The sequence below is a fragment of the Streptomyces tauricus genome (assembly GCF_014650955.1).
GTDB classification, from domain to species: Bacteria; Actinomycetota; Actinomycetes; order Streptomycetales; family Streptomycetaceae; genus Streptomyces; species Streptomyces tauricus.
Map to the genome: position 1 here is coordinate 223,689 of NZ_BMVY01000008.1, position 88,868 is coordinate 312,556.

General features: G+C 71.7%; 73 protein-coding genes and 1 riboswitch (1 of these 74 only partly in view). Of the genes, 44 read left to right on the forward strand and 29 right to left on the reverse strand.

What is annotated here, in order from left to right:
- On the reverse strand, nt 1-768 hold the 5' portion of the coding sequence (locus IE278_RS15990) for an MMPL family transporter (protein WP_246570338.1). 1,479 nt of this gene lie to the left of the window's left edge; the window shows 768 of its 2,247 coding nt (coding positions 1-768); the start codon lies at nt 766-768; its stop codon lies beyond the left edge, outside the window.
- Nucleotides 769-1,070: 302 nt separating this feature from the next.
- Between IE278_RS15990 and rpe the strand changes: the two genes are divergently transcribed.
- The 8 genes from rpe to IE278_RS16030 all read left to right on the forward strand — a co-directional run bounded on the left by rpe (nt 1,071) and on the right by IE278_RS16030 (nt 9,230).
- Nucleotides 1,071-1,757, forward strand: coding sequence for a ribulose-phosphate 3-epimerase (gene rpe, locus IE278_RS15995; protein WP_189772824.1), 687 nt, complete (start codon nt 1,071-1,073; stop codon nt 1,755-1,757).
- Between the two features lie 78 nt (nt 1,758-1,835).
- A complete protein-coding gene (locus IE278_RS16000) occupies nt 1,836-2,879 on the forward strand; it encodes a sugar-binding transcriptional regulator (RefSeq protein WP_189772826.1) in 1,044 nt (347 codons plus the stop codon).
- An 82-nt stretch (nt 2,880-2,961) separates the two neighbouring features.
- Nucleotides 2,962-3,426: a guanyl-specific ribonuclease gene (locus IE278_RS16005; protein WP_189772828.1), complete on the forward strand. Its 465-nt coding sequence runs from the start codon at nt 2,962-2,964 to the stop codon at nt 3,424-3,426.
- A complete protein-coding gene (locus tag IE278_RS16010) occupies nt 3,423-3,782 on the forward strand; it encodes a barstar family protein (protein ID WP_189772830.1) in 360 nt (119 codons plus the stop codon). The genes IE278_RS16005 and IE278_RS16010 overlap by 4 nt, the downstream gene beginning before the upstream one ends.
- Before the next feature lie 105 nt (nt 3,783-3,887).
- Nucleotides 3,888-5,330, forward strand: a complete 1,443-nt coding sequence (locus IE278_RS16015; RefSeq protein WP_246570345.1) for a GuaB1 family IMP dehydrogenase-related protein — start codon at nt 3,888-3,890, stop codon at nt 5,328-5,330.
- 437 nt (nt 5,331-5,767) lie between these two features.
- Entirely contained in the window at nt 5,768-7,282 is a 1,515-nt protein-coding gene (locus IE278_RS16020) for an amino acid permease (RefSeq protein ID WP_189772832.1), read from the forward strand.
- 10 nt (nt 7,283-7,292) lie between these two features.
- Entirely contained in the window at nt 7,293-7,745 is a 453-nt protein-coding gene (locus IE278_RS16025; protein WP_189772834.1) for an Lrp/AsnC family transcriptional regulator, read from the forward strand.
- 267 nt (nt 7,746-8,012) lie between these two features.
- Entirely contained in the window at nt 8,013-9,230 is a 1,218-nt protein-coding gene (locus IE278_RS16030; RefSeq protein ID WP_189772836.1) for an MFS transporter, read from the forward strand.
- Here the strand turns inward: IE278_RS16030 and IE278_RS16035 are convergent.
- Nucleotides 9,199-9,831 (reverse strand): Repetin, encoded by a 633-nt coding sequence (locus IE278_RS16035; protein WP_246570339.1) that lies wholly within the window; start codon nt 9,829-9,831, stop codon nt 9,199-9,201. The two genes, IE278_RS16030 and IE278_RS16035, sit on opposite strands and share 32 nt — an antisense overlap.
- A gap of 307 nt (nt 9,832-10,138) precedes the next feature.
- Here IE278_RS16035 and IE278_RS16040 point away from each other — a divergent pair, with 307 nt between their 5' ends.
- Nucleotides 10,139-10,927 (forward strand): carbon-nitrogen hydrolase family protein, encoded by a 789-nt coding sequence (locus tag IE278_RS16040; protein WP_189772838.1) that lies wholly within the window; start codon nt 10,139-10,141, stop codon nt 10,925-10,927.
- Between the two features lie 72 nt (nt 10,928-10,999).
- Nucleotides 11,000-12,691, forward strand: a complete 1,692-nt coding sequence (locus IE278_RS16045; protein WP_189772840.1) for a flavin monoamine oxidase family protein — start codon at nt 11,000-11,002, stop codon at nt 12,689-12,691.
- Nucleotides 12,692-12,857: 166 nt separating this feature from the next.
- Here IE278_RS16045 and IE278_RS16050 read toward each other — a convergent pair whose 3' ends face one another.
- The gene (locus IE278_RS16050; protein WP_189772842.1) at nt 12,858-13,589 is read right to left on the reverse strand and encodes a DUF5995 family protein; all 732 of its coding nucleotides are present in this window, start codon (nt 13,587-13,589) and stop codon (nt 12,858-12,860) included.
- 172 nt (nt 13,590-13,761) lie between these two features.
- Between IE278_RS16050 and IE278_RS16055 the strand changes: the two genes are divergently transcribed.
- Entirely contained in the window at nt 13,762-14,889 is a 1,128-nt protein-coding gene (locus IE278_RS16055; protein ID WP_189772983.1) for a glycoside hydrolase family 6 protein, read from the forward strand.
- On the opposite strand, the gene IE278_RS16060 is transcribed toward IE278_RS16055, so the two are convergent.
- Entirely contained in the window at nt 14,871-16,337 is a 1,467-nt protein-coding gene (locus IE278_RS16060) for a uracil-xanthine permease family protein (RefSeq protein ID WP_189772844.1), read from the reverse strand. The genes IE278_RS16055 and IE278_RS16060 overlap by 19 nt on opposite strands.
- Nucleotides 16,338-16,434: 97 nt before the next feature.
- Nucleotides 16,435-17,664 (reverse strand): MFS transporter, encoded by a 1,230-nt coding sequence (locus IE278_RS16065; RefSeq protein WP_189772845.1) that lies wholly within the window; start codon nt 17,662-17,664, stop codon nt 16,435-16,437.
- Nucleotides 17,665-17,807: 143 nt separating this feature from the next.
- Here IE278_RS16065 and IE278_RS16070 point away from each other — a divergent pair, with 143 nt between their 5' ends.
- The 10 genes from IE278_RS16070 (at nt 17,808) to IE278_RS16115 (ending at nt 27,339) form a co-directional block, all read left to right on the forward strand.
- The gene (locus IE278_RS16070) at nt 17,808-19,106 is read left to right on the forward strand and encodes an ROK family transcriptional regulator (RefSeq protein WP_189772847.1); all 1,299 of its coding nucleotides are present in this window, start codon (nt 17,808-17,810) and stop codon (nt 19,104-19,106) included.
- Nucleotides 19,107-19,457: 351 nt separating this feature from the next.
- A riboswitch (FMN riboswitch) is annotated at nt 19,458-19,588 on the forward strand.
- A 155-nt stretch (nt 19,589-19,743) separates the two neighbouring features.
- Complete coding sequence (locus IE278_RS16075) at nt 19,744-20,379, forward strand: riboflavin synthase (RefSeq protein WP_189772849.1); 636 nt, start codon at nt 19,744-19,746, stop codon at nt 20,377-20,379.
- On the forward strand, nt 20,376-21,020 hold the full coding sequence (locus tag IE278_RS16080; RefSeq protein ID WP_189772851.1) for a nicotinamide mononucleotide transporter family protein: 645 nt from the start codon (nt 20,376-20,378) through the stop codon (nt 21,018-21,020). The genes IE278_RS16075 and IE278_RS16080 overlap by 4 nt, the downstream gene beginning before the upstream one ends.
- Entirely contained in the window at nt 21,017-22,315 is a 1,299-nt protein-coding gene (locus IE278_RS16085) for a bifunctional 3,4-dihydroxy-2-butanone-4-phosphate synthase/GTP cyclohydrolase II (protein WP_189772853.1), read from the forward strand. The genes IE278_RS16080 and IE278_RS16085 overlap by 4 nt, the downstream gene beginning before the upstream one ends.
- Before the next feature lie 93 nt (nt 22,316-22,408).
- The gene (gene ribH, locus IE278_RS16090; protein WP_189772856.1) at nt 22,409-22,894 is read left to right on the forward strand and encodes a 6,7-dimethyl-8-ribityllumazine synthase; all 486 of its coding nucleotides are present in this window, start codon (nt 22,409-22,411) and stop codon (nt 22,892-22,894) included.
- A 34-nt stretch (nt 22,895-22,928) separates the two neighbouring features.
- Nucleotides 22,929-23,201: a phosphoribosyl-ATP diphosphatase gene (locus tag IE278_RS16095; RefSeq protein ID WP_107019637.1), complete on the forward strand. Its 273-nt coding sequence runs from the start codon at nt 22,929-22,931 to the stop codon at nt 23,199-23,201.
- Between the two features lie 86 nt (nt 23,202-23,287).
- Complete coding sequence (gene hisG / locus IE278_RS16100) at nt 23,288-24,145, forward strand: ATP phosphoribosyltransferase (protein ID WP_189772858.1); 858 nt, start codon at nt 23,288-23,290, stop codon at nt 24,143-24,145.
- Nucleotides 24,146-24,168: 23 nt separating this feature from the next.
- Complete coding sequence (locus tag IE278_RS16105; RefSeq protein ID WP_189772860.1) at nt 24,169-24,666, forward strand: PH domain-containing protein; 498 nt, start codon at nt 24,169-24,171, stop codon at nt 24,664-24,666.
- 199 nt (nt 24,667-24,865) lie between these two features.
- The gene (locus tag IE278_RS16110) at nt 24,866-26,242 is read left to right on the forward strand and encodes a hemolysin family protein (RefSeq protein ID WP_189772862.1); all 1,377 of its coding nucleotides are present in this window, start codon (nt 24,866-24,868) and stop codon (nt 26,240-26,242) included.
- Nucleotides 26,239-27,339, forward strand: a complete 1,101-nt coding sequence (locus tag IE278_RS16115) for a hemolysin family protein (RefSeq protein ID WP_189772865.1) — start codon at nt 26,239-26,241, stop codon at nt 27,337-27,339. The genes IE278_RS16110 and IE278_RS16115 overlap by 4 nt, the downstream gene beginning before the upstream one ends.
- A 243-nt stretch (nt 27,340-27,582) precedes the next feature.
- Here the strand turns inward: IE278_RS16115 and IE278_RS16120 are convergent, their stop codons facing one another.
- Both IE278_RS16120 and IE278_RS16125 read right to left on the reverse strand, forming a co-directional pair.
- Nucleotides 27,583-29,442, reverse strand: coding sequence for an AAA family ATPase (locus IE278_RS16120; protein ID WP_189772867.1), 1,860 nt, complete (start codon nt 29,440-29,442; stop codon nt 27,583-27,585).
- 433 nt (nt 29,443-29,875) lie between these two features.
- Nucleotides 29,876-30,502 (reverse strand): uridine kinase family protein, encoded by a 627-nt coding sequence (locus tag IE278_RS16125; RefSeq protein ID WP_189772985.1) that lies wholly within the window; start codon nt 30,500-30,502, stop codon nt 29,876-29,878.
- Between the two features lie 264 nt (nt 30,503-30,766).
- Here IE278_RS16125 and IE278_RS16130 point away from each other — a divergent pair, with 264 nt between their 5' ends.
- The 3 genes from IE278_RS16130 (at nt 30,767) to IE278_RS16140 (ending at nt 33,267) form a co-directional block, all read left to right on the forward strand.
- Nucleotides 30,767-32,146, forward strand: a complete 1,380-nt coding sequence (locus IE278_RS16130) for a C39 family peptidase (RefSeq protein WP_189772869.1) — start codon at nt 30,767-30,769, stop codon at nt 32,144-32,146.
- Nucleotides 32,147-32,358: 212 nt separating this feature from the next.
- A complete protein-coding gene (locus IE278_RS16135) occupies nt 32,359-32,505 on the forward strand; it encodes an SCO1431 family membrane protein (RefSeq protein ID WP_189772871.1) in 147 nt (48 codons plus the stop codon).
- Between the two features lie 102 nt (nt 32,506-32,607).
- Nucleotides 32,608-33,267, forward strand: a complete 660-nt coding sequence (locus IE278_RS16140; protein WP_189772873.1) for a TetR/AcrR family transcriptional regulator — start codon at nt 32,608-32,610, stop codon at nt 33,265-33,267.
- 88 nt (nt 33,268-33,355) lie between these two features.
- On the opposite strand, the gene IE278_RS16145 is transcribed toward IE278_RS16140, so the two are convergent.
- Nucleotides 33,356-34,654 (reverse strand): glycoside hydrolase family 18 protein, encoded by a 1,299-nt coding sequence (locus IE278_RS16145; RefSeq protein ID WP_189772875.1) that lies wholly within the window; start codon nt 34,652-34,654, stop codon nt 33,356-33,358.
- Nucleotides 34,655-34,972: 318 nt separating this feature from the next.
- Here IE278_RS16145 and IE278_RS16150 point away from each other — a divergent pair, with 318 nt between their 5' ends.
- From IE278_RS16150 to IE278_RS16160, 3 genes are all read left to right on the forward strand, one after another.
- Nucleotides 34,973-36,145 carry an acyl-CoA dehydrogenase family protein gene (locus IE278_RS16150; protein ID WP_189772877.1) on the forward strand — a complete coding sequence of 391 codons (1,173 nt, stop codon included), beginning with the start codon at nt 34,973-34,975 and terminating at the stop codon, nt 36,143-36,145.
- Nucleotides 36,146-36,712: 567 nt separating this feature from the next.
- Nucleotides 36,713-37,837, forward strand: coding sequence for an Rv3169 family protein (locus IE278_RS16155; RefSeq protein WP_189772879.1), 1,125 nt, complete (start codon nt 36,713-36,715; stop codon nt 37,835-37,837).
- Between the two features lie 29 nt (nt 37,838-37,866).
- A complete protein-coding gene (locus tag IE278_RS16160) occupies nt 37,867-38,967 on the forward strand; it encodes a phosphotransferase family protein (RefSeq protein WP_189772881.1) in 1,101 nt (366 codons plus the stop codon).
- A 58-nt stretch (nt 38,968-39,025) separates the two neighbouring features.
- Here IE278_RS16160 and IE278_RS16165 read toward each other — a convergent pair whose 3' ends face one another.
- The gene (locus IE278_RS16165; RefSeq protein WP_189772883.1) at nt 39,026-39,463 is read right to left on the reverse strand and encodes a hypothetical protein; all 438 of its coding nucleotides are present in this window, start codon (nt 39,461-39,463) and stop codon (nt 39,026-39,028) included.
- Between the two features lie 265 nt (nt 39,464-39,728).
- Here IE278_RS16165 and IE278_RS16170 point away from each other — a divergent pair, with 265 nt between their 5' ends.
- From IE278_RS16170 to fxsA, 4 genes are all read left to right on the forward strand, one after another.
- Nucleotides 39,729-40,169 (forward strand): Lrp/AsnC family transcriptional regulator, encoded by a 441-nt coding sequence (locus tag IE278_RS16170; RefSeq protein ID WP_189772884.1) that lies wholly within the window; start codon nt 39,729-39,731, stop codon nt 40,167-40,169.
- Nucleotides 40,170-40,461: 292 nt separating this feature from the next.
- A complete protein-coding gene (locus tag IE278_RS16175; RefSeq protein ID WP_189772885.1) occupies nt 40,462-42,117 on the forward strand; it encodes an amidohydrolase in 1,656 nt (551 codons plus the stop codon).
- A gap of 536 nt (nt 42,118-42,653) precedes the next feature.
- Nucleotides 42,654-43,430: a polyprenol monophosphomannose synthase gene (locus tag IE278_RS16180; protein WP_189772886.1), complete on the forward strand. Its 777-nt coding sequence runs from the start codon at nt 42,654-42,656 to the stop codon at nt 43,428-43,430.
- A gap of 101 nt (nt 43,431-43,531) precedes the next feature.
- Entirely contained in the window at nt 43,532-44,113 is a 582-nt protein-coding gene (gene fxsA, locus IE278_RS16185; RefSeq protein WP_189772887.1) for an FxsA family membrane protein, read from the forward strand.
- Between the two features lie 271 nt (nt 44,114-44,384).
- On the opposite strand, the gene IE278_RS16190 is transcribed toward fxsA, so the two are convergent.
- The 4 genes from IE278_RS16190 to yczE form a co-directional block, all read right to left on the reverse strand.
- Nucleotides 44,385-44,759, reverse strand: a complete 375-nt coding sequence (locus tag IE278_RS16190) for an RNA polymerase-binding protein RbpA (RefSeq protein ID WP_003977404.1) — start codon at nt 44,757-44,759, stop codon at nt 44,385-44,387.
- Nucleotides 44,760-45,014: 255 nt separating this feature from the next.
- A complete protein-coding gene (locus tag IE278_RS16195; RefSeq protein WP_189772888.1) occupies nt 45,015-46,385 on the reverse strand; it encodes an MFS transporter in 1,371 nt (456 codons plus the stop codon).
- Between the two features lie 88 nt (nt 46,386-46,473).
- Nucleotides 46,474-47,241: a glycerophosphodiester phosphodiesterase family protein gene (locus IE278_RS16200; protein WP_189772890.1), complete on the reverse strand. Its 768-nt coding sequence runs from the start codon at nt 47,239-47,241 to the stop codon at nt 46,474-46,476.
- Nucleotides 47,238-47,978 (reverse strand): membrane protein YczE, encoded by a 741-nt coding sequence (yczE, locus tag IE278_RS16205; RefSeq protein WP_373312000.1) that lies wholly within the window; start codon nt 47,976-47,978, stop codon nt 47,238-47,240. Before yczE ends, IE278_RS16200 begins: the two co-directional genes overlap by 4 nt.
- Before the next feature lie 34 nt (nt 47,979-48,012).
- On the opposite strand from yczE, the gene IE278_RS16210 reads away from it, so the two are divergent.
- Nucleotides 48,013-49,512 (forward strand): SCO1417 family PLP biosynthesis transcription factor, encoded by a 1,500-nt coding sequence (locus IE278_RS16210; RefSeq protein WP_189772892.1) that lies wholly within the window; start codon nt 48,013-48,015, stop codon nt 49,510-49,512.
- A 246-nt stretch (nt 49,513-49,758) separates the two neighbouring features.
- On the opposite strand, the gene IE278_RS16215 is transcribed toward IE278_RS16210, so the two are convergent.
- Entirely contained in the window at nt 49,759-51,360 is a 1,602-nt protein-coding gene (locus IE278_RS16215; RefSeq protein WP_189772894.1) for a P-loop NTPase family protein, read from the reverse strand.
- Between the two features lie 37 nt (nt 51,361-51,397).
- A complete protein-coding gene (locus IE278_RS16220) occupies nt 51,398-51,592 on the reverse strand; it encodes a hypothetical protein (protein WP_041991757.1) in 195 nt (64 codons plus the stop codon).
- A 334-nt stretch (nt 51,593-51,926) separates the two neighbouring features.
- Here IE278_RS16220 and IE278_RS16225 point away from each other — a divergent pair, with 334 nt between their 5' ends.
- The 5 genes from IE278_RS16225 (at nt 51,927) to IE278_RS16245 (ending at nt 57,634) form a co-directional block, all read left to right on the forward strand.
- Nucleotides 51,927-52,319, forward strand: a complete 393-nt coding sequence (locus tag IE278_RS16225) for an ankyrin repeat domain-containing protein (protein ID WP_189772896.1) — start codon at nt 51,927-51,929, stop codon at nt 52,317-52,319.
- A gap of 300 nt (nt 52,320-52,619) precedes the next feature.
- The gene (locus IE278_RS16230; RefSeq protein ID WP_189772898.1) at nt 52,620-54,038 is read left to right on the forward strand and encodes a HEAT repeat domain-containing protein; all 1,419 of its coding nucleotides are present in this window, start codon (nt 52,620-52,622) and stop codon (nt 54,036-54,038) included.
- A 358-nt stretch (nt 54,039-54,396) separates the two neighbouring features.
- On the forward strand, nt 54,397-55,560 hold the full coding sequence (locus tag IE278_RS16235) for a glycosyltransferase family 4 protein (protein WP_189772900.1): 1,164 nt from the start codon (nt 54,397-54,399) through the stop codon (nt 55,558-55,560).
- Entirely contained in the window at nt 55,557-56,756 is a 1,200-nt protein-coding gene (locus tag IE278_RS16240; protein ID WP_189772902.1) for a glycosyltransferase, read from the forward strand. Before IE278_RS16235 ends, IE278_RS16240 begins: the two co-directional genes overlap by 4 nt.
- Entirely contained in the window at nt 56,753-57,634 is an 882-nt protein-coding gene (locus IE278_RS16245) for an SGNH/GDSL hydrolase family protein (protein WP_189772904.1), read from the forward strand. The genes IE278_RS16240 and IE278_RS16245 overlap by 4 nt, the downstream gene beginning before the upstream one ends.
- Before the next feature lie 178 nt (nt 57,635-57,812).
- On the opposite strand, the gene IE278_RS16250 is transcribed toward IE278_RS16245, so the two are convergent.
- From IE278_RS16250 to IE278_RS16270, 5 genes are read right to left on the reverse strand one after another with little or no spacing between them, the layout of a single operon-like run.
- Nucleotides 57,813-58,685 (reverse strand): 5-oxoprolinase subunit C family protein, encoded by an 873-nt coding sequence (locus tag IE278_RS16250; protein ID WP_189772905.1) that lies wholly within the window; start codon nt 58,683-58,685, stop codon nt 57,813-57,815.
- Nucleotides 58,685-59,305 carry a 5-oxoprolinase subunit B family protein gene (locus IE278_RS16255; protein ID WP_189772907.1) on the reverse strand — a complete coding sequence of 207 codons (621 nt, stop codon included), beginning with the start codon at nt 59,303-59,305 and terminating at the stop codon, nt 58,685-58,687. Before IE278_RS16255 ends, IE278_RS16250 begins: the two co-directional genes overlap by 1 nt.
- Nucleotides 59,302-60,084 carry a LamB/YcsF family protein gene (locus IE278_RS16260; protein WP_189772909.1) on the reverse strand — a complete coding sequence of 261 codons (783 nt, stop codon included), beginning with the start codon at nt 60,082-60,084 and terminating at the stop codon, nt 59,302-59,304. The genes IE278_RS16255 and IE278_RS16260 overlap by 4 nt, the downstream gene beginning before the upstream one ends.
- A gap of 36 nt (nt 60,085-60,120) precedes the next feature.
- On the reverse strand, nt 60,121-60,951 hold the full coding sequence (locus IE278_RS16265) for a putative hydro-lyase (protein WP_189772911.1): 831 nt from the start codon (nt 60,949-60,951) through the stop codon (nt 60,121-60,123).
- Complete coding sequence (locus tag IE278_RS16270) at nt 60,948-62,270, reverse strand: MFS transporter (protein ID WP_189772913.1); 1,323 nt, start codon at nt 62,268-62,270, stop codon at nt 60,948-60,950. The genes IE278_RS16265 and IE278_RS16270 overlap by 4 nt, the downstream gene beginning before the upstream one ends.
- 187 nt (nt 62,271-62,457) lie before the next feature.
- Between IE278_RS16270 and IE278_RS16275 the strand changes: the two genes are divergently transcribed.
- The 4 genes from IE278_RS16275 to IE278_RS16290 all read left to right on the forward strand — a co-directional run bounded on the left by IE278_RS16275 (nt 62,458) and on the right by IE278_RS16290 (nt 70,863).
- On the forward strand, nt 62,458-63,150 hold the full coding sequence (locus IE278_RS16275; protein WP_189772915.1) for a GntR family transcriptional regulator: 693 nt from the start codon (nt 62,458-62,460) through the stop codon (nt 63,148-63,150).
- A 205-nt stretch (nt 63,151-63,355) separates the two neighbouring features.
- A complete protein-coding gene (locus IE278_RS16280) occupies nt 63,356-64,882 on the forward strand; it encodes a hypothetical protein (RefSeq protein WP_189772917.1) in 1,527 nt (508 codons plus the stop codon).
- A gap of 166 nt (nt 64,883-65,048) precedes the next feature.
- The gene (locus IE278_RS16285; protein WP_107019603.1) at nt 65,049-65,927 is read left to right on the forward strand and encodes a hypothetical protein; all 879 of its coding nucleotides are present in this window, start codon (nt 65,049-65,051) and stop codon (nt 65,925-65,927) included.
- A gap of 178 nt (nt 65,928-66,105) precedes the next feature.
- Entirely contained in the window at nt 66,106-70,863 is a 4,758-nt protein-coding gene (locus tag IE278_RS16290; protein WP_189772919.1) for a hypothetical protein, read from the forward strand.
- A gap of 72 nt (nt 70,864-70,935) precedes the next feature.
- Here the strand turns inward: IE278_RS16290 and IE278_RS16295 are convergent, their stop codons facing one another.
- The 8 genes from IE278_RS16295 to IE278_RS16330 all read right to left on the reverse strand — a co-directional run bounded on the left by IE278_RS16295 (nt 70,936) and on the right by IE278_RS16330 (nt 83,071).
- Nucleotides 70,936-72,486, reverse strand: a complete 1,551-nt coding sequence (locus IE278_RS16295) for a GMC family oxidoreductase (protein ID WP_189772921.1) — start codon at nt 72,484-72,486, stop codon at nt 70,936-70,938.
- A 130-nt stretch (nt 72,487-72,616) separates the two neighbouring features.
- A complete protein-coding gene (locus IE278_RS16300) occupies nt 72,617-74,224 on the reverse strand; it encodes an APC family permease (protein ID WP_189772922.1) in 1,608 nt (535 codons plus the stop codon).
- A 221-nt stretch (nt 74,225-74,445) separates the two neighbouring features.
- Nucleotides 74,446-75,912 carry an aldehyde dehydrogenase family protein gene (locus IE278_RS16305; protein WP_189772924.1) on the reverse strand — a complete coding sequence of 489 codons (1,467 nt, stop codon included), beginning with the start codon at nt 75,910-75,912 and terminating at the stop codon, nt 74,446-74,448.
- A complete protein-coding gene (locus tag IE278_RS16310; RefSeq protein ID WP_246570341.1) occupies nt 75,854-77,074 on the reverse strand; it encodes an aromatic ring-hydroxylating oxygenase subunit alpha in 1,221 nt (406 codons plus the stop codon). Before IE278_RS16310 ends, IE278_RS16305 begins: the two co-directional genes overlap by 59 nt.
- 11 nt (nt 77,075-77,085) lie before the next feature.
- Nucleotides 77,086-78,240, reverse strand: a complete 1,155-nt coding sequence (solA, locus tag IE278_RS16315; protein WP_189772926.1) for an N-methyl-L-tryptophan oxidase — start codon at nt 78,238-78,240, stop codon at nt 77,086-77,088.
- 156 nt (nt 78,241-78,396) lie between these two features.
- A complete protein-coding gene (locus tag IE278_RS16320; RefSeq protein WP_189772928.1) occupies nt 78,397-80,874 on the reverse strand; it encodes a GcvT family protein in 2,478 nt (825 codons plus the stop codon).
- Complete coding sequence (locus IE278_RS16325; RefSeq protein ID WP_189772930.1) at nt 80,871-81,956, reverse strand: S-(hydroxymethyl)mycothiol dehydrogenase; 1,086 nt, start codon at nt 81,954-81,956, stop codon at nt 80,871-80,873. Before IE278_RS16325 ends, IE278_RS16320 begins: the two co-directional genes overlap by 4 nt.
- A 296-nt stretch (nt 81,957-82,252) precedes the next feature.
- On the reverse strand, nt 82,253-83,071 hold the full coding sequence (locus IE278_RS16330) for an IclR family transcriptional regulator (RefSeq protein ID WP_107019595.1): 819 nt from the start codon (nt 83,069-83,071) through the stop codon (nt 82,253-82,255).
- A 215-nt stretch (nt 83,072-83,286) separates the two neighbouring features.
- On the opposite strand from IE278_RS16330, the gene IE278_RS16335 reads away from it, so the two are divergent.
- Both IE278_RS16335 and IE278_RS16340 read left to right on the forward strand, forming a co-directional pair.
- Nucleotides 83,287-83,607: a bifunctional 3-phenylpropionate/cinnamic acid dioxygenase ferredoxin subunit gene (locus IE278_RS16335; protein ID WP_189772932.1), complete on the forward strand. Its 321-nt coding sequence runs from the start codon at nt 83,287-83,289 to the stop codon at nt 83,605-83,607.
- Between the two features lie 157 nt (nt 83,608-83,764).
- The gene (locus IE278_RS16340; protein WP_189772934.1) at nt 83,765-84,955 is read left to right on the forward strand and encodes an NAD(P)/FAD-dependent oxidoreductase; all 1,191 of its coding nucleotides are present in this window, start codon (nt 83,765-83,767) and stop codon (nt 84,953-84,955) included.
- 69 nt (nt 84,956-85,024) lie between these two features.
- Here the strand turns inward: IE278_RS16340 and IE278_RS16345 are convergent, their stop codons facing one another.
- The gene (locus IE278_RS16345; RefSeq protein ID WP_373312003.1) at nt 85,025-85,534 is read right to left on the reverse strand and encodes a hypothetical protein; all 510 of its coding nucleotides are present in this window, start codon (nt 85,532-85,534) and stop codon (nt 85,025-85,027) included.
- 757 nt (nt 85,535-86,291) lie between these two features.
- Between IE278_RS16345 and IE278_RS16350 the strand changes: the two genes are divergently transcribed.
- Nucleotides 86,292-88,868: sensor histidine kinase (locus IE278_RS16350; RefSeq protein WP_189772936.1), on the forward strand; the 2,577-nt coding region annotated here is incomplete at its 3' end.

The window sequence follows — 88,868 nt, forward strand, 5'->3', positions numbered from 1 at the left end:
CGCCTCGTGGCGGTCCTCGTGGCGGCGCAGCTCCTCCCGGTAACGGGCCACCAGGAGCAGGGCATAGTCCGTCCCCGCGCCGAAGACGAGCACCGTCAGGATGCCCGCGCTCTGGCCGTTCACGGTCAGCCCCGCGTGCTCCGCGAGCAGGTAGACCAGCGCCTGCGCGGTGAACAGCGCGGCGACCACACCGATCAGCGGGACCAGCAGCAGGGTCGGGCTGCGGTAGGTGAGCAGCAGCATCACGATGACGACGGCCATCGCGGAGAACAGCAGGGTGGAGTCGATGCCCTCGAAGGCCTCGGAGAAGTCGGCGGACGTGCCGCCCGGGCCCGTGATGTGCACGGTGAGCCCGTCACCGCCCTCGCCGACGTCCGCGCGGATGGCGTCGACCGCGGGTGAGATGCGCTCCCAGCCCTTCTCGTCCATCGTGATCGGTACGAAGACCTGGGCTGCCCGCGGCGCCGGCCTCCGGTCGAACACGGGACCCCGGGTCTCCGCTCCGCGGATGCCCTGCTCGCGCAGTTCCTTGAGCTCCCGTACGTCCCTGGCGATCTGCACCCGGTCCTGTGCGGTGAGGCCGTCGGCACGGGCGTACACGACGATCGCGGGGATCTGCTCCGGCCTGAAGTCCTCGGAAGCCTGGAGGACTTGGGTGGACTCGGCGGAACCGGGCAGCCAGGAGGCAGCGTCGTTGTCCTGTGCGTCGGTGAGTTTCTGGGCGAAGGGAGCCGTGAGCACGAGCAGCACCAGCCACAGTCCCACCACGACCCACTTCGAACGCCGGCCGCAGACCAGCCAGCCGACACCCCGCCGCTGTTTCCCCCGAGATCCCTGAGATCCCTGAGATCCCTGAGACCCCTTAGACCCTTGAGATTCCTGAGGTTCCCGTGTTCCCTGTGCGTCCGTCATGGCCATCCCCGTAGCCGCTTATGGAGCCGGTGGGCCGACAAGGATGGCATGGGCCGTCCGGCCGGTGCAGCCCCTCGGCCTGAACGAGTTGGTACATACCGACCGGTCCGGGCCGGGACCGGGGAGGCAACCGGCTCCGGGCATGGCAGGCTTGTGGCATGGCCGCGCAGATCAACCCCAGCATCCTCTCCGCCGACTTCGCCCGCCTTGCCGAGGAGGCAAAGGCAGTGGAAGGGGCGGACTGGCTGCATGTCGACGTGATGGACAACCATTTCGTCCCGAACCTCACGCTCGGTGTACCGGTCGTAGAGTCCCTGGCACGTGCGACGGACACCCCGCTGGACTGCCATCTGATGATCGAGGACGCCGATCGGTGGGCGCCCCAGTACGTAGAGGCGGGTGCCGGTTCCGTCACCTTCCATGTCGAGGCGGCCGCCGCACCCGTGCGGCTCGCCCGCGAGATCCGGGCCAAGGGCGCCCGTGCCTCCATGGCGCTGCGGCCCGCGACCCCCATCGAGCCGTACGAGGACCTGCTGCCCGAGCTCGACATGCTGCTGATCATGACCGTCGAGCCCGGCTTCGGGGGCCAGGCGTTTCTCGACATCATGCTTCCGAAGATTCGCCGTACCCGCGAGTTGATCAACAAGCACGGTCTCGAACTGTGGCTGCAGGTCGACGGCGGCGTCTCCGCCTCCACCATCGAGCGCTGCGCCGAGGCGGGAGCCGATGTCTTCGTCGCCGGCTCGGCCGTCTACGGCGCCGCCGACCCCGCCCAGGCGGTACGTGCATTGCGCACGCAGGCGGAGGGGGCGACGGCCCAGGCAGCATGGGCATGCGGCCACTGAGCCAAGGGAACGTGAACGCCGCCCCTCAGGGCTGATCAAGTACGCCGGATCTGCAAGGATGAACGGCGAATCCAGAGTGTGAACAGCAGTGAGGAGAACGCCGTGTCGGGTATGTCGGCGGGCCGGTCAGCCATGCGGATGGGACCCGCTGAGCTGGTGCAGGCGGCGGCCATGGCCCGCCGCTTCTACCTAGAGGGCAAGTCCAAGATCCAGATCGCCGAGGAGTTCGGCGTCAGCCGCTTCAAGGTGGCCCGGGTCCTGGAGACCGCCCTCGAACGGGATCTCGTGAGGATCGAGATCCGTGTCCCCGCGGAGCTGGACGCGGAGCGCTCCGACGCGCTGCGCGCCCGCTACGGACTGCGGCATGCCGTGGTCGTGGAGTCCCCGGCCGAGGCCGAGGAGTCGCCCGACCCGGAGAACCTCGGCGAGGTGGCCGCCGACCTGCTCGGCGAGCTGGTCGCGGAGGGCGATGTGCTCGGTCTCGCCTGGGGCCGCTCCACCATCCACATGGCGGCGGCGCTCGACCGGCTGCCGCCGTGCACGGTGGTGCAGCTGACGGGTGTCTACGACGCGGGGACGGCCGAGCGCGGCTCGGTCGAGGCCGTCCGCCGGGCCGCCCAGGTCTCCGGCGGCGACGCCCACCCCATCTACGCGCCGATGCTCCTGCCGGACGTGGCCACCGCGGCCGCCCTGCGCAGCCAGACGGGCATCGCCCGGGCCTTCGAGTACTTCGACAAGGTCACCGTGGCCTGCGTGTCCATCGGATCCTGGGAGGCCGGGATCTCGACGGTGCACGACATGCTCACCGAGGAGGAGCGCGCCCACTACGCCTCCCTCGGGGTCGAGGCCGAGATGTCCGCGCACCTCTTCGACGTCGAGGGCCGCCGGGTCGGGCGCGACCTGGGGGAGCGGTGCATCACCGTCGAGGCCGACCGGCTGCGGCGGATCCCCGAGGTCGTCGCGATCGCCGGCGGGCAGCGCAAGTCGGGTGCCATCGACGCGGTGCTGCGGTCCGGGCTCGTCACCAGCCTGGTGACGGACACGGCGGCCGCGGACGCCCTGATGACGACGGGACCGGCACCGCGGCCGGCCCTGGACCGGGCGGACCCCGACGGGCTCTGACGGGCTCCGACCGTCTCTGACGGATCTCGGTGCACCGCGGTGCGGCGCGCCGTGAGGGGACGACCGTGACAGCATCGACGACATGCTGCTCCGGTCCGTCCCCCGTCTGTTTTCCGGGCGGGTCCCCCGTCTCCTCGCCGGACTGCTGGTGTGCCTGCTGGCGTGCGTGCTGCCCCCGCTGCTCGCCGGCTGCTCGTCGACGGACACGGCGGGGGAGACGGCCAGGGGCACGGACAGCGCGGCGGCCCCGGCCCCCTCGTGGGCCGCCGGGATGGACACCGTCCGGGCGGCCGAGCTGCCCGCCGAGGCCCGCCGGACGCTCGCCCTCATCGACACGGGCGGCCCCTTCCCGTACGCCAAGGACGGCAGCGTCTTCGGGAACTTCGAGCGTGAGCTGCCGCGCCACGAACGCGGTCACTACCACGAGTACACGGTACGGACGCCCGGGGAGCGGGACCGCGGGGCCCGGCGCATTGTCACCGGGCGGGACGGCGAGGTCTACTACACCGATGATCACTACAACTCGTTCAGGGCGGTGCTGAGATGACGCACGGCATACCCGCGCAGAGCCGCCACGTGGTCACGCTGGACCTGGACGGCGTCACGGACAAGGCAGGCCTCATGGAGCGCTGCGTACGTGCCCTGGAGCTGCCGGAGTGGTTCGGCCGGAACTGGGACGCGCTCGCCGACAGCCTCACCGACCCGTCCGTGTGGCCCGCGGCCACCGGCGAAGGGGGACTGCTGGTCGTCGTCACCGGCTGGCGGGCGTACGCGCGCACGCGTCCCGGCGAGTGGGCGATCGCCGAGGACGTCTTCGCCCAGGCGGCCGACCGCACGCCGGCGCTCACCGTGGCGCTGGCCCTTGGAGGATCCCACCAGGAGCCCTCTGACCAGCCTGGATGATCGGCCCAGGGCGCGCGGGGCTCCCCACATGGGACAATGAAGTACGTGCTCTCCCTCGGGCTGTCCTGTCCGGGGGCCACCTCGATCGACTGGGATGTGCAGCACGTGCGTTTCCTCAACGACATCCAGCCCGCGTACGACCTGACGTACGACGACGTCTTCATGGTGCCGAGCCGTTCCGCGGTCGGCTCGCGGCAGGGCGTCGACCTGGCTTCGCCGGACGGCACCGGCACCACGATTCCCCTGGTGGTCGCCAACATGACCGCGATCGCGGGCCGCCGGATGGCCGAGACCGTGGCCCGCCGCGGCGGGCTCGTCGTCATCCCGCAGGACATCCCGATCGAGGTCGTCACCGAGGTCGTCTCCTGGGTCAAGAGCCGGCACCTCGTGCTGGACACCCCGATCATCCTCGCCCCGCACCAGACCGTCGCCGACGCGCTGTCGCTGCTGCCCAAGCGCGCGCACAACGCCGGTGTCGTGGTCGACGGCGAGGGCCGGCCCGTCGGTGTCGTCACCGACGCGGACCTGAACGGCGTCGACCGCTTCACCCAGCTGTCCGAGGTCATGTCCCGGGACCTGCTGCTCCTCGACGCGGACATCGAGCCGGGCGAGGCGTTCGACCGGCTCGACCACGCCAACCGCCGGTACGCCCCCGCCGTGGACAAGGACGGCCGGCTCGCCGGCATCCTCACCCGCAAGGGCGCCCTGCGCGCCACGCTCTACACGCCGGCCACCGACGCGGACGGCCGTCTGCGCATCGCGGCCGCCGTCGGAATCAACGGCGATGTCGCGGGCAAGGCCAAGCAGCTGCTCGCCGCGGGCGTCGACACGCTCGTCGTGGACACCGCACACGGCCACCAGGAGTCGATGCTCTCCGCGGTACGGGCCGTCCGCGGGCTCGACCCCCAGGTGCCGATCGTCGCGGGCAACATCGTCGCCGCCGAGGGCGTACGCGATCTGATCGAGGCCGGCGCGGACATCATCAAGGTCGGTGTCGGACCGGGCGCCATGTGCACCACGCGCATGATGACCGGCGTGGGGCGCCCGCAGTTCTCGGCTGTCCTGGAGTGCGCGGCGGAGGCGAAGAAGCACGGCAAGCACGTGTGGGCCGACGGGGGTGTGCGGCACCCGCGCGATGTCGCCATGGCGCTGGCCGCGGGCGCGTCGAACGTGATGGTCGGCTCGTGGTTCGCCGGTACGTACGAGTCGCCGGGCGACCTCCAGCAGGACGCCAACGGGCGCCTGTACAAGGAGTCGTTCGGGATGGCGTCCGCGCGTGCGGTGCGCAACCGTACGTCCGAGGAGTCGGCGTACGACCGGGCGCGGAAGGCGCTGTTCGAGGAGGGCATCTCCACGTCCCGGATGTTCCTCGATCCGTCGCGGCCGGGGGTCGAGGACCTGGTCGACTCGATCATCGCGGGCGTGCGGTCGTCCTGCACGTATGCCGGGGCTAACTCTCTCGCGGAGTTTGCGGAGCGGGCCGTGGTGGGGGTGCAGAGTGCTGCGGGGTATGCGGAGGGGCAGCCGTTGCACGCCAGCTGGAGCTGATGGCTCCGCCGGGGGTGTTGTTCGTGTGCCGGCTGACTGTGGCTGGTTGCGCCGTTCCCCGCGCCCTTGAAGGCAGAAGATTGCGCCGTTCCCCGCGCCCCTAACAGCGAAAGATTGCGCCGTTCCCCGCGCCCCTAAAAGATTGCGCCGCCGAAAGACTGCGCCGTTCCCCGCGCCCCTGAAGGCGGAAGACTGCGCCGTTCCCCGTGCCCCTTCAGGGTGCCCCGGGTGGGGGCGCAATGAATGGTCGTTCGGTGGGGATGTGCGCAACGATCTTGCGGGTGTGCGCAAGGTTGCTGCATTACGGGTGGGGAGCGTCGGCTCATAGAGTCGTGCGCTGAACGGAGTGTGGCGGGGACCCCGTGCACGGGGGTCCTTCCGTCGGGCTGTCGTGGGGTCTCGCCGCCTCGACCGGCAGCGATGAAGGAGCCAGCCGCGTGCACGACCACGGCGCACCACCGCAGTCCAGCAGTCGTCCCTCGTCCGCCGGGACCGGCGCGCGCCTGATGCGCCGCAAGCCCGTGGAGGCCCTGGTCGCCGAGGGCGGCCAGGGCGAGGGCGGCAGCCTGCGGCGCTCCCTCGGGCTCTGGCAGCTGACGATGATCAGCATCGGCGCCACGCTCGGCACCGGCATCTTCGTGGTGCTCGGCGAGGCCGTCCCGAAGGCGGGCCCGGCCGTCACCGTCTCCTTCGTGATAGCCGGACTCACCGCGCTCTTCTCGGCCCTCTCGTACGCCGAGCTGGCGGGCACCATCCCGGTCTCCGGATCCTCGTACTCGTACACGTACGCGACCATGGGCGAGCTGATCGCCTGGATCTGCGGCTGGTGTCTCGTCCTGGAGTACGGCGTCTCCGTCGCGGCCGTGGCCGTCGGCTGGGGCGAGTATCTGAACGAGCTGCTCGACGGGACGATCGGCGTCACCATCCCGGACGCGCTCTCCGCACCGCCGGGGGACGGCGGGCTCTTCAATCTGCCCGCGCTGATCGTCGTACTGCTGGCGATGGCGTTCCTGCTCGGCGGCGCCCGCGAGTCCGCGCGTGCCAACACCGTCATGGTCGTCGTCAAGATCGCCGCGTTGCTGCTGTTCTGCCTGATCGGTGTGCAGGGCTTCCGCTCCGGCAACTACGCGGACTTCATGCCGCTCGGCATGGCGGGCGTCAGCGCCGCCGGAGCGACCCTCTTCTTCTCCTACATCGGCTTCGACGCCGCCTCCACCGCGGGCGAGGAGGCCAGGAACGCCCAGCGCGACCTGCCCCGCGCGATCATGCTCTCCCTGATCATCGTGACCGCCCTGTACGTGCTCGTCGCGGCCGTCGCCGTCGGTGCCCTGCCCTGGCAGGAGTTCACCGACTCGGAGGCCGCGCTCGCCGGGATCATGAAGGACGTCACCGGCGACGCGATCTGGGGCACGCTGCTCGCGGCCGGCGCGGTCATCGCCATCGCGAGTGTCGTCCTGACCGTGCTCTACGGGCAGACCCGCATCCTCTTCGCCATGTCCCGCGACGGACTCGTGCCCAAGGTCTTCTCGCGCGTTCACCCGAAGAGCGGCACCCCGCGCGTCAACACGGTCATCGTGTCCGTGTTCTGCGGTGTCCTCGCCGCCGCGATCCCGCTCGGGCAGCTCGCCGACGCGACCAGCATCGGTACGCTCTTCGCCTTCGCGCTGGTGAACGTGGCCGTGGTGGTGCTGCGGCGTACGCGGCCCGGGATGGCGCGGACGTTCCGGGTGCCGCTGTCGCCGCTCACGCCCGCGTTGGGGTTCGGGTTCTGCGTGTGGATGATGGGCAGTCTCGACACCGTGACCTGGGTGGTCTTCGGGGTCTGGATGGCTGTCGGGCTCGTGTTCTACTTCAGTTACGGCTACCGGCGGTCGCGGCTCGCGACCGGGGCCACCAGTGTGGCGACCGGTGCGGCCAGTGTGGCGACCGGTGCGAACAGCGAAGAGAAGTGATCCACCCGTAGTGCTGAACGATCTCGACGAACGTATCGTCCATGCCCTTGCCGAGGACGCCCGGCGCTCCTACGCCGACATCGGGCAGGAGGTGGGGCTGTCCGCGCCCGCCGTGAAGCGGCGGGTGGACCGGTTGCGGTCCAGTGGGGCCATCACCGGGTTCACCGTGCGGGTTGATCCCGCGGCGCTGGGGTGGGCGACCGAGGGGTTCGTCGAGATCTACTGCCGGCGGAACACCTCGCCGGAGACGATTCAGCGGGGGCTGGAGCGGTATCAGGAGGTGGTGGCCGCTTCCACCGTCACGGGGGAGGCGGATGCGGTGGTGCAGGTTTTCGCCTCTGATATGCGGCACTTCGAGCGGGTGCTTGAGCGGATCGCCGGGGAGCCGTTTGTGGAGCGGACGAAGTCCGTGCTGGTGCTTTCGCCGTTGTTGCGGAGGTTTTCCTCTGGGGCGCCTCGGTAGGGGTGCTCCGTGGGTGGGGCTGGTTGCGCAGTTCCCCGCGCCCCCTAAAAGCAAAAGATTGCGCCGTTCCCCGCGCCCCTGGGGGCTGAAGGGTGCGTCGTTGCCCGCGCCCGTGGGAGGGCAAAAGGTCGCGCCGTTGCGTGTGTTCCTCGCTAGGGTGGGGGTTATGAGTTGGCGACATTGATTTTGTAGTCGTGTCTCCCGAGGGCCGCCTCGGATGCCGTGTTTCGGCGTCCGAACTCTCCGCGGTTTTCTCGGGAAGGCCCCATGACAATCTCACCTGCGCGGCGGCTGACGGCCACGTTGTACGGCTATGCGTTCCTCGACGACTTCGTCCTTCTCTATCCCGTGTACGCGCTGCTGTTCGCGGACAGCGGGCTCACGGTCTGGCAGATCTCCTCGCTCTTCGCCCTCTGGTCCGTCACCGGCGTCCTGCTGGAGATACCGTCCGGCGCCTGGGCCGACGCCGTCTCACGGCGGCTGCTCCTGTGGGTCGGGCCGCTGCTCACCGCCGCCGGATTCACGCTCTGGGTGCTCGTGCCCTCGTACTGGGCGTTCGCCCTCGGTTTTGTGCTCTGGGGTATCAAGGGGGCGCTCGGTTCCGGGGCCCTGGAGGCGCTGGTGTACGAGGAGCTCGACCGGCTCGGTGCGGCCGGCCGCTACGGACGTGTCATGGGCCGGGCCCGTGCGGCGGGGCTCGTGGGCGTGATGGCGGCGATGGGCCTGGCCGGGCCGGTCTTCGCGTTCGGCGGCTATCCGGTGGTCGGCGTCGCCAGTGTGCTGGCCTGTCTGCTGACGGCCGTCGTCGCGACCCGGTTCCCCGAGCACCGGGCGGCGGACTCCGGGGCCACGTCCGGCGAGGGATGGATCCGGCCGCTGCGGGCCGGGCTCGCCGAGGCCCGCGGGGACCGGTCCGTACGCGCCGCCCTGCTGCTCGTACCGGCCGTCACCGCGGTGTGGGGCGCGCTCGACGAGTACACGCCCCTGCTCGTCCGGGACACGGGGGTCGCCGAGAACGCCGTGTCGCACTGGCTGTTGCTGATCTGGGCGGGAGCGACGGTCGGCGGCCTGCTGGCCGGTCCGGCGCAACGGCTGGGCAGGGGTGGGTTCGCCGGGATCCTGGCGGGTTCCGCGCTGGCGCTCGCCGCGGGCGCGGGGGCGCGGACCCCGGCCGGGATCGGCCTGGTCGCCCTCGCCTTCTGCGGGTTCCAGCTGGCGAGCGTCCTGGCCGACGCCCGGCTTCAGGAGAGCATCGCGGGAACCGGCCGGGCCACCCTGACCTCCGTCGCCGGCGTGGGCACCGACCTGGCCACCGTCGCCGTGTTCGGCGCCTACGCGGTGGTCGGGTCGGCGACCTCGCACGCCACCGCCTTCGCGCTGTCGGCGGTGCCCTACCTCCTCGTGGCGCTGACCGTCGCCGCCGGGAGGAGGGGTACGGCCGGGAGGAGCGCGGCTAGAACTTCGGACGCCACGGCACGACCGTGAAGTCGCCCGTGCCCTTCTTCACCTTCTCGAAGGGTGCGGAACTGACGCACTTGGGCAGCCCCACGGTCTCGACGGGGTTGCCCACGGAGGCCCAGCTGTAGCCGAGCCGGTCGTGCCGCCCGGTGTCGTGGACGGTGATGCCGACCCGCTTACCCTTCGCGCCGGGCAGATCGGAGTCGGTGATCACACCGGAGACGACCGCCACCTTGCCACCGGTGAGCAGACAGTCCACCTCCGCCTTCGCCCAGGCGCCGTGGCCTTCGGCGTAGTGGCTCCACGCGAAGGTGCCTGTCGCCTTCAGCGGATCGTCGTTGTCCTTCGCCGCCAGATGCGCGTCGAAGGAGAACGAGATGTCGTCTCCGGCGGACCGGTACAGCTTCGCGCTGCCGGTGAGCGCGGCGGCCTCGCGCGCGCTCCGGGCGGTACCGGCCGCCGGGCTGTCCTTCGTGCCGAACGCCGTGGCCGATCCGGTGAGGCCGGCGGTGAGGAGCAGGGCCGTGCCCAGCACGGCGGTCCTCCTGCCGTGCTTTCCGGGTGTCCCCGTGCGGCGGTTCGCGGGGGTGTGCGTACGGCGGCTCGTCGTAATCCTTCGGCGGTTCATGATGCTCCTTCCGGCGGGTGGTGCGGACGGCTCTCACTGTCCCGGCGCCCGGTACGCCCCACATCCCGCCGTGGACGTCACTCCGCGTCAGCCGCCCGGCTGACGAGCATCCGCGACGTCAACCCGCAGGATGAGAGGTTTCAGGCCCAGGGCGCGCAACGAATCACCGCCGGAGTGCCGCACGACGCAACGATTGGCGCACCAGCGCGCAACGGCTCCTCCTTGTCCCGCCGAACCCCCCGCCCGTACCGTCGATCTGGCCGCCAGTCCGGCCCCCAAGACCCCTTCCGTCCGGTGAGGAACACGCATGCGCACCGCCCTGCTCCAGAGCTCCGGCCGCCCCGGATCCGTCGTCGGGAACCTCAAGGTCCTCGACGAGGCCGCGGGCCGCGCCGCCGCAGCGGGCGCCGGGCTGCTGATCGCCCCCGAGCTGTTCCTCACCGGCTACGCGATCGGCGCCGACGTGCACCGGCTCGCCGAGCCCGCCGACGGGGACTCCGCGGACGAGATCGCCGAGATCGCCGGCCGGCACGGCGTGGCCGTCGTCTACGGCTACCCGGAGCGCGCGTCCGACCTGGTCTTCAACTCCGCGCAGCTCATCGCCCCCGACGGCACGCGCCTCGCCAACTACCGCAAGACCCACCTCTTCGGCTGCTTCGAGCAGGAGTGGTTCACCCCCGGCGACGAGCCGGTCGTCCAGGCAGAGCTGGACGGTCTCCGTGTGGGGCTGATGATCTGCTACGACGTGGAGTTCCCGGAGAACGTCCGCGCGCACGCCCTCGCCGGCACCGATCTGCTCGTGGTGCCCACGGCCCAGATGCACCCGTTCCAGTTCGTCGCCGAGTCCGTCGTGCCCGTGCGGGCCTTCGAGAACCAGCTGTACGTCGCGTACGTCAACCGGGTCGGCACGGAAGGGGAGTTCGAGTTCGTCGGGCTCTCCACCCTGGCAGGACCCGACGGCGGCGCCCGGGCCCGTGCGGGCCGCACCGAGGAACTCGTCCTCGGTGACGTGGACCGCGCGTTCCTCGCCGCCTCCCGCGAGGCCAACCCGTACCTGAAGGACCGCCGCCCCGGCCTCTACGGGTCCCTCGTCTGACACCTCCGCCCCACGAGAACCACCAGCCCCACCCCAGCATTCGCGAGCCTTCGCGCAAGGAGTCCGTACCCCATGACGTCCACGGTGCCCCCCGCCGTCCCGCACACCGACGCGCAGCCGCCGATCACCATGTTCGGCCCGGACTTCCCGTACGCGTACGACGACTTCCTCGCGCACCCCGCGGGCCTCGGCCAGATACCGGCGACCGAACTCGGGACCGAGGTGGCGGTCATCGGTGGCGGCCTCTCCGGCGTCGTGGCGGCGTACGAGCTGATGAAGATGGGGCTCAAGCCCGTCGTGTACGAGGCGGACAAGATCGGCGGGCGGCTGCGGACGGTCGGGTTCGAGGGGTGCGACCCCTCCCTCACCGCCGAGATGGGCGCGATGCGCTTCCCGCCGTCCTCCACGGCGCTCCAGCACTACATCGACCTGGTGGGGCTGCGGACCGAACCGTTCCCCAACCCGCTCTCCGAGACCACGCCCTCGACCGTCGTCGACCTCAAGGGCGAGTCGCACTACGCCAGGACGCTCGCCGACCTTCCGCAGGTCTACCGGGACGTGGCGACCGCCTGGAACGCCTGCCTGGAGGAGGGCGCCGACTTCTCCGACATGAACCAGGCGATGCGCGAGCGCGACGTGCCCCGCATCCGGGAGATCTGGGCGAAGCTCGTCGAGAAGCTCGACAACCAGACCTTCTACGGATTCCTCTGCGACTCCACGGCGTTCAGGTCCTTCCGGCACCGTGAGATCTTCGGGCAGGTCGGCTTCGGCACGGGCGGCTGGGACACCGACTTCCCGAACTCCATCCTGGAGATCCTGCGCGTCGTCTACACCGAGGCCGACGACCACCACCGCGGCATCGTCGGCGGCAGTCAGCAGCTCCCGCTGCGCCTGTGGGAGCGCGAGCCCGAGAAGATCGTGCACTGGCCGTACGGGACCTCGCTGGCCTCGCTGCACGACGGTGAGCCCCGGCCGGCCGTGACCCGCCTCAACCGCACGGCGGGCAACCGGATCACCGTGACCGACGCCTCCGGTGACATCCGTACGTACCGGGCGGCGATCTTCACCGCGCAGTCCTGGATGCTGCTCTCCAAGGTCGCCTGTGACGACGCGCTGTTCCCGATCGACCACTGGACGGCGATCGAGCGCACGCACTACATGGAGAGCTCCAAGCTGTTCGTGCCGGTCGACCGGCCGTTCTGGCTCGACAAGGACGAGGAGACCGGGCGGGACGTCATGTCGATGACGCTCACGGACCGGATGACGCGCGGCACCTACCTGCTCGACAACGGCCCGGACAAGCCGGCCGTCATCTGCCTCTCGTACACCTGGTGCGACGACAGCCTGAAGTGGTTGCCGCTGTCCGCGAACGAGCGGATGGAGGTGATGCTGAAGTCGCTCGGCGAGATCTACCCGAAGGTCGACATCCGCGGCCACATCATCGGCAACCCCGTCACCGTCTCCTGGGAGAACGAGCCCTACTTCATGGGCGCGTTCAAGGCCAACCTGCCGGGTCACTACCGGTACCAGCGGCGGCTGTTCACGCACTTCATGCAGGACCGGCTGCCCGAGGACAAGCGGGGGATCTTTCTCGCGGGGGACGACATCTCCTGGACGGCGGGGTGGGCGGAGGGGGCTGTGCAGACCGCGCTCAACGCCGTGTGGGGCGTGATGCACCACCTCGGTGGCGGGACCGATCCGGGCAATCCCGGCCCCGGCGACGTCTACGACGAGATAGCCCCGGTGGAACTCCCGGAGGACTGAGGACGAGTGCCGGTCCGCTCCCGGCCGCGGCCCGGTGGGGGTCGGCCGCGCCGTTCCCCGCGCCCCTGAGGCACGGGGCTGCGCCCCTGCTTTGCGCCGTTCCCCGCGCCCCTAAGAGCAGGGCGCGGGGAACGGCGCGATCAGCCCTCGTCGGCCCGCACGCAGCTCAGTGGTCACGCCGTGCGACGTACGGTGCGGGGCGTAGGGGGGTGAGTAGGCAGCGGCCCACCAGGCCTACTCCCGCGTCGAGTTGCTGAGTGAACTCGCCGGCCACGTCGGGGAGTCCCCGCAGCGCCCAGACGGCTCGTGCCGCGGACCACGCCGCGTCCCGGGCCCGTTCCAGACTCCACGCCCCCAGCAGATGCGTCAGCGGATCGGCGATCTGCAGGAGATCCGGCCCCGGCATCAGATCCTCGCGGATCCGCTCCTCCAGCGCGACGAGCACCTCACCCACCCGGTCGAACTCGTCCTCCAGCTCACGCGGCGCGCAGCCGAGCGTACGGCAGGCGTCCACCACCGCGAGCGCCAGATCGTGCCCGATGTGCGCATTGATACCGGCGAGCGCGAACTGCAGCGGACGTACCCCCGGATGCCCCCGGAACTGGAACAGCGGCTGCCAGCAGGCGGGCGGACGGCGGTCCTCAGCGACCGCGGCCACCGCCCCGAGGTACCGCTCCGCGAACCGCACGTCCAGCGTGATCGCGGCCCGCGCGTCGCTGAAGTGCCCCGCGTCCACGCGCCTGGCGACCTCCTCGGTGACGGCGAGGTAGACACGGTTGAAGACCGCGACCCCGTCACGCTCCGGCCAGAGCGCGTCGAGCGCACGCATACGGCGCACCACCGCGTCGAGGCCGTGGACGAGGACCGTGTCTTGCGTGAAGCGTTCCAACCGCACCATGGGGGCAGCGTCCCAGGCCTACGCTGTGCCGAGGGCCGCCGGGCCGGTCGCTTCCCCAGAACGGGGGATTACGCGGGGCCCGGAGGAGGGGGAGCACCACGTGTCAGTCCGACGTGCCGAGCGCTTGGCCGCCCGCCGGGCGGAGCGCCGACGCGCCGCCCGGCGGGGCGCCATGGTGGCGCTGGCCTCCGCCGTCGTCGCGGCCGGCACCGTGACGGGGATGATGTCCGCGCTGGACGACGGCAGGGGCAGCGACGAGGCGCGCCCCGACGTGTCCGGCTCACCGTTCCTGCAGCCGCTGCCCGCCGTGCCCACCCCCTCGTTCTCGGCGACCTCAAGCTCCCCGTCGCCCTCGCCGTCCGTGTCCGCTTGGAAGGCGGGGCCCAGCCCGCGGCCGTCCACGTCCGCGGCCACGAGGCCGAGGACCGAGCCGGCCTCCGTGCGGCTGTACCGCCATTCCGACTCCCAGGTCCTGGACTGGGTCCGGGCCAACCCCGACGACCCGCGCCGCCCGGTCATCGAGTCCCGGATAGCCGACCGTCCCGCCGCGGTCTGGTTCGCGGACTACACGCCGTCGAACATCACCTCCCGGGTGAGGGCGGTCACCTCGGCCGGGGCCGCGAAGGGCGGCGTGCCCGTCGTCGTCCCGTACGCGATACCGGACCGCGACTGCGGCGGGGCCTCGCAGGGCGGCGCGCCCGACCTCGGCGCGTACGACGGGTGGATCGAGAAGTTCGCGGCGGGCCTCGGCACGCGTGAGGTCGTGGTGATCCTGGAGCCCGACGCGATCGCCCAGTCGGACTGTCTCTCCGAAGGCGAACGGACGGCCCGCTTCAACGCGTTGGCGCGGGCGGGCCGGGTCCTGAAGGCGGCGAATCCGAAGGCCCGGGTGTACTTCGACGCGGGCCACTCGGACTGGAACTCGCCAGGGAAGCAGGCCGGGCTGCTGCGCCGGGCCGGTGCCGCCTCTGCCGCCTCCTCGGACGGGATCTTCAGCAACGTCTCCAACTTCAACCGCACCGACGAGGAGGTCGCATACGTCCGCCGCACCCTCGACGCGCTCGGCGGCCCCGGGAGCCTGGGCGCCGTCATCGACACCAGCCGCAACGGCAACGGCGCCCCGGCCGACGGCGAGTGGTGCGACCCCGCGGGCCGCAAGCTGGGACAGGCGCCGACCCTGAGGACCGGGGAGGCCGGGGTCGACGCCTATCTGTGGGTGAAGCTGCCGGGCGAGTCCGACGGCTGCCGGGGCGAGCCGGGGACCTTCACACCGGACTACGCCTACGACTTGGCGCGCTGACCGCCCGCCGCGCCGGAACCGGAGCCGGAGCCGGAGCCGGAGTCAGATTCGGAGCCGCCCTCGGCACCCGCCTCGCGCCCGGAGCTGTAGGAGGACGTGCCCTCGTCCAGCAGCGGTTCCTGCGACTTGAGGTGCGCGGGAGCCATCGCCCGCAGCGCGTGGTAGCCGGTGATGACGACGAGGGTGCCGAGCGCGATCCCGCTCAGCGAGAACGTGTCGGTGAACTTCATCGTGACGTTGCCGACGCCGATGATGATGCCCGCCGCGGCCGGTACCAGGTTCAGCGGATTGCGCAGGTCCACCCCGGCGTTGAGCCAGATCTGCGCGCCGAGCAGGCCGATCATCCCGTACAGGATGACGGTGATCCCGCCGAGCACACCGCCGGGGATCGCGGCCACGACCGCGCCGAACTTCGGGCACAGGCCGAAGAGCAGCGCGAAGCCGGCGGCGGCCCAGTAGGCGGCCGTGGAGTAGACGCGGGTTGCCGCCATGACGCCGATGTTCTCGGAGTACGTGGTGTTGGGCGGGCCGCCCACGGCGGTGGAGAGCATCGAGCCGACCCCGTCCGCGGAGATCGCGGTGCCCAGCTTGTCGTCCAGCGAGTCACCGGTCATCTCGCCGACGGCTTTCACATGGCCCGCGTTCTCGGCGACGAGTGCGATGACGACGGGCAGGGCCACCAGGATCGCCGACCACTCGAAGGACGGGCCGTGGAAGGCCGGCAGCCCGATCCAGTCCGCCGAGCCGACGCCGGAGAGGTCGAGCCGCCAGTGGTCGGTGAGCTTGCCGCTCGCGTCGGCCGAGTGGATCCGGCCGAAGACCAGGTCGAAGAGCCACGAGATGCCGTAGCCGAAGACCAGGCCGAGGAAGATCGCGATCCGCGACCAGAAACCGCGCAGGCAGACCACCGCCAGACCGGTGAACAGCATCACGAGCAGCGCCGTCCACTGGTCCTGCGGCCAGTACGTGGCGGCGGTGACCGGGGCGAGGTTGAAGCCGATCAGCATGACGACCGCGCCCGTGACGATCGGCGGCATCGCGGCATGGATGATCCGCGCCCCGAACCGCCGCACCGCGAGGCCGACCAGGAACAGCGCGACGCCCACGACGAACACGGCGCCCGTCACGGTCGCGCTGGAGCCGCCCTGGGCCCGGATCACCGCGGCGACGCCCACGAAGGAGAGCGAACAGCCCAGATAGCTGGGCACCCGGCCGCGCGTCGCGAGCAGGAAGATCACCGTCGCGACGCCCGACATCATGATCGCGAGATTGGGGTCGAGGCCCATCAGGACGGGCGCTACGAAGGATGCCCCGAACATCGCCACCACGTGCTGGGCGCCGAGGCCGGCCGTCCGGGGCCACGAGAGCCGTTCGTCGGGGCGGACGACCGCTCCGGGCGCGGGCGTGCGCCCGTCACCGTGCAGTTTCCAGCGCACGCCGAGGTCCATGGTGGTATCCGCTTTCTCTGCACCTCAGATGCGTATCCGAGATTTCCGTACGTGAAGATCAGCGCCATGGTAGGGGGGAGCCGGGGGAGCGGCCGGTTCAGGGCCGTGAATCCGGAACCTTCACGTCCGCCACCTCGCCGCGCGCGCCGGGGACCTGGGCACTCGTCGTACGGCCGCTGGTCCGCAGGACACCCGCGAACGCGGCGAGCCCGAAGGCCAGCACGGTCACCAGGACGAAGGACGTCACCAGGCTCGTCGCGTCCGCGACGGTCCCGATGGCGGACGGCGCGATCAGACCCGAGGTGTACGTGATGGTGGCGACGCCCGCGATGGCCTGGGCCGGGTTGGGGCCGCTGCGGCCCGCCGCGGCGAAGCAGAGCGGTACGACCACGGCTATGCCGAGGCCCAGCAGCGCGAAGCCGGCCATGGCGAGGGCCGCGTTCTGCGCCAGTACGACGAGCAGGGCGCCTGCGGTGGCGAGGAGCCCGCTGACCCGTACGGTGCGCACCGGGCCGAACCGGTCCACCACCGCGTCCCCGGCGAGCCGCGCGACCGCCATGGTGAGGGTGAAGCCCGTCGTGCACGCGGCGGCGAGCCCCGCGGAACTGCCGAGGACGTCCCGTAGATAGACCGCCGACCAGTCCAGGCTCGCCCCCTCCGCGAAGACCGCGCAGAAGCCGATCGCGCCGATGAGCAGCGCCGACCTGGGCGGCAGCGCGAACCGCGGGGGCGCTTCCTCGTCCTCGGTGGCGCGCAGGTCCAGTACGCCCTGGCAGGCGATGGTGCCGAGCACGGTGAGCGTCAGCGCGGCGAACGCGTGGTGCAGCCGGGCGTCCGTGCCCAGATGCGCGGCGAGTGTGCCGCCCGCCGAGCCGACCAGGGCGCCCGCGCTCCACATGCCGTGCAGCCCGGACATGATCGACTTGTCCAGGCGGTTCTCGACCTCGACGCCCAGGGCGTTCATCGCCACGTCGGCCATGCCGGCCGTCGCCCCGTACACGAAGAGGGCCAGGCACAGCGTGAGCAGGTTCGGGGCGAGCGCCGGCAGGACGAGGGAGAGCGTCCACAGCGCCATGAGTCCGCGCAGGGCCGTGCGGGCGCCGAAGCGGTGGCTGACGCTGCCCGCGAGCGGCATCGCCAGGGAGGCGCCGATCGCGGGGAAGGCGAGCGCGAGGCCGAGTTGGCCCGCGCTCACCGACGCGTGGTCCTGGATCCATGGAACGCGTGTCGCGAACGAGCCGGTGACGGCGCCGTGCACGGCGAACACCGCCGCCACCGCGTACCGGGAGCGCTTCACCTCGCGCCGGTCGTAGACCACTTCGCTCATTCTCCCGGCCCCTGTCTGTCGACCCCAGCAGTCGTCCGTCGTCTCTCCGCTCTGCCGCCGTAAACTATCAGGCACCCTGCCTGATAGATAGATTGTTTTTGCGCCCGCCGCAGACGTCCGCCCTGATCTGGAAGGATCCCGGCATGCCCGCATCACCGAGTACCGCCCGGGCCATCAACGACCGGCTCGCCCTGCGGCTGCTGCAGCGGGAAGGTCCTCTGACGGCCGGGCAGTTGAAGAAACTCACCGGACTCTCCCGCCCCTCGGTCGCCGACCTCGTGGAACGCCTCGCCGAGGCCGGGCTGATCGGCGTCGTCGGGGAGTCCGGCGAACAGCGGCGCGGCCCGAACGCCCGGCTGTACGGGATCGTCGCCGACCGGGCGCACCTGGCGGCCCTCGACGTACGCACCGAGGGCGTGAGCGTGGTCGTCGCGGACCTGCTGGGCGCGGTACTGGCCGAGGCGTCGGTGCCGATCGCGGACGAGACGGACACCGCGCCCGCGGTCGAGCGGGCGGTCGCGCTGGTCGAACGCACGGCGAAGGAAGCGGGTGTCGAACGGCTGCACACCGTCGGCGTCGGGGCACCCGGTCTGATCGACCCCGCCACGGGTGAACTGCGCGACTCCACCGGTCTGCCCGAGTGGCACCGCCGTCTCGCCGCGGCGCTCCAGGAGCGTTTCCAGGCCCGCGTCGTCGTCGAGAACGAGACCAACCTCGCGGCGCTGGCCGAGCAGCGGGACGGGGTCGCGCGGGACCGCGACACCTTCGTGCTGCTCTGGCTCGGCCACGGGATCGGCGCCGCGGTGGTCCTGGACGGGGTGCTGCGCCGGGGTGCCTCCGGCGGGACCGGTGAGATCGGCTTCCTGCCGGTGCCGGGTACGGGCGGTATGCCGTCCGCGACGGGCTGCGAGGGCGGCTTCCACTCGCTCGCGGGCGCGGCGGCGATCGCCGAACTGGCGCGCCCGTACGGGGTGGTGGCCTCCGCCGTGGAGCATGAGCCGCATGCGGCGGCGTTGGTGCGGGAGGCCGTGTCGCGGGTCGTGGAGGGTGCGCCGGCCACGGCCTCCGGCCCCGCGCCGACCCCGGAAACCGCAGGCGTTGCGGATGTGGCCGCGGGTGGTGGGGGTGGGCCGCGCAGTTCCCCGCGCCCCTTCGGGGGCGCCGCCTCCGAGTTTCTTGACGCGCTCGCCGATCGTGTCGCCCTCGGTGCCGCTTCCGTCATCGCCGTGCTCGACCCGGGGTGTGTCGTGCTGTCCGGGGAGATCGGGCGGGCCGGGGGTGAGGTACTCGCGGCCCGGGTGCGGGAACGGCTCGCGCGGATGACACCGCTGCCCACTGAGGTGCGGGCCGGCACCCTGGGCGGCGGCGCCGTGCTGCGCGGCGCCCTGCTGATGGCCCGGGACGGGGCCCAGGACGAGTTGTTCGCGCCGCCGGAGCGGTGACCCGAAGGCCCGTACGGCCCGGACCGTGCCGGGGTGAAGAGACCCGGTGCCGGGGTAAGGAGACCCGGCGGCGGGGCAAGGGCCTCCGTCACCGCCGCCGGGTCGATCTGGGAGGGTCGGCGAACGCGGACCCGGAGAGGCGCCGGTGAACGCAGACCCTAGATAGGACTAGACCAAAGCGTCAATAGGTATGGACCACCAGCGAGACGCCTTGATCACCCTGAAGTCGATCAGAGGCTGACGCCGTCACGAGTGTCCCGTGAAGTCCATCGGTACACCTTGTGAGCCACCCCACAGAATTCACCCGCTTGGGCGACGATCAGGCGTGGCACACTGAGTCTGTACCAGAAGCAGCGCACTCCGGGGTCGGTGAAAGTCCGAACCGGCGGTTACAGTCCGCGACCCGGTCGCTTCCAGCGGCCGGTTGACCAGGTGAAATTCCTGGACCGACGGTTAAAGTCCGGATGGGAGGCAGTGCGCGGCGGGCGGGCATTCGTGCGCGCCGCCGTCTGTTTCGACGTGTCCCACGGGCACGTCGTCCTACGCGGCGTCGCCCCCGGTGTTCCCGCTCGTTCCACCTCTGTCGTCATCGACAGGCCCCGGAGTCCGTGCCCTATGAGGCAGGAGGACCCGGGAAGTGTTCACCGGAATCGTCGAAGAGCTGGGTGAAGTCACCGCCGTCGAGAACCTCGGCGACGCCTCACGTTTCCGACTCCGTGGCCCTGTGGTCACCGAAGGTGCACGTCACGGGGACTCCATTGCCGTCAACGGCGTCTGTCTGACGGTCGTCGACCACGAGGACGGCGAGTTCACCGCCGACGTCATGGCGGAGACCCTGGACCGCTCCAGCCTCGGCGCCCTCACCGTCGGCTCCCGCGTCAACCTCGAACGGCCCATGGCCGTGGGCGAGCGGCTCGGCGGGCACATCGTGCAGGGCCACGTGGACGGCACGGGCGAGGTCGTCGAGCGCAAGCCGTCCGAGCACTGGGAGATCGTGAAGATCTCGCTGCCCGCGGACCTCTCGCGCTATGTCGTCGAGAAGGGCTCCATCACCGTCGACGGCATCAGCCTGACCGTCGTCGAGGCCGGCCCCGACTTCTTCACCGTCAGCCTCATCCCCACCACCCTCGACCTGACCACCCTGGGCCGCAAGCAGCCCGGCGACCCGGTCAATCTCGAGGTCGACGTGATCGCCAAGTACGTCGAGCGGCTGCTCGGCCCGCAGGGACAGCGACCTGTGGCCCTGCCCGGCACCGAGGGAGCGACACGGTGAACTGGCTCAACTCCGAGGCGTTCACGCTCTTCGGCCAGCACATCAAATGGGCCGACATGATCGGCAACGTGATCGGTCTGATCGGCCTCGCCCTCGGCTGGCGCCGCTCGATCTGGACCTGGCCCGTCCAGTTCCTCTCAGGCGCCATCCTCCTCGCGGCCTTCGCCACCGCCCACCTCTCGGGCAGCGCGGGCAAGCAACTGGTCGTCATGGCCGTCGCCCTGTGGGGCTGGTGGCAGTGGAACCGCGGTAAGGGCGGCGCCCAGGACGGCTCCATCGCCGTCCGGTTCGCCACCTGGCGCGAACGCGCGTACCTGCTCGGCGGCGCCGCCGTGGGCACCGTCGCCGTCGCGAGCCTGTTCACCGCGTACCCGTCGCTCTCCTGGGACCCCTGGCCCGACGCGTACATATTCGTCGGCACGGTCGTCGCGATGTACGCCCAGGCGCGCGGCATGGTCGAGTTCTGGTTCGCCTGGCTGCTCGTCGACCTGGTGGGCGTGCCGCTCAACTTCGCCAACGGCTTCGCGTTCTCCGGATTCGTCTACATCATCTACGGCGCGCTCGTCCTGTGGGGCATGCGCGACTGGTGGCTGCGCTCCCGCAAGGCCGGGCAGCCCGTCCTGGAAGGAGCCCCGGCATGACGACAACGCCGGTTTGGTACAGCACGGGTCACGACGAGGACGCCTCGGACTTCGCCCTCGACCCGGTCGAGAAGGCCGTCGCGGACATCGCCGCGGGCCGCCCGGTCGTGGTCGTCGACGACGAGGACCGCGAGAACGAGGGCGACCTCGTCATCGCCGCCGAGATGGCGACCCCCGAGATCATCGCCTTCATGATGAGCGAGTGCCGCGGTCTGATCTGCGCGCCCATGGAGGGCGACGAGCTCGACCGCCTCCAGCTCCCGCAGATGGTCGAGAACAACACCGAGTCGATGCGCACGGCCTTCACGGTCTCCGTCGACGCGGGCCCCGCCTCCGGCGTGACCACCGGCATCTCCGCCGCCGACCGCGCCACCACGCTGCGCCTGCTCGCCGGAGGACAGGCGGGGGCGAGCGACTTCGTACGCCCCGGCCACATCTTCCCGCTGCGCGCCAAGCCCGGCGGGGTGCTGGTGCGCAACGGCCACACCGAGGCCGCCGTCGACCTCGCGCGCCTCGCGGGCCTGCGCCCCGCAGGTGCCATCGTCGAGATCGCAGGCGAGGACGGGCGGATGCTGCGCCTGCCCGAGCTGATCCCGTTCGCCCGCAAGCACGGCCTGACGATCATCTCCATCGAGGACCTGATCGCCTACCGCCGCACCGCCGAGCCCACGGTCCGCCGTGAGGCCAGGACCCATCTGCCCACCGCCTTCGGCGAGTTCACGGCCTACGGCTACCGCTCCACCGTCGACGGCGTCGAGCACGTGGCGCTGGTCCACGGCGAGATCGGCGACGGCGAGGACGTCGTCGTGCGCATCCACTCCGAATGCCTCACCGGGGACGTCTTCCACTCCCTGCGCTGCGACTGCGGCCCTCAGCTCGAAGCCTCCCTGCAGCGCATCCAGGCCGAGGGCCGCGGCGTCGTCGTCTACCTCCGCGGCCACGAGGGGCGCGGCATCGGGCTGCTGTCCAAGCTGCGCGCGTACGAGCTCCAGGAGCGCGGCCGGGACACCCTGGACGCCAACCTGGAACTGGGCCTGCCCGCCGACGCCCGCGACTACGCGGCCGGCGCGCAGATCCTGGAGGACCTCGGGGTGCGCAGCCTGCGGCTGATGACCAACAACCCCGACAAGACGGCCGCGCTCGTCCGCCACGGCCTCAAGGTCACCGACCGCGAGCCGATGCCCGTGACCGCGGGCGAGCACAACCTCCGGTACCTGCGCACCAAGCGGGACCGGATGGGGCACGACCTGCCCTGGCTGGACACGACCACCGTGTCCGCCTGCGGCAACCAGTGACCCTTGACCGGTAATCAGTAACCAGCAGTCAGCAGTCAGCAATCAGTAGTCAGTAGTCAGTAACAGCACAGCACGGCACGAGGAGACACAGACGTGAGCGGCAAGGGCGCACCCGAACTGTCCGTACGCAACTGCGGTGACCTGCGGGTCGCCGTCATCGCGGCACAGTGGCACGAGAAGGTCATGGACGGACTCGTCGACGGCGCGCTGCGCGCCCTGCACGAGCTGGGCATCGACGAGCCGACCCTCCTGCGGGTCCCCGGCAGCTTCGAGCTGCCGGTCGTCGCGAAGGTCCTCGCGGGCCGCGGCTACGACGCGATCGTCGCGCTCGGCGTCGTCATCCGCGGCGGCACCCCGCACTTCGAGTACGTGTGCCAGGGCGTCACCCAGGGCCTCACCCAGGTCTCCGTCGAGACCGGCGTCCCCATCGGCTTCGGTGTGCTGACCGTCGACACCGAGGAGCAGGCACTGGACCGGGCCGGCATCGAGGGCTCCAACGAGGACAAGGGGCACGAGGCGGTGACGGCGGCCGTGGCGACCGCGGCCACCCTGCGCTCGGTATCCGAACCCTGGCGCTGACGTAGGCCCGCGACCGCGTAGGGTGAGGACCACCATGTCCAAGAAGACTTTCGAGGAGCTCTTCACCGAGCTCCAGCACAAGGCAGCCACCGGCGACCCCGCCACCTCCCGCACCGCGGAACTGGTCGGCAAGGGGGTCCATGCCATCGGCAAGAAGGTCGTCGAAGAGGCCGCCGAGGTCTGGATGGCCGCGGAGCACGAGGGCAAGGAAGCAGCCGCCGAGGAGATCTCGCAGCTGCTCTACCACGTCCAGGTGATGATGGTCGCCCGCGGCATCAGCCTGGACGACGTGTACGCCCACCTCTGAGCCACCTGGTCCCTCCGCGCCCTCGCACCGACTCCGTATCCACACCCCACCCGCACCGCACCGCACGAACAAAGGAAGCCGACCTCATGCTGCGCATCGCCGTCCCCAACAAGGGTTCCCTGTCAGGCCCCGCGGGGGAGATGCTGCATGAGGCCGGCTACCAGCAGCGCCGGGAGGCCAAGGAGCTGCGGATCGTCGACCCGGAGAACGAGGTCGAGTTCTTCTACCTCCGCCCCCGCGACATCGCGATCTACGTCTCCTCCGGCAAGCTCGACATCGGCATCACCGGCCGCGACCTGCTGATCGACTCCGCGGCCGACGCGGAGGAGATCCTGCCCCTCGGCTTCGCCCGCTCCACCTTCCGCTTCGCGACCAAGCCCGGTACGGCCGAGGCCCTCGACGACCTCGCGGGCAAGACCGTCGCCACCTCGTACGAGGGCATCGTCGCCAAGTACCTCGCCGACCAGGGCGTCGACGCGTCCGTCGTGCACCTCGACGGCGCCGTCGAGACCGCCATCGAGCTCGGCGTCGCCGAGGTCATCGCGGACGTCGTCGAGACCGGCACCTCGCTGCGCAACGCGGGCCTGGAGGTCTTCGGCGACCCGATCATGAAGTCCGAGGCGGTCGTCATCCGCCGCACCGGCGCCGAGACCACCGGGGACGCCGAGCCCAAGGTCCAGCAGTTCCTGCGCCGCCTCCAGGGCGTCCTCGTCGCGCGGACCTACGTGATGATGGACTACGACTGCCGCGTCGAGCAGCTGGAGAAGGCCGTCGCGCTCACCCCGGGCCTGGAGTCGCCGACCGTCTCGCCGCTCCACAACGAGGGCTGGGTCGCCGTACGCGCCATGGTCCCGTCCAAGGAGGCCCAGCGGATCATGGACGACCTGTACGAGATCGGCGCGCGGGCCATCCTGACCACGGCCATCCACGCCTGCCGCCTCTGAGGACCCTGAGGAACCGCTTCGCCATGCCGGACACCACCGAGCCGCCCGCTCTCCCCGTGACCTTCAGGCCCGGGCGCACCCGAGCCGTACTGCTGACCGCCGGTGCCACGATCTTTGTGGTCATCACCACGGTCGCGCTGCTGCTGGAGAAGCTCGGACCGGGGGAGCGCCTCAGCTTCGTCTTCACCGCGGCACTGCTCCTCGGTGTACTCGTGCTGCTGGCGCGCCCGAAGGTCGTCGCCGACGAGTCCGGGGTCACCGTCGTCAACATCGCCAGCACGCGGCGCCTCGCCTGGGCGGAGATCTTGCAGGTCAACCTCCGTCCAGGAGACCCCTGGGTCTTTCTGAACCTCAGTGACGGCACCAGCCTGCCCGTGCTCGGCATCCAGCCGGGCATCGCCAAAGCGCACGCCATCAGCGACGCCCGCGCGCTGCGCGCCCTCGCCGAGGCCCGCTCCGCCGGCGAACCGAACGGGCCGGACGGGCCGTCCGAGGGGCAGCACGACGAACATCACGGCTGACTCTCAGCCTTCCACCCTGCCGTACGGGCCCATGTCTTGATTAATCTGTTGGCGGAGGCGTTTTCGTTGCGCCTCCGCCGCTGACTTCCCACCCGGAACTCAGAGGCCCCCTGCTATTCGAGGAGTGACTCCCTCCAGCGATGGACGGATCGTCCTGTAGTACCTGCGCCGCCCCCTCCCGACATATCGAGGCGGCGGCATGACCATCCCCCTGCTGCTCCTCGGGGCGGCGTTCCTGTTGATCCTCGCCAACGGCTTCTTCGTGGCGGCCGAGTTCGGCCTCGTCACGGTGGAGCGCCCCGACGCCGAGAAGGCGGCGGCCGAAGGCGACCGACGGGCCGGCACCGTCGTCAGTTCCCTCAAGGAACTCTCCTTCCAGCTGTCCGGCACCCAGCTCGGCATCACCATCACCTCGCTGGTCGTCGGCATGCTCGCCGAACCGGCGCTCGCCGATCTGCTGCACGGCCCGTTCACCGCCGTCGGCGTCCCCGAGGGCGCCGTGTCCGGTGTCGCCGTGGTCGTCGGCATGCTGCTGGCCTCGGCCGTGCAGATGGTGATCGGCGAACTCGTGCCCAAGAACTGGGCGGTGTCCAGGCCCTTGCAGGTCGCGCGGTTCGTCGCCGGCCCGCAGCACGTCTTCTCGACCCTGTTCCGGCCGGTGATCGCCGGCCTGAACTCCGTCGCCAACCGGCTCGTACGCGCTCTGGGCGTCGAGCCCACCGCGGAACTGGCCTCCGCGCGCACACCCGGCGAGCTGGTCTCCCTGGCCCGGCACTCGGCCCAGGCCGGCGCGCTGGAGCAGGACACCGCCGACCTGTTCGTCCGCACCCTCTCCCTGGGCGACCTGACCGCGCAGCACGTCATGACCCCGCGGGTGAAGGTCAGCGCCCTGCAGTCCTCCGCGACCGCCGAGGACGTCGTCAACCTCACCCGCGCCACCGGCCTCTCCCGTTTCCCCGTCTACCGGGAGCGGATCGACGAGATCGTCGGCATGGTGCACCTCAAGGACGCCCTCGCGGTACCCGCGCACGACCGGCTGCGCACGCCGGTCACCCGGATCGCGCAGGCCCCGCTGCTCGTCCCGGAGACCCTGCCCGTGCAGCCCCTCCTGGAGCGGCTGCGCAACGAGCAGCCCATCGCCGTCGTCGTCGACGAGTACGGCGGCACGGCCGGGGTCGTCACCCTGGAGGACATCGTCGAGGAACTCGTCGGCGAGGTCCGCGACGAGCACGACGACCAGGACGTACCGGAACTCGCCACGGCGCCCGCCGAGGACGGCCGGCCCGCCTGGGACGCCGACGGCAGCTGCCGTGTCGACATCCTCCGGCGCATCGGCCTTGACGTCCCCGAGGGCCCGTACGAGACGGTCGCCGGACTCGTCGCCGACCTGCTCGGACGCATCCCGGCGCCGGGTGACCGGGCCGAGCTGCCCGGCTGGCGCCTCTCGGTGCGCCAGGTGGGCCACTACCGCGCGGAGCGGGTCAGGCTGGTCAGGACGGCCGAGGCCGGGACCGCGCCCGTCTCCGCTCCCGCTTCCGCCCCTGTTTCCGTCTCCGCGGCGGAGGCCGTCCGATGAGCGTGCTCCAACTCCTCTTCGCCGGTCTGCTCGTGCTCGCCAACGGCTTCTTCGTCGGCGCCGAGTTCGCCCTGGTCTCCGTACGGCGCAGCCAGATCGAACCGCTCGGCACGGCACGGGCCCGGCAGGTCATGTACGGCCTGGAGAACCTGCCGCACATGATGGCCGCCGCGCAGTTCGGCATCACCATCTGCTCGCTGACCCTCGGCGCGGTCGCCGAGCCCACCGTGGCGCACCTCCTGGAGCCGGTCTTCCACGCCGTGCACCTTCCCGAGGGCATGATCCACCCGCTCGGGTACGTCATAGCGCTCGCCGCGGTCGTCTTCCTCCACCTGGTGGTCGGCGAGATGCTGCCGAAGAACCTGGCGATGGCCGCCCCCGAGAAGACCGCGCTGTGGCTCAGCCCCGGCCTGGTCGCCTTCGCCCGGCTCTGCAAGCCGGTCACCGTGGGCCTCGGGGCCTGTGCCCGCGTCATCCTGAAGCTCTTCGGTGTCGAGCCGAAGGACGAGGTCGAGGCGGTCTTCACCAGCGAGCAGCTCAACCGGCTCGTCGAGGACGCCGGTCAGGCCGGGCTGCTCGACCCCGGGGAGCAGGAGCGCCTGGAGGACGCCCTGGAACTGGGCTCCCGCCCGGTCACGGACGTGCTCCTGGACCGCGAGTCGCTGATCAGCGTGGGCCCCTCGGTCACGCCGGGCCAGGTCGTCGCCCTCACCGCCCGCACCGGGTTCTCGCGTTTCCCGGTGGTCGCGGAGAACGGCGCCTTCATGGGCTACCTGCACGTGAAGGACGTACTCGACCTGGAGGAGTCCGAGCGGGCGGTGCCGCAGCAGGTCTGGCGCCCCATGACGACCCTCAGCGCCGAGCTTCCGCTGGACGACGCCCTGACCGTGATGCGCCGCGCGGCGACGCACCTCGCGCAGGTCGCCGACGCGTCGGGCCGGGTCCTGGGCCTGGTCGCCCTGGAGGACGTACTGGAACTCCTGGTCGGCGAGGTCCGCGACCCGGCTCACCGGGACACCCCACCACCCCGGGTGACCGAGCCACGCACAGGTTCCCCAGAGCCCGCGGATTCCCCCCAACAGGCCCTGGCCAGCTGACACAGCCAACCCGCGCCCCCACGTCCCGGGGGCGCGGGCCACCCAGGGACGCGGGGAACGGCGCAGTCTTTGGCTTTTGTCTTTCAGGGGCGCGGGGAACGGCGCAATCTTTGCGCTTCAAGGGGCGCGGGAAACGGCGCGACCAGCCACGCCGCCGCCGCACCCGCGACCCGGGCAGCAAGCCAAGCAGCTCGCGGGCGCACCCGACCCCGGAGGGTCCTCGGGGCGCGGCCCGACGGGGGCTCACACCCCCGACGGCCCCCGCCCCGAGAGAACCTCCCCATACGCCTGCATCAGATCAGCCAACCGAAGCGTCGCCAGATCATCCCGCGTCAGATGACCCGGATACCCGGAAAGCCGCAAGTCCCGGTAGGCGCAGCTCTTCTCGTACAACGTACGCAGGAACCGCCCGTTCCCGAGCTCGTCGATCCACCCCTGATCGACGACGTGCCCACTGATGGAGCGCAGCTCGTCGATCGCCTCCTCGTCCCACACGTCCCCGTTCTCCGCGGCCAGCACCTCACCGATCGAGGTGAGCTCAAGAGGCCGGTACGAGGGGAAGTCGACCCGCGTCGTGAACCGGGACGACAGCCCGGGGTTGGCGGCCAGCAGCCGGTCCATGCCCTCCGGATAGCCCGCGAGGATCACCACCAGATGATCCCGGTTGTCCTCGGCCCGCTTGAGCAGGACCTGCAGCGCCTCGTCCCCGTACGCGTCGCCCTTGCCGTACCCGGAGTTGGACAGCGAGTAGGCCTCGTCGACGAAGAGCACCCCGCCGATCGCGGAGTCGATCAGCTCATTGGCCTTGACCGCGGTCTGGCCGAGATACTCGCCCACCAGGTCGGCCCGCTGCGCCTCGACGAGATGGTCGCCGCCGAGCAGCCCGAGCGCGTAGAAGACCCGGCCGAGAATGCGCGCCACGGTGGTCTTGCCGGTGCCGGAGGGGCCGGAGAAGACGAAGTGCCGTTTCGGCGGCTGGACCGGCAGTCCCTGACCGGCCCGCAGCCGCGCCATGTTCAGCTGGGCCGAGAGCGCCTTCACCTGGCGCTTCACCGGTTCGAGGCCGACCATGCCCTCCAGTTCGGACAGTGCCTCTTCGAGGAGCGCGGGATCGGTGGGCCCGGTCGGCAGATGCGGCGGCAGCACCGGCACGATCGCCTTCTCGCGGACCCGGTCGGACTCGGACGGCAGCGCGCCGGGCGGCGGCAGCTCGGGCTCGGACAGCTTCAGGTCCCGGCCCTCGGCGCCGAACAGCGGGTCGACGCCGTCGGGCCCGTCCAGGATGTCCTGTCCGACCCCGGTGAGCGTGATCGCCGCGAGGTCGGCCGTCTCGTCGTACCCGTCGCCCTCGGAGATCGCGGCGAGCCGGGCCGAGGTGTCCATGAACGCGGGATCGACCCGGTGCACCGCCCGGTACAGGGGGAGGGCCGCCGCCGAGCGGCCCGTGCCCTCGTGCGCCCGCGCCAGCCAGTACCGCAGCTCCTTGCGCTGCGGCTGCTCGCTGCGGCAGCGCATCAGCGCGGACGACAGGAGCGGCTCGGCCTGCCCGTACATCTCCAGGCGCACCCGGGCCATCCCGCCGAACAGGCCCGCCTCGATGCCCAGCATCGGATCGTCGATCAGCGGGTCGGTGTGCCGGACCAACTGCTCCCAGTCCTTGACGAGATAGGCCCGGCAGGCGTGCAGGAACCGGACCTGCGCGTCCGCGTCCACCGGGGGCAGGCCCGCCAACGCCCGGTCTAGCTCCGGGACATGGCGTCCGTCGAGCCAGTGCGAGGAGTGCGCGAGCAGCAGATCGCGGGGCGACTCCAGGACCGGCTGTACCCACCAGCCCAGCCAGTACCAGGAGTTGAGCGTGCGCCGGTGGCGGGTGCGCTGCTCCCCGAAGCGGTCGCGGTGGCGGAACATCCGCAGCAGCGCGGTCGTCGTGTCGATGCGCAGCGCGTGCAGTCCCAGCCAGCCGTCGGCCATCCCCGGATCCATCCGGACCGCGGCGCGGAACTCCTCCTCCGCCTGCGGATAGGCCCCCATGGTGTAGGCGTCCACACCTCGCAGCCAGGCGAGGTCGGCCGGGGCCTCGGGGCCCTGCGTGCCGAAGTCCATCACGTCCCCCACATACCGTGCCCCCGTTGATCACCGGGCGGGCCGGTGCCCGTCGGCAGTCTTCGTCGAACCGCTGTGCCGCGGACGGGAGTTGCGTGCGGTGCGGAGAGCAGCCGTCCGAAAGTCGCACCAAGAGGCATCGTACCTGCGGGGGAGCGTCGGGCCGTAGGGTGCCGCACGACGGGTTCTTCGAGGTGGGAGCGGACGGGACACGCTCGGGACGGTCACTGAGGGTGAGCGAATTGCGTCCCGGAGCGTCCGCAAAACGCCCGAGGGCAGAACGAAGCCCCCGATCACGGGGGAACAACCGGGGGCTTCGCGTCTGTAGGGCGGCCCCGAAGGCCGCTCCTTGAGAACGTAAGACCTGTACGGCCCCTCGGTCAAGCCGAGTTGGGGCACTCAGGCAACTTCTCGGACAGCGGTCTTCACGACTTCAGCACAAAGGCGCAGGGTCGTCACGATCTGTGACGGAAAGCGTTCTCCGCGACGTCTCGGCAGGTCCTGGCAGTACCTCATATCCGTCTGAACACTGTCGTACCAGAAGGTCGGCGAACGGCTCCGAAGGGTCCTCGGCGAAGTGCCGGCGCTCCGCGGGCACCCAGTCTGCCCAGAAATCGCTCTGCGCCGAGCCGTCCCGCAGCCGCCCGCGGGCCCATGCGTCCTCGTGGGGCATCTCCATCCACAGCAGTCCCGCCAGTCGCGGCCGCAGCGCACGACGACCGGCGCCGACCCCCTCGACGAGGATCACGGGCGCGGGCGGCAGGGCGCGGGACGGCCCGAAGTCGCGCAGCCGCCAGTCGTAGGGGCGGTAGTGCGCGGTCTCGCCGCGGCCCAGCGGTTCGACGACCTCCCGGAACAGTCGCTCCGTCCACGCGAAGAGTTCCTCGTGCGTGGCGATGTCGTCCAGGTGCAGCACGGGAGCGCCGCCCAGTGCCCCGGCCAGGCGCTCGGCGAAGGTGGTCTTGCCGGAGCCCGCGTGGCCGTCGACGCCGACGAGCCGGACGGGACCGCAGGAGGGCGGCAGCCGGCGCAGCCGGTCGGCGAGGGTGTGGAGGTGGATGGGGGTTCCCTGGGTGCGGAGGTGGCGGAAGGGAGCGGGGAGGCGTGGAAAGGGGGCGTGGCTATTGCGGAGGAACACTCTACCGAGACCGATATCGGATGAATCGGGTCGCCCGCCCCATCAGTGGTCTCGACCAATATTGGTCGGCGCCGCGACGTCCGAAGTGCTGGCAGAAGCCGTGATCACGTTCCATAGTTGGCCCACACCCGCACAGCATCCACGCACCGGACCAGCCCGTTCCGGACACCTGGGGGTCTTCCGTCCATGACCAGAGCCGAACAGCCGTCCCGCAGAACCCTCCTGGCCGCGGCCGTGGCGGCGGCCGCCGCGGGAGCCGCGAGCCCGGCCGCCGCCGCGAGCCCCACGGCCCACACCGCGAGAACCCCGGCCGCCCCGAAGTCGAAAGCACCCTCCGGCCCCGTGGACAACCATGCCTGGACCTCGTACGCCGACTGGCGCGGCGGTACCGCGGAAGGGACCCGTGCCGTGGAGGGGGCCCGCCCCGGCCTGGAGATCCGGACCCCCGCGGGCCGCACCGACTACACGGACCCGCACACCGGTACGACCGCCACCTGGGAGTACGCCCGCTGGACCTCGCCGGTCCATCGCCTCGGCGTCCCCTCCACCGAGGTCATCGCCTCCTGGAACGCGCGGACGCCGACGGGTACCTGGCTGCAGATCGAGCTGGCGGGCACGTACTCCGACGGCACGGACACCCCCTGGTACGTGATGGGCCGCTGGGCGGCCGGCGACCAGGACATCCGGCGCACCTCGGTGGACGACCAGAGCGACGGGAGGAGCAGCGTCTGGACCGACACCTTCGCCATCGACGACGCGGCCTCCGGGCTGCGCCTGGTCTCGTACCGGCTGCGGCTGACCCTCTACCGCAAGCCCGGGACCAGGGCCACGCCGACCGTGTGGCGGCTCGGCGCGATGGGCTCCGACATCCCCGACCGCTTCACGGTCCCGGCGTCGGCGCCCGGTCTCGCGAAGGAACTGGAGGTGCCGCGCTACTCGCAGGAGATCCACGTCGGCCAGTACCCGGAGTACGACAACGGCGGCGAGGCCTGGTGCAGCCCGACCTCCTCCCAGATGATCATCGAGTACTGGGGCCGGAAACCCACGGCCGAGGACCTGGCCTGGGTCAACCCCGAGTACGCCGACCCGCAGGTGTGCCACGCGGCCCGGTTCACCTTCGACTACCAGTACAACGGCTGCGGCAACTGGCCCTTCAACGCCGCGTACGCCGCCACGTACAAGGATCTGCAGGGCGTGGTGACCCGGCTCGGTTCGCTCGCCGACCTGGAGACGCTGATCGCCGCCGGCATCCCGGCCATAACGTCCCAGTCGTTCCTCGCCGCCGAGCTGACCGGCGCGGGGTACGGCACGGCCGGGCACCTGATGACGGTCATCGGCTTCACCGCCGACGGGGACGTGATCGCCAACGACCCGAACTCGCCCGACAACGAGGCGGTACGACGCGTCTACAAGCGGCGCGAGTGGGAGAACATCTGGCTCAGGACGAAGAGGTACAACGCCGCCGGGAACGTCGCCTCCGGCACCGGCGGGGTCTGCTACCTCTACTTCCCGGCCCGCCCCACGGACGCCCAGCGCAAGGCCCTGGCGGCGGTGGGCGTGCGCTGAGCCCGCCGCACGCCGGTACGGCGACAGGGGCGGCCCCTGGCACTGAGGTACTGAGGGGCCGCCTCTGTGATGTGCGCCGCACCCGTCCGTGCCGCGTGACCAAGCTCTCCTCCGCGAAAGCCCGATCCGATGGCAAAGTGGACGCACCGGTGGGACAAGTCCGTCCGAACCGGCGGGGGAGTCCATCGCAAGCCGACCGTGAGTGAGCCGCCATGACCACGACCTCTGCCACCGCCGGACACGTCCGCGCCCGGACGGGCGGCCCCAAGGACGACGGCCCGAAGATCCTTGAGCACGTCATGGGCTGGACCTTCGTGCTGGTGCTCGCGATGTTCGTGACGCAGCTCGGCCTCGTCTGACGCCAGCACCTCACCGGCCGGTCGAAGCGACTCGAACAAGCTGCTCGTACGGCTCTGCCATACTGCGGAAGTCCCGCCCGCGGTTGGAGACCAGGTCCGGAATTGACTAACAGTCCACAGCGCGGTGTCGACCGCCCCGGAGCGCGCGGCACCGACCGTTCCCTGGCGCGCCGTGCCGAACTCATCGTCATAGGGCGGAAGTTGTTCGCCGACACGTCCTACGACGCCCTGTCGATGGACGACATCGCCAAGCAGGCGCATGTCGCCAAGGGATTGATCTACTACTACTTCCGGTCCAAGCGCGGCTACTACCTGGCGATCGTCGAGGACTCGGTGGCCGAGCTGGTCTCCCGGGCGGCCGGTGGTCTCGAACTGCCCCCGGAGGAACGGGTGCACCGCACCATCGACGGCTATCTGCGCTACGCCGAGCACAACCAGGCCGCGTACCGGACCATCATCAGCGGCGGTGTCGGGTTCGACGCCGAGGTGCACGCCATCCGCGACGGCGTACGGGAAGCCATCGTCGAGACCATCGCCGAAGGGGCGTACGGGCGACGGAAGGTGGGCCCGCTGCCGCGCACGGCACTGCTGGGCTGGCTGTGCAGTGTGGAGGGGGCGACCCTCGACTGGATCGACCACCGCGGTCTGTCGCGCGATCTGATGCGCGAGCTGCTGGTGAAGATGCTCGGCGGCACGATGCGAGCCGTGGAGGAGCTGGACGTCTCCTACCCGGCCCCGCAGGCCGCGCGCCGCACCACCTGAGACGGCACCACCTGAGACGGCAGCGCGGAGACGGCAGTCGGGGCGGGGACCTTTTCCGGCCCCCGCCCCGACTGCCTTACCGGTGACGCTAGTTGATCGCCTTGATCAGTTCGCCGTTCGCCGTGTCGCCGCTCAGCTCCCAGAAGAACGTGCCGCCCAAACCCTGCGCGTTCTTGTAGCTCATCTTCCCGGCGATGGTCGACGGGGTGTCGTAACTCCACCAGTCGCTACCGCACTTGGCGTACGCCGTGCCGCCCACCGTGCCGGTGGCCGGGCACTTCGTCTTGAGCACCTTGTAGTCGTCGATGCCCTGCTCGTACGTGCCCGCCGCCGGTCCGGTGGCCGAGCCGCCGGGCGCCGCCTGGGTGACTCCGGTCCAGCCGCGTCCGTAGAAGCCGATGCCCAGCAGCAGCTTCGAGGCCGGGATCCCCATGCCCTTGAGCTTGGCGATCGTCGCGGAGGTGTGGAACTCCGCCTTCGGGATCCCCGAGTAGGAGTTCAGCGCGGAGTGCGGAGCCGTGGGCCCCGCCGCGTCCCAGGCACCGAAGAAGTCGTACGTCATCGGGTTGTACCAGTCGACGTACTGGGCCGCGCCCGCGTAGTCCGCCGCGTCGAGCTTGCCGCCGGCGGTGGCGTCGGCCGGGATCGCCGAGGTGACCAGCGCCGAGCCGCCGAACTTGGCGCGGACGGCCGACATCAGGTTCTTGTACGCGGCCCGCCCGCTGGTGTCACAGCTGAGGCCGCAGCTGTTGGGGTACTCCCAGTCGATGTCGATGCCGTCGAAGACGTCGGCCCACTTGGAGTTCTCGACCAGGTCGTAGCAGGACTGGGCGAAGGCCGCGGGGTTCTTGGCCGCCTCCGTGAAGCCCCCGGACCAGGTCCAGCCGCCGAAGGACCACAGGACCTTGAGGTTCGGGTGCTTCTTCTTCAGCTCACGGAGCTGGTTGAAGTTGCCGCGCAGGGGCTGGTCCCAGGTGTCCGCGACGCCGTCGACCGACTCGGCCGCGGTGTGGGTCCGCTCGGTGGCCGCGTAGTTGTCGCCCATCGCGCACTTGCCGCCGGTGACATTGCCGAAGGCGTAGTTGATGTGCGTCAGCTTGGCCGCGGACCCGGACGTCTCGACGTTCTTGACCAGGTACTTCCGGTCGTACGTGCCCCATTCGGTGAAGTAGCCGACGACCTTGGAGCCGGCGGCCGCGGCGGTGGCCGCTGTGGGGGTGGCGGCCTTCCCGGTCGTGGCGGCGGCAGCGGTCGAAGCGGTGGTGGCCGTCGTACCGGCCGCGGTGGCCGTGCCCGCGCCGGCGAGCAGTCCCGCGCCGAGGGCGGCGCAACACGCGGCGGACAGGAGCGCCCGGAAACGGACGCGAGGACGGAGCGAGGTGAGCATCGGACTCCTCGTGGGGGAGAGGGGAACATGCGCCGATTGGCATGAACGCGGTGAAGCGTTGGAGCGAAACAGTAGGAGGACTAGACCAGTTGGTCAATGGTTCGGACCAATTCCACACGGGAATCCTCTACTCTTGAGTAAGCGGTCGTTAACTGGTGACTGCATGCCTCCGATCGGGCATACTCACAGCGCACAGCCGCTGATCAGGCGCTTCCGCGACCCGGAGACGCGAGCATCACCGGTGCTCAGTGAGACCCGGCGGCGCAGCCCCACCCAGGTGTGCGCCCGCCGATGTGCCCGACAGGGAGGATCGTCGCCATGCCCGACCGCGCCCCGCAGCCGGTGGACCGTCAACTGCCCACGGACGAGGCCCGGGATCTGATCTCGCTCGTCCGCGACATCGCGCAGCGTGAGATCGCCCCGAAGGCGGCCGAGGAGGAGGACGCCGGGCACTTCCCCCGGGAGGTCTTCACCCTGCTCTCGGAATCGGGGCTGCTCGGCCTTCCGTACGACTCCGAGTACGGCGGCGGTGACCAGCCGTACGAGGTCTACCTCCAGGTGCTCGAAGAGCTCGCCGCCGCCCGCCTCACCGTGGGTCTCGGGGTCAGCGTGCACTCGCTCGCCTGTCACGCCCTCGCCAACTACGGCACCAAGGAGCAGCAGGTCGAGCACCTCCCGGACATGCTCGGCGGCGGTCTCCTGGGCGCCTACTGCCTCTCCGAGCCGGCGTCCGGCTCGGACGCGGCGTCCCTGCGTACGAAGGCCGTGCGGGACGGCGACGACTGGGTGCTCACCGGGACCAAGGCCTGGATCACGCACGGCGGGGTCGCGGACTTCTGCACCGTGCTCGCGCGGACCGGCGGCGAGGGCGCGCGGGGCATCACGGCGTTCCTGGTGCCCGGTGACTCCGATGGTCTGAGTGCCGCGGTGCCCGAGAAGAAGATGGGCATGAAGGGCTCACCCACCGCCCAGGTGCACTTCGACGGGGTATGGATCCCCGACGGCAGGCGTATCGGCGAGGAGGGGCAGGGCTTCGCGATCGCCCTGTCCGCACTGGATTCCGGGCGGCTCGGTATCGCGGCGTGTGCCGTCGGGGTCGCCCAGGCCGCGCTGGACGAGGCGGTCGCCTACGCGACGGGGCGCGAGCAGTTCGGCCGGCCGATCGCGGACTTCCAGGGTCTGCGCTTCATGCTCGCGGACATGGCGACGCGGATCGAGGCGGGCCGTTCGCTGTATCTCACCGCGGCCCGGCTGCGGGACGCGGGACGGCCCTTCGCCCGGCAGGCGGCCATGGCGAAGCTGTTCTGCACCGACAACGCGATGCAGGTCACCATCGACGCCGTCCAGGTGCTCGGCGGGTACGGCTACACCGCGGACTTCCCCGTCGAGCGGTACATGCGCGAGGCCAAGGTGCTGCAGATCGTCGAGGGCACCAATCAGATCCAGCGGATGGTCATCGCCCGTCACCTCGCGGGTCCCGAGTCGCGCTGAACCGTCCGTACGCGTACATCGTCGAAGGGGCCACCAACCGGACCCACTCGGGGTCGTGGTGGCCGGGCAGGGTCCGCCCGCGGTCGGCCCAGGCGCGCATCATGGCGCGATAGATGGGCGGGTCCAGGGGCTGATGGGCTCCTTGCGACACCTGTGAGCCCTGCGATCCCTGATACCCCTGTGACTCCTGGGGCGCTTGCAGCACTCGCGTCCACTGTGTCTCCTGGGGCACCAGGCGCTCCTGAGACTGCTGCGTCCCCAGGCTCCCCTGTGTCCCTTGGTTCCCCTGTGTCCCGTGGGTCCCCTGCATCCCTTGAGTCCCCTGGGAAACCGATTCTCCCGGCGGAGGGAGAAACCCGCGACGACGGCCCGTCTCTGCGTATGTCTCTGTGTACGAAGGGGTCATACCGGGCCAACGTGCTTCGGGGCGGGCAGGTCACCGACTGGCGAATTCGCCTGTGCGTTCGCGGGGGTTCAGGCGCCGTGCGGGGCTGCCGGACTCTGGCCCCCCGCGCGCATCTGACGTACCGTCAATTCTCCCGCGCCGCGTGCCCCGGGAGGCAGCCGATGCCCGACGACCGCCCCGTAGCCCTCGACGAGTACCCCGTGCACCAGGTCCCCCTCTCGATGAAGCACGTGGCGACGGGGGACCGGAACGCCTACGACCGGTGCATCTTCCATGTGTTCGACCACTGGGGCAGGGCGCTGCTCGTCCTGGGCCTCGGGGTGTATCCGAACGTGGGCGTCATCGACGCGTACGCCACCCTGCGCGTCGGGGACACCCTGCATGCCGTGCGTGCCTCGGACGCCCTCGACGACGACGAACGGATGCGGCTGTCCGTCGGGCCGCTCCGGATCCATGTCGAACGCCCCCTGAAGGACTTCGTCCTGAGCTGCGCCGCCGACCCGGGCGACCCGGACGGACTGTCGTACGAGATCAACTGGTCCGCGGACTTCCCCGCCCTGTGGGAACCGCATCACCTGCAACGCCGGGGCGCCCGCCTCATGTTGGAGGGCAGGCGCTTCGTCCAGGCGGGCCGGTGCGAGGGCTGGATCCGGGTCGCGGGGGAGGAGACCCGCCTGTCGGGCGACGGCTGGACCGGCACCCGCGACCGCAGTTGGGGCACGCGCCCGCTCCCCGGCGAGGAGGGCGGCCGGCTGGCCGAGGAATACCGGACCGAGGGCTTCCACTGGCTCTGGTGCCCCGTCCGCTTCGAGGACCGCTTCCTGATGGTCGTCACCCAGGAGGACGCCGACGGCTACCGGACCCTGAACGACGCGACCCTCGTACGAGCCGGGCGGCGCGACCGCCAACTCGGCTGGCCCCAGGCGGAGATCACCTACCGCAGCGGCACCCGTCACCCGGAGCGTGCGACCGTCCACCTAGGCGATCCGCGCAAGCCGCTCGAACTGGGCGTCGAGGTGCTGGCCTCCTCGCCACTCGCCGTCGGCGCGGGCTACCCGCCCGCCGAGGACTGGCAGCACGGCACCTGGCAGGGCAGGGGCTGGACCGACCGGCGCACGTACGACCTCTCCGACCCGGCCGCCCTCGGTCTCGCCGCGTACGGGGTGACCGACCACGCGGCCCGTTTCACCCTCGACGGGCGGACCGGCTACGGGATCTTCGAGCACGGCTCGTTCGGGCGGCACGACCCGAGCGGGTTCACCGGGTTCGACTCGGTTGCGCCCTGAGGGAGTTCACCCCGTGAAGGAGTGGTGACATGGCCAAGGCGCCCCGGTCTCGTCCCCGTACGACGACCCGGGACCCGGAACGGCTCGCGCGGCGGCTGACCGCCTGGCTCACCGGCCGGCTGCCCGGCGCCGAGGCGGTCGACGTCCGCGTCCCCGCGTCCAACGGGATGTCGAGCGAGACCCTGCTCTTCGACATCGAGCACCCCGAACCCCCGCTCCGCGCCTGTGCGTTGCGGCTCGCGGCGGACCCGGCGGCGTACACCGTCTTCCCGGTCTACGACCTGCCGCGGCAGTACCGCACCATGCGGCTGGTCGCGGACCGCACCGACGTCCCGGTGCCGCGTGTGCTGTGGCTTGAGGAGGACCGGGGGCCGCTCGGGGCGCCCTTCTTCGTCATGGAGCGCGTCGAGGGACGCGTACCGCCCGACGTCATGCCCTATACGTACGAGGGCAATTGGCTGCACGCCGCGAACGAGGCCGAACGCGAACGGCTGGAGGCGGCGTCGGTCGGCCTTCTCGCCCGGCTGCACGATCAGACGCCGGTGAAGGAGGCGGGTTTCCTCGTGGCGCCCGGAGCGGGGAGCCCGTTGCGGGCGCACGTCGAAGCCCAACGCGCGTACTACACCTGGGTGGTTGACGGACTGTCACGCTCACCGCTCATCGAGGACGCCTTCGACCGCCTCGACGCGCTCTGGCCGCGCGACGAGGGCGAGACGGTGCTCAGCTGGGGCGACGCACGCATCGGAAACGTCATCTACGACGGCTTCGAGCCCGCCGCCGTCCTCGACTGGGAGATGGCGGCACTGGGCCCGCGCGAGGTCGACCTCGGCTGGATGATCTACCTGCACCGCTTCTTCCAGGACCTCACAGAGAGCTTCGGACAGCACGGACTGCCCGGCTTCCTACGCAGGGACCGGGTCGAGGCGCGCTACGCCGAACTCACCGGCCACACCCCGCGGGACATGGACTTCCACATCCTGTACGCCGCCCTGCGGCACGCTGTCGTCATGCTGCGCGTCGCCTACCGGCAGGTGCACTTCGGCGAGATTGACGTCCCGGCTGATCCGGACACACTGATCCTGCACCACGACAGCCTGCGAGCCATGGTGCGGGGCGACTACCGGGACTGAGGGCTCTACGACGCTTCGACGCCTCGGCGGGGTCCGGGCCGTGATCGACCGCGCGGGTCTAGGCGGCCGCGCGCCGCATCACCCGCACCTGCAAGGGCCGCGAGCCGGGGCCTCCGACGTGCGAGAACGGCTGGGTCCGCCAGTCGAGTCCCTGCGGGAGCGTCAACAGCAGCGCCGTTTCCTGCTCCTGGATCTCCATCGTCTCGTCGGCGGGCTGGGCGTCGGCCGCCGCGCGGCCCGTACCGGCGCAGACCGTGAGCCCGAAGGGGTTCCACGGCGACGCGCAGAGTGCGTGCTCCGGCAGGCTCTCCTCGTCCGCCAGCAGCGCGATGGGCTGCGCGCAGTCCGGGCAGATCACCCGGTACATCTCGAAGGTGTCGTACGCGTCGAGCTCCTCGCCGTCCAGGGCGTCCGCTTCGACGCCCTCCGGCTCGGGCTCCACAACCGGCTGCTGCCGCTTGGACCCGGTACGACCAAGACGCTTGAGACTCTGCATGGGCTACTCCCCCTCGGATGGGCCGACAAGGTGCTGCGACCTCGGCCACAGCAAGCACTTCCCGTCCCGTCTGCGCGGTAATCACGAGAACATCACGGAAGCGGGCGGTGTCATGTGGTGTTCGTCACATGCTGCCCGAAGGTGCCCGACCCGGCTGGTTTGTACCCCGTGGGTGCGGTCGGGCGGCTCCGGCCACGTCACGAAGCGGGTATGACCTGCGTCGCTGAGTACCCGGGGGGATCAAGGGCACTGTAGGTTCTCCGCCATGGAGGAGCTGGACCGCCACATCGTGCAGCTGCTCGTCGAAGACGGGCGGATGAGCTACACCGACCTGGGCAAGGCCACGGGTCTGTCCACCTCGGCCGTGCACCAGCGGGTGCGCCGGCTGGAGCAGCGCGGCGTCATCCGCGGTTATGCCGCGGTCGTCGACCCGGAGGCGGTGGGGCTGCCGCTGACGGCGTTCATCTCGGTGAAACCGTTCGACCCCAGCGCGCCGGACGACATCGCCGAACGGCTGGCGGGGGTACCGGAGATCGAGGCGTGCCACAGCGTGGCCGGCGACGAGAACTACATCCTGAAGGTGCGGGTCGCGACGCCGCACGAGCTGGAGGAGCTGCTCGCGCGCGTGCGGTCGCTGGCGGGGGTGTCCACGCGGACGACCGTTGTGCTGTCCACGCCGTACGAGGCGCGGGCGCCGAAGATCTGACGCGGGGCCGCGTGGCGCGGTGCGGCGGGCACCGCGGGGGTGGTGCGGGTTGGTGGAGGCTGGGTGCGCCGTTCCCCGCGCCCCTTGCGGGGTCTGGTGCTGGGGGGCCTCGGTGTGTGCGGGTTGGTGGGTGTGGGCCGCGGAGTTCCCCGCGCCCCTTTGGGGCTCGGCCTCGGTGCTGGGGACCTCGGCGTGTGTGGGTTGGTCGGGGTGGGGCGCGCAGTTCCTCGCGCCCCTTTGGGGCCCGGCCCCGCGTGTCGGGGTGCCCCGTTGAGGGGCGAGACTGGTGTCCATGAGTGACAGCGCCGCCGTGCCCGAGCCCCACCGCAACCCCGCAGGAGCCGCGCCGCCCGCGCGCACCGTGCTGTTGCGGGGTGGGGAAGTCCACAGTCCCGCCGATCCGTTCGCCACCGCCATGGTCGTGGAGCGCGGGCAGGTCGCCTGGGTCGGTTCGGAGGGCGCTGCCGACGCGTTCTCGGAAGGCGTGGACGAGGTGGTCGACCTCGAAGGGGCGCTCGTCACCCCGGCGTTCACCGACGCACACGTGCACACCACGGCCACCGGCCTCGCCCTCACCGGCCTCGACCTCTCCGACACCCGCACCCTCGGCGACGCCCTCACCCGGGTACGGGACTTCGCCGCCTCCCGCCCCGACGACCGCGTGCTCCTCGGCCACGGCTGGGACGCCTCCCGCTGGCCCGAGCGGCGGCCCCCGCGGCGCGACGAGCTGGACGAGGCCACCGGCGGCCGCCCCCTCTACCTCAGCCGGATCGACGTCCACTCGGCCGTCGCCACCACCGCCCTGCTGGATCTGACACCGGGCGTCCGCGGGACGGCCGGCTTCCAGGACGGCGAACCGCTCACCCGCGACGCCCATCACGCCGTACGCGCCGCCGCGTTCGCAGCCGTGACCCCGGCGCAGCGCACGGAGGCCCAGCGCGCGGCCCTGCGGCACGCGGCCTCGCTCGGGATCGGCTCCGTGCACGAGTGCGCGGGCCCCGAGATCTCCTCAGAGGACGACTTCACCGGGCTGCTGCGGCTCGCCGCCGAGGAGGCGGGCCCGCGCGTCGTCGGCTACTGGGCCGAGCAGGACGTCACCAAGGCCCGCGCCCTGGGCGCGGCCGGCGCCGCGGGCGACCTCTTCGTGGACGGCGCCCTCGGCTCGCACACGGCCTGTGTGCACCGGCCGTACGCCGACGCGGAACACACCGGCACCGCCTACCTGGACACCGACGCCGTCGCCGCCCATGTGGTGGCGTGCACCGAGGCGGGGCTCCAGGCGGGCTTCCACGCCATCGGGGACGCCGCCGTGGCCTCTGTGGTCGACGGCATGCGCGCAGCCGCCGAGAAGGTCGGTCTGGCCCGCGTACGCGCCGCCCGGCACCGGGTCGAGCACGCCGAGATGCTCACGCCCGACACGATCGCCGGTTTCGCCGACCTCGGCCTCACCGCCTCCGTCCAGCCGGCCTTCGACGCGCTGTGGGGCGGCGAGGAGGGCATGTACGCCGAGCGCCTGGGCACCGAGCGCGCGCGCACGCTCAATCCGTACGCCGCCCTGCTGCGCGCCGGCGTCCCGCTCGCCTTCGGCTCCGACAGCCCCGTCACCCCGCTCGACCCCTGGGGCACGGTCCGCGCCGCCGCCTTCCATCGAACGCCCGAACACCGGGTGTCCGTCCGCGCCGCCTTCACGGCGCACACGCGGGGCGGCTGGCGGGCGGTCGGCCGGGACGACGCGGGGTCCCTGGTGCCAGGCGCGCCCGCGGACTACGCGGTGTGGCGCACCGAGGAACTCGTGGTCCAGGCCCCGGACGACCGGGTGGCCCGCTGGTCGACCGACCCCCGCTCCGGAACCCCGGGGCTGCCCGACCTGTCACCCGGTGCGGACCTGCCCGTCTGTCTGCGCACCGTGGTGGACGGTCGAACCGTATTCGTACGGCCGGACGAGTGATGTCCCGGGGTGGCGCGGTGGGGATCATGGTCCGACGGGCTGTCGCGCGACCTGCGCATCCTCGGCGCTGACCTGGTGTTTCTTGGAAAACCCGCAGGTGGAACGACTGTTGACAGTGAGCGGCAGGTGGCCGGTAGGTTCGGCCGGGTCCACCACCGGACGTCCGACCGGTGAACTTCCGCGCAGTCGCCGCAGCGCAGTTGGGTCAGGGGTGGTGTGCCGCACCGGCGCACCACCACTGGGAGCCAGGCCCAGCGTCCGCGCCACGGGGCGAGGGAACGTTCCGGCCGGATGGTGTGACCCGGGTGGGGCCCGGCCGCTCAGTAGACAACGGCTTTCGGTCGACCCGCAGCCAGCGGGTCCCAGGTCGGCCCGAAGGGCGCCGGGCCCCGATCCGCAGTTCCCCTCCCTCGTGCGACCCCTTTTCCCCTCGTACGACCCCCTTGTGTGACTTTTCAAGTCGGCGCCTTACCTGCGGGAAGAGCGGCGCTCGCTATGGTGGTGCCCCTCTCGCACGGAAGTTTTAAGGGGAAGCTGTGAACGACGGCGTTGAGCGACGGTTCGGTCCGCTCGGCACGACCTTGGTGATCATCCCGACCTTCAACGAGGCGGAGAACATCAAGAGGATCGTCGGCCGGGTCCGGGCGGCCGTACCCGCGGCGCACGTCCTGATCGCCGACGACAACAGCCCCGACGGCACCGGCAAGCTCGCCGACGAACTGGCCGTCGAGGACGAACACGTCCACGTCCTGCACCGCAAGGGCAAGGAAGGCCTCGGCGCCGCCTACCTGGCGGGCTTCACCTGGGGCCTGGAGCACGGGTACGGGGTCCTCGTCGAGATGGACGCCGACGGCTCGCACCAGCCCGAGGAACTGCCCCGGCTGCTGACCGCGCTCAAGGGCGCCGACCTGGTGCTCGGGTCCCGCTGGGTGCCCGGCGGCCGGGTGGTGAACTGGCCCAAGTCCCGCGAGTTCCTCTCGCGCGGCGGAAGCCTGTACTCGCGTGTCCTGCTCGATGTGCCGATCCGTGACGTCACCGGCGGCTACCGGGCCTTCCGGCGCGAGACCCTGGAGCGCCTCGGCCTCGGCGAGGTCGCCTCCCAGGGCTACTGCTTCCAGGTCGACCTGGCCCGCCGGGCGGTCAAGGCCGGCTGCCATGTGGTCGAGGTGCCCATCACCTTCGTCGAACGGGAACTGGGCGACTCCAAGATGAGCCGCGACATCCTGGTGGAGGCCCTGTGGCGGGTCACCACGTGGGGTGTGGGGGAGCGGGCGGGGCGGGTGCTGGGGGGGCGCAAGCAGCCGGGGGCCTGAGCCGAGCCCGAGCCGGGTTCCCGCCTCCTGGTCCACAGGCTGGGCTGATCGTCCGTTTACGCCTTATGCCGTACTGAGCCCTGGCCAGGCACACTGGAGGCATGACGACTGGCGCACCGATCCCGCCCTCCTCCACCCCCGGCCCCACCTCTCGTCGGCCCCGGCGTTCACGGCTGCTGAGGTTCCTGCCCCTGGGCGTGGCCGCGTGGCTCGTGCTGGAGGTCTGGCTGCTGACGGTGGTGGCGGGTGCGGCCGGCGGCTTCGCGGTCCTCCTGCTGCTGATCGGCGGGTTCGTCCTCGGTTCCGTGGTCATCAAGCGGGCCGGGCGCCGGGCCTTTCGCGCGCTGAGCGAGACGCTGCAACAGCAGCAGAGCGGGGCGTTGCCCCAGGGCAGGGCCAATTCCGAGGGCAACGGGCTGATGATGCTCGGCGGGCTGCTCCTGATGCTGCCGGGGCTGGTCTCCGACGTGCTCGGGCTGCTGCTGCTGGTGCCGCCGGTGCAGAAGGCGGTCGGGCGGTATGCGGAGCGGACCTTCGAGCGGAAGGTGCGGGAGGCTTCGGGGGCGTTCGGGAGCGCCTTTCAGCAGGCTCGCATTCATCGGCCCGATGGGAAGGTGGTTCAGGGCGAGGTGATCCGCGAGGACAGGGGCAACGAGGGCTCGCACCCTCCCCTGACCGGCTGAGCAGGCGGGACGGTTCCCTCGCCCCCGCCGCCCCTACCCGTTCCCGTCCCTGAATGGGGGCTCCGCCCCCTCGCCCCCGCTGCGCAGTTCCCCGCGCCCCCAGGCACCTGGGGGGCGCGGGGAACTGCGCAACGGCGGCCGCAGCGGGCCCGTACCGACATTCCTGAAACCGAGCCCCACGTAAACGCACAGAACCGCAGGAACCGTGCCCGAAGGCACGGCGCCCGCGGTCGCGTGCGTGCGCTGTATGCCGCTCAACCCCCGGAAGGGATCACGCGGACTTGCGGCTGTCCCGAGGGTGGACCGCAATGTTCATGGCTCCGGATCGAAGCACGGCCAGGCGCTCTTCGAGGACCTCTTCGAGCTCCTCTCGCGTACGCCGTTCCATCAGCATGTCCCAATGCGTACGCGCGGGCTTGGCCTTCTTCTCTTCAGGGCCGTCGCCGTCCACCAGGAGTGCCTGGGCCCCGCAGACCTTGCACTCCCACTCCGGCGGGATCTCCGCCTCCACCGAGAAGGGCATCTCGAATCGATGGCCCTTCTCGCATGCGTACTCCACGGCCTGGCGCGGGGCCAGGTCGATGCCGCGGTCCGTCTCGTAGCTAGTCACCACGAGGCGCGTGCCGCGAAGAGCTCGCTCACTCATGAATCGTGCCTCCCGGGCTTGTCGCCCACAGGACAGGTGTCGCTGTCGTCGTCATCCGGTCAACGTCCGGTCGGCGGTAAAGATTCCCGCTCCGGGTCATGCGTCGCCGTCGTAGCCGCCCGTTGTTGTACCCACCTGCGCCCGGTTTGTCACATCTGACAGTAGATGTCACCCCGTGTTGCGACATCTTTGACGCGCAGTAACGGTACGCCTGGCAGGCCAAACGCGTACACTACCGCCCTTTGGCGCTGAGCGCTAAATCCTCGCGGGAACGGGGTTGCCCGCGTCGCGTACCGCCCGGCGCACCGGAACCCGCGCGAGCAGCGCGAATCCCAGGACGAAGAAGGCCACGAGCGAGAGGATCGCGTCCCGGTAGCTGCCCGTCAGCTGGTAGGTCACGCCGAACACGAGCGGTCCCAGCCAGCTCATGCCGCGGTCGCTCATCTCGTACGCCGAGAAGTACTCGGCCTCCTTGCCGGGCGGCACCAGATGCGAGAACAGGGACCTGGAGAGGGCCTGGCTGCCGCCGAGGACGAGCCCGATCCCCGCGGCGAGGGCGAAGAACCAGCCGGGTGCTCCCGCGGGCAGGAAGTAGCCGGCGGCCAGCGTGAGGGTCCAGGCGACCAGGGACGCGAGAATGATCCGTTTGGCGCCGTACGTCCGGGCCAGCCGGCCCATGCCGAGGGCCCCGGCCACCGCGAGCAGCTGGACCAGCAGTACGGCGACGATCAGCGTCGACTGGTCGAGGCCCAGCTCCTCGGACCCGTACACGGAAGCCTGTGAGATGACCGTCTGGATGCCGTCGTTGTAGACGAGGTACGCGAGGAGGAAGGCGAGGGTGAGCGGCTGGCGGCGCATGTCGCGCACGGTCGCCGCCAGCTGCCGCCAGCCGCGCGCGGACGTGCCCGGCGCATCCGCGGGTGAGTCCGCCGCGCGGCGGTCGCGCAGCCGCTTGAGCGGTATGAGGGTGAAGGCGCCCCACCAGACGCCCGCGGAGGCCAGACAGATGCGGACCGCCATCGCCTCCGAGACGCCGAAGCTGTCGTGGGCGGTGTAGAGCACCAGGTTCGCCACCAGGACCAGCGAGCCCGACGCGTAGCCGAAGGCCCAGCCCCTCGATGAGACGGCGTCGCGCTCCTCCGGAGGGGCGATCTGTGGAAGATACGAGTTGTAGAGGGCCATCGAGACGGCCAGCGAGGAGTTGGCCACGACGAGCAGGAGGCCGCCCAGCAGATAGCGGTCGCCGTCCAGGAAGAACATGCCGGCCGTGGCCGCGGCGCCCAGATAGGCCGAGAGCGCGAGGAGCGGCTTCTTGCGGCCCGTACGGTCGGCCGCCGCGCCCGCCAGGGGCATCACGACGATCGACAGGATCACGGACGCGGACACGCTGTAGGCGAAGAACGAGCCCGCGCGCAGGGGGATCCCCAGCGGGTGCACGAATCCGTCCGCGTCCGCCGCGGCCTTGGCGACCGACGTCAGATAGGGGCCCAGAAACACGGTGAGCACGCTCGTCGAGTAGACGGAGCAGGCCCAGTCGTAGAAGTACCAGCCGCGTTGCTCGCGCCGCCGTTCGGCGGCCCCGGCTGCCCCGTCGGCCGCCTGTTCCCGCACGGTGTCGGTGCCCACCCGTGCCCTCGCTTCCCCGTCGTGCCCCAGTGCGCGGACGCTCCGTCGTGCCCCCGCGGGGGGATACCGCGTGGTGCGCCGGGGCCGCTCAGACCCAGGTGCCGCGGTCCCGCAGGACCCCGCGCAGCGTCTCGATGTGATCGGTCATGATGCCATCGACTCCCAGGTCCAGAAGCCGGTGCATCCGCTCGGGCTCGTTGACCGTCCACACGTGGACCTGCAGCCCGCGCGCGTGGGCGGTGCGCACGAAGCGCCGGTCCACCACGGGTATCCCCGACTGGGCCTCGGGAACCTGGGCGCAAACCGCCGAGCGCCGCACCGCGGCGGGCAGACCCCACGACTTCAGACGCAGCCCGAGGACACCCCGGGTGCCGTACGAGGTGGCCAGCCGCGGGCCCGCGACGCGCTGGGCCCTGGCGACCCGCGCCTCGGAGAAGGAGCCGACACAGACGCGGTCCCAGGCGCCGGTGCCGCGGATCAAATCGAGGAGCGGGAGCAGCGCGGGCTCCGCCTTCACGTCGACGTTCCACCGGACGTCGGGGAAGGTCTCCAGCAGTTCCTCGAAGAGGGGGACCGGTTCGGCGCCCGCCACGCGCGCGTGCCGTACGTCGTCCCAGGGGAGGTCCGCTATCCGGCCCGCGCCGTCGGTCACCCGGTCCAGCGTCGCGTCGTGGAAGGCGACGAGTTCTCCGTCCGCCGTGGCGTGCACGTCGGTCTCGATGTACCGGTAGCCGGCCTCGACCGCGCGGCGGAACTGGGCCACGGTGTTCTCCAGGCCGTCGGCGGCCCCGCCTCGGTGGGCGAAGGCTATGGGCCCGGGATGGTCGAGGTAGGGGTGGCGTATGCGCGAGATCACCCGCGCAGTATCGCCCGCCCCGATGGCCCGTCGGCAACGGCCGTGCTGCCGTGCGGTGATGACGGGGGTACGGCGAACACGCGCAGGAAGAGCTGGGCCAGCGGGCCGATGGACACCGCGTACAGGACCGTGCCCGCACCGACCGTGCCGCCCAGGACGAAGCCGGTCACGACCACGGCCACTTCGAGGGTCGTGCGCACCAGGCGGATCGACCGGCCGGTGCGCTGATGGAATCCCGTCATCAGGCCGTCGCGCGGGCCCGGACCGAAACGGGCCGCTATGTAGAGGCCGGTCGCCACGCCGTTCAGCAGGATGCCGGCGGCCATCAGCGGGATACGGACCGAGAGGGCGTGCACGTCCGGCAGCAGGGCGAGGGTGCCGTCCATCGCGATGCCCACCACGAAGACGTTGGACACCGTGCCGAGGCCTGGGCGCTGGCGCAGCGGGATCCACAGGAGGAGGACCAGGGCGCCCACGATGATCGACACGACGCCGATCGTCAGCCCGGTCCGCTCGGCGAGGCCCTGATGCAGGACGCCCCAGGGCTCCAGACCCAGGCCCGCCTCCACGAGGAGCGCCGAACTCACCCCGTACAGGGCCAGCCCCGCGTACAGCTGGAAAAGGCGGCGGGTGAGGTGCCGGGACGGCGGCGGGCTGGACACGATGTGCTCCCCTGGTGATGCGGTGGTGTCAGTGGACTGACTCGTGACACTCTGTGGCACGAGGAGAAACCTCATCCATGGCCAATTCGGGGAAGGTGGACTGGAAATCATGGCGCAGTGGACTTCGGCGGTGGGGGCCGCCCAGCTTGCCAGGCTGCTCAACTCCCAGCAGGAGCGCCCCGCGGGGCCCGGTACGCGCCGCCCGCCCGCCTACCGCGCCCTCGCCGACGGCATCCGGCTGCTCGTCCTCGAAGGCCGGGTCCCCGTGGCCGCGCGCCTGCCCGCCGAGCGCGAACTGGCCCTCTCCCTGTCCGTCAGCCGCACCACCGTGGCGGCGGCCTACGAGGCACTGCGCGCCGAGGGCTTCCTGGAGTCCCGTCGCGGCGCCGGCAGCTGGACCGCCGTACCGGCCGGGAACCCGCTGCCCGCGCGCGGCCTCGAACCCCTGCCGCCCGAGACCCTCGGTTCCATGATCGACCTGGGCTGCGCGGCCCTGCCCGCCCCCGAACCCTGGCTCACCCGCGCCGTCCAGGGCGCCCTGGAGGAGCTGCCGCCGTACGCCCACACGCACGGCGACTATCCGGCGGGGCTGCCCGCGCTGCGCCAGACCCTCGCCGACCGGTACACCGCGCGCGGCATTCCCACCATGCCCGAGCAGATCATGGTGACCACCGGGGCCATGGGGGCCATCGACGCCATCTGCCACCTCTTCGCCGGTCGCGGGGAGCGCATCGCCGTCGAGTCGCCCTCGTACGCCAACATCCTTCAGCTGATGCGCGAGGCCGGGGCGCGGCTGGTGCCCGTCGCGATGGCCGAGGGGCTCGCGGGCTGGGACATGGACCGCTGGCGGCAGGTGCTGCGCGACGCGGCGCCCCGGCTCGCGTACGTCGTCGCCGATTTCCACAACCCGACCGGCGCGCTCGCCGACGAGGACCAGCGGCGGCAGCTCGTCGACGCCGCGCGGTCGGCGGGGACCGTGCTGGTCGTGGACGAGACCATGAGCGAGCTGCATCTCGACGAGGGGTTCGAACGGCCGCGGCCCGTCTGCGGGTTCGACCCGGCCGGGTCGACGGTGATCACGGTCGGTTCGGCCAGCAAGGCCTTCTGGGCGGGCATGCGGATCGGCTGGGTCCGCGCGGCGCCCGACGTGATCCGCAGCCTGGTCGCGGCGCGCGCGTACGCCGACCTCGGCACCCCTGTCCTGGAGCAGCTGGCCGTCAACTGGCTGCTCAGCACGGGCGGGTGGGAGCAGGCCGTGGACGTGCGGCGCGACCAGGCCCGCGAGAACCGGGACGCGCTGGTGGGGGCGCTGCGCCGGGAACTCCCGGACTGGGAGTTCGACGTGCCGCGCGGCGGGCTCACGCTGTGGGTGCGCACGGGGGGCCTGTCCGGCTCGCGGCTGGCGGAGGTCGGTGAGCGGGTGGGGGTACGGGTGCCGTCCGGGCCCCGGTTCGGGGTGGACGGGGCCTTCGAAGGGTATGTGCGGCTGCCGTTCACCGTCGGCGGCGCGGTCGCCGACGAGGCCGCTGCGCGGCTGGCGGCGGCGGCGCGGCTGGTGCGGTCCGGGGCGAGCGGGGGAGCGGAGGGGCCTCGCACATTCGTGGCGTGACCCCCGCGCGGGTCGCTTCACGGGTGCGGGTCCGCTGCGGGTGGTTGCGCAGTTCCTCGCGCCCCTGGGTGGGTGGGGCCCCGGGCGGTTTTCGGGTGCGGGCACGCCGTGGCCTGTTGCGCCGTTCCCCGCGCCCCTTATAAGGGGCGCGGGGAACGGCGCAGTCTTTTGGTTTTTAGGGGCGCGGGGAACTGCGCAACCCCGGCTACAGCGGGGCCGCAGCCGAAAAGCCGCCTCAGCTTGGGATCAGGCCTCCGCGATCGCGCCCACCGGGCCGGGGCCCGGCGCCTGTGTCGGGGTCGGGGCCGGGGGCGTGGCCGGGGTGGCGTCCGCCGGGGTGGCCGTGGGGGCGGGGAGCAGGGCCAGTACCGCTTGGCGGTGCGTCTCGCTCGTCGCCTCGTCGTACGGGTCCGGAGTAGCCGGCACCTGGAGACGGTGGACGGGCCCGGCGCCCAGCCGCGCATACCCCCGCCCCGCCGGGACGTCCGGCGTGGGAGTCGTGTGCGGCGGAGCCCCCAGCACCGCTTCGAGCTGCCCCGCCGAAGCCCGCCCGAGCACGACACGCGCGTGTGTGTGCCCCAGTACCGTCTCGCCGAGCGACTCCACCGCGTCGAACTGCTCCGCCACCACGACCGTGACCCCGGCCGCCCTGCCGTGCCGTAGCGGCACCTGGAGGAGGGTCTGCGGATCACTCCGGCTGTCGGCCGCCGCGAGATGGCCGAGCGCGGTCGGCCGGTCCAGGAGGAGCCAGAGCGGACGCCTCGTGTCCTCCGGCGGAGTCAGGCCCGCCTGCCGCGACCGGTTCGCCGCGATCAGCCGCCGCTCCGTCTCGTGCGCCGCCCATTCGAGAGCCGCCAGCGCGCCGGACAGACCGCATTCGATGCCCAGGACGCCGTCGCGCCCCGTCAGGCACGCGTACTCGCCCGTACCGCCGCCTTCGACGATCAGTACGTCACCGTGCCGCAATGCCTGCAGCGCGATCGAGCGCAGAAGAGTGGTCGTGCCGCTGCCGGGGCCGCCGACCGCGAGCAGATGCGGCTCGGTGGAGCGCACGCCGGTGCGCCAGACCACCGGGGGGACGTCCCGCTGCTCCTGGCCGAAGTCGAGGGGGAGCGTGCGCTGGACGCCGGCCGGGTCGGTGAAGCCGAGGACGGTCTCGCCCGGCGCCGTCACGAACCGCTGGGCGGCGATGTCCGTGGGCAGCGGAGGCAGGACGGAGACCGAGAGCTGGTTGCTCTCCTCGTCCCACGCGAAGCGGTACTCCCGGCCGCGGCCCGACTTGGCGTGCAGCAGTTGCTCGATACGGGCCCGGGAGGCGGCCTCCCCGTCCGTGAAGTAGGCGGGGTAGCGCACGGACAGCTGTGAGACCCGGCCGGTGTCGTCGAACTCGTACGCGTCGAAGGCCTTGTCCCACTCGCCGCCGTGGGCGTACAGCGGGGCGGGGTCCTCGGGGACGGAGAAGTACGGGACGAGCGCTTCGTAGAGGGACTCCAGGCGCTTGCTCTGTGAGTCGTCGGGGCCTGTCGGCGTGGCCGGGGTGCGGTCCCTGCCCTGCCATGCGGCCGCCGCCATCAGGGTGATGACGGCGAGCAGCGGCCCGTACGGGATGAGGGCCACGATCAGGACGACCGAGGCCACCAGGAACAGCAGTGGACCGCGCCGGTCCTTGGGGGTGTCCGCCCATTTGCGCCGGCCGGCGGCCGCCAGCCGGCGCAGTCCACGGCTGATGGTGATCAGCGGGTGGAGGACGTCGGTGGCGCTGTCGGCGGCCGTCCGGGCCAGGTCCCTGCTGCGGGCGATCTGCGCGCTGCCGGTACTCAGAATGCGGGGGAGGGGGCGCCGGGCCACTGCTGTCTCCTGGAGGTGCGTGCGAACGGGGTGGGGGTCAGAACTTGATCCCGCCGAGCAGTCCGGCCAGGCTCGCGCCGCCCGCCGTGATGCTCGGGGCGATGGCCGTGCCCGCGAGGTAGAACCCGAAGAGGGCGCTGACCATCGCGTGCGAGGCCTTGAGGCCGTCCTTGCGGAAGAAGAGGAAGACGATGATGCCGAGCAGGACCACGCCTGACATGGACAGGATCATGATTGTTTCTCCTGGATCGATGGGGACAGTCACCATGAGTACTTCCAGGCTCACAGCATGTATCCATACGATAAAAGGTGCAACTGGGTGAAATTCTGCTTATTTCACCCTGATGGACCCGCTCGGCGAGGCCCCTCGATGGCCCGCTCGGGGATTTGTCGGTTTCGTGGTGATCCTTGCCTCGGGTGGGCCAGGTCATGTGCCCCGCGAAGCCAGTACCCTGGCGATTCACCCGTACGGTCGCACCGCTACGGCCGCACGTTCCCGTTCAGTCCCGTTCGTCGTCGCACCGTTCCCGAGGTGCGAATCCCCCCAGTGAGAGGCGGTCCCGTCGATGAGTGAAGCGCCCGACCCCGAGGTCGTGGAGCTGGCGACCAAGATCTTCGATCTGGCCCGGCAGGGGCAGACCGAAGCACTCGTGGCGTACGTCGACGCGGGTGTTCCGGCCAACCTCACCAACGACCGCGGCGACTCGCTCGTGATGCTCGCCGCCTATCACGGCCACGCCGACGCCGTGAGCGCCCTCCTGGCGCGCGGGGCGGAGGCGGACCGCATCAACGACCGAGGCCAGACTCCGCTCGCCGGGGCCGTCTTCAAGGGGGAGGACGCCGTCATCCGCGTCCTCCTGGACGCGGGCGCGGACCCCTCGGCCGGCACGCCCTCCGCCGTCGACACGGCCCGTATGTTCGCCAAGGCCGAACTGCTCGACCTGTTCGGAGCACACTGAACCATCCGCCTTGACCAGGCGAAACAGCTTTTTTGGGGGAGGCGGAACGGGGCCGCCGGAAATGCGGTCGCGGCAGCGAGAACCGCTGGGTCATCATGACGTCGTGATTCACGGACGCGATGGCTGGGCAGGTGTTGCCGCACCGCGCGGACCGTGATGCGGCCCGCACGGGCCACCGACGAGAGGCAGAGGAAGATGGTCTACAGCAAGCAGGAAACGGCGGGCGCCCCGACGTGTTGTCACGCGGCCAGGTAAAGCAGGATCCCGGTTGCGTCGACGCTTGATGTGAGGCTGTTTCCCATGTTCGATCCGGTCATAGCGCCCAGCGGTACGCTGCTCGGCCTGCTCCAGAGGGGCCGCGGCGACGGCACGCTGCACGCGCTCACCGCACCGCGGGCCGAAGCGCTCGCGGCACTCAACCACTGTGTGCTGAGCGACCCCCGCCACGACTGGCAGGTGGAGAACCGCTCGCTCTACTACGCCCGTCTCCACCTCGACCTGGGTGGCGGCCTCGACGAGATCGAGGCCCACCTCTTCGACGCGGCGGACGTACTCGACACCGACGAGTCACGCACGGGCCTCGCGCTCGCCGTCCTCGGCCACCTCGCCTCGTACGGCAGGCGCGACGCCCTGGAGCTGCTGCGGCGGTACGCCGCCCGCGGCGCCAACTGGGCCTGGGCCCTCGACGAGCTGGCGCTGCGCGACGACGACGCGGGGCTGCGCGCCCTCGCGGTCCCCGTCCTCGCCCGATTCTCCACCGATCCAGAGGGCGAGGCCGAGCTGGCGGCGGTCGTACGGGACTCCTTCGAGCCCCGGCCCTGGCGGCTGTGGGCCGACGATCCCCGCGCATCCGTCGGCACGCGCGTGCGTGCCGCTTCGGAGAGCGGGTCCTTCGACCGATGGCAGCAACAGATGCGACCGACCGGGCCCCGCCCCGGCTGGAGCGTGCGGGCCGTCTTCGAGTGGGCCCAGCAGGGCATCGAGCGCGGGGCCGCGCTCCATGTGCCCGCCGCGCGCTGCCTCACGGCCGTCGCCGGACCCGAGGACCGCCCCGAGATCGTCGAGGCCGCCCGCACCGGGGACGACGGCGCGCGCTGCACCGCCCTGCGCTATCTCGCCGACAGCCACGATCCCGACGCACTGGACCTGCTGGAGGCCGCGCAGGCCGCCGGCTCACCCCTCGTGGTGGAAGCCGCCGTGGACGCCTTCGAACGGATGCGGAGCGTCGCCGCCGTCCAGCGGGCCCGCGGCTGGGCCCACCGGCCCGACGCCCTGGGAGAGGCCGCCGGCCGCGTCCTCGCCTGCCGGGGCGGAGCGCAGGACAGCGAACTGGTCCTGGGCGCCCTGCGCGAAGCCGTACGGGGCGAAGGGCCCGACGCGCAGACCCTGTGGACCCTCGTCGACGGCGCCGGACGGCTCGGTATCGCGGGGGCGGCACCCGTCCTGCGGCACGTCTACCGTGAGACCGCCTCCTCCCATCTGCGCGGCCGGGCGGCCCGCGCCCTGGCCGCCACCGACCCCTCCTTCCCCGCGGGATTCGCCGTCGAATGCCTGTGGGACTGCGAGGAGACCACCCGCGAAGTGGCCGCACGGCACGCCGAGACCGGCGACGCCCGCGTGGTCGACCAGCTCCGCCGGCTCGCCGCCGACCCGGCCGAGGAGGCCGATGTGCAGACCGCGGTCCGCAGCCGCATCGGACCGGACGCGTCCGCCGTGTGAGACCGCGCTGAGAGCGTGCTGAGGCCCGGCTGACGGCGCTGAACCGTGCTGACCGCGCTGAGACCACGCGCGGCAGCCGTGCCGAGCGCCGTGCGCGACCGGCGTGCGTGACCGGCCTGCACGACCGGCCTGCACGACCGGCGGGCGTGGCCGAGTGCGCGCCCCGCTGTGCGACCGGCCGTGCGACCGGCGTGTGAGCGTTTCGTCGTCGGCCCGTATCCCGCCGGTACGGGCCCGGACGCCGGAGCGTGACCGCTTCGTGATGAGAGCGCGTGCGGAGCACAACGCTCATGGGACGTTCCTCATCCGGAAAGATCCACGTTGACGCGGCCACGTCCAGCACGACGACAACACCCGTATGCGTGTCGTCATCGTCACCGAGTCCTTTCCCCCCGATGTGAACGGCGTGGCCCACTGCGCGCTCCAGACCGCCCGGCATCTCGTCGAGCGCGGTCACACCCCGGTTGTCGTCGCTCCGGCAACCTCCCCCAAGCTCTCGACCCCCTCCGAGCAGACAGGCGCCTCCTTCGGGCGCGGGTCCGAGACCTCCGCACCGTGCCCCGTCGTCCGCATCCCGTCCCTGCCGCTCCCCGGCTACCCCCAGGTCCGCGTCGCTCTCCCCAGCCGACGCGTCGCCGCCGCGATCACCGCACACCGTGCCGACATCGTGCACCTGGCCAGCCCCTTCGTCCTCGGCGTCCGCGGCATGGCCGCCGCCGGCCGGCTCGGCATCCCCGCCGTGGCCGTCTACCAGACCGACCTCGCCGGCTACGCCCGTACGTACATCAGCACGGGCGAGGCCACCGCCTGGCGCCGTATCCGCTCCGTCCACGCCGCCGCCGACCGCACGCTCGCCCCGTCCACCGCAGCCCTGCACGACCTGGAGGCGCACGGTGTGCCCCGGGTGCGGCTGTGGCCGAGGGGCGTCGACACCGTCCGTTTCCGACCTCAGCACCGGGACGACGCCCTCCGTCGTGAACTCGCGCCGAACGGCGAGCTGATCGTCGGCTACGTGGGCCGGCTCGCCCCCGAGAAGCAGATCGAACTCCTCGCCGGAGCCTGCGGGCTGCCGGGCGTACGCGTCGTCGTCGTGGGCGACGGCCCCAGCCGGCCGAGCCTGGACCAGGCGCTGCCGGGAGCCGTCTTCCTCGGCCGCCGCACCGGCGACGAACTCGCCCGGATCTTCGCCTCCCTGGACGTCTTCGTGCACACCGGCCCGTTCGAGACCTTCTGCCAGACCGTCCAGGAGGCGATGGCCAGCGGCGTACCGGTCGTCGCCCCCGCCGCGGGCGGTCCGCTGGACCTGGTGGCGCACGGCCGCACCGGGCTGCTCGTCCCGCCGCGCGACGAGGCCGCCGTGCGCGACGCCGTGTGGTCGCTCGCCGCCGACCCCGCGCTGCGGGCCGCGTACGGCGCCGAGGCACGGCGTACCGTCGAGGGGCGCACCTGGGCCGCCGTCGGGGACGCGCTCATCGACCACTACACGGACGTCCTGGCCGGCCGGGCGGTGGTGGCGGCATGAACGAGTCCCTGAGCATCGTGCGGCTCGCCAACTTCGTCGCCCCCTCCTCGGGGGGCCTGCGGACCGCGCTGCGCGAACTGGGCGCCGGCTACCTGGCGGCCGGGCACCGGCCCGTCCTGATCGTGCCCGGCGAACGCGCCTCGGACCGCGAGACCGAACAGGGGCGCGTCATCACCCTGCCGGGCCCGCTGCTGCCCGGCACCGGCGGCTACCGCGTCCTCACCGACAGACGACGCGTGGCGGCGCTCCTGGAGACGCTGGCCCCCGACCGGCTTGAGGTCTCCGACCGTACGACGCTGCGCTGGACCGGCGTCTGGGCGCGGCGCGCCCGGGTACCCGCGGTGATGGTCTCCCACGAGACCGCCGACGGTGTGCTGCGCACCTGGGGCATGTCGCCGGGCCTGGCACGGCGGACCTCCGACGCCATCAACATCCGTACCGCGCACCACTACGCGCGCGTCGTGTGCACCACGGAGTTCGCGGAGCGCGAGTTCGTCCGCATCGGCGCCCGCAATGTCGTACGCGCCCCCCTGGGCGTCGACCTGGAGGGGCGGCACCCCGCGCTGCGGGACCCGGCGATCCGGGCCCGGTACGCGCGCGTGGACCAGACACTGCTGGTGATGTGCTCCAGGCTGTCCGTCGAGAAGCGGCCCGGTACGGCACTGGACGCGCTGGAGGCGCTGCTGCGGGGCGGACAGCGCGCGGTGCTTGTCGTGGCCGGTGACGGGCCGCTGCGGGCCCGGCTCGAACAGCGGGCGCGCGAACGGCGGCTGCCGGTCACCTTCCTCGGGCACGTCGCCGACCGTGCGCTCCTCAGCGGTCTGCAGGCCTCCGCCGACGTCTGCCTGGCGCCGGGGCCCGCCGAGACCTTCGGGCTCGCCGCGCTGGAGGCCATGGCCTGCGGCACGCCCGTCGTCGCCAGCGCCACGTCCGCTCTCCCGGAGGTCATCGGCTCCGCCGGAGCCACCGCCGCGGACACCGGGTCGGCCTTCGGCGTCGCGATCAGGATGCTCCTGGACCGGCCCGAGGACGAGCGCCGGGAGGCGGCACGCGCGCGTGCCGCCTGTTTCGGGTGGCCGGCCGCCGTGGCGGCGTTCCTCACCGCGCACGACGCGGCCGTCCGGGTGGGGGCGCCGGACTCGCTCCCCGCCACCGCCCTCCGTCCCGTGACACGGCCTCGGGAGGGTGTCGCATGAGACCCCTGCGGTTCGTGGCGCTGGGCGACTCCCTGACGGAAGGGGTCGGTGATCCCGTGGGCGAGGGGTGGCGCGGCTGGGCCGCGCTGCTCGCCGCGGGGCTGGCCCCGTCGAGGGCGTCCGGGGCGGCGGTGGAGTCGGTGGAGTCGGTGGAGTTCCGCAATCTCGCGGTCAGCGGCGCGCAGACGCGTGACGTCCTGGAACGCCAGCTGCCGGCGGCGCTCGCCGAGCGGCCCGACATCGCCTCGGTCGTCATCGGGGTGAACGACACCCTGCGCTGCACGTTCGACATCCATGCTGTGGCCGGGCGCCTCGACGAGGTGTACGCGGCGCTCACCGGACAGGGGGCCGTCCTCCTCACCGCGTGTCTGCCCGACCCCGGGACGATGCTGGGGCTGCCGGGGGCGCTCGCGCGGCCGCTGGCACGGCGTCAGCGGGCCGTGAACGCGGTCGTGCACGCGCTGTCCGAGCGGTACGGGGCCGTGCATCTGCATGCCGCGGAGGGTGACTGGGTCACGGACCGGGGCATGTGGAGCGCGGACCGGCTGCATCCGGGGGAACGGGGGCATCGGCAGCTCGCGCTGCACTTCCACGCGCTGTTGGCGCAGGCGGGGCTCGCCTCGGGGCCGGTGCCGAGTGCTGTGCCCGAGTTTCCCGGGCCCTCGCGGTCGGCGAGCCTGTGGTGGCTGGCGACCTCTGGGACGGGGTGGGTGGCCCGGCGGTGCACCGACCTGCTGCCGCAGCTTCTCGGCCTCGCCGCTTCCGAGGTGCGGCATCGGGTGCGGGGCACTGGCGTGCGGCTCGATCTCGCGGCGTCTCGGGCGGTGGCGGCTGCGCTCGCGGGGGTGGCGGTGGCGGATCAGGCCGACGCGGCGTGAGGCTTCGGGTGTGTTTTGCCCCTGGGGTGCGGTGGGTTGGTGCGGGTTCGTTGTGCTGGCCGCGCCGTTCCCCGCGCCCCCTAAAAGATTGCGCCGTTCCCCGCGCCCCTAAAGGCGAAAAGACTGCGCCGTTCCCCGCGCCCCTAAAGGCGAAAAGATTGCGGCGTTCCCCGTGCCCCTAGAGGGCTGGGCCGCCTAGGACGAAGCGGAGTGGGGTGCCCGGGGTTGCCTGGGCTGTGGGGGGGAGGTCTTTGGGGTGGATCACGGCTATGACCGGGTAGCCGCCTGTTGTGGGGTGGTCCGCCAGGAAGACCACCGGGCTGCCGTCCGGGGGGACCTGGACCGCGCCCAGGACCATGCCCTCGCTGGGCAGTTCGCCGCCGATCGCCCGCTCCAGGGCGGGCCCCTCCGTGCGCAGGCCGATGCGGTTGCTCGCCGAGGACACCCGGTAGGTGTGCGTGGTGAACGTGTGCCAGGCCGCCGCCGTGAACCAGTCGTCGCGTGGGCCGGGCGTCACCCGCAGGACGAGTTCGGCCGGCGGGGACGGCTGCGGGACGACGTCCACGCGCGCGGGGAGGGAGTACGGCTTCCCCAGGGGCAGCACCGTTCCGGCGGTGAGGGGCGGCGGGCCGAGGCCCGACAGGAGGTCCGTCGAGCGGCTGCCCAGGACCGGCTCGACGGTCACCCCGCCCGACACGGCCACGTAGGCGCGTACTCCGGAGACAGCCGTTCCCACCGACAGCAGGGCGCCGGCAGGCAGGTGTACCGGGGCACCCCACGGGGCCGGGCGGCCGTTCACGGACACCGGGCACGGGGCGCCCCCTACGGCGACCGTGACCGCCGAACGCGGCCGCAGGTCGCAGCCGTTGAGCGTCGTCTCCAGGAGGGCCGCGTCGGGCGGATTGCCCACGAGCCGGTTCATCAGGGCGGCGGCGGGCGCGTCCAGGGCACCCGAGCGCGGTACGCCGAGGTGTGCGTGGCCCGGGCGGCCCCGGTCCTGCACCGTGGTCAGCGCCCCGGCCCGAACGACGACCAGTGCGCGGTCCGTCATCAGGAGTCCACCGGCACGAAGCGGACCGGCGTGCCCGGCGACAGCAGCGCGGCCGGCACACGCGCGTGGTCCCACAGGACGGCGTCCGTCGTGCCGATCAGCTGCCAGCCGCCCGGCGACGAGCGCGGGTACACGCCCGTGTACGGGCCCGCGAGGCCGACGGAGCCCGCAGGGACGGTCGTACGGGGTGTCGCGCGCCGGGGGACGCCGTAGCGGGCAGGGAGACCGGTGAGATAGCCGAAGCCGGGGGCGAACCCGCAGAAGGCGACCCGGAACTCGGCCGCCGCGTGGATGCGCGCCACCTCGTCCGGGGACACGCCCCACAGCTCGGCGACGGCCGCGAGGTCGGGGCCGTCGTAGCGCACCCGGATCTCCACGACGTCCTTCGCGGGCGGCGGGACGGGCGGGAGGCGGGCGGTGGACAGCTGCGCGGCCAGCCGGGACGGGGACGGGTCGTCGAGGCCGTCCAGGAGCACCGTGCGGGCCGCGGGGACGATCTCGCGCACGGAGAGGGAACCCTCCGCGCGACGGCGGAGCAGATCGGCGTGCAGGGCCTGTGCCTCCTCGTCCGTGGACACCTCGACGAGCAGCGCGCGGTCGCCGACCGGCAGTGCCCTCATACGAACGCCTCCACGCGGACGCCCGCCTCCTCCAGCCGTGCCCGGACCCGGCGGGCCAGGTCCACCGCGCCGGGCGTGTCGCCGTGCAGGCACAGGGAGCGGGCCCGTACGGCGATGTCACGGCCCGAGTGGGACGTGACGACACCAGAACGGGCGAGGCCCACCGAGCGTTCCACGACGTCCTCCGAACGGGTGATCACGGCCCTCTCCCGGCCGCGCGGCACGAGCGTGCCCTCGTCGGTGTACGCGCGGTCCGCGAACGCCTCCGTGACGACCGGGAGCCCGGCCTCGGCCGCCACGTCGAGGAACCGGGAGCCGGGCAGCCCGAGCACCGGCAGCGAGGCGTCGGCGAGCCGTACCCCGTCCACGACCGCCCTCGCCTGCTCCTCGTCGCGCACGACACGGTTGTAGAGCGCGCCGTGCGGTTTGACGTACGCCACGCGCGCGCCCGCCGCGCGCGCGAAGACCTCCAGGGCACCGATCTGGTACGCCACCTCGGCCGCCAGTTCGTCGGGCGGCACGTCCATCGCGCGCCGCCCGAAGCCCGCCAGGTCCCGGTAGGAGACCTGCGCGCCGATCCGTACACCGCGCTCGCTGGCGAGGTCGCACACCCGCCGCATGGTGGAGGCGTCCCCGGCGTGGAAGCCGCAGGCCACATTGGCACTGGTGACGACGGACAGCAGCTGTTCGTCGTCGGTCAGGTGCCAGCGGCCGAAACCCTCGCCGAGATCGGCGTTGAGATCGATCGAGGTACCGACGGGGGTGCCGGTGGAGGTCATGAGGTGTCCGTTCTCCGGTCGGGCGGCTCTGACGGCTCAGGCGACGCGGTACTGCTCGTCGCGGGCGTCCGTGATGAACATCCGGCCCGGCGCGTGGGTGATGGCGAACGGCGGGCGCGAGGCCATCACCGCGGCCTGCGGCGTCACCCCGCAGGCCCAGAACACCGGGATGTCGTCCGGCTCGAAGTCCACCGGGTCGCCGAAGTCGGGGCGGCCCAGGTCCTCGATGCCGAGGGCACCCGGGTCGCCGCAGTACACCGGGCTGCCGTGCACGGCGGGCAGCAGACTGGTCTCCCGGATCGCCACGGGCAGGTGTTCGGGCGGCACCGGACGCATCGACACCACCATGGGCCCGTGCAGCCGTCCGGCGGGCCTGCACTGGCGGCCCGTCACGTACATGGAGACGTTGCGTCCCTGCTCGATGTGGCGCATCGGGACGCCCGCGTCGGCCAGCGCCCACTCGAAGGTGAAACTGCACCCGATGAGGAACGACACGAGGTCGTCGCGCCAGTGGGCCAGCACGTCCGTGGGCTCCTCCACCAGCTCGCCGTGCTCCCACACCCGGTAGCGCGGCAGGTCGGTGCGCAGATCGGCGTCGTCGGCCAGGACGGTCGTCCAGGAACCGGCGTCGGTGACGTCCAGCACCGGGCAGGGCTTCGGGTTGCGCTGGCAGAACAGGAGCATGTCGTACGCCCAGTCGGCGGGTACCGAGATCAGGTTCGCCTGGGTGTGGCCCGCCGCGCAGCCCGCGGTGGGACCCGACACGCCCGCCCGGAAGCGGGAGCGTGCCTCTGCCGGGCTCCACGCGTGCGCGTGGTCGTCGAGAAGGTTGAGCGGGCGGTGCCGTGTGCTCTGGGGCCGGGTCACTGGAGCTCCTTCCCACGGGTCTCGGGCAGACCGATCAGGGCCAGTGCCGCGAGACCGTATCCGATCGCGCCGAAGACCAGCGCGCCCCCGACACCCCAACTGTCGGCCAGGAAGCCGACCAGGGTCGGGAAGACCGCGCCCACGGCACGGCCCGTGTTGTACGTGAAGCCCTGTCCCGTACCGCGTACCGCCGTCGGATACAGCTCGCTCAGGAACGAGCCGAAGCCGCTGAAGATCGCCGACATGCAGAACCCGAGGGGGAAACCGAGCACGAGGACGAGGGTGTTGGCGCCGCTCGGGATGTTCGCGTAGGCCAGGATGCAGATCGCCGAGAGGATCGCGAAGAGCAGGATGTTGCGTTTGCGGCCCAGCTTGTCGGTGAGATAACCGCCGGTCAGATAGCCGATGAAGGCTCCGGAGATCAGGAACGCGAGATAGCCGCCGGTGCCGACGACGGACAGTCCGCGGTCCGTCTTCAGGTACGTCGGTACCCAGGTGGCCAGCGTGTAGTAGCCGCCCTGGACGCCCGTGGAGAGCAGGACCGCGAAGAGTGTCGTCTTCAGGAGGCCCGGCGCGGCGGCCGTGCCCGGCTTGAAGATCGCCGCGAAGGAGCCCTTCTCGGGGCTCTCCTTGCGGCGTTCGGCCGCCTCCGGGGCGTCCTTGACCTGACGGCGTACCCAGACGACCAGCAGCGCCGGCAGGGCGCCGGTCCAGAACATCACGCGCCAGGCGATGTCGTCGTCGAGGAACTGGAAGACCAGCGTGTAGACGATCACCGCGAGTCCCCAGCCGACGGCCCACGCGCTCTGGACCGCGCCGAGCGTACGGCCCCGGTGCCTGGGGCTCGCGTACTCGGCGACCAGGATCGCGCCGACAGCCCACTCACCGCCGAAACCGAGCCCCTGGAGCGCGCGGAAGACCAGCAGGGTCTCGTAGTTGGGCGCGAAACCGCAGGCCACGGTGAAGACCGCGTACGTGATGACGGTGATCATCAGCGCCTTGACGCGTCCGATCCGGTCCGCGAGGACACCCGCCGCCGCGCCGCCGACGGCGGACACGACGAGTGTGACGGTCGTGAACAGCCCGGTCTGACCGCTGCTGAGACCGAAGTACGCGGCCAGCGCCACCATGCTCAGCGGCAGTGTGAAGTAGTCGTACGAATCCAGGCCGTAGCCGCCGAACGCGCCGCCGAAGGCACGGCGGCCGCGCGGCCCGAGAGCCCGCAACCAGGCGAACGCGCCCTCGTCGGCGGTGGGTACACCCGCTTCGGGGCGCGTCTCGGTGGGGGGCAGGGCCTGCGGTGGAGGGGTCGTGCTCATGGGCACCTCGCAGATGAGGGACGGGAGGGTGCTGGGGACTGAGCCGTGCCGTGCGGAAGTCGTCGGCGCCGGGACGAGCGGGTGGTGCCCGGCGAAATCCGGTGCCTGCTTAGCAAGGTAGAGGATCGTTGAACGATCCTTCAATACCCATGTTGTTTCGTTCTTGTATCTGCGATTGAATTCGAGCGTGGCCGAACTGAACGGACTGGCGGACGACCGCGCGCTGCTGGGCCGCACCAGCACCGCCGAACGGGTCTCGGACATCCTGCGGAGCCGGATCGCCGACGGGTACTTCCCGCCCGGCAAGCGCCTGTCCGAGGACAGCATCGGCGGCGCGCTCGGCGTCTCCCGCAACACCCTGCGCGAGGCGTTCCGGCTGCTCACGCACGAACGGCTGCTGGTCCACCAGCTCAACCGCGGTGTCTTCGTACGGGTGCTGACCGTCGAGGACGTCGAGGACATCTACCGCACCCGCGGCCTGGTCGAATGCGCGGTCGTCCGCGGCCTCGGCAAGCCGCCGTACGCGCTGGACGGCCTCGCCGAGTCGGTCGCGGAGGGGCGGCGGGCGGCCCACGAGGGCGACTGGAAGGGCGTGGGCACGGCCAACATCCACTTCCACCAGGAGCTGGTGGCACTCGCCGGCAGTGCCCGCACCGACGAGCTGATGCGCAGCGTCTTCGCCGAACTCCGTCTCGCCTTCCACCTGGTGGACGACCCGAAGCGCCTCCACGAGCCCTACCTGGCCCGCAACGGCCAGATCCTGGAGGCCCTGCAGACCGGCGACCACGAACAGGCGGAAAGCCTCCTGGCGGTGTACTTGGACGACTCCCGCAAAAGGGTCACGGAGGTATACAGCCGCAGAGTGGCAGAACCCCTATAGGGGCGGGACCACCAAGGGGCGAGGGGAACGGCGCAGTCTTTCGTCCTTCAGGGGGGCGGGGAACGGCGCGGTCTTTCGCCTTCCAGGGGCGCGGGGAACGGCGCAATCCTTCGCTTTCAAGGTGCGCGGGGAACCGCGCGACCACCCCACCGCACCCAGCGGAGCGTTTCGGTAGATGTCAGACCCAGGACCTAGTCTGTGCACCGTGACTTCGCCTGCATCGACGGACAGCGCTCCGCCCCAGCTCAGCGCGGGGCCGCGCCCCGCCCTGGGCCCGGCCGCCGACGAGGGCCTGGCGCGGCGGCTGCGCGCGCTCGCCTGCACCGCGCCCCTGCACGACCTCGACGTGCGCAAGGCGAACCTCGCGGGTGAGTACTCGGTGTACGGCATGGCGGAGGTCGCCCTCGCCTCCATCGACCTGATCACCCTGAACATGGACTTCGACACGGGCGCCGACCACGACCAGATAGTGGCCAGGCTCATCCCCCGCATCGCCGCCCAGGCCCCGCGCCGGCCGGTCGCCGAGCACGAGCGGGTGGCCCGCTGGGTCCTGGAGAACCTGATCAACGTCGGCAGCGTCGACCGCGGCTTCCGCGCCGTGTACGGCACTTTCGCGCCCGACGGCTCGTACGTGCGCCGCGACTACGACTTCAAGCTGATCGAGGAGGTCGCGGGTTACGGAGGAAGCGTGTACCTCCGTACGACGGACGAAGCGGTCAACGTCCTCGTGGGCGCCCTCGACACCGACGTCACCAGCGCGCAGATCGCCGCCGAGGTCAAGCTGGAGGTGCTGATCAGCCGGGGCCGCCTCGCGGACGCCCAGCTCGCCGCCGAGCAGGCCCGCTACCGGACCGTGCAGTACTCGGAGACGCTCCGCAGGGCCCTGGACGCGACCCGGCGCAACGTCCGGGCGGTGGACTGGCTGCAGGCCGTGCCCGACATGATCGCCGAGGCCCTCGACCACGTGGCCGACCGCTACCGCCACGAGAACGCGATCCTCACCAACATCCGCAAGGCGCGTGACGAGTCGGAGGACCCCGAGCAGAAGCGCCGGGCCGCCGAGCTGGTCGACATCGTGAAGGACTGCATCCGGCGCCACACGCAGTTGCAGTCCCGGCTTCTGGAGGCCGGGCCGCTGTTCCGTGCGGAGCAGGACCGGCAGGCCTTCGCGACTCCGATGACGACCTCCGGGATAGACCTCTACGGCCATCTCGTGGCCCCCGTGCTGCCGCTGCCCCTGGAGCAGGCGCTGCGGGTGACCGACGCGTTCTTCGCGCGCGGGACGGGGCTTCGCACCCCCGCGTCCGTCCGGGTCGGTGACCTGGTCGACCTGCTGCTGACACCGCCGGTGGAGCGGGAGCATCTGGGGGCGGAGATGCCCGAGCCCGACCTGATCGCCACGCCGGACGACAGCCGGTTCAGCGAGGAGCAGCTCGCCGCCGCCATGGAACTGCTCGACCTGCCGGCCGACGCGCCGCGCCGGCTGTCCGGGCTGCTCGCCGACGCGCGGCGGCAGGATCCCGAACTGCCCTATCTCGTCGCCCTGCTGGCGGTGCACGCGGCCAGTCCGCCGGTCGGTACCGCGTACCGACAGGGCGAGGAGCGGCTGCTGTTCGCCGTGGACGACGGGGTCGAGCTGGACGACGAGGAGTTCGGCGGGGCGGATCTCATCGTGGGGATGGCTCTGCTGGATGTCGCGGGGATGACGGCCGGCCGGACGGAGGTCGCGTGAGCGGTTGCCGGAGCGGAGTGGGGTACCGCGGGCGGGCTGTGACGTGCGGGCCGTCCGTGGCCGGTCGCGCAGTTCCCCGCATCCCTGAGGGCACCCCTGAGGGGGCGCCTGGCCTGGGCCCCGATACGCACAGGGGTCGCGTTTCTCGTAGCAAGGAGTGTCAGTCGTGAGTGAGCAGGTCGAGTGGAGTGAGCCGGAGGCGGTCGCCGCGGCGGTGAGTGCCCCCGTCACCCCTGCCGACACCGCGGACGCGGCACGGCTCGTGGCTTTCGGGCTGCAGCCCAAGACACAGCCCGCGCGGGATCAGGAGTACGCGGAACTGCTGCGGCGGTACCGCGAGGATCCCCCCTTCGCGCGGCTCGCCGACGCCGTGGCCACCGGGCTCGGGCTCGTCGTCCTCGAGGTGTCCCCGCGGGCCGGTATGGCGGTGACCGCCGCCGAGGACTCGGTGTTCGCCGTGCGCATGGGTGACTACGCGCGCCGGGCGTCCGCCGACTCGGGCGACCGGTTCCTGCACGGCCTCGCCCACCTCGCCGTCGCCGCCCTGGCCTTCCCGAGGCCCGAGGACCTGGCGGACGACGGCTACATCGGGCGCGTCTCGGTCAACGGCGTCGACGCGTTCGTACGGCAGGCCTGCCGGCGTCTGGAGGAGCGGGCCGAGGAGCAGGGGGAGAACACCGACCCGGCCACGGACGCGCCGGGGCTCGAGGCCGCCTGGCGTATCTGGGCGCGGCGCAGCTCCGCCGGAGCCACCAAGGACGCGCGAAGACTGGCCGGTTCCACCACCGGCATCGTCGGCAAGGCCGCCGCGTTCCTCACCGACTCCGGGTTTCTGCAGCGCACCGGGGACGACGCCGGGGGGACGTACCGCACGACCGCCCGCTATCAGCTCCAGGTGCGAGACATGGCGGGCAGCGCCGCCCTGGCCGAGCTGCTGGAGCTGGGGGTCGTGCCGGTGACCGACGGCACCGCGAGCCTGATGCCGGCCGACGACACCGACGACCTGGAGCTGGCCGCGGACGCCGGACTGCCCTTCCACTCGTAGCCGACCGGACCCCGACCCGACCCCACCCGACCCGTCCAGGTCAGGCCCGTCCAGCCCAGGCCGGACCGGCCTGATCCGACCCCGTCCGACGACCCGACCACCGCCACCTTCGACTCCCCTCCGCCCCCTCCCGCCACTTCCCCCCCCACACCACTCACGACTACGAGAGTCCGCCGCCATGTACGAGCTGTCCCGGGTCCGCCTCTACTCCATCGGGCCGGCCGGTGCGCGCTACGCCGACACCGTGCTGGACCTGCGCGGAGTCGGCGCTCTCGTGCCCGACCCCGCGCCCACGCAGGCGGAGTTCTTCGAGGAGGAGCCCGTCGGGCCGCCGCGCCGCCCCGCACCCGCCGGTGTGCTCTTCCTGGAGAACGGCGGCGGCAAGTCCGTACTGCTCAAGCTGATCTTCTCGGTGATGCTGCCCGGCCACCGCAACACCCTGGGCGGCGCCAGCTCCGGAGTGCTGCGCAAGTTCCTGCTCGCGGACGACTGCGGGCATGTGGCCCTGGAGTGGCAGCACACGCTCACCGGCGAGTGCGTCGTGGTCGGCAAGGTCAGCGAGTGGCGCGGGCGGCAGGTCTCCAACGACCCGCGGAAGTTCGCCGAGGCCTGGTACTCCTTCCGGCCGGGACCCGGGCTGAGCCTGGACAACCTGCCGGTCGCCGAGGCCACCGCCGTGCGGCCGCCCGTCGAGGGGGCCTCGGGCGCGCAGGGCCGGCGCCGCACCATGAAGGGCTTCCGGGACGCGCTCACCGAGGCGGGCAAGGCGTACCCGCACCTCGAAGTGCACTGGGAGGAGATCCACGACCGGTGGATCGAACACCTCGGTGACCTCGGCCTCGACCCCGAACTGTTCCGCTACCAGCGCGAGATGAACGCCGACGAGGGCGAGGCCGCCGGTCTCTTCGCCGTCAAGAAGGACTCCGACTTCACCGACCTGCTGCTGCGCGCGGTCACCGACACCCGGGACACCGACGGCCTCGCCGACCTGGTGGCCGGATTCGGCAACAAGCTGGGGCGACGGGCCGAGCTGATCGCCGAGCGCGAGTTCACCGCCGGCTCCGTGGACCTGCTCGGACGGATCGTCGACGCGGCCGGGGCGCGTTCCCACGCGCGCGACATCCACACGGCCGCCGAGCGGCGTACGCGCACGCTGGCCCGGCGGCTCTCCGCGCGCGCCGTGCTGGAACGGGGCCGTACCGGAGACCTGGCCCAGCAGGTCACCACCGCCGCCCACCGCGTCACCGAGGCGGAGGGTTCCCGGGAGCGCAGCGCGCTGATCGCGGCCGAACTGGCCTACCGGCACGCCTCCCTGGCGCTCGCCGCGGCCGAGAAGGGCGCGGCCGCGCAGAAGAAGGAACTCGCCGACGCGCGCACCCTGCACTCCGCGTGGCAGGCGGCGGAAGCCGTGCTGCGGCACCGCGCGGCGGCCGACCGCTCCACGCGCGTGGCAGCCGCGATCCGCGAGGCCGAGCGGGACGCCGCCCCCGCCCTCGCCGCCCGGGCCAAGGCCGCCGTCGACCTCGTACGCGCCCTGCACGCCGCCGCCGAAGGGGCCGAAGCGGTCGCCAACGAGGAGGAGGAGCGGTCCAGTTCGCTCCAGGAGGTCGGTGAGGCGGCCCACCGGGACGCGACGTCCGCCGCCACCGAGGCGCAGCGCGCCCGCAGTGAGGTCGGCCATCTGCGCCAGCGTCTCGGCGAGGTCGAGCAGGAGACCGCCGAGGCGGTGCGCGCAGGCTGGCTCGACGACACCGCCCCCGACGCCGACCCGGCCCGCGCCGCGCTCGCCGCCAGCGATGCCGAGAAGACGGCCGTCGCCGCCTGGGACACCGCGCGCGAGGCGTCCCGCCGCACCGCGGACCATGCCCGTGAGGCCGCGTCCGCCGAGTCCCGCGCCGAGCTGACGGCGGCCCGCGCGGCCGACGCGGCGACGGCGGCCGAGCACGCGTACGACGCGGAACGGCGGGTCGCCCAGGCCCTGGCGGAGGAGGAGCGGCTCGCCGAACTGCTCGGCCTGCCCGGGAGCCCCGGCGGCCAGGGAGGGACTGGAGGTCAGGGAGGCTCCGGCGGTTCGGGAAGCTCCCGGCGCCCGTCGCTGCCGGGACCCCGGCACTCGGCCGCCACGGAGGACCGCGCCGACGGCAGGGGCACTCCTGAAGAGGAAGCGTCACAAGGCTCCCGCTCCCGCGCTCTCCACGGCTCCGACGACTCCGCGGCCGACGGCCCCCTCACCCCCCAGGAGCTGGACCACTACGCCGACGAGCTGCGACAGCTCCTCGACGACACCGTCACCTCCGCCGAACGCCAGCTCTTCGAGCTGCGGACCGCCGCGGCCGACGACTCCCGGATCCTCGGCGCGCTCGGCGACGGCGGCCTGCTGCCGCCCGGCCCCGACGTGCTCGCCACCGTGGAGTACCTCGGCGAGCACGGCATCCCCGCGCTGCCCGGCTGGCGCTATCTCGCGCAGGCCGTCGACCCCGTCGACCACGCGCGTGTCCTGGCCGCCCGGCCCGAACTCGTCGACGGTGTGATCATCACCGACCCGGACACCCACGCCCGCGCCCGGGATGCCCTCACCGACGCCGCGCTGCTCCCGCGCTCCACGGTGGCGGTCGGCACGGCCGCCGCGCTGCTCGCCCCGACCCCGGCCCCCGGCGCGGGTGGGGACGACGTCTTCCTCGTACCGCCGAACCCGGCCATGCACGACGAGCACGCCGCCGACGAGGAGCGGCAGGCGCTGCGTACGCGCGCGGCCGAGCGGGACGACGAGATCCGCGAGTCGGCCGCCCGGCTCGCCAAGGACCGGGAGCTGGCCGCGCGGCTCGCCTCCTGGCGGACGGGCTGCCCGGCGGGACGGCTCACCGAACTGGCCACGGCGGCCGGTGACGCGCGTACCTTCGCCGAGGAGGCCGAGGCCGAGCTGGCCGAGGCGCGTGCCGTGCGGACCGAGGCCGACGAGGCGGCGGCCGAGGCCGCCCTCGTGCGCGACGAGCGGCAGGAGGCCGCGCAGCGGGCCCGGCTCGCCGCCGACCCACTGGCCGGACTCGCCTTCCGGCTGCGCGAGCGCGCCGGCTGGCAGGTCAAGGTACGCGAACTGGCCGACGAGGCGGCCGAGTCGGAGGCCCGCGCCCAGGCCTGTCTGGAACGGGCCCGCGCCGCAGACGAGGACCGGCGCGGCGCCCAGCGCGCAGCGGACGACGCCCGCCGCACGGCCCGTGCGCTGCGCGCCGAGCGCGCGGAGATCGCGGGCGCCCCCGACGACCTGCCGGAAGAGGCACCGGAAGCCGCGAAGTCGTCGCTGCCCGCCCTCCGCGAGGCCTACCGGGCCGCCTCCCAGCTGTACGAGAAGGTCGGCGTCGGCGCCGATCTGCGCGCCGAGCAGGCCAGGGCCGAGAGCGACGAGAGCACCGCGCTCACGGAGCTGAACCGGCTGACCAACAAGGTGCGTACGCGGGCCGCCCAGCTCCTGGAGTCCACCGACGGCTCCGACGGGCCGTCCCGGCAGGCCGCCGTGGCCCGCGCCGAGGAACTGGTCCAGCTCCTCGAAGGCCGCGTGTCGACCGCGAGCGAACAGCTCGGCCGGCTGCGCGGCGAGGCCGAGCGGCACGCGCCCGAGGAAGCCGACGCCCACACCGAGCTGCCCGACGACCTCGTGCCGCGCGACGCGGAGCACGCACAGAGCCTGCTGCGCACCGCCACCGGTGAACTCGCCTCCCGCACCGAGGCGTTGAGCCAGGCGCGCGCCGCGCACACCGAGCTGCTCGATGCCCACCGTGCCGCCGAGGAGGCGGGCGGCGGATTCGACGAGACGGCCGCCCTGCTCCGGGACCTCCTGCGGGAGCACGCGGACGACGAGCAGGAGGAGACCGAGCCCTACCCCGGCACGCTCGAAGAGGCCAGGCAGTCCGCCGCCGAGGCCCGCCGCTCCCTGCGCGGCTGCGCGGCCGACCTCTCCGCCGCCGAGGCGGCCGTGCGTGAGGCCAGCGACATCCTCGTACGGCACGCCAACTCCACGCGCTACGAACAGGTGCGCACCCCCGCGCGTCAGCAGATCCGGGAGCTGCCCGCGTCCGCGCTGCCCGAGCACGCGCAGAAGTGGGCGGACGCCTTCGCACCCCGACTGCGGGTCCTCACCGACGAGTTGGCGCAGCTGGAGCGCAACCGCGACTCGATCGTGGACCGGTTGCGCGGCATGGTCGAGTCCGCGCTCGCCACCCTGCGGTCGGCCCAGCGGCTCTCCCGCCTGCCGGAAGGACTGGGGGAGTGGTCGGGGCAGGAGTTCCTGCGGATCCGCTTCGAGGAACCCGACCAGGCCACGCTCGCCGAACGGCTCGGCGAGGTCGTCGACGAGGCGACCAGGGCGGCCGTCAAGAAGAACTCGGACCTGCGCCGCGACGGGATGTCCCTGCTGCTCAGGGCGGTCGGCGCGGCCCTTCAGCCCAAGGGCGTCGCCGTCGAGATCCTCAAGCCCGACGCGGTACTGCGCGCCGAGCGCGTCCCCGTCGGGCAGATGGGCGACGTGTTCTCCGGCGGGCAGCTGCTCACCGCGGCGATCGCGCTGTACTGCACGATGGCGGCCCTGCGCTCGAACGACCGCGGCCGGGACAAGCACCGCCACGCCGGCACGCTGTTCCTGGACAACCCCATCGGGCGTGCCAACGCGACGTATCTGCTGGAGCTGCAGCGGGCCGTGTCCGACGCGCTCGGAGTCCAGCTCCTGTACACGACGGGCCTGTTCGACACGACCGCGCTCGCCGAGTTCCCGCTGGTCATCCGTCTGCGCAACGACGCGGACCTGCGGGCGGGCCTCAAGTACATCAGCGTGGAGGAACACCTGCGTCCGGGGCTCCCGAGGGAGGTCCCCGCGGGGGAGGCCGCCCATACGGAGATCACGGCGACCCGCATGTACAAGCGGCCCGCGCCGAGTGCCCCGTAACCGGGCGGTGGTGGGGAACTGCGGGCCCGCTGAGGGCTGGTCGCGCAGTTCCCCGCGCCCCTGAGGGACGCCTTACGCATCCTCTTTCAGGAGATCGGCGCACTTTTCGCCGATCATCATCGTCGTGATGCACGGATTAACGCTGACCAGATCCGGCATCACCGACCCGTCCGCGACCCGCAGCCGTTCCACCCCCTTGACCCGCAACCGCGGGTCGAGCGGGGCGGAGGGGTCCCCAGGCGCACCCATCTTCACCGTGCACGACGGGTGGTAGACGGTGTTGTGGGTCTTGTGGATGTAGTCGAGCAGCTCGTCGTCCGTCCGGACGTCGGGGCCGGGGGCCAGCTCGGCTCCCGCCCACCCGCTCAGCGCGGGCTGCGCGGCGATCCGCCGGGCCAGCTTCAGCCCGTACGTCATCACGCGCACGTCGTGCTCGTGCGTGAAGTACCGCGGATCGACCCTCGGCTTGTCCCGGTAGTCGCGGGTCCGCAGCCGGACCGTGCCGCGGGACTTCGCGCGGGTGACGTTCGGTGTGAGGCAGAACGCGTTCTCGGAGGTCGGATAGCCCCACCGCGCGGTGTTCATGTCGAACGGCACCGACCCGTAGTGGAACATCAGGTCGGGCCGGTCGAGCCCCGGTTCGGTGTCGTAGAAGATGCCCGCCTCCCACCACTGGCTGGAAGTGGTCGTCATCGGCTGCTCGGCGTCCCACATGATGACGCCCTCGGGGTGGTCCTGGAGGTTCTCGCCCACACCGGCCGCGTCCACCACCACGTCGACGCCCACCTCGCGCAGATGCCCGGCGGGCCCGATGCCCGACAGCATCAGCAGTTTCGCGCTGTCGATCGAGCCGCAGGACACGATCACCTCGCGCCTGGCCCGTACCGTCCGGGTGTGGATCAGGTCGGGGTCCAGATACTCGGCGCCCACGCAGCGCCGCCCGTCGAGCACGAGCTTCTTGGCGCGCACCCCGGTGCGTACGTCGAGGTTCGGGCGCTTGCCGAGGATCGGGTGCAGATACGCGACCGACGAGGACTGCCGGATGTTGTTCTCGTCGGAGTTGATCTGGAACCAGTTGGCGCCCCGGACGACGGTCCTGCCCGAGTTGAAGGGCGTCGTCGGGATGCCCTCCTGGGCGCAGGCCTCCAGCAGGGCGGTACCGCACGGGTCGTCGCTCTTGAGCGTACGCAGCTTCACCGGGCCTGTGCGGCCGTGGTGCTCGCCGGGAGCGTCGTTGTTCTCCAGCCGCCGGTAGAGCGGGAAGAGTTCGGCCGAACTCCATCCCGTACACCCCGCGGCGGCCCAGTCGTCCAGGTCCTCGGCCGGTGCCCAGAAGGCGATGCAGGAGTTGTGCGAGGAGCAGCCGCCGAGGACCCTGGCGCGGGCGTGCCGCATGTAGCTGTTGCCGCTGGCCTGCGGCTCGACCGGGTAGTCCCAGTCGTAGCCGGACTCCAGGAGCCCCATCCAGCGCTCCAGTTTCATGACGGCGTCGTCGCCGACGTCACTGGGGCCGGCCTCCAGGACGCAGACCGTGACGGCCGGGTCCTCGGAGAGCCGGGCCGCGACCACGTTGCCCGCGGTGCCCCCGCCCACCACCACATAGTCGAACTCGTCTTCTTGCATGGGCAGTTGACCTCCTTGGAGTCCTGGAGCTCTGGCGTTCCTTGCAGTTCGTGAGTCGTTCTGCTCGCGGGGCGGGCGGGGGTGAGGGCTCTATCGGCCGCTCAGTCGGCCACGCAACTCAGTCCGCCGCTCAGTCGGCCGTCGGGGTCGACGCGGGGGAGGCGGGCGGAAGGGGCGTGTCGGCGGCCCGGTACTGGTGCTCCGCGAGCACCCCCGTGCGGTGCCGCTGCACGAACCAGTAGTAGGCGAAGCCGCCGCCCATCACGATGCCGACGAACAGGACGGCACCCCACCGCAGATACCAGTGGTAGGGAGCAGCCGCGTTGTAGACCGCGGCGCGCGGCCAGATCAGGTTGATCATCATGGCCGTGCCCCACACCACGGCGACGATGTTGACGGGCAGTCCCCAGCGGCCGAGCGAGAACCTGCCCCCGCCCGCGGGCTGCCACTGCCCACGCAGCCTGGCCACCAGCATGGGCCCGGTGACCAGCAGATACGCGAGATAGATCAGGATGATGCCGATACTGGTGACCACGGTGAAGATCTGCGGCTGGCGGATGTTGACCACCAGGATGGCCAGCGCGAGGACTCCGATGATCACCGCGGGCAGGATCGGGGTCTGGAAGCGCGGATGGACCTTGGCCAGCTTGGAGGAGGCGGGCAGGTTGTTGTCCCGCGCCATCGCGAAGGCCAGCCGGATCGCCGCCGTGTGCACGGCCAGGGCGCACACGGTGACCGCGATGAACACGCACCACAGCATGGCCTTGCCCGCGTCCTCGCCGAGCACGTTGAGGACGACGTACTGCAGGCCGTCCGTGGACAGCCGGTCGCCCTTCAGGCTGGACACGCTCATCAGCGCGAGCAGCAGCACGAGTCCGCCGAGGACGAACGAGGCGACGATGGCGCGGATGATGGCGCGCGGCGCGTTGCGCGACGGGTCGAGGGACTCCTCGCCGAGCGAGGCGGCCGTGTCGAAGCCGTACATCACGTACGCGGACGCCAGTGACGCGACCAGGAACGCGCCGAAGTAGCCGCCGGGCTGGCCCGCTCCCGTGCCGTTCGTCTCCAGCACGACGCCCGGGCCACGGGTGATGTGCACGGCGAACAGCACGATCAGTACGACGGTGGCGATCAGCTCGATGAAGACGCCCGCCGTGTTGATCCGGGCCATCAGCTTCACACCGAGGGCGTTGACGAGAGTGGTGAAGACGATGAGGACGGAGGCCAGCAGCACGGCGTTGGTGGCCACGTCGTACTTGCCCGTGCCGTCGCCCACGAACTGGAAGACGGAGGAGATCTGAGGGAGCGTCAGCTGATACGCGAGCGCCACGGCCGCGATCGACACGACCGAGGCGATCAGCATCGTCCAGCCGGCCAGCCAGCCTATGTGCGGATTGCCTATCTTCTTCGACCAGTTGTAGACGGAACCGGCGACGGGATAGCGGGCGGCGAGTTCGGCGAAGCAGAGCGCGACCATGAACTGGCCGACGAACACCATGGGCCAGGACCACCAGTAGGCGGGCCCGCCGCTGCCGTAGCCGAAGTAGAAGAGCTGGAAGGTACCGGTGAGGATGGAGATGTAGCTGATACCGGCGGCGAAGGTGTGGAAGTTGCCGAGCGTGCGTTTCAACTCGGGCTTGTAGCCGAACTCGTTGAGTTCCGAGTCGTCGTGGCCGTGCTTGTCGTGGTGACCGTGGCTGCCGGCTGGTTGCTCCGGTGGTTGCTCGGTGGTGGTCATGAGCGGCCTCCTGGGGAAGGGGGAGTTCTCCCGGGCGGGAGGGGAGCGCGGCTCGTGCGGGGCCGTTGGTGTACGGGTGCTGGATCTCAGGGTGAAGAAGGCTGGATCTTACGGTGCTCGCGGCCGGTTATGACCATGGGCAGTGCCGGTTTCTTGCGTTGGATCCGCGGAATCCCCTGCCATGAGCGGTGGATCCGCACATCCGGCCCGGTGGGCGTGGTTCAGGAGAACCAGCCCTGCGGACTCGGGTTCGTCGTGCGCCAGATGTGCTTGGTCTCGCGGTACTCGGCGAGGCCGGCAGGTCCGAGTTCCCGCCCGAACCCGGACTGCTTGTACCCTCCCCACTCCGCCTGCGGGACGTACGGGTGGTAGTCGTTGATCCAGATCGTTCCGATGCGCAGCGCCGACGCGACGCGCTGCGCCTTCGCCTCGTCGGACGTGAAGATGCCGCCGGCCAGCCCGTAGATCGTGGCGTTGGCCAGCCGGACCGCCTCCGCCTCGTCGGCGAACCGCTCCACGGTCAGGACCGGCCCGAACGACTCGTCCTGGACGACGGACATCCCTCCGGAGCACTCGTCGAGCACGGTCGGCGGGTAGTAGAAGCCGTCCGGGTGCGGCGGCTCGGCCGGCCGCTCCCCTCCGCACCGCAGGACCGCCCCTTCCTCCAGCCCCTTGGCCACGTACGCCTCGACCTTCGCCCGGTGGGCCGCCGAGATCAGCGGCCCGGTCTGCGCCCGCTCGTCGAACGGCCCGCCCAGTCTGATCAGCCGGGCCCTGCGGACCACCTCGTCGACGAAACGGTCGTGCAGGGAGTCCTCGACCAGCAGCCGTGCCCCGGCCGAGCAGACCTGCCCGGAGTGCAGGAAGACGGCCGTCAGCGCCATGTCGACGGCCGTCTCGAAGTCGGCGTCGGCGAACACGATGTTCGGGTTCTTGCCGCCCAGTTCGAGGGCGACCTTCTTCACCGTCCCGGCCGCCGCGGCCATGAGCCTGCGTCCGGTCTGCAGACCGCCGGTGAAGGAGACCAGGTCCACGTCCGGATGGTCGCCCAGCGGAGCGCCCGCCTCCGGGCCGGCGCCGAGAATCAGGTTCGCGACCCCGGCGGGCACCCCGGCCTCCTCCAGGAGGCGCATCAGATGGATCGCGGTGTGCGGGGTCAGCTCGCTCGGCTTGAGGACGAAGGTGTTGCCCGCGGCCAGCGCCGGGGCTACCTTCCACGCCGTCTGGAGCAGCGGATAGTTCCAGGGGGTGATCAGCGCGCAGACACCGACCGGTTCGTGCACGACCCGGCTGTCGACGCCCTCCGTGCCCGTCTCCACCACCCGGCCGGACTCGCTCCCCACGAGCCGCCCGAAGTAGCGGAAGCAGTTCTCGATGTCGTCGATGTCGTACTCGCTCTCCACCAGGCGTTTGCCGGTGTCGAGGGACTCCGCCCGGGCGAGTACGTCCTTGTCGCGGGCGAGCAGGTCGGCGACGCGGAGCAGCAGATCGCCGCGTTCGTTTGCCGGGGTCCGCGGCCAGGGACCCTCGTCGAAGGCGCGGCGCGCGGCGGCGATCGCGTCGGCGGTGTCCTCGCCGCCCGCCTCGTCGACGACCGCCACGAGCGATCCGTCGGCCGGACAGCGGATCTCACGGGTGCGTTTCTCCCGCGCGCTCGTCCAGGTGCCGCCGATGTAGAGATCCGCCATCCCTGCCTCCCAGCATGCCGATGAGCCACTCGTGGAACATCCCGATGTGGTGCTCGGTGGGCACCAGCACCCCGCCCCTGCGATAGGCGCGGGACGCCATGGCGGGCTGCGTTCGCTCGCACGCCTCGAAGTCCTGGGCGTTGACCCGGTGGAAGAGCTCCACGGACTTCGACACATCGGCGCCCGACTCGACGACCTCGGGGGCGTAGAGCCAGTCGCACTCCACGATCGTCCGGTCCTCGGCGAGGGGGAACATGCGGTGCAGGATGACATGGTCGGGGACGAGGTTGATGAACACAGTGGGTTTGACCGTTATCGCATAGTAACGACGGTCCTGATCCTCCGCGACCTCAGGCAGCCGTCCGAATCCCTCGCTGCCGTCGACCGTGAATCCCTTGACCCCCTCGCCGAACTCGGCACCATGGCCCACGTAGTACTGGGCGGCGTAACCGTCCGCGAACTCCGGCAGGACATCGGTGAGTTCGGGGTGGATGGTCGCGCAGTGGTAGCACTCCATGAAGTTCTCGACGATCAGTTTCCAGTTCGCCTTCACGTCGTAGGTGATGCGTGTGCCGAGCGCGAGGTTCTCCGTGCCGTAGTGCTCGATGGCCGCGACGTTCCCGAGCCGTTCGACGGCCGCGCCCATCACCGTCTCCTCGAAGGAGGGCGGTTCGTCGGCCAGGCACACCCAGGCGTACCCGAGCCATTCCCGCAGCGCGACGGTGACCAGCCCGTACTCCCCGCGATCGACGTCCGGCATCTTCACCAGGTTCGGCGCCGCGATCAGCTTCCCGTCCAGGCCGTACGTCCAGGCGTGGTACGGGCACTGGAGGTTGCGCCGGACCTCGCCGGCCTCCTCGGTGCAGAGCCGGGCCCCGCGGTGGCGGCAGATGTTGAGGAAGGCCCGCAGCTCACCGGTACGGGACCGGGTGACCAGGACGTTCTCGCGGCCGACCTGGACCGTGCGGAACGCGCCGGGTTTGGCCAGATCGGCGCCGCGGACCGCGCAGAACCACATCGACTCGAAGAGGTGTTCCTGCTCCTGCCGGAATATCGCCGGGTCGGTGTAGTAGTGCCCCGGCAGCGTGCTGATCAGGCTGGGGGACAGGTGGGCGGAGGCGGGATCGGCGGCGGAGGCGTGGGTCAGGGGGGTCGTCGTCACGTGGGGACTCCTCAGGCGGGCGCGGCGGCGAGGCGGTGGGGGTCGAACAGGCCGATCGGGTGACCGGTGGTCCCTGTCAGGGCCAGATCGGCGAGGATCTCGCCGACGACCGGCACGAACTTGAAGCCATGGCCGGAGAAACCGCAGGCCACGGTCACGGACTCGGGGTGCGCGGGATGCCGGGCGATGACGAAGTGCTCGTCCGGGGTGTTGGAGTACATGCAGGTGGCGGCCTTGAGGAAGGTGCCGGGCAGGTCGGGGATGCAGCGGGCCATGTGGTCCGCCATCGCCCGGATCTCGTCCTCGTGGACCGTCCGGTCGATGGTCTCCGGTGTGCAGAGCTGCCCCTTGCGGAAGAAGGCGACCTTGGCGCCCAGCTCCGGCCCGTCGATGGCCGGGAAGCCGTACACCTGGACGTCGTCCGCGTCCTCCCAGATGTAGATCGGGTGGTTCTCGGGCAGGAACGGGCGGACCCCGCCCCTGGGCTGGAACCAGTACATGACCTGCCGCTCGATGGTGAACGGCACCCCGAGGTCGGTGAGCAGCCGCGGCGCCCACGCGCCCGGGCAGATCACCAACTGGCCCGCCGTGTACGTGTTCTCGGCCGTGTGCACCCGTACGCCGTCCCGGTACGGCTCCCAGCGGGTCATCGGCTCGTCGAAGTGCAGGTCGGCGCCCTGCCGGGCGGCGAGCTGGAGATGGGCCGCGACCATGTTCTCGGGACGGACCAGACCGGCCTTCTCCTCGAAGAGCCCGACCTCGTCGTCCTGCGGGGCGAGGGTGGGGAAGCGGCGGCGTATCCCGGCCGCGTCGAGCATCTCGTGGGGCAGGTCCCACTGGGTGGCCGAGCGCAGCGAACCGGAGACGGTGAGCGAATCGGGCCGGCCGATCATCACACCGCCGCACAGGGTGGCGATGTCCCGCCCGGTGGCCCGCTCCACGTCCTCGTACAGCTCGTACGCGCGCAGCAGCAACGGCACGTACGCGGGGTCCTCGAAATACGACTGCCGCGTGATCCGCGAACCCCCGTGACTGGACCCGCGGTTGTGCACGGGCCCGAACTTCTCCAGCCCGAGCACCCGCACACCACGGGAGGACAGATGATGAGCGGCGGCACTACCCATACCACCGAGACCGATGACGATGACGTCGAAACTGCCTGACACAAAAACCTCCGGTGCCGTTGCTTCTCAGGGGCGCGGGGAACGGCGCAGTCTGTTGTCTTTCAAGGGGCGCGGGGAACGGCGCGATCTTGTCGCTTTCAGGGGCGCGGGGAACGGCGCGGCCCCGCAGCCCTGCCCACGGTTCCCCTCCGGGACGGATCAGCACCGAATCCGGCTCATAGCCGGATCAAAAACAGGCTCACCGACTACCGTCGCCCCCACCTTCTCCCCGAAGTACTCGACAGAGACCCCCGCCCCCACGGGCAACACCGGCAACCACGCGTACGCCACACACCGCCCCACCGTGTACCCGTACGCCGCACTGGTGACATAGCCCGCGGGCGCCCCGCCGACGTACACCGGCTCCTTGCCGAGAACCACGGACGACGGGTCGTCGAGCAGCAACGGCGTGAGCCGACGCTGCGGCTCGCCGCGCCCCTCCAACGCCCGCATGCCCAAGAACTCCCCCTTGTCCAGCCGGACGGCGAACCCCACCCCCGCCTCGTACGGATCGTCCTCGTCGGTCATGTCGACCCCCCACGCGCGGTACCCCTTCTCCAGCCGCAGGCTGTTGAACGCGGAACGCCCGGCCGCGATCGCACCGTGCTCCCGCCCCGCCTCCCAGAGCGTGTCCCAGAGGCGGAGCCCGAGGTCGGCGCTGGTGTAGAGCTCCCAGCCCAGCTCACCGACGTAGCTCAACCGCATTGCGGTGACCGGCACATGACCGATGTACGTCTCCTTGGCGCGGAAGTAGCCGAACCCCTCGTGGGAGAAGTCGTCGCGGGTGAGCGGCTGCACGAGCGCGCGGGCGAGCGGCCCCCACACGCCGATACAACACGTGCCGGACGTGATGTCCCGGATGTGTACGCCGTCGGGGGCGTGCCGGACCAACCAGTCCAGGTCCGCCGGGGAGTTGGCGCCCACCTGGAACCGGTCGGGACCCAGGCGTGCGACGGTGAGGTCGGACCGGATGCCGCCCGTCCGGTCCAGGAGCAGGGTGTAGGTGACCGCGCCGGGCTTCTTACGGAGGTTGTTGGTGGTCATGCCGTGCAGGAAGTCGAGCGCGCCCGGGCCGGTCACTTCGAGGCGCCGCAGCGGGGTCATGTCGTACAGCGCGACCTTCTCGCGGGTCGCCCGCGCCTCGGCCGCCGCGACGGGCGACCAGTGGCGCGCCGACCAGGCGTCGCGCGCGGGTACGTCGAGACCGGCGGCGAGCGGCGCGTTCGCCTCGTACCAGTGCGGACGCTCCCAGCCGCCGCCCTCAAGGAAGTACGCGCCCAGTTCCTGCTGACGGGCATGGAACGGGCTGACCCGCAGCGGACGCGGCCGTTCCATCGGCTGGAGCGGGTGCAGGACGTCGTAGACCTCGACGAACTGCTGCGCGCCGCGCTCCCTGATGTACGCGGGCGAGCGCTGGGCGTCCTCGAAGCGCGTGAGGTCGCACTCGTGGGCGTCGATCCCGGGGCGGCCGTCGACCATCCACTCGGCCACGGCCTTGGCGACACCCGCCGAGTGGGTCACCCACACGGCCTCCGCCAGCCAGAAGCCGCGCACGGCGCGCGATTCACCGAGGACGGGCATGCCGTCCGGGGTGAAGGAGAAGACGCCGTTGAAGCCCTCCTCGATCTCGCTCGCGCGCAGCGCGGGCAGCAACTGCCGGCAGTCGTCCCAGCTCGGCGCCCAGTCCTCCTCGGTGAAGGGCAACGACGACGGCATCTCCAGGTCGTTCGCACGCGCCTCGTCGTAGCCGGGGACGGCGAACGGGTCCACGGGGAGCGGCCGGTGGGCGTAACTGCCGATGCCGATGCGGTCGGTGTGCTCGCGGAAGTAGAGGTCGCGGTCCTGGAAACGGAGGATCGGCCTCGACGCCTCCGCGGTGGCCCCGGCCAGCTGGGGGAGGGGCCTCGTCCGTGCGTACTGGTGCGCCAGCGGCTGCAGCGGTACGTCGACTCCGGCCATGCGGCCGATCACCGGCCCCCAGAATCCGGCCGCCGAGACGACGTGGTCGGCGGGGAAGACGCCCTGGTCGGTGACGACGGCGGTGACCCTGCCGGCCGCCTGCTCGATCCCGGTGACGGTGTGCCGGTCGAGGAAGCGGGCGCCGCGACTCTCGGCCCGTTCCAGTTGGGCGCGGGCCGCGAGCAGGGCGCGGGCCAGACCGTCGTCGGGGGTGTGGAAGCCGCCGAGGACCATCGATTCGTCGATCAGGGGCCAGAGTTCCTTGCAGCGGGCGGGGCTCACGATCTCACCGCGTACGCCCCAGGAGGCGGCGTAACCGGCCCTGCGGTGCAGTTCGGCGAGCCGTTCGGGAGTCGTCGCGAGCTCCAGACCGCCCACCTGGTCGAAGCAGGAGACCCCTTCCACCTCAAGGGAGGTGAACTTCTCGACCGTGTACCGGGCGAAGGCGGTGAGCGTCCTGGACGGACTCGTCTGGAAGACCAGACCCGGCGCGTGGGAGGTGGAGCCGCCGGGAGCGGGCAGCGGCCCCTGTTCGAGGACGGTGACGTCGGTCCAGCCACGGGCGGTCAGCTCGTCCGCGAGGGAGCAGCCGACGATGCCGGCGCCGACGACGACCACGCGGGGACTGGTTCCGGGCGTGCCCGTGTGTGTGCCCGGGTCCGTGGTTCGGCCGCTCACAGGACCACCACCGAGCGCAGTACCTCACCGAGGTGCATGTTCGACAGCGCCTCCTCGACCTGGTCGAGGGTGATGGTCTCCGACACGAACGCGCCCAGGTCCAGCATCCCGTAGAGGTACTGGTCGATGAGGAACGGGAAGTCGCGGCTGGGCAGACAGTCGCCGTACCAGGAGGACTTGATCGCGCCACCCCGCGAGAACACGTCGATCAGCGGGAGTTCGACCTTCATCTCCGGGGTCGGCACGCCGACCTGCACCAGCAGACCCGCGTGATCGCGCATGTAGAAGGCCTGCTCGAAGGTCTCCGGGCGGCCCACGGCGTCGATGGCGATGTCGACGCCGAAGCCGTCGGTGAGCGCGCGCACGGCCTCGACCGGGTCGGTGCCGCGGGAGTTGACCGTGTGGGTGGCGCCGAACCGCTCCGCCCGGTCGAGCTTCTTGTCGTCGATGTCCACGGCGATGACCTTCATGGCGCCGTTGAGGCAGGCGCCCGCGATGGCCGCGTCGCCGACACCGCCGCAGCCGATGACGGCGACCGTGTCACCGCGCCCGACGTTGCCGGTGTTCACGGCCGCGCCGTAGCCGGCCATCACCCCGCAGCCGATCAGACCTGCGGCCTCGGGACGGGCCGCGGGGTTGATCTTCACGGCCTGGCCCGCCGCGACCAGGGTCTTCTCGGCGAAGGCGCCGATGCCGAGCGCGTTGCTGAGCGGGGTGCCGTCGAGCAGGGTCATCGGCTGGGTGGCGTTGCGCGAGTCGAAGCAGTACCAGGGGCGGCCACGGCGGCAGGAGCGACAGGAACCGCAGGGGGCCCGCCAGGCGAGGACCACGTAGTCGCCGGGCGTGAGGTCGGTGACGCCCTCACCGACCGCCTCGATCGTGCCGGCCGCCTCATGGCCCAGCAGGAACGGGAAGTCGTCGCTGATCGCGCCCTCGCGATAGTGCAGATCGGTGTGGCAGACCCCGCAGGCCTGCACGGTGACGAGCACCTCGCCCGGACCGGGATCGGGAACGACGATCGTCCGCACCTCGACGGGTGCGCCCTTCTTCACAGCGACTACGGCACGGACCTCGTATGGCACGACCTAGCTCCTCTGCTGTTGCGCAATGCACTATGGGTTGCGCTATGAGGAACATAGTGAGAACGCCTCCAGGCGGCCGTCAAGAGGTACGGGTTAACCCTTGGCAAAAGGAACCGGGCGCCCGAAATCTGCCCGACACACAGAAGCGCGGGGCCAGGTGTTCCTGACCCCGCGCCGGGTTCCGCGTCCGGTTCCGCCGTGCCGCGAAACCCGGTGGCCGGCTCCGGTCCGTGTCGGGTTCCGCCTCGGTACGGAGCCCGACGTGCCGCTCCGGTCCGCGTCCGATTCCGCTTCCGTCAGAAGCCGTATCCCATCCGGCGCGAGAGGTCGGCGGCGGCCGCGACCGTGCGCTTGGCGAGCTCCGGCAGCCGGTCCGGATCCAGCCGGTACACCGGCCCGGAGACGCTGATCGCGCCGATCACCTTGCCGTCGTGCGCGCGCACCGGCGAGGCCGTGGCGGCCAGCCCCAGCTCCAGCTCCTCCAGGGCGAACGCGTACCCCTGCTCCACCACGGCCTCCAACTCGGCGCGCAGCGCGGCCGTGCCCGTGATCGTGCGCTCGGTGAAGCGCGGCAGGGTCCTGGCCAGCAGCCCTTCGCGCAGCGTCGGCGGCAGATGGGCCAGCAGGACCTTGCCGCTGGAGGTGGCGTGCAGCGGGGTGCGCCGGCCCAGCCAGTTCTGCGCGGTGACCGACGCGGCGCCGCGGGCCTGCATGATGTTGACCGCCGCGTTGTCGTCGAGGACCGCGATGTTGACCGTCTCGCCCAGCTCGTCCGCGAGTTCGCGGCAGACGGGCACCCCCTCCTGCGAGATGTCCAGACGCACTGCCGCCGCCCCCGCCAGGCGTAGTACGCCGGCGCCCAGGAAGTACTTCCCGCGGTCCTTCGCCTGGGCGACCAGGCCGCGGTTCTCCAGTACCCCGAGGAGCCGGAAGGCCGTGGACTTGTGGACCTCCAGCTCGTCGGCGATCTCGGTGACGCCCGCCTCGCCGAGCCGGGCGAGGATCTCCAGCACGCTCACCGCGCGGTCCACCGACTGGACGGCGCTCCCCGCGCCTCTGCTCTGCTTCTCCGGTGTCTCCCCTGTGCGGTCAGCCTGCTTCTGAGTGCGGGTCATAGCTCAACTCTCACCACCTGGCGGCCCGGTTTGAGCCGCATCTGCCGGAAGCCCTTGACGCGACGGGCATCCCGCGCGGATTCTGTTGCGCATAGCGCTCCCTCGTGCGCCATACGAAACATCATGTTACCGAAGAGTCCGTGACCGGGAAGGTCTCGGACCAGACCGGACCTGTGAGGACCAGGACTGTGGGTCCTGGACCGAGAGGGGGGCCCGTGATTCCCGTCTGCCGCCTTGATGACCTCCCCGCGGGCGAGTCCGCCCGTGTCGACACCGTCCCGCCCATCGCCGTGTTCAACGCCGACGGCGAGCTGTACGCCATCGACGACACCTGCACCCATCAGGACGCGTCGCTCTCCGAGGGGTGGCTGGAGGGCTGCCTGATCGAATGCCCCTTGCACGCCGCCTCGTTCGACCTCCGCACGGGAGCGCCGACGTGCCTGCCCGCGCGCCGCGCCGTCCGCACCCACCGCGTCACCGTCGACGACGGTGTCATCCATGTCCACGTGGCAGCCGAGGAGGACACGGCGGCATGACGACCCCCCACACGAGGGGCACGACAGCGCGCACGGCAGGCCTCCACCTTTTCACGGCCGCCGCCCGGCACACCCCCGAGAGGCCCGAGCGCCGCCCGGCACCGGGTCCCGGAAGTGCGCGGCCCGCGCCCGCCGCCGTCCGGAAGGAGCCGTCCGTATGAGGACCGTCGTCGTCGTCGGGGCCTCGCTCTCCGGGCTGTACGCGGCCCGCGAGCTGCGCGCCCAGGGATTCGACGGGCGGTTGGTGGTGGTCGGAGACGAACCGCACCGCCCGTACGACCGCCCGCCCCTGTCCAAGGACTTCCTCACCGGCCGGGCCGACGAGGACCGACTCGCCCTCAGCGACACCGAGGAGATGGCCGAACTCGACGCGGAGTGGCTGCTCGGCACCCGCGCCCGCGACCTCGACACCCGCGGCCGCACCGTCCTCCTGGACGACGGCCGTACGGTCTCCGGCGACGGCGTCGTCATCGCCACGGGAGCCTCGGCACGCCGGTTGCCCGGTCCCGCACTCGCCGGAGTCCACACCCTGCGCACCCTCGACGACGCGCGCACCCTGCGCGCCGAACTGACCGCGGGTGCCCGCCGCGTCGTCGTCATCGGTGGAGGCTTCATCGGCGCCGAGACCGCGTCCTCGTGCGCCGGACTCGGCCACGACGTCACCGTCGTGGAGGCGGCCCCGCTGCCGTTGGTGCCCCAACTCGGCCCGGAGATGGCGGCCTTGTGCGCCGCGCTGCATCGTCGCGGTGGCGTCGAACTGGTCACCGGCACGGGCGTCGCCGCACTGCGCGGCACGGTCGCGGTCACCGCAGTGGAACTCTCCGACGGCCGTCTCCTCCCCGCCGATGTCGTGATCGTCGGCATCGGCGCCGTCCCCAACACCGGCTGGCTGGCGGGCTCGCCGCTCGCGCTCCACGACGGCGTGCTGTGCGACGACGGCTGCGCGACGGCTCTGCCCCAGGTGGTCGCCGTCGGCGACGTGGCCCGGGTGGGCGGCACCCGCGCCGAACACTGGACCAGCGCCACCGAGCAGCCCCGGATCGCCGTACGCAACCTGCTGGCCGGGTACACCGCGGAGACCGTGCGCCCGCTGCCCTACTTCTGGTCCGACCAGTACGGGGCGCGGATCCAGTTCGCCGGCCGGCGGCTCGACACCGACACCGTCCGTATCGCGGAGGGCACGGTCACCGACGGAGTACCGGGCGAGGACGGCCTGCTCGCGCTGTACGAGCGCGAGGGCCGAACGACCGCGGTGCTCTCCGTGGACCGCCCCCGCCCGTTCATGCGGGCCCGGCGCGAACTGGCCCGCGGCGCGGGCGCGATGGAGACGGTCTCCCGGGCCCTGTGACGTGTCAGGCGGGACCCCTGACACGTCACGTGGGACACATGAGGTGTGGCGCGTGGGACACGTGAGGTGTCAGGAGTGCGACAACTGCCCCGCGCCGCCGCCCCGACGGCGTATCCGCTCCTTGGTCCGCTCCGCCGACCGCTCCTGGCGCCGGGTCTTGCGCCGCTCGCGCCGCAGGGCCCGGGCGGTGCTGCTCGGCTCCGACACCACGCCGTGGCGCTGGTTCCACACCTGGCGCGTCACCCAGACGTCCAGCGCGCCCCACGTGGCGACCACCGTGCTCGCCACGCTGCTCAGCACCATGGGGAAAGCGAGCCAGGAACCGGCCAGCGTGCACAGGAAGGCGACCATCGCCTGGATCAGCGTGACGGCGATGATGATGACAGCGCGCACCGCCGACGTACGCACCGGATCGGGCAGCCGACGCCTGGTCGCGGGCTCCTCGACCCACAAGGGCCGGTAGTACCCCTGCTCCTCGGCCTCCGTGAGGAACTGCTCCTCCGCGCCGAACTGCTCCACGGATTCCGGCACCCGGCCGCTCCCGCTCCGCGCGTGGCGCCTCGCCCCGGCCTCCGTCACAGCCCCCGTCCTGCCCTCTCCCACAGCCCTCGTGCCCGCCTCGGCGGCGGACACCTCCGCGGCGGCCACCTCCGCGGCGGCCACGGCCCCTGTCTCCGCCGCGGGCGCGCTGGAGGCACCCATCGCAAGCGCGGACCTCCACCTGGCCTCCGCCACACGGTCCGCCTCCGCCGCCGCGAGGTTCATCGCCGCGAGGTCGGCCGCTATGTCCGCGTCGGCCGCGATGTCGGCCGGAATGCCTTGGCGCGGGATCTGTGACCCCCGCTCCGCCTCCGCGATCGTCGTGGCGCCCGTACCGGGTGCCCCGTACCGCTCCGCCGTGCCCATCAACCTGTCACTCCCCACCGCCTGACAGCCGCTCGCTCCGGTGTCACGAGACTCCGGCTCCCCATCGGCTGCCCGGCTTGCGCTGTTATACGCCCCCTGGGCGCGGCATACGGCACCTGCAGCCGATTCCGCCTCCAACTTCCATACAGACAGACGATCGGCGTAAGCCGAAGATTCCCGGCGATCGAAAAATTTCGGCCAACTGATCTGCTGGGCGGTCGTGATCGCGCCCCTTTCCCCGCGCCGGATCCAGGGAGGCAATCTCCCGCAATGAACGGACAACTGCGGATGTCTCGTTCCGGATACGTGCCGAGTCGGTCCGGACAGGCTCGGACAGGCCTTCGAGATACCTGTGTGTCGGTAGTAGGCTCACGCCGTTTGTTGCCGTACATGTGTGCCCCCGGTTCCGGGGGCCGAGCTGGGGGAGGCCATGCGCTTTCGCGGGAAGTCCATCCGCCGGAAGATCGTGGCGCTGCTTCTCGTGCCGCTGGTTTCCCTGACCGGGATCTGGGGCTTCGCCACCGTACTGACGGGCCGCGAGGTCAACCAGCTGTTCGACACGACCTTCATCGTGCAGGAGATCGGCTATCCCACCGAGGACGTCATCAGCGTCCTCCAGGACGAGCGGCGTCAGACCCTCGTCTATCTCGCGGACCCCCGGGCCTCCGACGCCCTCACCGACCTGCGCCGTACCCGGACCGCCACCGACGAGGTCGTCTCGAAGATCCGCGGGAACGCCAGGGACGCCGACGTACGGGACGAGATGGGTTCCGACACCACCGAGCGTCTCACCGCGATCCTGGACGCCTTCGACGGCGTCGGGTCGCTGCGCCAGAGCGTCGAGGACAACACGGTCACCCGCGCCCAGGCCCTGGACCTCTACAACCGCCTGGTGGACCCCTGTTACATCCTCCTGGCCAACCTCCAGGTCCTCGACAACGTGGACGTGGACAAGGAGGGCCGCGCCCTCGTCAACATGTCGCGCGCCCGTGAGCTGCTCGCCCGCGAGGACGCCCTGCTCGGCTCCGCCCTCGTCGTCGGGAAGGTGAGCCGCGACGAGGCACGCGACATCTCCGACCTCGTGGCGCAGCGCACGATCGTGTACGAGATCAACCTCCCGCAGCTGCCCGCCGCGGAGCGTGTCCGCTACGAGCACTACTGGAAGAACGCCGCCACCGCGCCCCTGCGCGTAGCCGAGCAGTCCGCCCTGGCCTCCGCGCCGGGCGCCCCGCGCGGCGTCACCGCGAAGAGCTGGGACGGCCTCGCCGACGACGTCCTCGACGGCCTCGACAAGTTCAACACCCAGGCGAGCGACCGCTTCCAGGACCGCGTCCGACCCGTCGCGGTCGGCGTCATCGTCAAGGCGGCCATCGCCGGCGTGCTCGGCCTCGCCGCGGTGCTCATCTCGCTCTTCATGTCCGTACGCATCGGCCGCAGCCTCATCCGCGACCTGCGCAGGCTCCGCCAGGAGGCCCACGAGACCGCCGGCGTCCGGCTGCCCAGCGTGATGCGCCGCCTCTCCGCGGGCGAACAGGTCGACGTCGAGACCGAGGTCCCGCGCCTGGAGTACGAGAAGAACGAGATCGGCGAGGTCAGCCAGGCGCTCAACAGCCTCCAGCGCTCCGCCGTCGAGGCCGCCGTCAAGCAGTCCGAACTGCGCAGCGGTGTCTCCGAGGTCTTCGTGAACCTCGCCCGCCGCAGCCAGGTCCTGCTGCACAAGCAGCTCACGCTCCTGGACACGATGGAACGCAGGACCGAGGACACCGACGAACTCGCCGACCTCTTCCGCCTCGACCACCTGACGACCCGTATGCGCCGGCACGCGGAAGGCCTGGTGATCCTCTCCGGAGCGGCCCCCTCCAGGCAGTGGCGCAAGCCCGTCCAGCTGATGGACGTCGTACGGGCCGCCGTCGCCGAGGTCGAGGACTACGAGCGCATCGAGGTCAGGCGGCTGCCGCGGATGGCGGTCACCGGATCGGCCGTCGCCGACCTCACCCACCTGGTGGCCGAACTCCTGGAGAACGCGACGGTGTTCTCGCCGCCGCACACGGCCGTACAGGTGCTCGGCGAGCGCGTCGCCAACGGTTTCACCCTGGAGATCCACGACCGCGGCCTCGGAATGGCCGCCGAGGCGCTCCTCGACGCCAACCTCCGTCTCGCCGAGACCCCCGAGTTCGAGCTCTCCGACACCGACCGGCTCGGGCTCTTCGTGGTCAGCCGGCTCGCCCAGCGGCAGAACGTACGCGTCTCCCTGCAGCCGTCCCCGTACGGCGGGACGACCGCGGTGGTCTTCGTACCCGACGCGCTGCTCTCGGACGACGTGCCCGACACCAACGGCGTCGGGTTCCGGCTCGACCGGGCGGTCCCCTCCAGGAACGCGAAGAACGAGGCCGACGAAGGCCGCAGGGCCGCCCTGTCGCAGGTGCCGGTCACCCTGCCCGGCCTGTCGGCGTCCATCCTCGACGGACCGGTCGAACTGGAGGCGCCCGTCGGCCTGGACGCTCTCGAAGACTTCCCCGGCGCCCTCGACGACGAGGACGGCGAACACGGCGGCATCTTCCGTCCGCGCCGCTCCATCGCGGGCCCGGCGGGGGACGAGACGCGGGAGGCTCCGCGCGAGCCGTCACCCTCCTCGGAGGGCGGCGAGCAGGCCGATGTCACGCTGTCGCGCCGCCGCACACCCAAACTGGTCAGCTCGCACGGCCGCCCCGTGACCCACGGCAGAGCGCGCCGCGACGAGATGACGGACCGCCCGGACAACGGTGAGGTCACGGAACTGCCCCAGTCGGCTCAGCCCCGGCCCCAGGAGACGTCCGAGCGCTCCGGCGTGCTCGAAGAGCTGCCGAAGCGGTCGAGGGGCGGCGCCAGGCGCGGGCCGGGCCGCCGTGAGACAGGGGACCCCCTCGCCGTCCGCAGAGGCGCGGCCGACGACTGGCCCACGGGGGCCGGCGCCGCCCCGGCGGACCGCCCCCGGCACGCCCCCGCCGAACCGCCTCGGCGCCCGGAG

Excerpts from the sequence above, each read along its gene's own strand:
- IE278_RS16160 (WP_189772881.1), top strand. The coding sequence starts at position 37,867 with ATGGCCAAGGCGCCCCGGTCTCGTCCCCGTACGACGACCCGGGACCCG.
- IE278_RS16340 (WP_189772934.1), top strand. The coding sequence starts at position 83,765 with ATGAGGACCGTCGTCGTCGTCGGGGCCTCGCTCTCCGGGCTGTACGCG.
- rpe (WP_189772824.1), top strand. The coding sequence starts at position 1,071 with ATGGCCGCGCAGATCAACCCCAGCATCCTCTCCGCCGACTTCGCCCGC.
- IE278_RS16155 (WP_189772879.1), top strand. The coding sequence starts at position 36,713 with ATGCCCGACGACCGCCCCGTAGCCCTCGACGAGTACCCCGTGCACCAG.
- IE278_RS16210 (WP_189772892.1), top strand. The coding sequence starts at position 48,013 with ATGGCGCAGTGGACTTCGGCGGTGGGGGCCGCCCAGCTTGCCAGGCTG.
- IE278_RS16330 (WP_107019595.1), bottom strand. The coding sequence starts at position 83,071 with ATGACCCGCACTCAGAAGCAGGCTGACCGCACAGGGGAGACACCGGAG.
- IE278_RS16175 (WP_189772885.1), top strand. The coding sequence starts at position 40,462 with ATGAGTGACAGCGCCGCCGTGCCCGAGCCCCACCGCAACCCCGCAGGA.
- IE278_RS16230 (WP_189772898.1), top strand. The coding sequence starts at position 52,620 with ATGTTCGATCCGGTCATAGCGCCCAGCGGTACGCTGCTCGGCCTGCTC.
- IE278_RS16095 (WP_107019637.1), top strand. The coding sequence starts at position 22,929 with ATGTCCAAGAAGACTTTCGAGGAGCTCTTCACCGAGCTCCAGCACAAG.
- IE278_RS16170 (WP_189772884.1), top strand. The coding sequence starts at position 39,729 with ATGGAGGAGCTGGACCGCCACATCGTGCAGCTGCTCGTCGAAGACGGG.
- IE278_RS16070 (WP_189772847.1), top strand. The coding sequence starts at position 17,808 with ATGCCCGCATCACCGAGTACCGCCCGGGCCATCAACGACCGGCTCGCC.
- IE278_RS16250 (WP_189772905.1), bottom strand. The coding sequence starts at position 58,685 with ATGACGGACCGCGCACTGGTCGTCGTTCGGGCCGGGGCGCTGACCACG.
- IE278_RS16255 (WP_189772907.1), bottom strand. The coding sequence starts at position 59,305 with ATGAGGGCACTGCCGGTCGGCGACCGCGCGCTGCTCGTCGAGGTGTCC.
- IE278_RS16065 (WP_189772845.1), bottom strand. The coding sequence starts at position 17,664 with ATGAGCGAAGTGGTCTACGACCGGCGCGAGGTGAAGCGCTCCCGGTAC.
- IE278_RS16240 (WP_189772902.1), top strand. The coding sequence starts at position 55,557 with ATGAACGAGTCCCTGAGCATCGTGCGGCTCGCCAACTTCGTCGCCCCC.
- IE278_RS16055 (WP_189772983.1), top strand. The coding sequence starts at position 13,762 with ATGGTGGCGCTGGCCTCCGCCGTCGTCGCGGCCGGCACCGTGACGGGG.
- IE278_RS16030 (WP_189772836.1), top strand. The coding sequence starts at position 8,013 with ATGACAATCTCACCTGCGCGGCGGCTGACGGCCACGTTGTACGGCTAT.
- IE278_RS16010 (WP_189772830.1), top strand. The coding sequence starts at position 3,423 with ATGACGCACGGCATACCCGCGCAGAGCCGCCACGTGGTCACGCTGGAC.
- IE278_RS16225 (WP_189772896.1), top strand. The coding sequence starts at position 51,927 with ATGAGTGAAGCGCCCGACCCCGAGGTCGTGGAGCTGGCGACCAAGATC.
- IE278_RS16300 (WP_189772922.1), bottom strand. The coding sequence starts at position 74,224 with ATGACCACCACCGAGCAACCACCGGAGCAACCAGCCGGCAGCCACGGT.
- IE278_RS16085 (WP_189772853.1), top strand. The coding sequence starts at position 21,017 with ATGACGACAACGCCGGTTTGGTACAGCACGGGTCACGACGAGGACGCC.
- IE278_RS16105 (WP_189772860.1), top strand. The coding sequence starts at position 24,169 with ATGCCGGACACCACCGAGCCGCCCGCTCTCCCCGTGACCTTCAGGCCC.
- IE278_RS16005 (WP_189772828.1), top strand. The coding sequence starts at position 2,962 with ATGCTGCTCCGGTCCGTCCCCCGTCTGTTTTCCGGGCGGGTCCCCCGT.
- IE278_RS16245 (WP_189772904.1), top strand. The coding sequence starts at position 56,753 with ATGAGACCCCTGCGGTTCGTGGCGCTGGGCGACTCCCTGACGGAAGGG.
- IE278_RS16150 (WP_189772877.1), top strand. The coding sequence starts at position 34,973 with ATGCCCGACCGCGCCCCGCAGCCGGTGGACCGTCAACTGCCCACGGAC.
- IE278_RS16115 (WP_189772865.1), top strand. The coding sequence starts at position 26,239 with ATGAGCGTGCTCCAACTCCTCTTCGCCGGTCTGCTCGTGCTCGCCAAC.
- IE278_RS16235 (WP_189772900.1), top strand. The coding sequence starts at position 54,397 with ATGCGTGTCGTCATCGTCACCGAGTCCTTTCCCCCCGATGTGAACGGC.
- IE278_RS16145 (WP_189772875.1), bottom strand. The coding sequence starts at position 34,654 with ATGCTCACCTCGCTCCGTCCTCGCGTCCGTTTCCGGGCGCTCCTGTCC.
- IE278_RS16305 (WP_189772924.1), bottom strand. The coding sequence starts at position 75,912 with ATGGCGGATCTCTACATCGGCGGCACCTGGACGAGCGCGCGGGAGAAA.
- IE278_RS16295 (WP_189772921.1), bottom strand. The coding sequence starts at position 72,486 with ATGCAAGAAGACGAGTTCGACTATGTGGTGGTGGGCGGGGGCACCGCG.
- IE278_RS16190 (WP_003977404.1), bottom strand. The coding sequence starts at position 44,759 with ATGAGTGAGCGAGCTCTTCGCGGCACGCGCCTCGTGGTGACTAGCTAC.
- IE278_RS16130 (WP_189772869.1), top strand. The coding sequence starts at position 30,767 with ATGACCAGAGCCGAACAGCCGTCCCGCAGAACCCTCCTGGCCGCGGCC.
- IE278_RS16165 (WP_189772883.1), bottom strand. The coding sequence starts at position 39,463 with ATGCAGAGTCTCAAGCGTCTTGGTCGTACCGGGTCCAAGCGGCAGCAG.
- IE278_RS16060 (WP_189772844.1), bottom strand. The coding sequence starts at position 16,337 with ATGGACCTCGGCGTGCGCTGGAAACTGCACGGTGACGGGCGCACGCCC.
- IE278_RS16260 (WP_189772909.1), bottom strand. The coding sequence starts at position 60,084 with ATGACCTCCACCGGCACCCCCGTCGGTACCTCGATCGATCTCAACGCC.
- IE278_RS16110 (WP_189772862.1), top strand. The coding sequence starts at position 24,866 with ATGACCATCCCCCTGCTGCTCCTCGGGGCGGCGTTCCTGTTGATCCTC.
- IE278_RS16050 (WP_189772842.1), bottom strand. The coding sequence starts at position 13,589 with ATGGTGCGGTTGGAACGCTTCACGCAAGACACGGTCCTCGTCCACGGC.
- IE278_RS16270 (WP_189772913.1), bottom strand. The coding sequence starts at position 62,270 with ATGAGCACGACCCCTCCACCGCAGGCCCTGCCCCCCACCGAGACGCGC.
- IE278_RS16035 (WP_246570339.1), bottom strand. The coding sequence starts at position 9,831 with ATGAACCGCCGAAGGATTACGACGAGCCGCCGTACGCACACCCCCGCG.
- IE278_RS16040 (WP_189772838.1), top strand. The coding sequence starts at position 10,139 with ATGCGCACCGCCCTGCTCCAGAGCTCCGGCCGCCCCGGATCCGTCGTC.
- yczE (WP_373312000.1), bottom strand. The coding sequence starts at position 47,978 with ATGAGGTTTCTCCTCGTGCCACAGAGTGTCACGAGTCAGTCCACTGAC.
- IE278_RS16120 (WP_189772867.1), bottom strand. The coding sequence starts at position 29,442 with ATGGACTTCGGCACGCAGGGCCCCGAGGCCCCGGCCGACCTCGCCTGG.
- hisG (WP_189772858.1), top strand. The coding sequence starts at position 23,288 with ATGCTGCGCATCGCCGTCCCCAACAAGGGTTCCCTGTCAGGCCCCGCG.
- fxsA (WP_189772887.1), top strand. The coding sequence starts at position 43,532 with ATGACGACTGGCGCACCGATCCCGCCCTCCTCCACCCCCGGCCCCACC.
- IE278_RS16220 (WP_041991757.1), bottom strand. The coding sequence starts at position 51,592 with ATGATCCTGTCCATGTCAGGCGTGGTCCTGCTCGGCATCATCGTCTTC.
- IE278_RS16135 (WP_189772871.1), top strand. The coding sequence starts at position 32,359 with ATGACCACGACCTCTGCCACCGCCGGACACGTCCGCGCCCGGACGGGC.
- IE278_RS16045 (WP_189772840.1), top strand. The coding sequence starts at position 11,000 with ATGACGTCCACGGTGCCCCCCGCCGTCCCGCACACCGACGCGCAGCCG.
- IE278_RS16290 (WP_189772919.1), top strand. The coding sequence starts at position 66,106 with ATGTACGAGCTGTCCCGGGTCCGCCTCTACTCCATCGGGCCGGCCGGT.